General features: G+C 72.2%; 108 protein-coding genes (2 of these 108 cut by a window edge). 56 read left to right on the top strand and 52 right to left on the bottom strand.

Annotation, left to right across the window (positions count from 1 at the left end):
- On the top strand, positions 1-95 hold the 3' portion of the coding sequence (locus N5875_RS30905; protein WP_318206925.1) for a pseudouridine synthase. Its footprint begins 832 nt before the window's first position; the window shows 95 of its 927 coding nt (coding positions 833-927); its start codon lies beyond the left edge, outside the window; its stop codon occupies positions 93-95.
- Here N5875_RS30905 and N5875_RS30900 read toward each other — a convergent pair.
- The 4 genes from N5875_RS30900 to N5875_RS30885 form a co-directional block, all read right to left on the bottom strand.
- Positions 79-708, bottom strand: a complete 630-nt coding sequence (locus N5875_RS30900) for an MBL fold metallo-hydrolase (RefSeq protein ID WP_318206926.1) — start codon at positions 706-708, stop codon at positions 79-81. The genes N5875_RS30905 and N5875_RS30900 overlap by 17 nt on opposite strands.
- Complete coding sequence (locus N5875_RS30895) at positions 708-1823, bottom strand: S-(hydroxymethyl)mycothiol dehydrogenase (RefSeq protein ID WP_338497461.1); 1116 nt, start codon at positions 1821-1823, stop codon at positions 708-710. The genes N5875_RS30900 and N5875_RS30895 overlap by 1 nt, the downstream gene beginning before the upstream one ends.
- Before the next feature lie 123 nt (positions 1824-1946).
- A complete protein-coding gene (locus N5875_RS30890) occupies positions 1947-3404 on the bottom strand; it encodes an amino acid permease (protein ID WP_318206928.1) in 1458 nt (485 codons plus the stop codon).
- Between the two features lie 225 nt (positions 3405-3629).
- The gene (locus N5875_RS30885) at positions 3630-4331 is read right to left on the bottom strand and encodes an FCD domain-containing protein (RefSeq protein ID WP_338497459.1); all 702 of its coding nucleotides are present in this window, start codon (positions 4329-4331) and stop codon (positions 3630-3632) included.
- Positions 4332-4478: 147 nt separating this feature from the next.
- Here N5875_RS30885 and N5875_RS30880 point away from each other — a divergent pair, with 147 nt between their 5' ends.
- From N5875_RS30880 to N5875_RS30870, 3 genes are read left to right on the top strand one after another with little or no spacing between them, the layout of a single operon-like run.
- Positions 4479-5006 (top strand): gluconokinase, encoded by a 528-nt coding sequence (locus tag N5875_RS30880; RefSeq protein ID WP_318206930.1) that lies wholly within the window; start codon positions 4479-4481, stop codon positions 5004-5006.
- A gap of 47 nt (positions 5007-5053) precedes the next feature.
- A complete protein-coding gene (locus N5875_RS30875) occupies positions 5054-6451 on the top strand; it encodes a gluconate:H+ symporter (RefSeq protein WP_318206931.1) in 1398 nt (465 codons plus the stop codon).
- 51 nt (positions 6452-6502) lie between these two features.
- Positions 6503-6934, top strand: coding sequence for an ASCH domain-containing protein (locus tag N5875_RS30870; RefSeq protein ID WP_318206932.1), 432 nt, complete (start codon positions 6503-6505; stop codon positions 6932-6934).
- On the opposite strand, the gene N5875_RS30865 is transcribed toward N5875_RS30870, so the two are convergent.
- From N5875_RS30865 to N5875_RS30855, 3 genes are read right to left on the bottom strand one after another with little or no spacing between them, the layout of a single operon-like run.
- The gene (locus N5875_RS30865) at positions 6922-10284 is read right to left on the bottom strand and encodes a HEAT repeat domain-containing protein (RefSeq protein WP_338497457.1); all 3363 of its coding nucleotides are present in this window, start codon (positions 10282-10284) and stop codon (positions 6922-6924) included. The genes N5875_RS30870 and N5875_RS30865 overlap by 13 nt on opposite strands.
- Positions 10281-10685, bottom strand: a complete 405-nt coding sequence (locus tag N5875_RS30860; RefSeq protein WP_318206934.1) for a hypothetical protein — start codon at positions 10683-10685, stop codon at positions 10281-10283. Before N5875_RS30860 ends, N5875_RS30865 begins: the two co-directional genes overlap by 4 nt.
- Before the next feature lie 47 nt (positions 10686-10732).
- Complete coding sequence (locus N5875_RS30855; RefSeq protein WP_318206935.1) at positions 10733-12388, bottom strand: FAD-binding dehydrogenase; 1656 nt, start codon at positions 12386-12388, stop codon at positions 10733-10735.
- A gap of 103 nt (positions 12389-12491) precedes the next feature.
- Here N5875_RS30855 and N5875_RS30850 point away from each other — a divergent pair, with 103 nt between their 5' ends.
- Genes N5875_RS30850 through N5875_RS30830 form a run of 5 tightly spaced genes read left to right on the top strand, consistent with a single transcriptional unit; the run spans position 12492 to position 15222 of the window.
- Positions 12492-13145: a helix-turn-helix domain-containing protein gene (locus N5875_RS30850; protein ID WP_318206936.1), complete on the top strand. Its 654-nt coding sequence runs from the start codon at positions 12492-12494 to the stop codon at positions 13143-13145.
- Positions 13142-13906: a glucose 1-dehydrogenase gene (locus N5875_RS30845; protein WP_318206937.1), complete on the top strand. Its 765-nt coding sequence runs from the start codon at positions 13142-13144 to the stop codon at positions 13904-13906. Before N5875_RS30850 ends, N5875_RS30845 begins: the two co-directional genes overlap by 4 nt.
- A 39-nt stretch (positions 13907-13945) precedes the next feature.
- Complete coding sequence (locus tag N5875_RS30840; protein ID WP_318206938.1) at positions 13946-14458, top strand: NUDIX domain-containing protein; 513 nt, start codon at positions 13946-13948, stop codon at positions 14456-14458.
- Between the two features lie 45 nt (positions 14459-14503).
- Complete coding sequence (locus N5875_RS30835; RefSeq protein WP_318206939.1) at positions 14504-14899, top strand: DUF202 domain-containing protein; 396 nt, start codon at positions 14504-14506, stop codon at positions 14897-14899.
- Entirely contained in the window at positions 14896-15222 is a 327-nt protein-coding gene (locus N5875_RS30830; RefSeq protein WP_318206940.1) for a DUF202 domain-containing protein, read from the top strand. The genes N5875_RS30835 and N5875_RS30830 overlap by 4 nt, the downstream gene beginning before the upstream one ends.
- Before the next feature lie 60 nt (positions 15223-15282).
- On the opposite strand, the gene N5875_RS30825 is transcribed toward N5875_RS30830, so the two are convergent.
- Positions 15283-16212 (bottom strand): NADP-dependent oxidoreductase, encoded by a 930-nt coding sequence (locus N5875_RS30825; protein WP_338497453.1) that lies wholly within the window; start codon positions 16210-16212, stop codon positions 15283-15285.
- Positions 16213-16308: 96 nt separating this feature from the next.
- Between N5875_RS30825 and N5875_RS30820 the strand changes: the two genes are divergently transcribed.
- Complete coding sequence (locus tag N5875_RS30820; RefSeq protein ID WP_318206942.1) at positions 16309-17250, top strand: MBL fold metallo-hydrolase; 942 nt, start codon at positions 16309-16311, stop codon at positions 17248-17250.
- A 112-nt stretch (positions 17251-17362) separates the two neighbouring features.
- On the opposite strand, the gene N5875_RS30815 is transcribed toward N5875_RS30820, so the two are convergent.
- Positions 17363-18691 carry an enolase C-terminal domain-like protein gene (locus N5875_RS30815; RefSeq protein WP_338497451.1) on the bottom strand — a complete coding sequence of 443 codons (1329 nt, stop codon included), beginning with the start codon at positions 18689-18691 and terminating at the stop codon, positions 17363-17365.
- Positions 18692-18823: 132 nt separating this feature from the next.
- Between N5875_RS30815 and N5875_RS30810 the strand changes: the two genes are divergently transcribed.
- Together N5875_RS30810 and N5875_RS30805 are read left to right on the top strand one after the other, a co-directional pair.
- Complete coding sequence (locus N5875_RS30810; RefSeq protein ID WP_318206944.1) at positions 18824-19846, top strand: phosphotransferase; 1023 nt, start codon at positions 18824-18826, stop codon at positions 19844-19846.
- A gap of 6 nt (positions 19847-19852) precedes the next feature.
- Entirely contained in the window at positions 19853-21067 is a 1215-nt protein-coding gene (locus N5875_RS30805) for an acyl-CoA dehydrogenase family protein (RefSeq protein ID WP_318206945.1), read from the top strand.
- Positions 21068-21121: 54 nt separating this feature from the next.
- Here the strand turns inward: N5875_RS30805 and N5875_RS30800 are convergent, their stop codons facing one another.
- Together N5875_RS30800 and N5875_RS30795 are read right to left on the bottom strand one after the other, a co-directional pair.
- Positions 21122-21715, bottom strand: coding sequence for a TetR/AcrR family transcriptional regulator (locus tag N5875_RS30800; RefSeq protein WP_338497449.1), 594 nt, complete (start codon positions 21713-21715; stop codon positions 21122-21124).
- 96 nt (positions 21716-21811) lie between these two features.
- Positions 21812-22600: an SDR family oxidoreductase gene (locus tag N5875_RS30795; RefSeq protein WP_318206947.1), complete on the bottom strand. Its 789-nt coding sequence runs from the start codon at positions 22598-22600 to the stop codon at positions 21812-21814.
- 162 nt (positions 22601-22762) lie between these two features.
- Here N5875_RS30795 and N5875_RS30790 point away from each other — a divergent pair, with 162 nt between their 5' ends.
- From N5875_RS30790 to N5875_RS30765, 6 genes are all read left to right on the top strand, one after another.
- Complete coding sequence (locus N5875_RS30790) at positions 22763-24055, top strand: DUF1343 domain-containing protein (RefSeq protein WP_338497447.1); 1293 nt, start codon at positions 22763-22765, stop codon at positions 24053-24055.
- A gap of 128 nt (positions 24056-24183) precedes the next feature.
- Positions 24184-25527: an erythromycin esterase family protein gene (locus N5875_RS30785; protein ID WP_318206949.1), complete on the top strand. Its 1344-nt coding sequence runs from the start codon at positions 24184-24186 to the stop codon at positions 25525-25527.
- Positions 25528-25720: 193 nt separating this feature from the next.
- The gene (locus N5875_RS30780; RefSeq protein WP_338497445.1) at positions 25721-27013 is read left to right on the top strand and encodes a serine-threonine protein kinase; all 1293 of its coding nucleotides are present in this window, start codon (positions 25721-25723) and stop codon (positions 27011-27013) included.
- A 203-nt stretch (positions 27014-27216) separates the two neighbouring features.
- Positions 27217-27831 (top strand): hypothetical protein, encoded by a 615-nt coding sequence (locus N5875_RS30775; protein ID WP_318206951.1) that lies wholly within the window; start codon positions 27217-27219, stop codon positions 27829-27831.
- 35 nt (positions 27832-27866) lie between these two features.
- Positions 27867-28670 carry a 3-keto-5-aminohexanoate cleavage protein gene (locus N5875_RS30770; protein WP_338499316.1) on the top strand — a complete coding sequence of 268 codons (804 nt, stop codon included), beginning with the start codon at positions 27867-27869 and terminating at the stop codon, positions 28668-28670.
- A 125-nt stretch (positions 28671-28795) separates the two neighbouring features.
- Positions 28796-29266: a GNAT family N-acetyltransferase gene (locus tag N5875_RS30765; RefSeq protein ID WP_338497442.1), complete on the top strand. Its 471-nt coding sequence runs from the start codon at positions 28796-28798 to the stop codon at positions 29264-29266.
- A gap of 3 nt (positions 29267-29269) precedes the next feature.
- Here the strand turns inward: N5875_RS30765 and N5875_RS30760 are convergent, their stop codons facing one another.
- Complete coding sequence (locus tag N5875_RS30760) at positions 29270-30184, bottom strand: helix-turn-helix domain-containing protein (protein WP_338497440.1); 915 nt, start codon at positions 30182-30184, stop codon at positions 29270-29272.
- A gap of 86 nt (positions 30185-30270) precedes the next feature.
- Positions 30271-30753: a redox-sensitive transcriptional activator SoxR gene (gene soxR / locus N5875_RS30755; RefSeq protein ID WP_318206953.1), complete on the bottom strand. Its 483-nt coding sequence runs from the start codon at positions 30751-30753 to the stop codon at positions 30271-30273.
- A gap of 125 nt (positions 30754-30878) precedes the next feature.
- Here soxR and N5875_RS30750 point away from each other — a divergent pair, with 125 nt between their 5' ends.
- Positions 30879-31340: a MaoC family dehydratase gene (locus tag N5875_RS30750; protein ID WP_055601811.1), complete on the top strand. Its 462-nt coding sequence runs from the start codon at positions 30879-30881 to the stop codon at positions 31338-31340.
- Here the strand turns inward: N5875_RS30750 and N5875_RS30745 are convergent.
- The 3 genes from N5875_RS30745 to N5875_RS30735 form a co-directional block, all read right to left on the bottom strand.
- Positions 31331-31957 carry a TetR/AcrR family transcriptional regulator gene (locus N5875_RS30745; RefSeq protein WP_318206954.1) on the bottom strand — a complete coding sequence of 209 codons (627 nt, stop codon included), beginning with the start codon at positions 31955-31957 and terminating at the stop codon, positions 31331-31333. The two genes, N5875_RS30750 and N5875_RS30745, sit on opposite strands and share 10 nt — an antisense overlap.
- Before the next feature lie 100 nt (positions 31958-32057).
- Complete coding sequence (locus N5875_RS30740) at positions 32058-32345, bottom strand: YiaA/YiaB family inner membrane protein (protein WP_318206955.1); 288 nt, start codon at positions 32343-32345, stop codon at positions 32058-32060.
- A gap of 85 nt (positions 32346-32430) precedes the next feature.
- The gene (locus N5875_RS30735) at positions 32431-33582 is read right to left on the bottom strand and encodes an acyl-CoA dehydrogenase family protein (RefSeq protein WP_318206956.1); all 1152 of its coding nucleotides are present in this window, start codon (positions 33580-33582) and stop codon (positions 32431-32433) included.
- A gap of 62 nt (positions 33583-33644) precedes the next feature.
- Here N5875_RS30735 and N5875_RS30730 point away from each other — a divergent pair, with 62 nt between their 5' ends.
- The 4 genes from N5875_RS30730 (at position 33645) to N5875_RS30715 (ending at position 36974) form a co-directional block, all read left to right on the top strand.
- A complete protein-coding gene (locus N5875_RS30730) occupies positions 33645-34385 on the top strand; it encodes a TetR/AcrR family transcriptional regulator C-terminal domain-containing protein (RefSeq protein ID WP_338497435.1) in 741 nt (246 codons plus the stop codon).
- Positions 34386-34403: 18 nt separating this feature from the next.
- Entirely contained in the window at positions 34404-35099 is a 696-nt protein-coding gene (locus tag N5875_RS30725) for a winged helix-turn-helix domain-containing protein (protein ID WP_318206958.1), read from the top strand.
- Between the two features lie 71 nt (positions 35100-35170).
- Positions 35171-36085, top strand: a complete 915-nt coding sequence (locus tag N5875_RS30720) for a DMT family transporter (RefSeq protein WP_338497432.1) — start codon at positions 35171-35173, stop codon at positions 36083-36085.
- A 214-nt stretch (positions 36086-36299) separates the two neighbouring features.
- Positions 36300-36974 carry a TetR family transcriptional regulator gene (locus N5875_RS30715; protein WP_318206960.1) on the top strand — a complete coding sequence of 225 codons (675 nt, stop codon included), beginning with the start codon at positions 36300-36302 and terminating at the stop codon, positions 36972-36974.
- An 81-nt stretch (positions 36975-37055) separates the two neighbouring features.
- On the opposite strand, the gene N5875_RS30710 is transcribed toward N5875_RS30715, so the two are convergent.
- Complete coding sequence (locus tag N5875_RS30710) at positions 37056-37718, bottom strand: helix-turn-helix domain-containing protein (protein WP_318206961.1); 663 nt, start codon at positions 37716-37718, stop codon at positions 37056-37058.
- A 122-nt stretch (positions 37719-37840) separates the two neighbouring features.
- Between N5875_RS30710 and N5875_RS30705 the strand changes: the two genes are divergently transcribed.
- The 10 genes from N5875_RS30705 (at position 37841) to N5875_RS30660 (ending at position 46862) form a co-directional block, all read left to right on the top strand.
- Positions 37841-38779, top strand: coding sequence for a DMT family transporter (locus N5875_RS30705; RefSeq protein WP_318206962.1), 939 nt, complete (start codon positions 37841-37843; stop codon positions 38777-38779).
- A 69-nt stretch (positions 38780-38848) separates the two neighbouring features.
- Complete coding sequence (locus tag N5875_RS30700) at positions 38849-39649, top strand: MBL fold metallo-hydrolase (RefSeq protein ID WP_318206963.1); 801 nt, start codon at positions 38849-38851, stop codon at positions 39647-39649.
- Between the two features lie 26 nt (positions 39650-39675).
- Positions 39676-40377, top strand: coding sequence for a DsbA family protein (locus tag N5875_RS30695; protein ID WP_318206964.1), 702 nt, complete (start codon positions 39676-39678; stop codon positions 40375-40377).
- 221 nt (positions 40378-40598) lie between these two features.
- Positions 40599-41777 (top strand): aminotransferase class I/II-fold pyridoxal phosphate-dependent enzyme, encoded by a 1179-nt coding sequence (locus N5875_RS30690; protein ID WP_055601596.1) that lies wholly within the window; start codon positions 40599-40601, stop codon positions 41775-41777.
- A complete protein-coding gene (locus N5875_RS30685) occupies positions 41767-42312 on the top strand; it encodes a DUF6190 family protein (RefSeq protein WP_318206965.1) in 546 nt (181 codons plus the stop codon). Before N5875_RS30690 ends, N5875_RS30685 begins: the two co-directional genes overlap by 11 nt.
- A gap of 25 nt (positions 42313-42337) precedes the next feature.
- Complete coding sequence (locus N5875_RS30680) at positions 42338-43144, top strand: dihydrodipicolinate synthase family protein (RefSeq protein ID WP_318206966.1); 807 nt, start codon at positions 42338-42340, stop codon at positions 43142-43144.
- Positions 43141-44070 (top strand): iron-containing redox enzyme family protein, encoded by a 930-nt coding sequence (locus N5875_RS30675; RefSeq protein WP_338497428.1) that lies wholly within the window; start codon positions 43141-43143, stop codon positions 44068-44070. The genes N5875_RS30680 and N5875_RS30675 overlap by 4 nt, the downstream gene beginning before the upstream one ends.
- Positions 44067-44447: a Rieske (2Fe-2S) protein gene (locus N5875_RS30670; protein ID WP_338497427.1), complete on the top strand. Its 381-nt coding sequence runs from the start codon at positions 44067-44069 to the stop codon at positions 44445-44447. The genes N5875_RS30675 and N5875_RS30670 overlap by 4 nt, the downstream gene beginning before the upstream one ends.
- A gap of 25 nt (positions 44448-44472) precedes the next feature.
- The gene (locus N5875_RS30665) at positions 44473-45924 is read left to right on the top strand and encodes a cytosine permease (RefSeq protein ID WP_338497426.1); all 1452 of its coding nucleotides are present in this window, start codon (positions 44473-44475) and stop codon (positions 45922-45924) included.
- 2 nt (positions 45925-45926) lie between these two features.
- The gene (locus tag N5875_RS30660; protein ID WP_338497424.1) at positions 45927-46862 is read left to right on the top strand and encodes a PDR/VanB family oxidoreductase; all 936 of its coding nucleotides are present in this window, start codon (positions 45927-45929) and stop codon (positions 46860-46862) included.
- Positions 46863-46922: 60 nt separating this feature from the next.
- On the opposite strand, the gene N5875_RS30655 is transcribed toward N5875_RS30660, so the two are convergent.
- The 10 genes from N5875_RS30655 to N5875_RS30610 all read right to left on the bottom strand — a co-directional run bounded on the left by N5875_RS30655 (position 46923) and on the right by N5875_RS30610 (position 60455).
- A complete protein-coding gene (locus N5875_RS30655) occupies positions 46923-48005 on the bottom strand; it encodes a Zn-dependent alcohol dehydrogenase (protein ID WP_318207370.1) in 1083 nt (360 codons plus the stop codon).
- A gap of 116 nt (positions 48006-48121) precedes the next feature.
- The gene (locus N5875_RS30650) at positions 48122-49513 is read right to left on the bottom strand and encodes an aldehyde dehydrogenase family protein (RefSeq protein WP_318206971.1); all 1392 of its coding nucleotides are present in this window, start codon (positions 49511-49513) and stop codon (positions 48122-48124) included.
- 378 nt (positions 49514-49891) lie between these two features.
- Entirely contained in the window at positions 49892-50641 is a 750-nt protein-coding gene (locus N5875_RS30645) for a class F sortase (protein WP_338497421.1), read from the bottom strand.
- The gene (locus N5875_RS30640; RefSeq protein ID WP_338497419.1) at positions 50628-51266 is read right to left on the bottom strand and encodes a hypothetical protein; all 639 of its coding nucleotides are present in this window, start codon (positions 51264-51266) and stop codon (positions 50628-50630) included. Before N5875_RS30640 ends, N5875_RS30645 begins: the two co-directional genes overlap by 14 nt.
- A gap of 122 nt (positions 51267-51388) precedes the next feature.
- Positions 51389-52822 carry a citrate:proton symporter gene (locus N5875_RS30635; RefSeq protein WP_318206974.1) on the bottom strand — a complete coding sequence of 478 codons (1434 nt, stop codon included), beginning with the start codon at positions 52820-52822 and terminating at the stop codon, positions 51389-51391.
- 299 nt (positions 52823-53121) lie between these two features.
- Entirely contained in the window at positions 53122-55323 is a 2202-nt protein-coding gene (locus N5875_RS30630) for a molybdopterin oxidoreductase family protein (RefSeq protein ID WP_338497418.1), read from the bottom strand.
- A 75-nt stretch (positions 55324-55398) separates the two neighbouring features.
- Positions 55399-56103, bottom strand: coding sequence for a TetR/AcrR family transcriptional regulator (locus N5875_RS30625; RefSeq protein WP_318206976.1), 705 nt, complete (start codon positions 56101-56103; stop codon positions 55399-55401).
- A 19-nt stretch (positions 56104-56122) separates the two neighbouring features.
- Positions 56123-57406, bottom strand: a complete 1284-nt coding sequence (locus N5875_RS30620) for a hypothetical protein (protein WP_338497415.1) — start codon at positions 57404-57406, stop codon at positions 56123-56125.
- Positions 57403-58212 (bottom strand): hypothetical protein, encoded by an 810-nt coding sequence (locus N5875_RS30615; protein WP_338497413.1) that lies wholly within the window; start codon positions 58210-58212, stop codon positions 57403-57405. Before N5875_RS30615 ends, N5875_RS30620 begins: the two co-directional genes overlap by 4 nt.
- The gene (locus N5875_RS30610; protein WP_338497411.1) at positions 58209-60455 is read right to left on the bottom strand and encodes a right-handed parallel beta-helix repeat-containing protein; all 2247 of its coding nucleotides are present in this window, start codon (positions 60453-60455) and stop codon (positions 58209-58211) included. The genes N5875_RS30615 and N5875_RS30610 overlap by 4 nt, the downstream gene beginning before the upstream one ends.
- 219 nt (positions 60456-60674) lie before the next feature.
- Between N5875_RS30610 and hmgA the strand changes: the two genes are divergently transcribed.
- From hmgA to N5875_RS30595, 3 genes are all read left to right on the top strand, one after another.
- Entirely contained in the window at positions 60675-62051 is a 1377-nt protein-coding gene (gene hmgA, locus N5875_RS30605; RefSeq protein ID WP_318206980.1) for a homogentisate 1,2-dioxygenase, read from the top strand.
- Between the two features lie 40 nt (positions 62052-62091).
- Entirely contained in the window at positions 62092-62841 is a 750-nt protein-coding gene (locus tag N5875_RS30600) for a GntR family transcriptional regulator (protein ID WP_318206981.1), read from the top strand.
- Positions 62842-63067: 226 nt separating this feature from the next.
- On the top strand, positions 63068-64228 hold the full coding sequence (locus N5875_RS30595; RefSeq protein ID WP_338499314.1) for a type ISP restriction/modification enzyme: 1161 nt from the start codon (positions 63068-63070) through the stop codon (positions 64226-64228).
- On the opposite strand, the gene N5875_RS30590 is transcribed toward N5875_RS30595, so the two are convergent.
- Positions 64215-64949 carry a TetR/AcrR family transcriptional regulator gene (locus N5875_RS30590; protein ID WP_318206982.1) on the bottom strand — a complete coding sequence of 245 codons (735 nt, stop codon included), beginning with the start codon at positions 64947-64949 and terminating at the stop codon, positions 64215-64217. The genes N5875_RS30595 and N5875_RS30590 overlap by 14 nt on opposite strands.
- 63 nt (positions 64950-65012) lie before the next feature.
- On the opposite strand from N5875_RS30590, the gene N5875_RS30585 reads away from it, so the two are divergent.
- From N5875_RS30585 to N5875_RS30575, 3 genes are all read left to right on the top strand, one after another.
- Entirely contained in the window at positions 65013-65951 is a 939-nt protein-coding gene (locus N5875_RS30585; RefSeq protein WP_318206983.1) for an ATP-binding cassette domain-containing protein, read from the top strand.
- A complete protein-coding gene (locus N5875_RS30580; RefSeq protein WP_338497408.1) occupies positions 65948-66766 on the top strand; it encodes an ABC transporter permease in 819 nt (272 codons plus the stop codon). Before N5875_RS30585 ends, N5875_RS30580 begins: the two co-directional genes overlap by 4 nt.
- A 75-nt stretch (positions 66767-66841) precedes the next feature.
- A complete protein-coding gene (locus N5875_RS30575; RefSeq protein ID WP_338497406.1) occupies positions 66842-68038 on the top strand; it encodes a CaiB/BaiF CoA-transferase family protein in 1197 nt (398 codons plus the stop codon).
- A gap of 289 nt (positions 68039-68327) precedes the next feature.
- On the opposite strand, the gene N5875_RS30570 is transcribed toward N5875_RS30575, so the two are convergent.
- Entirely contained in the window at positions 68328-68600 is a 273-nt protein-coding gene (locus tag N5875_RS30570) for a hypothetical protein (protein WP_030315798.1), read from the bottom strand.
- Positions 68601-68911: 311 nt separating this feature from the next.
- Between N5875_RS30570 and N5875_RS30565 the strand changes: the two genes are divergently transcribed.
- Positions 68912-69946 carry a serine/threonine-protein kinase gene (locus N5875_RS30565; RefSeq protein ID WP_338497404.1) on the top strand — a complete coding sequence of 345 codons (1035 nt, stop codon included), beginning with the start codon at positions 68912-68914 and terminating at the stop codon, positions 69944-69946.
- Here the strand turns inward: N5875_RS30565 and N5875_RS30560 are convergent.
- Positions 69930-70736 (bottom strand): SGNH/GDSL hydrolase family protein, encoded by an 807-nt coding sequence (locus N5875_RS30560; protein WP_318206987.1) that lies wholly within the window; start codon positions 70734-70736, stop codon positions 69930-69932. The two genes, N5875_RS30565 and N5875_RS30560, sit on opposite strands and share 17 nt — an antisense overlap.
- Positions 70737-71408: 672 nt before the next feature.
- Here N5875_RS30560 and N5875_RS30555 point away from each other — a divergent pair.
- The 4 genes from N5875_RS30555 (at position 71409) to N5875_RS30540 (ending at position 75329) form a co-directional block, all read left to right on the top strand.
- A complete protein-coding gene (locus N5875_RS30555) occupies positions 71409-72239 on the top strand; it encodes a glycosyltransferase family 2 protein (protein ID WP_318206988.1) in 831 nt (276 codons plus the stop codon).
- A complete protein-coding gene (locus tag N5875_RS30550) occupies positions 72236-73282 on the top strand; it encodes a glycosyltransferase family 2 protein (RefSeq protein ID WP_338497401.1) in 1047 nt (348 codons plus the stop codon). The genes N5875_RS30555 and N5875_RS30550 overlap by 4 nt, the downstream gene beginning before the upstream one ends.
- Before the next feature lie 80 nt (positions 73283-73362).
- Positions 73363-74127, top strand: a complete 765-nt coding sequence (locus N5875_RS30545) for a polysaccharide deacetylase family protein (protein ID WP_318207372.1) — start codon at positions 73363-73365, stop codon at positions 74125-74127.
- Positions 74128-74219: 92 nt separating this feature from the next.
- Positions 74220-75329 (top strand): DUF5925 domain-containing protein, encoded by a 1110-nt coding sequence (locus N5875_RS30540; protein WP_318206990.1) that lies wholly within the window; start codon positions 74220-74222, stop codon positions 75327-75329.
- A 14-nt stretch (positions 75330-75343) separates the two neighbouring features.
- Here the strand turns inward: N5875_RS30540 and N5875_RS30535 are convergent, their stop codons facing one another.
- The gene (locus N5875_RS30535; protein WP_266890161.1) at positions 75344-75718 is read right to left on the bottom strand and encodes a GntR family transcriptional regulator; all 375 of its coding nucleotides are present in this window, start codon (positions 75716-75718) and stop codon (positions 75344-75346) included.
- Positions 75719-75792: 74 nt separating this feature from the next.
- Between N5875_RS30535 and N5875_RS30530 the strand changes: the two genes are divergently transcribed.
- Together N5875_RS30530 and N5875_RS30525 are read left to right on the top strand one after the other, a co-directional pair.
- Complete coding sequence (locus N5875_RS30530) at positions 75793-76716, top strand: GNAT family N-acetyltransferase (RefSeq protein ID WP_318206991.1); 924 nt, start codon at positions 75793-75795, stop codon at positions 76714-76716.
- A complete protein-coding gene (locus N5875_RS30525) occupies positions 76697-77176 on the top strand; it encodes a DUF402 domain-containing protein (protein ID WP_318206992.1) in 480 nt (159 codons plus the stop codon). Before N5875_RS30530 ends, N5875_RS30525 begins: the two co-directional genes overlap by 20 nt.
- Positions 77177-77186: 10 nt before the next feature.
- On the opposite strand, the gene N5875_RS30520 is transcribed toward N5875_RS30525, so the two are convergent.
- From N5875_RS30520 to N5875_RS30505, 4 genes are all read right to left on the bottom strand, one after another.
- The gene (locus tag N5875_RS30520; protein ID WP_318206993.1) at positions 77187-77630 is read right to left on the bottom strand and encodes a DUF6299 family protein; all 444 of its coding nucleotides are present in this window, start codon (positions 77628-77630) and stop codon (positions 77187-77189) included.
- A gap of 127 nt (positions 77631-77757) precedes the next feature.
- Positions 77758-79248: a tripartite tricarboxylate transporter permease gene (locus tag N5875_RS30515; protein WP_318206994.1), complete on the bottom strand. Its 1491-nt coding sequence runs from the start codon at positions 79246-79248 to the stop codon at positions 77758-77760.
- 3 nt (positions 79249-79251) lie between these two features.
- On the bottom strand, positions 79252-79767 hold the full coding sequence (locus N5875_RS30510) for a tripartite tricarboxylate transporter TctB family protein (RefSeq protein ID WP_318206995.1): 516 nt from the start codon (positions 79765-79767) through the stop codon (positions 79252-79254).
- Entirely contained in the window at positions 79764-80747 is a 984-nt protein-coding gene (locus N5875_RS30505; protein WP_318206996.1) for a tripartite tricarboxylate transporter substrate binding protein, read from the bottom strand. Before N5875_RS30505 ends, N5875_RS30510 begins: the two co-directional genes overlap by 4 nt.
- A gap of 135 nt (positions 80748-80882) precedes the next feature.
- On the opposite strand from N5875_RS30505, the gene N5875_RS30500 reads away from it, so the two are divergent.
- Both N5875_RS30500 and N5875_RS30495 read left to right on the top strand, forming a co-directional pair.
- Complete coding sequence (locus tag N5875_RS30500) at positions 80883-81551, top strand: response regulator (protein ID WP_187622842.1); 669 nt, start codon at positions 80883-80885, stop codon at positions 81549-81551.
- Between the two features lie 159 nt (positions 81552-81710).
- Positions 81711-82748: a lytic polysaccharide monooxygenase gene (locus N5875_RS30495; protein WP_318206997.1), complete on the top strand. Its 1038-nt coding sequence runs from the start codon at positions 81711-81713 to the stop codon at positions 82746-82748.
- Between the two features lie 17 nt (positions 82749-82765).
- Here the strand turns inward: N5875_RS30495 and N5875_RS30490 are convergent, their stop codons facing one another.
- Together N5875_RS30490 and N5875_RS30485 are read right to left on the bottom strand one after the other, a co-directional pair.
- Complete coding sequence (locus tag N5875_RS30490; RefSeq protein ID WP_338497391.1) at positions 82766-83638, bottom strand: alpha/beta fold hydrolase; 873 nt, start codon at positions 83636-83638, stop codon at positions 82766-82768.
- Positions 83639-83909: 271 nt separating this feature from the next.
- Positions 83910-84887: a hypothetical protein gene (locus tag N5875_RS30485; RefSeq protein ID WP_318206999.1), complete on the bottom strand. Its 978-nt coding sequence runs from the start codon at positions 84885-84887 to the stop codon at positions 83910-83912.
- A 144-nt stretch (positions 84888-85031) separates the two neighbouring features.
- Between N5875_RS30485 and N5875_RS30480 the strand changes: the two genes are divergently transcribed.
- Together N5875_RS30480 and N5875_RS30475 are read left to right on the top strand one after the other, a co-directional pair.
- Positions 85032-85241, top strand: a complete 210-nt coding sequence (locus N5875_RS30480; RefSeq protein WP_030315760.1) for an HTH domain-containing protein — start codon at positions 85032-85034, stop codon at positions 85239-85241.
- Positions 85241-85795, top strand: a complete 555-nt coding sequence (locus N5875_RS30475) for a Clp protease N-terminal domain-containing protein (protein WP_318207000.1) — start codon at positions 85241-85243, stop codon at positions 85793-85795. Before N5875_RS30480 ends, N5875_RS30475 begins: the two co-directional genes overlap by 1 nt.
- A gap of 11 nt (positions 85796-85806) precedes the next feature.
- On the opposite strand, the gene dnaE is transcribed toward N5875_RS30475, so the two are convergent.
- Positions 85807-89433, bottom strand: coding sequence for a DNA polymerase III subunit alpha (gene dnaE / locus N5875_RS30470; RefSeq protein WP_338497384.1), 3627 nt, complete (start codon positions 89431-89433; stop codon positions 85807-85809).
- Positions 89434-89603: 170 nt separating this feature from the next.
- Between dnaE and N5875_RS30465 the strand changes: the two genes are divergently transcribed.
- Complete coding sequence (locus tag N5875_RS30465) at positions 89604-90653, top strand: DUF3533 domain-containing protein (RefSeq protein ID WP_318207002.1); 1050 nt, start codon at positions 89604-89606, stop codon at positions 90651-90653.
- Between the two features lie 121 nt (positions 90654-90774).
- On the opposite strand, the gene N5875_RS30460 is transcribed toward N5875_RS30465, so the two are convergent.
- From N5875_RS30460 to N5875_RS30415, 10 genes are all read right to left on the bottom strand, one after another.
- Positions 90775-91674: a S1 family peptidase gene (locus N5875_RS30460; protein ID WP_318207003.1), complete on the bottom strand. Its 900-nt coding sequence runs from the start codon at positions 91672-91674 to the stop codon at positions 90775-90777.
- Positions 91675-91893: 219 nt separating this feature from the next.
- Positions 91894-92772, bottom strand: a complete 879-nt coding sequence (locus N5875_RS30455; protein WP_318207004.1) for a S1 family peptidase — start codon at positions 92770-92772, stop codon at positions 91894-91896.
- 200 nt (positions 92773-92972) lie between these two features.
- Positions 92973-93797: a DUF1684 domain-containing protein gene (locus tag N5875_RS30450; RefSeq protein WP_318207005.1), complete on the bottom strand. Its 825-nt coding sequence runs from the start codon at positions 93795-93797 to the stop codon at positions 92973-92975.
- Complete coding sequence (locus N5875_RS30445) at positions 93794-95125, bottom strand: NtaA/DmoA family FMN-dependent monooxygenase (protein WP_318207373.1); 1332 nt, start codon at positions 95123-95125, stop codon at positions 93794-93796. Before N5875_RS30445 ends, N5875_RS30450 begins: the two co-directional genes overlap by 4 nt.
- 23 nt (positions 95126-95148) lie before the next feature.
- Positions 95149-96222, bottom strand: a complete 1074-nt coding sequence (locus tag N5875_RS30440) for an LLM class flavin-dependent oxidoreductase (protein WP_338497380.1) — start codon at positions 96220-96222, stop codon at positions 95149-95151.
- A 91-nt stretch (positions 96223-96313) separates the two neighbouring features.
- Positions 96314-97291, bottom strand: coding sequence for an ABC transporter substrate-binding protein (locus N5875_RS30435; RefSeq protein ID WP_338497378.1), 978 nt, complete (start codon positions 97289-97291; stop codon positions 96314-96316).
- Positions 97292-97331: 40 nt separating this feature from the next.
- The gene (locus N5875_RS30430; RefSeq protein ID WP_338497375.1) at positions 97332-98138 is read right to left on the bottom strand and encodes an amino acid ABC transporter ATP-binding protein; all 807 of its coding nucleotides are present in this window, start codon (positions 98136-98138) and stop codon (positions 97332-97334) included.
- Positions 98135-99019 (bottom strand): amino acid ABC transporter permease, encoded by an 885-nt coding sequence (locus N5875_RS30425; RefSeq protein ID WP_318207009.1) that lies wholly within the window; start codon positions 99017-99019, stop codon positions 98135-98137. Before N5875_RS30425 ends, N5875_RS30430 begins: the two co-directional genes overlap by 4 nt.
- A gap of 104 nt (positions 99020-99123) precedes the next feature.
- Entirely contained in the window at positions 99124-100926 is a 1803-nt protein-coding gene (locus N5875_RS30420) for an FAD/NAD(P)-binding protein (protein ID WP_338497373.1), read from the bottom strand.
- Positions 100923-101771 (bottom strand): amino acid ABC transporter permease, encoded by an 849-nt coding sequence (locus N5875_RS30415; RefSeq protein WP_338497370.1) that lies wholly within the window; start codon positions 101769-101771, stop codon positions 100923-100925. Before N5875_RS30415 ends, N5875_RS30420 begins: the two co-directional genes overlap by 4 nt.
- A 469-nt stretch (positions 101772-102240) precedes the next feature.
- Between N5875_RS30415 and N5875_RS30410 the strand changes: the two genes are divergently transcribed.
- Both N5875_RS30410 and N5875_RS30405 read left to right on the top strand, forming a co-directional pair.
- Positions 102241-102720, top strand: a complete 480-nt coding sequence (locus N5875_RS30410; protein WP_338497368.1) for a GNAT family N-acetyltransferase — start codon at positions 102241-102243, stop codon at positions 102718-102720.
- Entirely contained in the window at positions 102717-103712 is a 996-nt protein-coding gene (locus N5875_RS30405) for an ABC transporter substrate-binding protein (protein ID WP_318207013.1), read from the top strand. The genes N5875_RS30410 and N5875_RS30405 overlap by 4 nt, the downstream gene beginning before the upstream one ends.
- 92 nt (positions 103713-103804) lie before the next feature.
- On the opposite strand, the gene N5875_RS30400 is transcribed toward N5875_RS30405, so the two are convergent.
- Positions 103805-105067 (bottom strand): DUF5685 family protein, encoded by a 1263-nt coding sequence (locus tag N5875_RS30400; protein ID WP_338497365.1) that lies wholly within the window; start codon positions 105065-105067, stop codon positions 103805-103807.
- A 322-nt stretch (positions 105068-105389) separates the two neighbouring features.
- Here N5875_RS30400 and sepF point away from each other — a divergent pair, with 322 nt between their 5' ends.
- On the top strand, positions 105390-105824 hold the full coding sequence (sepF, locus tag N5875_RS30395) for a cell division protein SepF (protein ID WP_030315727.1): 435 nt from the start codon (positions 105390-105392) through the stop codon (positions 105822-105824).
- A 39-nt stretch (positions 105825-105863) separates the two neighbouring features.
- On the opposite strand, the gene N5875_RS30390 is transcribed toward sepF, so the two are convergent.
- Positions 105864-107609 (bottom strand): MFS transporter, encoded by a 1746-nt coding sequence (locus N5875_RS30390; protein WP_318207015.1) that lies wholly within the window; start codon positions 107607-107609, stop codon positions 105864-105866.
- Positions 107610-108014: 405 nt separating this feature from the next.
- Between N5875_RS30390 and N5875_RS30385 the strand changes: the two genes are divergently transcribed.
- Positions 108015-108923: a phosphatase PAP2 family protein gene (locus N5875_RS30385; protein ID WP_338497361.1), complete on the top strand. Its 909-nt coding sequence runs from the start codon at positions 108015-108017 to the stop codon at positions 108921-108923.
- Between the two features lie 125 nt (positions 108924-109048).
- Here N5875_RS30385 and N5875_RS30380 read toward each other — a convergent pair whose 3' ends face one another.
- Entirely contained in the window at positions 109049-109264 is a 216-nt protein-coding gene (locus tag N5875_RS30380) for an I78 family peptidase inhibitor (protein WP_338497360.1), read from the bottom strand.
- A gap of 311 nt (positions 109265-109575) precedes the next feature.
- On the opposite strand from N5875_RS30380, the gene ctaD reads away from it, so the two are divergent.
- A complete protein-coding gene (gene ctaD / locus N5875_RS30375; protein ID WP_338497359.1) occupies positions 109576-111288 on the top strand; it encodes a cytochrome c oxidase subunit I in 1713 nt (570 codons plus the stop codon).
- Here ctaD and N5875_RS30370 read toward each other — a convergent pair.
- Positions 111227-111403 carry the end of a YafY family protein gene (locus tag N5875_RS30370; protein ID WP_338497357.1) on the bottom strand. The gene runs 810 nt beyond the window's last position, so 177 of the gene's 987 nt are visible here — the last part of the coding sequence; its start codon lies off the right edge, out of view; the stop codon is at positions 111227-111229. The genes ctaD and N5875_RS30370 overlap by 62 nt on opposite strands.

Genomic DNA, 111403 nt, shown 5'->3' with positions numbered 1-111403 from the left:
TGCGACTGCTGGCGCGGACGCTGGAGTTCACCGACCCGTTCACGGGTCAGGAGGCGCGCTTCGAGAGCCGGCTGGCTCTCAGTGGCCCCGCTTGATCCAGTCCTCCAGATGCGGGGCCTCGGCTCCGATCGTGGTGGTGTCGCCGTGGCCGGTGCGGACCACCGTCTCCGGCGGGAGGGTGAGGAGCTTCGCGCGGATCGAGTCGACGATCGTCGGGAAGTCCGAGAAGGACCGGCCGGTGGCGCCGGGGCCGCCCTGGAAGAGGGTGTCGCCGGTGAAGACCGTGCCCAGGTCGGGGGCGTGGAGGCAGATGCCGCCGGGGGCGTGGCCCGGGGTGTGCAGGACCGTGAGGTCGGTGCCGGCGATGGTGAGGACCTGGCCGTCGGCGAGTTCGCCGTCGGGGCTGTGGTCGGGGTGGGTCTGCTTCCACAGCGGCTGGTCGGCGGGGTGGAGCAGGATGCGGGCGCCGGTGGCGGCCGCGAGCGCCGGGGCCGCGTCGATGTGGTCGTTGTGTGCGTGGGTGCAGACGATGGCGCGCAGGGTGCGGCCGTCGAGCGCGGCGAGGATGGCCTCGGCGTCGTGGGCGGCGTCGATGACGATCGCCTCGGTGTCGTCGCCGACGATCCAGACGTTGTTGTCGACGTCCCAGGTGCCGCCGTCGAGGCTGAAGGTGCCGGAGGTGACGAGGTGGTCGATGCGGGCGGCCATCAGAACACCACCACCGAGCGCAGGACGTCGCCCTCGTGCATGCGGCCGAAGGCCTTCTCGACGTCGCCGAGGCCGATGGTCTCGGTGACGAAGGCGGCGAGGTCGATGCGGCCCTGCTGGTGCAGGTCGACGAGCATCGGGAAGTCGCGGGAGGGCAGGCAGTCGCCGTACCAGGAGGACTTGAGCGCGCCGCCGCGGCCGAAGACGTCGAGGAGCGGGAGTTCGAGCTTCATCTCGGGGGTGGGGACGCCGACGAGGACGACGGTTCCGGCGAGGTCGCGGGCGTAGAAGGCCTGCTGGTACGTCTCGGGGCGGCCGACGGCCTCGATGACGACGTCGGCGCCGAAGCCGCCGGTGAGCTCGCGGATCGCCTCGACGGGGTCGGTGGAGCGGGAGTTGACGGTGTGGGTCGCGCCCATCGCCTTCGCCGTCTCCAGCTTCCGGTCGTCGATGTCGACGGCGATGATCTTCGCGGCTCCGGCGAGGCGGGAGCCGACGATCGCCGCGTCACCGACGCCGCCGCAGCCGATGACGGCGACGGTGTCGCCGCGGCCGACGTTTCCGGTGTTGATGGCGGCGCCGATGCCGGCCATCACGCCACAGCCGAGGAGGCCCGCGACCTCGGGGGCGACGGCGGGGTCGACCTTGGTGCACTGGCCGGAGGCCACGAGGGTCTTCTCGGCGAAGGCGCCGATGCCGAGGGCCGGGGAGAGCTCCGTACCTCCCCCGTAGCCTCCGGCACGGGAGGTGCCCCCAAGCAGGGTCATCCGCTGCTTGGCGTTGTGCGTGTCGAAGCAGTACCAGGGGCGGCCGCGCAGACAGGCGCGGCACTGGCCGCACACCGCACGCCAGTTGAGGATCACGAAGTCGCCGGGCTCGACGTCGGTGACGCCCTCGCCGACCGACTCGACGATTCCGGCGGCCTCGTGGCCGAGCAGGAAGGGGAACTCGTCGTTGATCGCGCCCTGCTTGTAGTGGAGATCGGTGTGGCAGACGCCACAGGCCTGGATCTTCACGACGGCCTCACCGGGGCCGGGGTCCGGGATCACGATCGTCTCGACCCGTACCGGTTCGTTCCTGCCGGGGGCGATGACCCCCTGGACGTGCTGCGGCATCGCGAACTTCCCTTCCTCCGACCGGATCTTGTAAGGCTCTTGCGTACCACTATCTCCTGACAAAAGGCGAGACCCCCGCAGGCGGTGCCTGCGGGGGTCCCGACCCTGTCCCGTGGGGGGAGGTCAGTCGCGGTTCGCCGCGGCGGTCGTACGGACCCGCTTGCGGACGAGGAACCAGCCGCCGACGAGGGCCGCCGCGATGAGCGGCAGACAGTTGACGGTGGTACGGCTGATGCCGCCGTCCATCCACATGAGGACGAGGACGGAGCCGAGGAAGACGAGGGTCACGATCTGGGTGTACGGGGCCCAGGGCAGGTTGTAGCCGGGGCGGGTGAGCTTGCCCTGCTCGGCGTTGCGCCAGAACAGCAGCGAGCAGACCATGATCATGGCCCAGGTGCCGATGATGCCGATGGAGGCGAAGTTGAGGACCAGTTCGAAGGCCTCTCCGGGCATCACGTAGTTGAGCGCGACGCCCATGACGCCGAAGGCGGCGGTGAGCAGGATGCCGCCGTAGGGGACGCCGCCCTTGTTCATGACGCCGGTGAACTTCGGCGCGGAGCCGGAGAGCGACATGGAGCGCAGGATGCGGCCGGTGGAGTAGAGGCCCGAGTTGAGGCTGGAGAGCGCGGCCGTGAGGACGACCAGGTTCATCACGCCGGCGGCGCCGGGGATGCCCAGCTTGTCGAAGACGGTGACGAAGGGGCTCTGGTCTCCGGAGTACGCGGTGTACGGGAGGATCAGCGCGAGCAGGACGACGGAGCCGACGTAGAAGAGGCCCACGCGCCACATGATCGAGTTGATCGCCTTCGGCATGATCTTCTCGGGGTTCTCGGTCTCGCCGGCGGCGACGCCGCACAGCTCGACGGAGGCGTAGGCGAAGACGACGCCCTGGATGAGCAGCAGCATCGGCATCATGCCGTTGGGGAAGATGCCGCCGTTGTCGCTGATGTTCGCGAGGCCCGGGGTGTGGCCGCCGACGTCGTGCGAGGTCACGACGAGGAAGATGCCGATCAGCATGAAGGCGACGAGGGCGCCGACCTTGATGATCGCGAACCAGAACTCCATCTCACCGAAGTACTTCACGGAGATGAGGTTGGCGGCGAGGACGACCGCGAGGGCGATCAGCGCGAGAATCCACTGCGGGACGTCGCTGAACATCGACCAGAAGTGGGCGTAGGTCGCGGCCGCGGTGATGTCGGCGACGGCGGTGGTCGACCAGTTGAGGAAGTACAGCCAGCCGGCCGTGTAGGCGCCCTTCTCGCCCATGAACTCACGGGCGTAGGAGACGAAGGCACCGGACGAGGGGCGGTAGAGCACGAGCTCACCGAGGGCCCGCACGACGAAGAAGGCGAAGACGCCGCAGACCGCGTACGCGATGAAGAGGGAGGGGCCCGCCTGGGACATCCGGCCACCGGCGCCCAGGAAGAGGCCGGTGCCGATCGCGCCGCCGATGGCGATCATGTTGATGTGGCGGGACTTGAGGTCCTTGCGGTATCCGGCGTCGCCGGCGTCGACGTGGGGGGCGGCCGGGTTCGCCTTGGCGGCGGACAGCGGGTCGGCCGCGATGACGCGGTCACTCATGGAGTTGTTCGCCTTCGTGAGGGGGCTGTGCGGTACCCGGCCGTGCCTGGTGGGGGTCTCCCCGGCACGGCCAGCGCACATCCTCACGGCAAGGGGCGGTAACTGACTGTGGCGCATGTCACTGAACGCCCATATTTGAGCTAGTTCAGAGCTTTACCGGCGCGTAAGTCTCTCGTGGGCTCCGCGTCACCGCGGTGTGTCACCGCGCCGTGTCACCGCGGGGTGTCACGGAGCGAGAACGTCCAGTTCCTGGAGGGCGCCGACCGCGATCTGGCGGGTGAGCTCCTCGGCGCGGTTCGCGTCCCGCTCCCGTACGGCCTCCGCGACCTGGACGTGGAGGGTGACGGCGGCCGGGTCGGGGTCCTCGAACATCACGTGGTGATGGGTGCGGCCGGTGAGGACCTCGGCGACGACGTCGCCGAGGCGGGCGAACATCTCGTTCCCCGAGGCGTTGAGCACGACCCGGTGGAAGGCGATGTCGTGGACGAGGTACTCCTCCAGGCGCCGGCCGCGCGAGGTGGCGACCATGCCGAGGGCGTGCTCGGTGAGCTCGCGGCACTGCTCGGGGGTGGCGTTCTCGGCGGCCAGGCCGGCGGCGACCGGTTCGACGGCCGAGCGGAGCACGGTGAGCGAACGGAGCTGGCGGGGCCGGTCGGCGCCCGCGAGGCGCCAGCGGATGACCTGGGGGTCGTACACGTTCCAGCCGGCGATGGGGAGGACGGTCACGCCGACGCGGCGGCGGGACTCGACGAGGCGCATGGACTCCAGGACGCGGACGACCTCGCGGACCACGGTCCGGGACACGTCGAAGCGCTGGGCGAGCTCGTCGGTGCGCAGCACCGTGCCGGGCGGGTACTCCCCGGCGGTGATCGCGAGGCCCAGGGTGGCGAGGACGTGCGAGTGGAGCCCCTGGGCCGGTGTCGTCATGGTGGCAAGCCTATGCGCGCTCACGGGGATGATCACATCGGGAATTAAAAGTACTACTTTTACGTCACAGCCTCTTGAATACGTCGTACCCAATGGGTTTCATGGGCGCGACGGATCGATGTCGAAGAAGACAGCGAGGCACCACCCATGAGCACCACCCCCCAGCCCAGGACGAGGACGGTCGTCGTCGTGATGGGCGTCGCCGGGACCGGCAAGACCACGATCGGCCCGCTGGTCGCCGAAGCCCTCGGCCTTCCGTACGCGGAGGGCGACGACTTCCACCCGGCGGCGAACGTGGCCAAGATGTCGGCCGGCATCCCCCTGGACGACAGCGACCGCGAGCCCTGGCTGGACGCCATCGGCGCGTGGGCGCACGACCGGGCCGGGCTCGGCGGTGTGGTGAGCAGCTCCGCGCTGAAGCGCAGCTACCGGGACCGGCTCCGCGCCGCGGCCCCCGGTGTGGTCTTCCTTCATCTGACCGGTGACCGGGAGCTGATCGAGCGGCGCATGGGGGCCCGCAAGGGCCACTTCATGCCGACGGCGCTCCTCGACTCCCAGTTCGCCACCCTGCAGCCGCTGCAGGAGGACGAGGCCGGCGTCGCCGTCGACGTCTCCGGCACCCCCGAGGAGATCGCCGCCCGGGCCGCCGCCGCGCTGCGCGCCCTCGCCGGCTGATCTCCGTCTTCCGTCCCCCGTTCCCCCGCTCGTACGAAGGACACACCGTGCCCAGTCTCAGCGTCGAGATCCTGGCAGCGGACGCCGCCGAACCGATCACCTCGGCAGGCAACGCCCAGCTCGGCATCGCCGTACTCGCCGGCATCGCCGTCATCGTCCTGCTCATCACCAAGTTCAAGCTGCACGCGTTCCTGGCGCTGACCATCGGGTCGCTCGCCCTCGGCGCGTTCGCCGGTGCGCCGCTCGCGGACACCATCAAGTCGTTCACCACCGGCCTCGGCAACACCGTCGCCGGCGTGGGCGTCCTGATCGCCCTCGGCGCGATGCTCGGCAAGCTGCTCGCCGACTCGGGCGGCGCCGACCAGATCGTCGACACCATCCTGGCGAAGGCGAGCGGCCGGGCGATGCCCTGGGCCATGGTGCTCATCGCGTCGGTGATCGGTCTGCCGCTCTTCTTCGAGGTCGGCATCGTGCTGCTGATCCCGGTCGTCCTCATGGTCGCCAAGCGCGGCAACTACTCCCTGATGCGGATCGGCATCCCGGCCCTCGCCGGACTGTCCGTGATGCACGGCCTCATCCCGCCGCACCCCGGCCCGCTCGTCGCGATCGACGCCGTCGGTGCCAACCTGGGCGTCACCCTCGCCCTCGGCCTCGTCGTCGCCATACCGACCGTGATCATCGCCGGACCGGTCTTCTCCCGGTACGCCGCCCGCTGGGTCGACGTCCCCGCCCCCGAGACCATGATCCCGGCCCGTCCCTCCGAGGACCTGGAGAAGCGTCCCGGCTTCGGCGTCACCGTCGCGACCGTGATGCTGCCCGTCGTCCTCATGCTGGTGAAGGCGCTCGTCGACATCGTCGTCGACGACCCGGAGAACGGCGTCCAGAAGGTCACCGACGTCATCGGCTCCCCGCTGATCGCGCTGCTCGCGGCCGTCATGGTCGCGCTGTTCACCCTGGGCCGGGCGGCCGGCTTCACCAAGGAGCGGCTGTCCTCGACCATCGAGAAGTCCCTCGCCCCGATCGCGGGCATCCTGCTGATCGTCGGCGCGGGCGGCGGCTTCAAGCAGACCCTCATCGACATCGGCGTCGGACAGATGATCCTGGACTTCTCCAAGGACTGGTCCATCCCGGCGCTGCTGCTCGCCTGGCTGATCGCGGTCGCGATCCGGCTGGCGACGGGCTCCGCGACGGTGGCGACGATCTCGGCGGCGGGCCTCGTGGCTCCGCTGGCGGAGGGCATGTCGACGAGTGAGACGGCGCTGCTCGTCCTCGCGATCGGTGCGGGTTCGCTCTTCTTCAGCCACGTCAACGACGCCGGGTTCTGGCTGGTCAAGGAGTACTTCGGCATGACCGTCGGCCAGACGATCAAGACCTGGTCGGTGATGGAGACGATCATCTCGGTCGTGGGCATCGTGTTCGTGCTGCTGCTGTCGCTGGTGTTGTAGCCCGGCGGAATCCGGAGGTGAGGGCCGGTCGTGGCTGACAGACTGTCGGCCATGACCGGCCCTCACGCGCTCAAGCCCTTCCTCCTCGCCTTCCCCGGCCCGCTCCGGGACCGGCTCGTCGCCGCGGTCCTCTCCGGCGAGAAGGTCGCCACGACGGGCCTCCTCGTGGAGTACGAGGTCGAGAACGAGGAGCTGCCGGAGGCGGGCGAGCGCTCGGCGCTCATCGACTCGGACGGTCGCGAGGTGGCGGTCGTGGAGATCACGGAGGTCGAGGTCCTGCCCCTGGGCGAGGCGGACCTGCGGCTCGCGCTCGACGAGGGCGAGGGCTTCCTGTCGGTCGCGGACTGGCGGGAGGCGCACGAGCGCTTCTGGCACAGCGCGGAGATGCGGGAGGGGTTGGGGGACCCCGGGTTCACGGTGGACGACTCGACGATGGTGGTGGTGGAGCGGTTCAGGGTGGTGGAGTCGATTCAGGGGCACTGAGCGGCGAGGACCGTGAGGAGGCGCCGCGCGAGTTCTCGGATCTCCCGGTGGTCGTCGGTCGCGGCTGCCCGGCGGAGGAGCGGGAGGAGTTCGGGGTCGTCGCGGCGGAGGTCCGCGAGGACCCGGAAGGCGGTGAGCCGGACCGAGGGGTCGGGGTCGTGGGCGAAACGGTCCTGGGCCAGGGCCGCCAGTTCGGGGCCGCTGTCGCACTCCAGGAGGTATCCCAGGACGGTGGCCCGTACCTCGCCTGCCTCGTCACGCACGGCGAGGTCGTGGGCCAGGCGCACCGCCTCCACACCGTCGTCGTCCTCGGTCATCAAGTGTCCGACCACCGCGACGCGCACGTCCGCGTCGGGGTGGTTCCGCGCAAGGTCGACGGCCAGGCCGTGCGCCCCCTCGTGATCCAGGGACTCGAGCCACATCAGAGCCTGGCCGCGGACCTCCGGACTCGCGTCGTTCCGGCCCCGGTCGAAGAGGAAGTCCCGGACCATCACTTCGTTCTCGCCGTGTGCCACCAGGAGATCCAAGCCGTACTGACGGATCCAGCCGAACGCCTCGTGCGTCAGCCGATCAGTGAACAGGTCTGCCAACGGCCCGTCCGGGATCCCCGCCTCGGCCAGGCAGCGCAGGGCGGCCCAGCGCACGGTGAGGTCCTCGTGCCGAGCCAGCTCACAGAGGTGCGCGTGCGTGCCCGGCTCGTCCGACCCGATCGCCCGTACGGCGTCGATCGCGGCGGACACCACCTCGGGGCTGCCGTCGTTCCTCAGCAGGTCCTGGACGAGCGCACGGACCGCCGGCTCGTCGCCGGTCCTCGTCACCACGGCGGTCAGTGCCGTACCGCGGAGCACGGGATCGACGTCCTCCAGCGCGGACCGCAGCAGCTCGACCGCTTGTGTTCCGTCCTCGGCATGCAGGGCGAGCGCCCGTACGACCGGGCCACCCAGGTGGGGATCGTCGCGCAACCCGTCGAGCGCGACCCGGGCTTCCGGCGTGGCGATCCGGTGACGCTCCAGACATTCGAGCGCCGCTTCGCGCACTTCCGTGTCCGCGTCACCGAGCCGCTCCACGGCGAGCCGGGCCACCCAGTCGGGGGCGGCGTCTTCGCTGTGCTTCAGGCGTCTCATGAGCGCCGCCCTCATCGCGGCACTCGGTTCCTGCCGAAGGCAGTGCGCCAGCCGCTCCCCCGACGCCGTGTCACGGCCCGCCCTGTCCATGAGCAGCCCCGCCGCACTGAGCCGCGCCGCCCTGCCGGATCCGGTCAGGGCTGTGTCGGCGAGGAGTTCGGCGCTGGGCGGCTCCCCTCCACCGTGCAGGAACAGGTGGATCCGCATGGCGAGCCGGCTGATGGAGCCGTCCAGCACCAGCCAATCCTCCTGGTCCCCTCGGGTCCACGACTCGCACCACCGCAGATAGTCGTCCCGGCCCGCCCAGTCGGCGCCGAGAGACGTCAGCGTCGGCCCCAGGGACTTCACGTGCTCGGAGGGATGGAAGGTGGCGATGCCCAGCTCTCGGGTGAACTCGAACAGACGGATCGTCCGCCGCACCAGCGCCCTGCTCTGCGGGGCCAGTGCCCCGATGCGGCGGGACTCCGCCAGGCAGCGGGCGACGAAGGCCACTCCGGCGAAGGCCCCGTCCGTACGGTCTCCCACCGGTGTCTCGATGAGCTTCGGCGCCAGCAGCCGGTCGATCACCCCCGCCACGAACCGCTCGTGAAGCAGCCCCACCAGCAACAGCAGGATCTCGTGCCACGTCGGGTCGTGGACCTTCACCGCGAAGAGCTCCTGGAGGTCCTCCTCCGACAGGCTTCGTTCGTGGTCGAAGCGGTGGGCCAGGTCCGTCGCCGCCAGGTACTCCAGGAACGTGCGGTGGACGAAGCCGTAGATCTCGCCGCCGTAGCGGCTGAGGATGAAGTTGCGGTGGCGGAACTGGTCGAGCATCACGCGGGCCGCCGTCGCCGCGCGGTCCGGCGGGAGGGCGTAGCGGTCCTTCAGGTACTCCTCGAAGCTCTTGAGGAGGTCCGGGCCCGCGATGTGGTTGCCGGAGATGCCGCCGTGGCCCTCCTGCATCTGGCGGGCGATGAGGCGCAGGAGTTCGCGTTTGTCCTCGGGGCCGAGGTACGGGAGGTGTTCCTCGACCTGACGGTCCTTGAGGTACTTGCTGGGGTCCCAGTGCTCCACCAGGACGTCGACGGCGTGCTCGTACACCGTGCGCCGGTCGCGCGGGAGTTCGCGGCGTCGGCCGATGATCGCCAGGATCGTGAGGATCAGGGGGTTGCCCGCGAGTTCCCTGACGGAGGTGGACGCGTCGACGGCCGTCGTGACGCGTGCGATCAGTTTCCGGGCCTGGTCCGGGTCGTCCGGGCACGCGAGCGCGAACCACTGTCCCGCGAACGCGCCGATCTGCTCCCGGTCGAGGTCCTGGAGCATGAAGTTGGTGAATCCCGCGCCGTCCAGGACGGCCCGCTGGTAGCCGTAGCCGCGTGAGGTGACGACGATCCTGGCCCGGTGGTGACGGGCGGCGAAGCCCGCGACGCGGCGGGTGACCGCGTCCCTGATGTCCTTCTCGAAGAGCTCGTCCAGGCCGTCGAAGATCACGAGGGCGGAGTACGGGCCCTCCCCCGCGAGGAGCGCGGTCAGCGTCTCCGGCGGCAGCCCGAGGCCCTCCGTCGCGTACTGGTGGGCGAGGAAGTCCTCGAAGGTCCGCTCGCGCCAGGCGGGTTGCGCGTACTCCCGGAGTTCGACGATGAGCGGCAGGCTGCCATGCAGTGCGTCGAGGCCCGGCGGGGGTTCGGGGGAGGTGAGGACGAGTGCCAGGTAGCGGGCCAGGGTGGACTTGCCGGAGCCCGGGTGCCCGAGCAGGACGACACGGTCGTGCTCGGGCGTGGTCAGGACGTCGAGTACCGGCAGCGGTGGCCGCTCCTGGTAGGCGCGGCGGACGCGGTCGACCGTCTCCCGGTCGATGCCGGGCGGCAGGTCGTGGAGCTCGGCCTCCGCCGGGTCCAGGAGACGGCGCAGCAGCTCCTGGGGAAGCTCGACGGGCGGCGGGTCGGCCCGTACGGACTGGGGCACGAAGACGTCCCGCAGCTGCAGGACCGGGCGCTCGTCCTGCTCCCGGAGCGGGGTGAGGACCTCCAGGTCGAGGCGGCCGTAGCGCTGGCGGACGCGGGTGGCGTAGGCCTCTCGGGCCGACTCGATCTCCGGCGCCCCGGGCTGGGGCGGGACGGATGCGAGCGTGACGTGGACATCGCCCTGTACGCCGCTGATCTGGGCGAGGGGGCCTTGGACCGTGGCTCCCGACGCCGTCTGCGCCACCGTCTGCGCCGCCTTCCGGCGCTTGAAGAAGCCCCTCATGGCGTCGAGGACGTCGGCGGTTCGATGCGGACCGAGCCGCCCACCCCGTCGATCTGGTGCAGGTCCCCCGCCGTCCGGGCTCCGTGGGCCGTCTGCGTCCCGCCGCCCTGCCCCTCGGCGGGGGTGGAGGCTGTCGGCGGGGCGCTCGTGGCGCCGCCGGCCCCGATCACCACGTCGCCCGTGACGTTCCTGATCTGGTGCAGCGATCCCCCGGTCACGGCCTGGTCCGCCGACTGCGCGGAGGGGCGGTTGAGCAGGCCCACCAGGGTCAGCGCGCAGCCCGCGATCGTGAAGAACAGGCTCAGGACGCTGCTCCACTTGTCGGCGGCGTCCAGGCCCTGGAGGACGAGGAAGGCCGCCAGGCCGCCGAGGGCCACGACGCCGCCAACGAGTATGAGCATCACACGTTTTGTCACACCGTCATCTTGCCCCGACGGGGACTCGCCCGTCAGCTCACCGCCTTGGCCGCCGCCCTGCCCGCCGCGCGGCCCGAGAAGATGCAGCCACCGAGGAAGGTGCCTTCGAGGGAGCGGTAGCCGTGGACGCCGCCGCCGCCGAAGCCGGCCGCCTCGCCCGCCGCGTACACGCCCTCCAGCGGTTCGCCGCCCTCGGTCAGGACGCGGGAGTCGAGGTCGGTCTCCAGGCCGCCGAGGGACTTGCGGGTGAGGATGTTGAGGCGGACGGCGATCAGCGGGCCGGCCTTGGGGTCGAGGATGCGGTGCGGGGTGGCCGTGCGGATCAGCTTGTCGCCGAGGTACTTGCGGGCGCCGCGGATCGCCGTCACCTGAAGGTCCTTCGTGAAGGGGTTGGCGATCTCGCGGTCGCGGGCGGTGATCTCGCGGCGCAGGGCGGCCTCGTCGATGAGGTCCTCGCCGGTGACGCGGTTCATGCCGCGGACGAGGGCGGAGAGGTCGTTCTCGACGACGAAGTCGGCGCCCTTGTCCATGAACGCCTGGACCGGGCCCGGCACGTCGGCGCGGGCGCGGCCTATCACGTCGCGGACCGACTTGCCGGTGAGGTCGGGGTTCTGTTCGGAGCCGGAGAGGGCGAACTCCTTGCCGATGATGCGCTTGTCGAGGACGAACCAGGTGTGGTCGTGGCCGGTCCGCATGATGTGTTCGAGGGTGCCAAGGGTGTCGAAGCCGGGGAAGAGCGGGACGGGCAGCCGCTTGCCGGTGGCGTCCAGCCAGAGCGAGGACGGGCCGGGGAGGATGCGGATGCCGTGCTTGGCCCAGATGGGGTTCCAGTTCTCGATGCCCTCGGTGTAGTGCCACATCCGGTCGCGGTTGATGTGGTGGGCGCCCGCCTTCTCGGCGACGCCGAGCATCAGGCCGTCGACGTGGGCGGGGACGCCGGAGAGCAGCTTCGCGGGCGGGGTGCCGAGCCGCTCGGGCCACTGGGCGCGGACGAGCTCGTGGTTGCCGCCGATGCCGCCGGAGGTGACGATCACGGCCTGGGCGCGCAGTTCGAAGGCGCCGGTGGGTGTGCGGGTGCTCGCAGTGCCGCGCTCGGCGGCGGAGGGTTCCAGGATCTCGCCCGTGACGGTGTCGACGGCTCCGGCGGTGCGGCCGAGGGCGGTGACCCGGTGGCGGAAGCGGAGCCGGACGAGGCCGCGGGCGACGCCCTCGCGGACCTTCCGCTCGAAGGGGGCGACGAGGCCGGGGCCCGTACCCCAGGTGATGTGGAAGCGGGGGACGGAGTTGCCGTGGCCGTTGGCGTCGTAGCCGCCGCGCTCGGCCCAGCCGACGACGGGGAAGAACCGCACCCCGCGCGCGTGGAGCCAGGAGCGCTTCTCGCCGGCGGCGAAGTCGACGTACGCCTCGGCCCACTTCTTCGGCCAGTGGTCCTCGGTCCGGTCGAAGCCGGCGGTGCCGTACCAGTCCTGGAGGGCGAGGGCGTGGCTGTCCTTGACGCGCATCCTGCGCTGCTCGGGCGAGTCGACGAGGAAGAGCCCGCCGAAGGACCAGTGGGCCTGGCCGCCGAGGGACTGTTCCGGTTCCTGGTCGAGGAGGATCACGGTGCGGCCGGCGTCGACCAGCTCGGCGGTGGCGACGAGGCCGGCGAGGCCCGCCCCGATCACGATCACATCTGCGTCGTAGGACATGGACCGCATCTTGGATACACGAATGTATCGAGTCAACCTTTTCGCCGCGCGGCCGTGATCCGCACCCGTTCCGTTTTCTAATGCTCGGCATTAATATGAGTGCATGGCGAGGACATCGGGGCCCGAGACCCGGGACAGACTGATCCGCGCGGCGGAGGAGCTCTTCGCCGCCCAGGGCGTCCACGGCGCCCAACTGCGGGACATCGTGAGCCGCGCCGGACAGGCCAATCCCTCCGCGGTGCAGTACCACTTCGGCTCGCGCGCCGGTCTGCTCGACGCCGTGATGGCCGGCCGCCAGGCCCGTACGGAGGGCGTGCTCGCCCCGCTCCTCGCGGCCGCCCCCGACGAGCCGCACGACCTGGTCGGCGCCCTCGTCACGGCCGAGGCCAGTGAGCTGCGCACCGACCGGGGCCGCCGCTGCCTGCGGATCTCCGCGCAGCTCAGCCATGAGAGCGGCGTGCGCACCCGCACCCCTCATCCCACGCTCGCCGGGACCGACTACTGGCGTCTGATCGAGCGCCTCGCGGACCGGCTCGCCGCCGACGGCCTGCCCGAGCCGCTGCTCCTGGAGCGCCTCGACCTGGCGCTGACCGTGGTGGGTGCGGCGCTGGCGGACCGGGCCCGGCAGTACCTCGACGGCACCGAACCCCTCACCGGTGAGGCGCTCTTCCTCGCCGATCTGGTCGAGACCACCACCGCGCTTCTCCGGGCCGCACAGCCCCGGAGCGTCGACGCACCCCGAAAGGACCCTTCATGAAAGACCTCACCGGCAGGACCGTCCTCATCACCGGCGGCGCGCGCGGCCTGGGCGCCGAGGCCGCCCGGCAGGCGGTGGCGGCGGGCGCGAACGTCGTCGTCACCGACGTGCTCGACGAGGAGGGGAAGGCGACGGCCGAGGCGCTCGGCGAGCGGGCACGGTTCTTCCACCACGACGTGACCTCGGAGGAGGAGTGGGCGGCGGCCGTGGCGTACGCGGTGGCGGAGTTCGGCGGGCTGCACGGTCTGGTGAACAACGCGGGCATCTCCACCGGCGCGCTCCTGGAGACCGAGTCCGTCGAGCACTTCCGCAAGGTCCTCGACATCAACCTGACCGGTGTCTTCATCGGCATGAAGGCCGCGATACCGGCGATGCGGGAGGCCGGCGGCGGCTCCGTCGTCAACATCTCCTCGGCCGCGGGCCTGATGGGCCTGGCCCTGACCGCCGGGTACGGCGCCTCCAAGTGGGGTGTGCGCGGTCTGACGAAGATCGGCGCGGTGGAGCTCGGCACCGCGGGGATCCGCGTCAACTCGGTGCACCCGGGCATGACGTACACGCCGATGACGGCCTCCGTCGGCATCGAGCGCGGCGAGGGCAAGTACCCGAACACGCCGATGGGCCGGGTCGGCGAGGCCGACGAGATCGCCGGCGCGGTCGTCTTCCTGCTGTCGGACGCCGCCTCGTACGTGACGGGCGCGGAGCTGGCGGTCGACGGCGGCTGGACCACCGGGCCGACGGTCAAGTACGTCATGGGGCAGTGAGCCCGCTCGCCGCTCGGCCCGTCCTGCTTGGATGGCGGGATGAGTTCAGCTGAAGAGATCCTCGATGTCGTCGACGAGCAGGACCGGGTGATCGGGCAGGCCCCGCGCGGTGAGGTGTACGCGCGGGGCCTGATCCATCGCTGCGTCTTCATCCGGGTCCGGGACGCCGAGGGGCGGATCTTCGTGCACCGCAGGACGCCGGTCAAGCTGGTCTTCCCGTCGATGTACGACATGTTCGTCGGCGGGGTCGTCGGCGCGGGCGAGTCCTACGACGAGGCCGCGCTCCGTGAGGCCGAGGAGGAGCTCGGGGTACGGGGCCTCCCCCGGCCCGAGCACGTCATGACCTTCTTGTACGACTCCGCGGGCGTGGCCGGCAAGTGGTGGTCGGCGGTCTACGAGGTGCGGTGCGAACTGCCGGTGGACCCGCAGGTGGAGGAGGTCGCCTGGCACGGGTTCCTCACCGACGAGGAGCTGGCCGCGCGGATCGGTGACTGGGAGTGGGTGCCGGACGGCCTCGCCGCGTACGAGCTGCTGCGGGAGCGCGGGGCCTGAGAGGGGCACCCGGCGGGCTGATCACCCGAACGTTAGGGTGCGCGTGTGAGCGATTTCGTACAGAGCCTGCGGCTGTGGTTCGCACCGCAGCGGATCCGGGAAGAGGGAGAGACCCCCGACTACCGGTTCTCCCTCGCGAACGAGCGGACCTTCCTGGCCTGGATCCGGACCGCGCTCGCCCTGGTCGGTGGCGGTTTCGCCGTCGACCAGTTCCTGCCGGACCTGCGCTGGGGCGTGCGGGTCGGGCTCGCGCTCGCGCTGCTCGCGGCCGGGGTGCTCTGCGCGCTGCGGGCGGTGAACCACTGGGTGCGCTGCGAGCGGGCCATGCGGCGGGGCGAGGATCTGCCGGGATCCCGCTTCCCGGCGGTGCTGAGCCTGGTCGTGGCGGTGGTGGCGGTCGCGATGGTGGTGGTCGTGCTCTTCGGCTGGGCGGGGCGGTGACGGAGGCCGCCTCCGGGATCGACGCGCGCGATCCCGGGCTCCAGCCGGAGCGGACCCGGCTCGCGTGGCGGCGTACGACCCTGTCGTGCACGGTGGTGGCGGTCCTCGCCGTCAAGCTGGCCGTGAGCGACGAGATCACCGCCGTGGGCATCACCGGGCTCGCGCTGTCGGCGCTCGTGTGGATCGGGTTCCTGGCCGTCGCGCACCGCCGGATCCGCTCCCTGAGCCCGGCCAGGCCGGAGCCCCTCTCCCACCGGGGCGCACTGCTCGCGGCCTTCTGCACGATCGCGCTCGCCGTCTTCGGGGCGGGGATGATCTGGTGAGCCGGCGGCCCGAGTGCCCTGGGGGTCGGTCGAGGGGGCGGTTCGGGGACGTCGGACGGTTCAGGGGACGGTGACGACGACCTTGCCGTTCAGGCCGCCCGCGGCGTTGGCGCGCTGTGCGTCCGCGGCCTGCTCCAGGGGGAACGTCCTGGCCACCCGTACCGTGACCACGCCTTCGTCGACGAGGTCGGCGAGGGCGGCGAGGTCGACCGGATCGGGGCGGACCCAGAAGTAGCGGCCGCCGAGGGCGAGGACCTCGCCGTCGGCGATCGAGGCGAGCCGGCCGCCGGGCGCGAGCAGCCCGGCGGAGAGCCGCAGGAACGGTCCGCCGATGGTGTCGAGGACGGCGTCCACGCCCTGCGGGGCGAAGGTGCGGACCTGGTCGGCGAAGGTCGCCTCGTCGTAGACGACCGGTTCGGCGCCGAGTTCCGCGACCCGCTCACGGCCGGCCTCCCGCGCCGCGCCGATGACCCGGCAGCCGAGGTGACGGGCGATCTGCACGCCCATGGAGCCGACCCCGCCGGCCGCCGCGTGCACGAGGACGGTGTCGCCGGGGCCGACCGCGAGGGGCAGACGGAGCGCCTGGTAGGCGGTGAGGCCGACGAGCGGCAGGGCGGCGGACTCCTCGAAGCCGACGGAGCGCGGCTTGCGGGCGAGGGTGCGGACGGGGGCGGCGACGTACTCGGCGAAGGTGCCCCGGGAGAGGAAGTCCTCGCGGACGTAGCCCATGACCTCGTCGCCCTCGGCGAACTCGGTGACGGAGACCCCGGGCCGGACGACGACTCCGGAGACGTCCCAGCCGGGGATCACGGGGAAGACCGCGTCCATCATCCCGTCGAGGTACCCGGCCTGGCACTTCCAGTCGACCGGGTTGACCGCGGCGGCCCGCACCCTGACCAGTACCGCGTCGGGTCCGATCTTGGGGTCGGGCAGCTCGCCGTACTCAAGGACCTCGGGGCCGCCGTACCGGCGGTAGCTGATCGCCTTCATGACTTCGACCCTCGATGCACCGGTGTCCGCCCGCAAGCCGGGGAGACTCATCCCTGTCCGATCGGGCTCTCACTCCTCTCAACCGGGGGAATCCCTGTGTCTCCTCTGTCTGCCACCGATTCCTACGACGCCGCCTCCGCTCCCCACGTGGTCGCGCTCGCGCCGAACGTCCACGCCTTCCTCCAGCCCGACGGCGGCTGGTGCCTGAACAACGCCGGCTTCCTCGGCGACGCGCGCGAAGCGCTGCTCGTCGACACCGCCGCCACCGAACGCCGGGCACGGCTGCTGCGGGAGGCGGTGCTCGCGGAGGGCCTCCCCCTGCCGGGGACGATCGTCTCCACCCACCACCACGGCGACCACACCTACGGCAACGGGGTGTTCCTGCCGGAGGCGCGGATCGTCGGCCACGAGAACTGCCGGAGCGAGCAGCTCGCGGCCGGGCGCCAGCTCCATCTGCTGTGGCCGCGGACCGACTTCGGGAAGATCGACATCGTGGCGCCGTCCGTCACGTACCGCGAGCGCCTGACCCTGTACGTCGGCGGGATCGAGGTACGGGTGATCCACCCGGGGCCCGCGCACACCACGGGCGACTCGATCGTGCACCTCCCCGAGCAGGGCGTCGTCTTCACCGGTGACCTGGTCTTCCAGGGCGGGACGCCGTTCCTGCCGATGGGTTCTCTGGCCGGGTCGCTGCGGGCGCTCGACCTGCTGCGCTCGCTGGACGCGCCCACGGTGGTCCCGGGGCACGGGCAGGTGACCGACCCCTCGGCGTACGACGCGACCGAGCGGTACCTGCGGTGGGTGCGGGAGATCGCGGCGGAGGGGTACGCGAAGGGGGCGACGCCGCTGGAGACGGCACGGCGGGCGGAGCTCGGCGAGTTCGCCGCGTGGCGGGAGTGCGAGCGTCTGGTGGCCAACCTGCACCGGGCGTACGCGGAGCTGGCGGGCCTGCCGGAGGCCTCGCCGCTCGACCTGGTGACGGTCTTCGGCGACATGGCGGCGATGAACGGCGGGGTACCGGTGGCCTGCCACGCGTAGCCCTGCGGCGGGCCTCGTGAGCGCGCGCGTGGGCGGGCCTCGTGCACGTGCGCGTGCACGCGGGCCTCGTGCACGCGCACGTGGGCGGCATCGTGCACGCGCGCGTGGGGTGTCACCAGCGCGGGACCGTCGGGGTCCGCCACTCCGGGTCCGCCACCCGCATCGCCGCCGCGTCGTCGCGGTTCCGCAGGGTGCCGTCGTCGTCGAGCCAGCGGCGGTGCAGGGCGGCGAGCGCGTCCCGGTCGAGTTCCACGCCGAGGCCGGGCGCGTCGGAGACGGCGAGCCGCCCGTCCCGGAACGCGGGGCGGGTGGTGACGACGTCCTCGGTCTGCCACGGGTAGTGGGTGTCACAGGCGTGGTGGAGTTCGGGCAGGGTGGCGGCGACCTGGGTCATGGCGGCGAGGCTGATGCCCAGGTGGGTGTTGGAGTGCATGGAGAGCCCGACGCCGTACGTCCGGCAGAGCGCGGCGAGTTCGCGGGTGCGCCCGAGGCCGCCCCAGTAGTGGTGGTCGCAGAGGACGATCCGTACCGCCCCGTTCGCGAAGGCCTCCGGGACCTCCTCGAAGGTGGTCACGCACATGTTGGTGGCGAGCGGCACCTCGGTGCCGGTGGCGATCTCGGCCATCGCGTCGGTGCCGCTCGCCGGGTCCTCCAGGTACTCCAGTACGTCCGTGAGTTCGCGCGCGACGGCGAGCGAGGTGGCCACGGACCAGGCGCCGTTGGGGTCGAGGCGGAGCGGGCGGCCGGGGAACTCCTCGGCGAGCGCGCGGATCGCGGCGATCTCCTGCTCCGGTGCGAACACCCCGCCCTTGAGCTTGAAGGACCGGAAGCCGTACGCGGCGTCGAAGCGGCGGGCCTGGGCGACGATGCCGGCGGGGTCGAGGGCCGCGCCCCAGTCGTCGACCGGGCCGCCGGCGGGGTGGGTGGCCCAGCGGTAGAAGAGGTAGGCGCTGTACTCGACGGAGTCGCGGACCTTGCCGCCGAGGAGGGCGTGGACGGGCAGGCCGAGGGTCTTGCCGAGGGCGTCGAGGCAGGCGGTCTCGAAGGCGGAGACGACGGAGAGGCGGAGCTTGTCGGCGGTACGGACTCCGCGCAGACCGCCCGCGTCGACGCCGGCCTCGGCGAACGCGTCGGAGCGGGCGCCCTGGCCCGTGGAAGAGCCGGATCCCGAACCCGGATCGGTGGCTTCCGCAAGCGCGAAGAGTCCGTTCACATCCGTGATCGACCGTCCCGGGAGCGCCTCGGCCAGCGGGCGGGCCAGGTCCAGGTAGACGCCGTCTCCGTACGTCTCCCCCAGGCCGCTCATGCCGCCCCGGGTGATCACCTCGACCACGAGCCGGGGCGTATACGGCTGGTGAACCCCCTGGACGTTGAGGAGAGGCGGGTCGGAGATGAGGATCGGGGTGAGCCGGACTTCGTCGACGATCAACTTCGCATCCATATGTGAACCCTATTCATGGATGGAATCGGTGACCAGAGGGCGTAGGGCGGATTCACGCCTCCCCCCTGGACGACATACCGACTGGTCGGTCATCATGAACGCCGACCGAAGCCGATCCGGAGGTACGCACGTATGAGTTCCGCCCCGCCGCCAGGCCTCGACCCCGAGCAGCTGCGCCGCTTCCTCGACCGCGAGCGCCCCGGCCTGGTGTCCGGCCCCCTCGAAGCCCGGCTGATCGAAGGCGGCCGGTCGAACCTGACGTACGTCGTGACCGACGGCACCGGCCGCTGGGTCGTCCGCCGGCCGCCGCTCGGCCACGTCCTCGCCACGGCCCACGACATGCGGCGCGAGCACCGGGTCATCAGCGCCCTGCACGACACGGACGTGCCCGTGCCGGAGACGCTGCTGCTCTGCGAGGACGACTCCGTGCTCGGGGCGCCGTTCTACGTCATGGAGTTCGTCGACGGGACGCCGTACCGCTCGGCGGCGGAACTCGCCCCGCTCGGCCCCGAGCGCACCCGTGCCGCCGTCCTCGGCCTGGTCGACACCCTCGTCGATCTGCACGCCGTGGACCCCGAGGCCGTCGGGCTCGGCGACTTCGGCCGTCCCGAGGGCTTCCTCGACCGGCAGCTGCGACGCTGGGGCAAGCAGCTCGACGCCTCGCGCGGGCGGGAACTCGCCGGGATCGACGAGCTGCACGCCGCGCTCGGCCGGGCGCTGCCCGTCTCCCCCGCTCCCACGGTGATCCACGGCGACTACCGGCTCGACAACGTCCTCATCGACGGCGACGACCGCATCCGGGCCGTCCTCGACTGGGAGATGTCGACCCTCGGCGACCCGCTGACCGACCTCGGTCTGCTCGTCATGTACAGCACGCCGCTCGACCTGCCCGACTCCCCCATCTCCACGACCGCCACGGCCCCCGGACACCCGACCGCCGCCGAACTGGTCGAGCGCTACGCCGCCCGCTCGGGCCGCGACACCTCCGCCCTCGCCTGGTACACCGCCTTCGCCTGGTTCAAGCTCGCCGTGATCCTGGAGGGCATCCACTACCGCTGGACGCTCGGGCAGACCGTCGGCGCGGGCTTCGACCGCATCGGCGAACTCGTCCCCGTCTTCATCGAGCACGGCCTGACCACCCTTCAGGAGGGCTGAACCGCCATGGACTTCGCCTACGACGCGCGCACCGAGGAACTCCGCGAGAAGCTCCTCGCCTTCATGGACGAGCACGTGTACCCGGCCGAGACGGTCGCCGAGGAACAGCGGGCCCTGCTCGCCTCTCCCTGGGACACCCCGCAGGTCGTCGAGGACCTCAAGGCCGAGGCCAGGCGGCAAGGCCTCTGGAACCTCTTCCTTCCGGACGCGGAGTACGGTGCCGGGCTGACGAACCTCCAGTACGCGCCGCTCGCCGAGATCACCGGCCGCAGCCCTCACTTGGCCCCCACCGCCCTCAACTGCGCCGCCCCGGACACCGGGAACATGGAACTGCTCGCCCAGTTCGGCGACGAGGCGCAGAAGAAGCAGTGGCTGGAGCCGCTCCTCGCGGGCGAGATCCGCTCGGCGTTCGCGATGACCGAGCCCGAGGTCGCCTCCTCGGACGCGACGAACATCGAGACCCGGATCCGGCGGGACGGCGACTCGTACGTCGTCGACGGGCGGAAGTGGTACATCTCCGGGGCGATGAACCCCGACTGCAAGATCTTCATCCTCATGGGCAAGACCGACCCCGACGGGACGGACATCCGCCGCCAGCAGTCCATGATCCTCGTGCCGCGCGACACCCCCGGCGTCGAGGTACGACGGGCGATGCAGGTCTACGGCTACGAGGACCACTCCCACGGCGGGCACGCCGAGGTGATCTTCGACGACGTACGCGTCCCCGCCTCGCATCTCATCGGCGAGGAGGGCGGCGGCTTCGCCATCGCGCAGGCGCGGCTCGGCCCCGGCCGCATCCACCACTGCATGCGACTCATCGGCATGGCCGAGCGGGCCGTCGAGCTGATGTGCCGGCGCGCGGTCACCCGTACCGCCTTCGGCAAGTCGCTCGCCCAGCAGGGCGTCGTACAGAACTGGATCGCGGACGCCCGGGTGACGATCGAGCAGCTGCGGCTCCTCGTCCTCAAGACGGCCTGGCTGATGGACACCGTCGGGAACCGGGGCGCGCACACCGAGATCCAGGCCATCAAGATCGCGACCCCGCGCGCGGTCGTCGACATCATCGACAAGGCCGTCCAGGCGCACGGGGCGGGCGGGGTCTCGCAGGACTTCCCACTGGCCGAACTGTGGGCGGCGGCGCGGACGCTGAAGCTCGCGGACGGACCGGACGAGGTGCACCAGCGGTCGCTCGCGCGCCGGGAGCTGAAGAAGTACCTGTAGTCGAGGGCGCTCGGCCCAGGATCCGGGAGTACGCGCTCAGGGCGGCCGCAAGGCTCAGGGTCGCAGCGCGCGCAGCAGCAGATCGGCGAGGTGGCCGGCGACCTGCTCGGGGGTGAGCGGGCCGTCCGGGCGGTACCAGGTGGAGAGGTGGTGCACCGAGCCGAAGTGGTAGTCGACGACCAGGTCGGCCGGGGTCGCCGAGGAGAACACCCCGGCCTGCTGGCCCTCCTCGATCAGGGCGCGGAACCGCTCGTGGTAGCGGCGCCGCTCCGACCTGACCTGCTTGTTCTTCTCCGGGCTCAGGTGGTGCATGGAGCGGAAGAAGATGGCGGCGTCGTCGAGGTTCTCGATGGTGGTGACGACGACGTCGGCGGCGGCGTCGCGCAGCCGCTCCTCGATGGGCGCGTCGGCGTCCGCGAAGGCGTCGAGGCGCTCCTGCTGGAGGCGCAGCACCCGGGAGTAGACCTCCTGGAGGAGGTCCTCCTTGGAGCCGAAGTAGTGGTAGAGCGCGCCCTTGGTGACCCCGGCGGCCTCGACGATCTCCTGTACGGAGGTGCGGTCGTACCCCTGCTCGGCGAAGAGCCGGGTGGCGGCGGCGAGGAGTCTCTGGGGGACGGGCGCACCGCTCCCGTCCGTCGTCCTGGCCATGCTCCGCCGCCTTCCTTGGTGTTCGTTCTCGATGATGAATTCCGGTCAGGGGAACGCTTCCCCGCCCGTAGATCTTCGCATCCGATCGGGCCCCGCCTAACGGGCGCCCGTCTCCCAGGCCTGCTGGACGTGGTTCATGGTGCCCAGCCAGCGCTCGGGGTCGGTGGCCCGGTTGCGGTAGTAACCGGCCACCTCGGGGTGCGGCAGGACGAGGAAGCGGTCGGCGGCGATGGCGTCGAGGAGCGCGTCGGCGACGTCCTCGGGCTCGATGGCGGTGGGGGCCAGGACGAGTTCGCCGGCCGTCCCGGCGGCCGTGAGCATGTCCGTACGGACGCCCTGCGGGCAGATGGCGTGGACGGCGAGGCCGCGGTGCCGGTAGGTGAGGGAGAGCCATTCGGCGAAGGCGTACGCGCCGTGCTTGGAGACGCTGTACGGCGCCGCGCCGATCATGGTGAGCAGCCCGGCGGCGGAGACCGTGGACACGAAGCGGCCGCTGCCGCGCTCCAGCCAGTCGGGGAGCAGGGCGCGGGCCGCGCGGACGTGGGCCATGACGTTGACGTCCCAGGCGGCGGCCCAGACGTCCTCGTCGGCGAAGGCGTCACCGGGCGAGGAGAGGCCGGCGTTGGCGCACCAGATGTCGACGGTGCCGCCGAGGGCCTCGCGGGCCTCGTCGACGACGGCGGAGGCGTCACCGGGCACGGCGAGGGCGCCGATCTCCTCGGCGACGGCCTTGGTGCGGACGGGGTCCAGGTCGTTGACGACGACCCGGGCGCCCTCGGCGACGAAGCGGCGCGCGAGGGCGGCGCCGATGCCGCCGCCCGCTCCCGTGACGACGACTCCGGCGCCCTGGACCTGGCCCTGGACCTTGTTCGTTCCCTCGCTCATGGACCCACCTCTCCGCTGTGACGACCCGAGCAGACTAACCAGTCGGTATGGAATCCGGAAGAGTGTCCGCCGCACGCCTCGTTCCCGTGGGCGGTCAGGACCGCTAGCGTGCGTGCCCATGTCACGCGCCCCGGCCGGGGACGGCGATCGAGGAGGTTTCGCATGGGCCTGTCGCGACGGAGTCTGCTGGCCGCCGGGGGCGCCCTCGGGGCGGTGGCGGCCACCGCGCCCACCGCTGCGGCTACCACCGCACCCACCGCCTCGGCCGGCTCGCCCGCCTCGGCGGCGGGGCAGCCGCACGGGCACGCGCGCGTGCGGACCGGATTCGAGCGCCTCGCCGACGACGGGTACGCGCTGCTCGCCGGTGAGCGCGTCGGCGTCGTCACCAATCCGACCGGCATCACCCGGGACGCCCGGCACATCGTCGATGCGATGCACGCCGACGAGCGGGTGGACCTGGTGGCCGTCTTCGGCCCGGAGCACGGCTTCCGGGGCACCGCGCAGGCGGGCGGCTCCGAGGGGCGGTACGACGACCCGGCGACCGGGCTGCCGGTCTACGACACGTACCTGAAGAGCGGGCAGCCGCTGGCGGACGTCTTCACCGCCTCCGGCGTGGACACGGTCGTCTTCGACATCCAGGACGCCGGCGCCCGCTTCTACACCTACATCTGGACGCTGTACGACTGCATGGTGGCCGCCGCGCTCGCCGGGAAGCGGTTCGTGGTCCTGGACCGGCCGAACCCGGTGACCGGGCGGGCGGCGCTCGGCCCCGTCCTGGACCGGGCGTTCGCCACCTTCGTCGGACGCGAGCCGATCGCGCAGGCGCACGGCATGACGGTGGCCGAGCTGGCCCGCCTCTTCAACGGCGAGTTCCTCGCGAAGCCCGTCGCCCTGGAGACCGTACGGATGACCGGGTGGCGCCGCGGCGACTTCTTCGACGCCACCGGGCTGCCCTGGGTGCCGCCCAGCCCCAACATGCCGACGCCGGAGACCGCGCTCGTCTACTCCGGCACCTGCCTCTTCGAGGGAACGAACCTCTCCGAGGGCCGGGGCACCACCCGCCCCTTCGAGCTCCTGGGCGCGGAGGGGATCGACCGGCGGTGGGCGGAGGCGGCGAACGCGCTCGGTCTGCCCGGGGTCCGGTTCCGGGAGGCGTACTTCGCGCCGACCTTCTCCAAGTTCCAGGGGAAGACCGTGGGCGGGGTGCAGCTGCACGTCCACGACCGGGAGTCCTTCGATCCGGTACGGACCGGGATCGGGCTCCTGGTCACCGCCCGGAGCTCGTGGTCCGGCTTCGCCTGGCGGGCGGACAACTGGATCGACAAGCTGACGGGTTCGACGCGGGTGCGGACGCTGGTCGACGCGGGCGCGGGGGTGGACGAGGTCGTCGGGGCGTGGCAGGCGGACCTGGCGGCCTTCCGGGCGGTGCGGAGGGAGTATCTGCTGTACCGCTGAGACCGGTTGCCCCGGAGACGGCGGGGCGGCGGGGCGGGGTGGGGTGGGGTGGGGTGGGGTTGTCCCCATGATCGACCGGGGTGCGGGCGGGATGTCCCGGAAACGTCCCGGCGACCAGGCTTGGCCCCATGAAACCTTCCGGTACCTCCTTACGACGCCGCCTGCCCCTCGTCGGGCTCCTCCTCGCCGCCTGCCTCGGCTCCCTGGCGCCCGCCGCCGGGGCCGCCGGGACCCCCGCCGCCCCCGAACCCGCGCGCGAACTCGCCCGTACGGCCGAGCCGTTGACCGACCTCCGGCCGCTCGACCGGATGATCGGATCGGCCAAGGTCGTCGGCATCGGGGAGACCACCCACAGCTCCGCGGAGTTCTTCGCCACCAAGCACCGGATCTTCGAACACCTCGTGGAGCGCAAGGGCTTCACCACCTTCGCCCTGGAGGCCAACTGGTCCACCGGGCTGCTCGTCGACGAGTGGGTGCGCACGGGCCGCGGCGACATCCGGGCGATCATGCGGGACGAGTTCCAGGAGTCGTACCGCCTCTGGAACACCGAGGAGTACCTCGACCTCTTCCAGTGGATGCGGCGGCACAACCAGCTCCACCCCGATCACCAGGTCCGCTTCATGGGCAACGACCTCGGCTACGCGGGCGCGAACGTCTTCGACGCCGTGACCTCGTACGTGGCCCGCACCCGTCCCGCGCTCCTCCCCCGCTTCGAGGAGCTGTACCGGAGCTCGCGCCCCACGGGAACGGTCGAGGCCTGGATGAAGGGCTACATGACCAAGCCGCGCCCCGAACGGCAGCGGTTGGCGGCCGAGGTGAACACGGCGCTCGCCCTCCTGGAGCGGCAGCGGCCCGCGAAGGACCCCCGCGCGCGTGAGGCGGCCCAGTGGGCGGTGCAGCACGCGCGGGCCATCGCCCAGGTCGGCACCGAGTACGCCCACGACGTGGAGACGGACGCGGGCATCGCCGAGGCGATGCTCTACCGCGACCGGGTCATGGCCGAGAACACCGTGTGGTGGCAGCGGCAGACCGGCGACCGGATCGTGCTCTCCGCGCACAACGGCCACGTCGGCTACGAGTCCCCGAAGCCCGACCAGTACCCGCGGATCCAGGGCGCCTTCCTGCGGGACGCGCTCGGCCGGGACTACGTGAGCGTCGGCGCCTCCTTCGGGCAGGGGTCCTTCAACGCGCACGACACCGAGGCCCCCGGCGAGCCGCTGCGGTCCTTCACCGTCGGGACACTCGGCCCGGACAGCAACGCCCACACCCTGGACCGGGTCTCTCCCGCGGCGTTCTACCTGGACCTGCGGCGCACGACACCGGCCGCACGCGACTGGCTCGGCACCGCCCGGCCGACCCGGGGCATCGGCACGGCGTACCCCTGGCCGGGCGCCGTGCACCAGTCGCGCCTCTCCACCGCGTACGACCTGCTGATCCACTTCCCCCGGATCACGGCGGCGCGCATCCGCTGAGGCGGAAGGTGCGGACGGGCCGGACGAGGCGGTACGGAGCCGGTCACCGTCCGACCGAAGCGGTACGCCTCCCGGCCGAGGTCTGGCCGGGGCCACGCGCGGGCATGCTGGCCCTGGAGCCGCCGCCCGCGCTTGGCGCGTCCTGGGCGCGACGGCCACCTCGACGGGGAGGGACGGGCCGGCCGTGACCGGGATGAGCGTGGAACCGTACCGGGAGATCACCTTCGACAAGGAGGGCGACGGGCCCGCGGGGCAGCCCGCGGCCCTCGCCGCACTGGCCCGGCAGGGCGTCACCGATCTGGTGGTGTTCGCGCACGGGTGGAACAGCTCTCCGGCCGGTGCCACCCGGCTCTGCTCCGACTTCTTCGAGCCCTTCCCCGGTCTGCTCGCCCCCGGCGTCGAGGCCGGGTACGCGGGCGTGATCTGGCCGTCGATGATGTTCACCGGCGAGCCGGGCCCCGACTACCGGGCCCTCGTGACGGTCCTTCCGGAGAAGGAGCCGGTACTCGACCGGCTCACCGAGCTCCTCGTGACGGCGCCGGCGGACGAGGCGGCGTTCGCCGAGTTCGGGGCGCTGCTGCGGGAGCTGACGGGCGTGGCCGGCGGCGCGGACGACCGGGCGGGCGTCGCCGGGCCGCGGGAGCCGGTACCGGAGTTCCTGGTCGCGGACCCGGTGGGGGTGTGCGCCCTGTTCACCGAGGCGCTGGAGGCGGAGGCCGGCAGGAGTGAAAGCCCCGAGCAGGCGGCGGGCTCCGGAGGGGGCGCCGGGCGGGCGGCGGACCCCGGGCGGCGCGCCGGGCCGGCGGAAGGCTTCGGGGAGGGGCTCAAGCGGTACTGGAAGGGCGCCCGGGAGGTCCTCCGGCAGGCCACGTACTACGTGATGAAGAAGCGGGCCGGTCACGTCGGCGAGTTCGGCCTCGGGCCGCTGCTCGGCGAGGTCGCCCGCGCCGCCCCCCGCCTCCGCGTCCACCTGGTGGGCCACAGCATGGGCGCCCGGCTCGTCGCGTACGCGCTGAAGGGGCTGCCGTCGGGGGCCCGTCCGGTCGCCTCCGTGACCCTCCTCCAGGGCGCCTTCTCGCACTACGCGTTCGCGGCGCGGCTGCCGCACGACCCCGGGCGCTCGGGATCGCTGCGGGACCTGCAGAACCGGGTCCGGGGGCCCGTGGTGGCCTGCTACTCGCGGCACGACACGGCGCTCGGGGTGTTCTATCCGCTGGCGTCCCGGCTCGCGCGCGACTCGGCGTCGCTCGCTCCGGCCGCCGGTCCGCTCGGCTCGGGCGACCCGCGCTGGGCGGCGATCGGGCACGACGGCGTCCAGGCGGTGCCGGGGACGGTCGTACGGCCGCTGGCGGAGGTGCTGCGCGAGGGAGTGCCGGCCTCGGGGTGCGTGAGTGTCGACACGGCGGACGTGGTCCGCTCCCACAGCGACATCCGCCGTGCGGAGCTGGCCCGGGTGGTGGTGTCTGCAGCGCGGACGGGCAGGTAGAAGGGGGTGCGGGGCCTCCTCCGGACCGCGGCGGGGCCCCGCCCGCGGCTGCTCCGCGCCTCGCCGGACTCCTCCGTTCCGCCCTTTCCCGGGGGCCCCTCGTCCCCCGCTGATGGCTGCCATCCGAATTTCGATGGAACACGACGGGGCGCTCGTTCGTCCCTCTGATATCGCGGAATGACCAGCGACGGAGGTGGCGGGAGATGGCCGGTTTCCGGAGTCTCGCGAGACAGGTGCGCGATCCGGGGTGCGACACGGCCCTGCGCAGGTACTCGCTGCGCAAGTGTCTGGAGCGGTTCGCGCCGTACGGGCACCGGGCTACGTGGGACCACTTGTGCCGCAGGCACAGGTTCGGACCCGAGGACCGGGAGCTCGACCCCGGGCGGCTGATCGCCGCGCTCGACGAGCTGGAGGAGGCGCGGGCCGTGTGGCTCGCGTACGAGGAGGAGTTCGCCGCCCGGCGGCGGCGCGAGAAGCACGAGGGGCTGCGCGGGCTCGGCGCCCTCGACGACTGGCACCGGCGGGTCTGGGGCGGCAACGGCGTGGTGCGGTGCGGCGATCCGGCCGTGCACCCGTCGGACCCGCTGCCGGAGGTGCTGCGGCGGCTGATCACGGCCCTGGAGGGCGACCCGGGCGAGCGGTGCCCGGTGTGCGCGGGGCCGCGCATCGAATGGGCCGGTCCCGGCGACACGTACGAGCCGTGGCTCGGTCCGGTCTGCGGGGACTGCGGGGTGGGCGTGCCGCGTGCGGTCCTCACCTCGGGGGCGCTGGCCCGCGCCCGTGGGGAGCGGAACCGGTCACTGGCGTCGGCGGCGTGAGTCGGCGCGGGACCGGCGTGCCGCCGGTACCGCCGGTGCTTCAGGTCTGTCTCAACGGGACGCGGGGGCCGGGGGATTCGGCGTGGGTGCCGATGTCACCCGAGTCGCTGGCGGAGTCCGCGGCGCGGGCGGTGGCGGCGGGCGCCGGCGAGGTCCGTGCGCATCCCCGTACGCCGTGCGGGGGTACGTCGCTCTCGCCCCGGGTGCTCGGCCCCGTCCTGAGCTCGCTCCGGGCGGCGGTGGGCAGGGAGGTGCGGGTCACGACCGTCGCGGCCGCCGAGCCCGACATGGGGCGCCGGGTGGAGCGGGTCCGGTCCTGGGCGGTGCTGCCCGACCTGGTGTCCGTCGACTGGCACGAGCCGGGGGCGGAGGAGGTGGCGGGGGCGCTCCTGGGGCGCGGGATCGGGGTCGAGGCCGGGCTGTGGGCCGGTACGGACGGAGCTGAACGCTTCGCCCGCTCGCCGCTCGCACCCCTCGTACGACGGGTCCTCGTGAAGGTCCCGTTCCCGGCGGCCGGGGGCGAAGCGGAGGGAGCCGCGCGCGCGTTCCTGTCCGCGCTCGAACTGCCGGTCGGCGTCTCCGTGTTGATGCACGGCGAGGACGGCTGCGCCTGGCCGGTGCTGCGACTCGCCCGGCGGCTGGGCCTCGCGGCCCGGATCGGCATGGAGGACACCTTGCTGCTGCCGGACGGCACCAGGGCGCGCTCCAATGCGGAACTGGTCGCGGCGGCCCTCACGGACCGAGGCCCGTCCGGCGGACCGGGGTCGGACGGGCCCCGGGGCGTCCTGACGATCACGCCGCGCGCCCGGCCCGCTCGGGGCGACACCCACTCGGGGTGACACCCGCTCGGGGTGACACCCCCGCTAGTGCCGGATCAGGCAACGTTTGCCCTGTTGATCGTGTGCCGTGACGCCTGAGCGGGGGTGACAGCGCTCAGGCGTCGGCGGTGTGGAAGGCTGGGCCGGTGACTGCGACCCTCCGTCCTCTGGACGCCGAACACTTCCCTGCCTGGCTCGAACGTAGTCGAGCCGAGTACGCCAAGGAGCTCGTTGCTCTGGGGCAGACGTCCGAGGACGCCTACCGGCAGGCGGACGAGACCATGGCGCTCTCCTTTCCGTCCGGGACACCGACCCCGGATCACGCGGTCTTCGACGTGGTCGACGATGCCGGGGTAGCCGTCGGCTACCTCTGGATCGGACCGGACAGGAGTGACGACGCCGGTGCCTGGTGGGTCTGGGACATTGTGATCGACGCCGACAAGCGTGGTCAGGGCCTGGGCCGAATGGCCATGCTCCTCGGCGAGGAATACGCCCGGGCGCGGGGCGCTCATACTCTGGGTCTCAGCGTCGCCGGGTTCAACACCGGCGCACATGGCCTTTACGAGTCGCTCGGCTACGAGACGACCTCGGTGAAGATGCGCAAGAGAATCGGCTGAGCCTCAGGCGACGTTCGCCCTGCCGACGACGGCGCGTAGGCGCCAGTCGTCGGCGTGACGGTTCCGCCAGATGATGTAGCGGCGGATCATGCTGCCCTGTTCCTTGTGGTCGGCGTGGTCGGTGCCGTCGAGGGTGAAGTAGCGCAGGGCCGTGAACTGGGCCTCGATGCGGTTAAGCCAGGAGCGCAGGGCGGCGAACAGGTGCCGCACTCCGCCGTAGCGGTTGTAGGTCGCCCGGCGCCGTCGGCGGGGTTCACGGTCGGGGTCCCTGTGCTTGCCGCCGCGTTCGGCCCACTGGCGGCCCGGGTGGGGCACCAGGTTGAGGGGACCGAACTCGTCCATGCAGAAGATGACTTCGGGCTCGCCGTCCTCGGGTACGACCTCGCCGTCGGCGATCGCGTAGAGGTGCTCGACGCGGGCCTTCTTGGCCGCGTAGTCCGGATCACGGGAGGTCTTCCAGGTTTTCAGCCGTTGAAAGGAGACGCCTTCCTCGCGGAGCAGGATGCGCAGGCCCTCGTGGCTGATGTCGTCGACCACCCCCTCGGCGACCAGGAAGTCCGCCAGCTTGGTCAGACTCCAGGTCGAGAACCCCAGGTCATGCTCGGTGGGCTTGGACTTTGCGATCTTCTTGATCTCGCGGCGTTCGGGCAGCGTGAAGGTCTTGGGCCGGCCGCCCTTGTACTTCGGATACAGCGAGTCGAAGCCGTCGGTGTTGAAGTTGTGGATCACATCCCGGACCCGGTCGCCGCTGGTGAACGACACCTCGGCGATCCTGGCCACGGGCATGCCCTGCGCGGACAGCAGCACCATCTGGGCCCGCCTCCAGGTCACCACCGACCCGGTGCCCCGACGGATGATCCGCAGCAGCAGCCGCCCCTCGTCGTCATCGATCTCACGGACCTGCACTCGTATCGCCACCCGGACAGGGTGACCGTCGCACGCCGCCCGGCACAGCACCCGGACGGCGCGTCACATCACGACAGGGCAAACGTTGCCTGACGCGGCTAGCTCTCGTCGCCGTCCTGGGCGGGGCGGCGTACCGGCAGCAGGCGGGAGCCCGCCATCCGCTCGCCGAAGACGTCGTCGGGGTTGGACAGCACGCAGGTCTCCAGGGAGAGACAGCCGCAGCCGATGCAGTCCGTCAGGTGGTCGCGGAGCCGGCCGAGCTGTTTGATGCGCTCGTCCAGCTCGGTGCGCCAGGCGGCCGAGAGCCGGGCCCAGTCCTCGTTGGTGGGCGTGCGCTCCTCCGGGAGCTGGGCGAGGGCCTGGCGGATCGTCGCCAGCGGGATCCCCACGCGCTGCGCGGCGCGGACGAAGGCGACCCGGCGCAGGGTGTCGCGGCCGTAGCGGCGCTGGTTGCCCGTGGTGCGGCGGCTGTTGATGAGCCCCTTCGCCTCGTAGAAGTGGAGGGCGGAGACGGCGGCCCCGCTACGGGCGGAGACCTGGCCGACGGTGAGCTCGTGGATCTTCTCTGGAATCTGCGGCACCCACCGACCCTACTGGTCCGTTGACAGCGGACCGCCCACCCCCACATGCTGAGCAAGCGCTTGGATACCGACCGTTGGGTATGTCGTACCAGGTGGGGCATTCCGGACCAGAAGGGAACAGGAACATGGCCGAGCCGAGGATCTTCACCTCCGCCGAGGAGCTGCGCGCGGGGGTCGGCGAGCAGCTGGGGCACAGCGACTGGGTGGAGATCGACCAGAAGCGGATCGACCTCTTCGCCGAGGCGACCGGGGACCACCAGTGGATCCACGTGGACCCGGAGCGCGCAGCCACCGGCCCGTTCGGCACGACCATCGCGCACGGCTATCTGACCCTGTCGCTGCTTCCGCTGTTCGTTCCGCAGGTGCTGCGGGTCGAGGGCATGAAGATGGGCCTCAACTACGGCACGGAGAAGGTGCGTTTCCCCGCGCCCGTGCCGGTCGGCTCGCGCCTGCGCGCCACGGCCGTCCTGACGAAGGTCGAGGAGGCCGGCGGCGGTGTGCAGGTGACGGCGGCCGTGACGGTCGAGCGCGAGGGCTCAGAGAAGCCGGTCTGCGTCGCCGAGTCGGTCTCCCGCTACTACTTCTGAGCGCCGACCATCCTGAGGACGAGGTCGGCGTAGAGCGCGCCGACCTCGTCGGGCGACCGGCGTCCCTGGGCGTTGAACCAGCGCGAGACGTCGATGCAGAGCGAGAGCACGGCCACCGTGGTGCCGGCGACGTCCGGCACGGCGAACTCGCCCGCCGCCACACCCTCGTCGATGATGCCGCGCACCGCCGCGTCGGACTGGCGGCGCAGCTCCACGATCTCGGCCCGGTGCTCGGGGCCGAGGGCGTCGAGCTCGTACTGGACGACCCGCGCGGTGGTGTGGCGCTCGGCGTGCCAGCGGACGAAGGAGCGCACGGCGTCGGCGAGGCGCTCGGCGGCCGTGCCGTCGCCGCCGGCCGCGGCCCGGAGGATCTCCAGGGCCTTGTCGTGACCGATGCGGCTGATCCGGTGGAGCAGCTCTTCCTTGGTCTTGTAGTGGATGTAGAGCGCGGCCGGGCTCATCCCCGCGCGACCTGCGATGTCCCGGGTGGTGGTGGCGTGGTAGCCGCGCTCGGCGAACGCCTCGACGGCGGCCACGAGCAGTCGCCGGGCCGCCTCGGGCGTGACCTCGCCCCAGGGCATGTCCTCGCCCCCGGGCGTCTCCTCCGCCGCGCTCATCCCACACTCCCTCTCGGACCCCGTCAGGACGCTCACCATACCAACGAGGGTGAGCAAGCGCTTAGAGACGGAGCGTGGCAGCTCAGGGCCCGGCGGGCGGTCAGAGCTTCTGGAAGGGGTCGTGCTCGGCGAGGAGCTTCTCCAGGCGGGCCTGGTCGACCCGGCTGACGATCTGCCCGGCCTCCTGGCGGTCGCGGACGACCTTGGCGAGGGTGAAGGCCGAGGTCGTGAGGTAGAGGACCGAGACGGCGAGGAAGGCGCGCACCCAGGCGCTGGCCTCCAGCTGGTAGACGCCGATGGCCACGGCCGCGCCGGCGACCGCGAAGGAGATGACGGCCTGCGTGTAGTAGGCGGCGGTGTTCTGCTGCTTGACCTGTGTGTCGCTCATGCGGGACAGCATCGGGCGGATGTGCCCCGTGCCACATCCGCCCTCGTACTCAGTCGCGGTCGCCCGGTACTCAGAACGCCGAGACTCAGAACGCCGAGACCCCCGTCAGCGCACGGCCGATGATGAGCTTCTGGATCTGGCTGGTGCCCTCGTACAGGGTCATGACGCGCGCGTCCCGGAGGAGCTTCCCGGCCGGGTACTCGTCGATGTAGCCGTAGCCGCCGAAGACCTGGAGGGCGTTGTTCGCGGCGCGGACGGCGGCCTCGGAGGCGTACAGCTTCGCCTTGGAGGCGGCGGTCGCGAAGTCCTGGCCGCGGTCGATCAGGTCGGCGACCCGCCAGGTGAGCAGCCGGGCGGCGTCCACGTCGACGGCGATGTCGCTGATCAGCTCCTGCACGAGCTGGTAGGAGGCGATGGGCTTGCCGAACTGCTCGCGCTCGCCCGCGTACCGGACGGCCGCGTCGAGGGCGGCCTGGGCGATGCCGACACAGCCGGCGGCGACGGACATCCGGCCCTTGGCGAGGGCGGACATGGCGACGGTGAAGCCCTTGCCCTCGGGGCCGAGCATCGCGGCGGCCGGGACGCGGACGTCCTCGAGGACGAGTTCGGCGGTGGCCTGGCCGCGCAATCCGAGCTTGCCGTGAATGGCGCGACGGGTGAGGCCGGGGGTGTCGGTGGGGACGAGGAAGGCGGAGACGCCCTTGTGGCCGGGGGTGTCGTTGGTGCGGGCGAAGAGCAGCACGACCTCGGCCCAGGTGCCGTTGGTGATGAACATCTTGGTGCCGCTGATGAGGTAGTCGTCGCCGTCGCGCACGGCCCGGGTGGCGAGGTTCCCGGCGTCGGAGCCGGTGCCGGGCTCGGTGAGGCCGAAGCAGCCGAGCGCCTCGCCGGACGCGAGCCGGGGCAGCCACCGCCGCTTCTGCTCCTCACTGCCCCAGGCGGCGACGGTCTTGGCGACCAGGCCGAGGGAGACGGAGACGATGCCGCGCACGGAGGAGTCGCCGCGGCCGAGCTCCTCGGTCACGAGGCAGTACGCGAGGTGGTCGCCGCCGGAACCGCCGTACTCCTCCGGGATCGTGAGCCCGAGGAAGCCGACGGCTCCGAGCTTCTTCACGATGGCCCGGTCCACCTCCTCGGCGCGGTCCCACGCCACGGCGTGCGGGGTGACCTCGCGCGCGACGAAGTCCTCGGCGAGCCGCCGTACGGCTTCCTGCTCCTCGCTGAGTTCCAGATTCATGCGGCGCCCACCTCACCCGACTATTTAATTACCACTGCTAGTTTTTGCGGTGCAGGCCTACTATGTGCGCCATGGCCCGACCGCGCAAGCCCCTGCTCAGCCGAGACCGCATCGTCGAGACGGCGGGCGCGCTCGTCGACGCGGAGGGCCTCGGCGCGCTCTCGACCCGGCGGCTCGCGGCCGAACTCGGGGTGAGCGGGCCCTCGCTCTACAACCACTTCCGCACCAAGGACGAGATCCTCGACGCCGTCGCCGACGCGGTGAGCTCGAAGATCGATCTGTCGATGTTCACGGAGGACGACGGCCGCGACTGGCAGACGGCGCTGCACGACTGGGCCGTCTCCTACCGCGCCGCCCTCGCCGACCACCCGCACATCGTTCCGGTGCTCGCCCAGGGCCCCGGCCGCCGCCCGGCGGGACTGCGCGTCGCGGACGCCGTCTTCGGCGCGATGGTCCGCGCGGGCTGGCCGCCATCCCAGGCCACCTCCATCGGCGCGCTGATGCGGTACTTCGTCACCGGCTCCGCGCTCGGCTCCTTCGCGCGCGGCTTCGTCGACGACGAGACGGCCTACGACGCCGCCGACTACCCCCACCTCGGCCAGGCGCACCGACTCGCCGAGCACCGGCAGAAGGTCGACGAGGGCGCGTTCGCCACGGGCCTGCGGGCGCTGCTCGACGGGCTGCGGCTCCAGTACGAGGCCCAGGTGCGCGAGTCCGCGGCGCGCGCCTCGGCCCGGCCCTCCGCACCGCGGGAGGCCCGGCCCTCCGCACCGCAGGACGGTTCGGCCGCCGCCGAAGCGTGAGTGCGGGACGCTGGTCGCATGGCAGCCAGTGACCTCGCCGCGCTCGCGGCGCTCTTCGCGGACGAGACCCGCGCCGCGTTCCTGCTCGCCCTGCTCGACGGGCGGGCCTGGACCTCCGGGGAACTCGCCCGGCACGCGGGCGTGGCGCCGTCCACCGCCAGCGAGCACCTCGGAAAGCTCGTCACCGGCGGGGTGCTCACGGAGGAACGGCAGGGCCGCCACCGGTACGTGCGCCTCGCCGACCCCGGGATCGCGCATCTCGTCGAGGACCTGGCCACCCGGTCCGAGCCGGTGGTGCCCGCGCCGCCCCGCTCGCTGGGCGCCGCGAGCGCCGGACGGGCGATGGCCCGGGGAAGGACCTGTTACGACCATCTCGCCGGGCGGCTCGGCATCGCGATCACCGAGGCGATGACCGCCCGGGGGCTGCTGCGCCAGGACACCGGGTTCGCCCTCACGGACCGGGGCCTGACCTGGTTTGACGAGCTGGGCATCCCCCTCGTACGCCGCGGGCGGCGGCCCGTCGCGCGCGGCTGCCTCGACTGGACCGAACGCCGGCCGCACCTCGCGGGGCTCGCGGGCGCCGCGCTGTGCCGGCACGCGCTGGACGCCGAGTGGTGCGTACGGATCGGGTCCGAGCGGGCCGTGAAGGTGACCGGGCGGGGCGAGAGCGCGCTGTACGCCCACCTGGGCATCGCTCCGGAGGAACTGCGATGAGGCGGCTGCCGTCCGGTGGCACCCGGGATATTGCGGTGAGCGCCGAAGGGTCCACGTCCTACGGTCGAGCCATGCAGAAGCAATCCTCGCGGCTCGCCCTCGCCGCCGCCGGTGTCACGGTCGTCCTGTGGGCCTCCGCCTTCGTCTCCATCCGCAGCGCGGGAGAGGCCTACTCCCCCGGCGCGCTCGCGCTCGGACGGCTGCTCGCCGGCGCCCTGGTCCTGGGAGCCGTCCTCCTGATCCGACGGGAGGGACTGCCGCCCCGGGCGGCCTGGCCGGGGATCCTGGTCTCGGGCCTGCTCTGGTTCGGGGTGTACATGGTGGTGCTCAACTGGGGCGAGCAGGAGGTCGACGCGGGCACGGCGGCGATGGTGGTGAACATCGGACCGATCCTGATCGCACTGCTCGGCGCCCGGTTCCTGAAGGAGTCCCTGCCGCCGCGGCTGGTCGCGGGCATGGCGGTCTCCTTCGCGGGCGCGGTGGTCGTGGGCCTCTCGATGTCCAGCGCCTCCTCCGGCGCGCACGCCTCGGTGCTCGGCGTGTTCCTCTGTGTCCTCGCGGCGATGGCGTACGCGGGCGGGGTCGTGGCGCAGAAGCCGGCGCTCGCCCACGGCAGCGCGCTCCAGGTGACGACGTTCGGGTGCCTGGTGGGGGCGGTGGCCTGTCTGCCGTTCGCCGGGCAGCTGGTCGACGAGGCGGGCCGGGCCCCACTGTCGGCGACCCTGAACATGGTCTATCTGGGCGTGTTCCCGACCGCGCTCGCGTTCACGACCTGGGCCTACGCCCTGGCCCGGACGACCGCGGGACGGATGGGCGCGACGACATACGCCGTGCCCGCCCTGGTGGTGCTGATGGCGTGGCTGTTCCTCGGCGAACTGCCGGGACTGCTCACGCTCGCCGGGGGCGCGCTGTGCCTGGCCGGTGTGGCCGTATCCCGCTCACGCGCGCGGTCCTCCGTCGGCGCCGGAACGGCTGAATCCACCTGACAGGGCATGGCTCCGGTTCCGGTCACTTCACAGGCCCGCGGCGTCGGCTGTGCGCCCGCGACCTGGAAGGGAGGTGCCCGTCAAGCCCCAGTTTCGGCCGGTGGGGCGAGAGGGCACGTTTCATGGCCCCCCGGCCGGATAGTTTCGAGTCGGTCACAGGCGCGGGCCGGAACATCACGCTCCGGCACCTTCTCGCAAGCCGACGGGGGAGCTCATGGCGATTCAGCAGCGGGCGGAACGTACGAGACAGGAAATCCTGTCGGCGGCCGCGAGGGTTTTCGACGGGCACGGGTACGAGCGGGCCTCGCTCGCCAGAATCGCCGGCGAGGCCCGAGTGACCACCGGCGCGCTCGTCTTCCACTTCGCGACGAAGGCGGAGCTCGCGACGGCGGTCCACGGGCGGGCCCACGCGGTCACCCGGATCACGGTGGAGTCGGCGTGCCTGTCCACGGAGGGCGTCGGCGGCACCGCGATCGACAAGCTGGTCATCGCCACGCACGCGCTGATACGGCTCTTCGAGACCGACCCGACGGCGCGCGCCGGTGAACGCCTCGCGCGGGAACTGCAATTAGCCGACCCGGGGTTCTCCCGGGACTGCCCCTGGCGGCGCGAGGTGGCGCGCCTGGCACGCTACGCGGAGGCCGAGAAGGCCCTGCGTCCCGGCGTGGACGCGCCGGCGGTCGCCGCGCTGATCGGCTATGTGATCACCGGGGTCGAGCTGGAGATGCGCTGCCCGAACGGTCCGTCCGACGAGTGCTGGCCCGCCGACGACCCGAGGTCGCCCGACAGCGGCGCTCTGCATGGTCCGGCCGAGCAACGGCTCGACCGCATCTGGAAGTTGATCCTCCCGGGCCTGGTCCACCCGGCGGGGCGACGGCCCGGCGCCTAGCCGCGCCTACGCCTCCGCGCGGCACCGGCGGGCGCGCCGCCCACGTCCCGGAGCAGCGGCCGGTGGGCGCGCCGCCCCCTCTCACTCCCCCGAACGCAGCAGCTGTCGCGCGAAGTCCGCGAGGGCGCGGCCGACGCGTTCGGTCGACAGGCCGAGTTCGTGCCGCTGGAACTGGTAGAGCTCGGGTGACAGCGGGCTGAGCGCGATGTCGATCAGCGGGTCCGGGTCCTGGATCCCGTGGTCGACGAGCAGCGTGCGAACGTGTACGCGCCAGAAGCCGTACGCCCCCGTCCGGAAGCGCGCGGGACCTGTCTCCGCACCCAGCGCCAGCGGCAGGTGCCGTTCCAGGAGATCGAGCATCGCCAGGTAGAACGCCGCCAGCCGCTCCCCCGCGGGCGCGCCGGGGCCGAGCGGCGGCGGGCCGTAGATGAGCTGGCCCTGGAGTCGGCGCTCGTGCTCGTCGAGCAGCGCGACGGCGACCGACGAGGGGTCGGGGAAGCTCCGGTAGAGCGTGGCGCGGCCCACCCCGGCGGCCTTGGCGATCCGGTCCATGGTGACCGTCCGCGGATCCTGCTGGGCGAAGAGCTGCTCGGCCGCGGCCAGGATCTGGGCACGGTTGCGTTCCGCGTCCGCGCGTCTGCGCGGGGCGACCGGCTGGTCGTCCGCGGCCTGAAGGTCCCCGAGGAGCCCGCCGACCCGGTGGACGGAGGCGGCTCCACGACCCCGCTGCTCGTCGTCGCTCATGGACCAGACCTTACTTCCCTCGGGGCTAAGTGGACACCTTGTCCGTTTGCCGTACCCCATGGCATGCTAAACGGACTCAGTGTCCACTTACCCGCTCGCCATCCCGCCCCAGGGAGATCAAGATGCACACCGCGCTCCTCGCCGCGGCCCTGCTGGTCGGCTGCCTCCTGGCCGTCCAGGCCTCGGTGAACCTCCAGCTCAACTCGGCCGTCGGCACCCCGTACGGCGCCTCGACCATCCAGCTCGGCGTCGCGACCGGTCTGCTGACCGTGCTCGCGGTGGCGGCCGGAGCGCTCGGCGCACTCGGCAAACTGCCCGACGTCGAGCCCTGGCAGCTGCTCGGCGGACTCGCCAGTCCGCTCTACATCACCAGCGGCATCCTGCTCTTCCCACGGCTCGGTGCCCTCGCCGCCGTCGGACTCTTCGTCACCGGCCAGATGTTCGCCTCGCTCGCGCTCGACCTCTTCGGCCTCCTCGGTCTCGAGAAGCAGGACCTGAGCGCCGGGATCGTCATCGGCGCCGTGGCCGTGCTCGCCGGCATCGTCGTGATCATCCGGGGCATGAAGGCGGCGGCTCCTCCCGGCGCCCCCAAGATGTCGAGCGCGGGCCGCGCCGGCTGGCTCGCCCTCGGCATCGTCGCCGGAGCGGTGCTGCCCGTGCAGGGCGCGGTCAACGCCCAGCTGCGCGCCCAGCTCAAGCAGCCCGTCACCGTCGCCGTGATCAGCTTCGCCGTCGCGACCTTCACCATCGCCGTCGTCCTGCTCGTGCTGTACGCGACCCGGCGGACGCCGAAGCCCAAGATCGCCCCTCTGAAGAAGATGCCCTGGTGGGGCTGGCTCGGTGGCGCCTGCGCCGCCGCCTACGTCACCGGCACCTTCCTGCTCATCCCCGAGATCGGGGCGGCGGTGACCATCGCGCTCACCGTGACCGGGCAGCAGCTCACCTCCGCCCTGATCGACCACAAGGGCCTCTTCAAGCTCCCCCAGCGCTCCCTCACGAAGCCGCGCGCCCTGGGTCTCGGCCTGCTGATCGCCGGCTCCCTGACCATCCAGCTCGTCTGACCGAGGCCGGCGCTCCCCGGGACCTCACCGGGGGCCACGGCCCGCACGGTGCCTCATGAAAGGTGTGCCATGAAAGCGTCCTACACCGCCGGGCCGGACCTCCATGTCCTCCCCTCGGCGCTGCCCATCCCGGGCCTCGGTGACCAGCCGGTGAACGCCTTCCTCCTCCGGTCCGGCCAGCCGGTCCTCGTGGACACCGGCATGCCCGTCGACCGGGAGGGCTTCCTGGACTCCCTCTGGTCGCTGATCGAGCCGGCCGATCTGCGCTGGGTCGTCGTCACCCACGACGACCGCGACCACACCGGCGCCCTCGCCCGGATCCTGGCGGCGGCGCCGCACGCGAAGGTCCTCGCCAACGCCATATCGGTGACACGAATATCGGAAGAGTTCGACATTCCGCAGGACCGGGTCGTCACCGCGAACCCGGGAAGCCGCGTGAAAGTCGGCGACCGTGAGCTGAGTTTTCACCGGCCGCCCACGTTCGACTCACCCGGAACTCTCGCCGTGTTCGACCATTCCGATGGAACGCTCTACAGCTCCGACAGTTTCGGCACCGTCGTCGAGGAAATCAGCCGCGAGTTCACCGACCTTTCCGAGGCGGAATTCTTCCACGGCTTCGAGGTCCTGAACCGGGCGATAGCCCCGTGGACCGCACTGGTCGACGAGACCAAGTTCCTCCGACCGGTGCGCGAGCTGGCCGCCCTGCGCCCCGCGAAGCTGCTGAGCGCCCATGGGCCGACCGTCCGCGAGGCCGCCGTACCGCGGCTCTTCGAGGCGATGGCCCGTATCCCCTCCCTGCCCGCCTGGCTGCCCGACGCCGACCTCGACCTCGAGGCGGCACTGGACGCCGTCGAGCCTCCCGCCGCCTGAGATCCCCGCACGAACCGAGGAGAACCATGTTCGACCCGACCACCGCCGACCTGACGCCGCCGCGCGGAGTCGTCACCGTCTTCTCCGACATCTGGTGTTCCTTCGCGCACATCGCGATCCACCGGCTGCACACCACCAGGGCCCGCCTCGGCCTGGAGGAGCAGGTCTCCTTCGATCTGCGCGCCTTCCCCCTCGAACTGCTCAACGACGCCCCGAGCCCGCGCCCCGGCACGGACAGCGAGGTCGCCCGGATGGCCAGCCTGGAGCCGGCCGCCGGCTGGCAGCTGTGGCAGGCCAAGGACTGGCTCTACCCCTCGACGACCCTGCCCGCCCTGGAGGCGGTGCTCGCCGCCAAGGAGCAGGGCCCGCGCGCCTCGGAACAGCTCGACCTCGGGCTGCGCCGGGCCTTCTGGGCCGAATCGCGCTGCATCAGCCACCGCAAGGTGATTCTGGACGTGGCCGCCGAGACCGGCGCCGTCGACGTCGACGCCCTCGCCGAGGCCCTGGACGACGGGCGCGCGCGCCGGACGCTCTCGGACCAGGCGGCGCTCGCCCAGAGCGACCGGGTGGACTGCAGCCCCCATCTGTTCCTGCCCGACGGCTCCGACCACGCCAACCCCGGCATCGAGGTGGACTGGGAGGGCGCCTACGGCATCGGCTGGCCGGTGATCGGCTCGGACGACCCGAAGGTGTTCGAGGACATCCTGCTGAAGGCCGCCACTGAATAGTTGAATACGCCGCCAAAAGGCGGCCGCAGCACCAGAACGACGGCCAGGCATTCCTTCACGAGGAATGCCTGGCCGTCGTTCCCTTTTTTCGTCCGCAGAACATCGCGGTGATTATTAATTGCGTGACCCGGCCGTTATTCGCAAGGCCGGTCGAAGCTCCTACAGTCATTCACGCCGCCGGAATTCCGGACGGAGATTCGCATCGACAGCGGGAGTTCTTCATGTCGTTGACCGACAAGGCAGACGTCAGCACGTTCGTCGACCTCACCCAGCACGAGATCGAAGCCCTGAAGACCCGGTTCAACCTGGCCGACGCGCACACCCACCAGCGGCAGTCCACCTCCCAGGAGCGGATCGTCTCGCGGCTTCCCGAGCTCTGGCACGAGTCCGAGTCGAAGCAGCAGGCGCACTTCGAGCGGCAGTTCCTGGACGCCTTCTTCCGGCTGCACCAGCAGCCGACCGCCCGTGCGATGGGCCGCACGCTCCTTTCGTACTCCGCGAGCGTGTCGACGATGGTCGCCGGCATGTTCCTCAAGCAGCGCGGGATGTCGGTGCAGTTGGTCGAGCCCTGCTTCGACAACCTGGTCGACCTGCTGCGCAACATGCAGGTGCCGATCGCCCCGTTCGCCGAGTCCGCGCTGCACGACAAGGACGCCATCTACGAGCGGCTCGTCGAGGAGATCACCGCGGACGCGATCTACCTCGTCGACCCCAACAACCCCACCGGGTTCACCCTGCTCGCCGAGAAGCTGGAGGGCTTCCGCGAGGTCGTCCGCTACTGCGTGGACCACGACAAGGTCCTGGTGATGGACTTCTGTTTCGCGTCCTTCGCGCTCTGCGACGAGGGCATCGGCCGGGTGGACATCTACCGGCTCCTGGAGGAGTCCGGCGTCACGTACATGGTCATGGAGGACACCGGCAAGACCTGGCCGATCCAGGACGCCAAGTGCGCCATGATCACGGCCAGCCAGGACATCCAGGAGGAGGTCTACAACCTCCACACCAGCGTCCTCCTGAACGTCTCGCCGTTCGTCCTCAACATGGTCACGCAGTACGTCGAGGACTCCATCACCGACGGTTTCGCCTCCGTCCGCGACATCATCCGCACCAACGGCGAGGCCGCCCGCAACGCCCTCAGCGGCACCATCCTGGAGTTCCAGGAGCCGGTCGTCGGCACCAGCGTCGCCTGGTTCCGCATCAAGCCGGAGCACCTGACCGCCACCCAGCTCCAGGCCGTCCTCTTCGACGAGGAGGTGTACGTCCTGCCGGGCACCTTCTTCTACTGGAACACCAAGGAGAAGGGCGAGCGCTTCGTGCGCCTGGCCCTGGCCCGCGAGCCGGAGCTGTTCGCCGGCGCGATGGAGCGGATGCGGAAGGTGCTCGAGCGCTATGCCGTCTGACACCGAGCCGGTGGTGTTCATCGACGCCACGACGTTCATGGGCATGCACAGCAAGGACGACGCGGTCCGCGTGGCCGCCAAGGCCTTCTTCGCCGGCCGGCTGGCCGCGGGGGAGGCGGGCGGGGTCGTCATGAGCTGGGAGCAGGTCGGCCGCTGCGACGACCTCGTGTGGGGCTACGAGCGGGGTCTCCAGGACGAGTACTACCCCTTCATGGACGTCCTCCACACGGACCTGGCCATCGACCGGATCGGCTACACCGAGGACGACGTCCGCCGGGCCTTCACCGAGCCCGCGCTCGACGGTCTGCCCGCCCATGAACGCCTGCTGCTGGCCCAGGTCATCGGCCGCGGCGGCGTGCTCCACACGGCGAGCCCCCGGCTCGTCCGGGCGGCGGCCGGCCTGCCCGTCGTACCGCTGGCGCCGCTCGCCCCGGCCGACGCTCCCGCCCTCGGTGAGGAGCCGTCGTTCCCCGCGTACCTGGAGGACCTCTACCGGCGGTCGCTGGTCCTGAAGGTCGTCTCCGAAACCCTCTGAAGTCGTTCCGAAGGGCACCCCACTCATGCCTGGCACCTACTCCGGGACCGTCGTCCCGCTGATCACCCCCTTCGACGAGCACGGCGTCGTCGACGAGCCGAGCGTCGTCCGTCTCCTGGACCACATCCGCGCCGAGGTCAACGGCTTCATGCCGGCCCTGACCTCCGGCGAGGGCTGGAAGCTCGACGCGCGGCAGTGGCAGGACGTCGTCACGTACACCGTCCGGCACGCGGACGGTCTCCCCGTCCTGGCCGGCATCCAGCTCCCCGACACCGACGCGGTGATCGACCGGGCCCGGACGGCGGCCGCGATCGGCGCCGACGCCGTCGTCGTCACCACGCCGTTCGGCGCCGAGGTGACGCAGGACGGGATCGTCGAGCACTACAAGGCGATCCGCACGGCCCTCGACATCCCGATCTTCCTCTACAACGAGGAGGCGCTCTCGGGCAATCGCATCGAGTTCGACACCCTGATCCGGATCTGCAAGGAGATCCCGGGGATCGTCGGCATCAAGGAGTCCAGCGGCGACGCCGCCTTCACCCGGAACATGGCCGAGGCCGGCACCGGCATCCCGGTCTTCGAGGGCTGGGAGAACCTCCTCGTCGACGCCCGCGGCATCGACGGCTTCATCGGCCCGCTGGCCAACCTCGAACCCTCCCTGTGCAACGCGATGCTGGTCGACCCGACTCCCGACCGGCAGGCGGAGATCAACACCGTCTGCGAGCGGTACGGCGTCTTCAAGGACGACTGGTACCGCTGGGTCAAGAAGGAACTCCACCGGCGCGGCGTGATCGCCTCCCCGACCGTGCACGAGGAGGCGAAGGCGGCATGAGCACCACCCCCGCCGCTCCCACCGCGTCCACGCCGTCAGCGGCCGCCGCGTCCGCACCGGCCACGGCGGCCCCGTCCGCCGTCCCGGTGGCCGCGCACTCGATCACGGCCCCGGCCGCGACCTCCCAGCGCGAGCTGCACAGCCTCTACCGGCGGGTCCCCAACCTCGGCGACTACGGGTCGATGACCGCGATCGAGGAGCGCTGGATCCTGCCCAAGGCACGGGCGTACGAGGCCTCCGCGCCCCGGTTCGGCTCGGCCGGCGAGCTCCTCCAGGCGCTCAAGGAGTTCCTCGCCGAGGAGGAGGCCTCGCTCCCGGAGAGCGCCACCTTCCTCGCCGAGCACGCGACGCTCGATCAGTTCAAGGTCGTGGTGCGGCAGTTCGCTCTCGACGGTCTCACCGAGTCGGAGTCGCTGCTCCCGGTGGTGCCCCGGCTGCCGTACCGCTCGGCGATGGCGGTCTTCCGCGTCCTCATCGACGAACTCGGCTGCGGCAACGAGGAGAAGGCGCACTCCCAGCTCTACCGCGACCTGCTCACCGAGCTCGGCATGAGCCTCCGGCTCGACGACTACCTCGACGAGACGACCCCCGAGTGCTTCGCCTACGTCAACATGTTCCACTGGCTGGCGAGCCGGGCCCCCTCGCCCCAGTACTTCCTGGGCGCGTACGCCTACTTCGAGACCAGTGTGCTGTATGCCTTCCAGAGCTTCGCCCGGGCGGCGCGGCGGCTCGGGATCACCCACGACGCCTACTACACCGAGCACCTGTACATCGACTCGTACCACAGCAGTCATATGCGGACGGCGATCCGCTCGCTCGACGAGCCGGACCTGGCGAAGATCTGGGCGGGCGTGCGCCTGGCCTCCGACATCGTCGGGACGGCCACGGAGGCGGCCGTCGCGCGAGCCCGGGAGACCGTCGCATGACGGCCGTGCCCGCGGGGCGCCGGCGGGGCTCCGACGAGCCCACCGTCCGCCAGGTGACCGAGGACCTGGTCCTCGTCGAGGTCGGCGGCCGCAAGGTCCTCGCGGCCGCCGTCTGCCCCCACCGCGGGGGCCGGCTCAAGTACGGCAGGGTCGACGGGGACAGGCTGCGCATCACCTGCCCCCTGCACCACACCACCTTCGACCTGACCAGCGGGGAGCGCCTGGCGGGAGCGGCGTGCGCGGCCCTTCGGGTGGTGGACGTGCTGCCGGGGGACCTCAGCATCCCCGAGCAGCGCGACCCCGCGCACGACAGCCACCCGGCCGCCCCCACCGAAGCGACCGCCTCCGGGGCCGCCCCGTCCGGGAGCGCCTCATGACCACCACACCGTCCGGGGGCGCCTCATGACCACCACACCGACCGGGGCGGCGTCCACCGTGACGCCGCCCCGTGCGGCGGTCGACCACGACGGCATCGCGCCGGTGCCCGAGGCGGAACGCACCTCGTCCCCCGCCGACTTCGGCTGGATCTGGCCCTCCGCGCAGTTCTCCTTCGGCACGGTCGTGCTCGGCGCGCTGCCCGTCGTCTTCGGCCTCGGCTGGTGGGCCTCGGCGAGCGCGATCGCCGTCGGCGTGGCCGTCGGCACGGTGCTGCTCGCTCCGCTGGCCCGCTTCGGCGTCCGGACCGGCACCAACGATCCCGTGGCGAGCGGCGCGCACTTCGGCGTACGGGGCAGGGTCGTCGGCAACGTCCTCACGGTGGTGACCGCGCTCGGCTTCTTCGCCATCGCCGTGTGGACGGGCGGCACCGCCGTCATGGTCGCCGGCCACCGGCTGTTCTCCACCCCCACGGGCCCCGGCGCGCTGACCGCGGCGATGTTCGTGACGGCGGCGGCGGTCGCGCTGGTCGCCGTACGCGGCCACGAGACCCTGGTCCGTACGTACAAGGTCACCGCGGTCACCGGCGGCGTGGTCCTCCTCGGCACCGTGCTCGTCCTGGCCCCGGACTTCGACGCGGGCTACGCCGGCGGGACGCTCGCGCTCGACAGCACCCTGCACACCTGGCTGCTCGCGGCGACCGCCTCCGCCACCGTGCCCCTGTCGTACGCCACCTTCCAGGGCGACTACACCCGCTTCATGCCCGCCGCCACGCCCACCGGCCGGGTCGTGCGGGCCAGCGGGATCTCCATGTTCCTCAGCAGTCTCGCCGCGCTGCTCACCGGCGCGTACGTGACGACGCTCTTCCCCGTCCCGGACGAGCCGTGGCTCCAGGGTCTTACGGACGCGGTGCCCGGCTGGTTCGCGGTCGCGGTCGTGGTCTTCGGCTTCGCGGGCACCCTGCCGCAGGCCGGGCTCTGTCTGTACGCGGCCGGGCTCTCCGCCAACTCCGTGTTCTGGCGCTCCTCACGGGCCGCCGTCACCACGGTGGTCGCGGTGCTCGCGGCGGCCGTGCTGTACCTGGGGGCGGTGGTGTACGACGCCATGGACGCGATGTCGGCGTTCGTGACGCTGCTGCTCACCGTCGTCGCCCCGTGGGCGGCGGTGCTCTTCGTCGGGTACGTGCTCCACCGGGGCCGGTACGACGCGGAGGCGCTGCGCACCTTCGCCACGGGCGGGGGCGGCCGGTACTGGTACACCGGCGGGGTCAACCCGCGGGCCGCCACGGCCTTCGTGCTCGGCGCGGTCGTCGGGGTCCTCTGGGTCAACAACCCGTTGTACACCGGGCCGTTGACCGGTCTCACGGGCGGCGTCGACCTGAGCCTGCCGGCCTCCTTCGCGGTCGCCGCCGTGCTGTACGGGGTGCTGTGCCGGGTGTGGCCGGAGCCGCTGCTGCCGCCGACACGAGTTTCGAGGTGACGATGTCCACCACTGTCCCGCTCACCACCCGGCTCACGGTCCGGTCCGCCGTCCCCGAGGCCGAGGGTGTCCTGGGCCTCGTCCTCACCGACCCCACGGGCGCCGACCTGGCCCCGTGGGAGCCCGGCGCCCATCTGGAGGTGACGCTGCCGTCCGGTGCGGTCCGGCACTACTCGCTCTGCGGGGACCCCGCGGACCGGAGCGCGTACCGGCTCGGAGTGCTGCGGGAGCCCGACGGCCGCGGCGGATCGGAGGAGATCCACACCTCCGTCGGCGCGGGCACGGTCCTCGGGGTGCGGGGCCCGTTCAACCGCTTTCCGCTGGTGCCCGCCGAGCGGTATCTGTTCATCGCGGGAGGCATCGGCATCACCCCCCTCCTTCCGATGGTCCGTTCGCTTCCGCCGGGGTCGTGGTCCCTGCTGTACGGGGGCCGGAGCCTGGCGGCGATGGCGTACCGCGAGGAGCTCGCCGTGCTCCCCGGCGTCACGCTCGTCCCGCAGGACACGGCGGGGCTGCCCGACCTGGACGCCACCCTCGCCGGGCTTCCGGCCGGGACGGCGGTGTACTGCTGCGGCCCGGAGGGGCTGCTGCGGGCGGTGGAGGAACGGTGGCCGGGGCCGCTGCACACGGAGCGTTTCGGCGCGGCGCCGGTGCGGGACTCCGGGGGCGGCGACGGTTTCGAGGTGGAGCTGCGGCGGACCGGGCGGACCGTGCACGTCCCGCCCGGTCGGACCCTGCTCGACGCCGTACGCGAGGTGGTTCCCGGTGTCGCGTACTCCTGCGAGGAGGGCTTCTGCGGCACCTGTGAGACGAAGGTGATCGCCGGGACGCCCGAGCACCACGACTCCGTCCTCGGCGAGGACGAGAAGGCCTCGGGGGCGACGATGATGATCTGCGTGGGCCGCTCGCGCGGCGCCCGTCTCGTGCTGGATCTGTGACGCGACGCGGGGAAGCCCGTACCGGCACGGCGGCCGGTACGGGCTTCCCCGTGTGCGCTGTCAGGGGAAGACCACCAGGGCCCGGCCGCCCTTGCCCGCGAGCATGTTCTCGAAGGCGCCCGGGATGCCGTCCAGGGTGATCCGCTCGGTGACGAGTGCGCTCAGGTCGAGCCGGCCGGCGCGGATGTGCTCGGCGAGGACCGGCAGGTCGACGGCCGGGTTCGAGTTGCCGTAGACGCAGCCCGCGAGCGTGCGGCCCCAGTGGAAGAGCTCCAGGGCGTTGAAGGTGACCTGCTGGTCCTTGCCGCCGATCCCGACGACCGTGGTGCGGCCGCCGCGCCGGGTGGAGTCCCAGGCGGTGCGGATGGTGACGGCGCGGCCGACGCACTCGACGGCCACGTCGACGCCCTGGCCCCCCGTCAGCTTCCGGATCTCCTTCGCCGTGGTCTCGGAGGCGACGACGTACTCGGTCGCCCCGGCCGCCCGGGCGAGTGCCTCCTTCTCCGGGGAGACGTCCACGGCGACGATCGTCGAGGCGCCCGCGATCCGGGCGGCCTGGAGCGTGGCGAGCCCCACCCCGCCGACGCCGAACACCGCGACCGTCTCGCCCTCGCGGACCCGGGCGGAGTGGTGGACCGCCCCCCAGCCGGTGAGGACGGCGCAGCCGAGGAGGGCGGCGTCGGTGAGCGGTATGCCGTCGGGCACCGGGAGGACGCAGCCCGCGGCGACGACGGTCTCCTCGGCGAAGGCGGCGACGTTGAGGCCGGGGTGGAGGTCCGTGCCGTCCTGGGTGCGGGCGTGGATGTTCGCGGCGCCGGTGAGGGCGTCGGCGCAGAGCCAGACCTCGCCGAGCGAACAGGGGTGGCAGCTTCCGCAGGAGGGCGCCCAGTTGAGGACGACGTCGTCGCCGGGGGCGACATGGGTGACGCCCTCACCGACGGAGACGACGGTCCCGGCGCCCTCGTGACCGAGGACGGCGGGCACGGGCACCCGCATGGTTCCGTTGGAGAGCGACAGGTCGGAGTGACAGACGCCGGCGGCCGCGAGCCGGACCCGGACCTGGCCGGGGCCGGGCTCGGGGAGTTCGATGCCGGTGATCTCCAGCGGGGAGCCGACGGCGGGCAGGACGGCGGCGCGGATCAGGCTCACGTGCGGTGCTCCTCGGGAGTCGGGTGGGCGGGTCGGACCACCGGCCGGTGGTCCGACCCGGAACGTCGAGGCCGGTGGCGTGCGGCGGAGTGCCGCGGCCGGTGGGCCGCTCAGAACTGGAGGGACTTGGTCTGGAGGTACTCGGTGAGGCCGTGCGCGCCGAGCTCCCGGCCCACGCCGGACTGCTTGTACCCGCCGAAGGGGGCCAGCGGGTTGAACCGGCCGCCGTTGATGTCGACCTGGCCGGCCTCCATGCGGCGGGCGAAGGCGACGGCCTCCTCGGGGTCGCCCCAGACCGCTCCGGCGAGGCCGTACACGGTGCCGTTGGCGATGGCGAGGGCGTCCTCCTCGTCCTCGTACCGGAGGAGCGAGACGACCGGTCCGAAGATCTCCTCCTGCGCGATGGTCATCTCGGGGGTGACATCGGCGAAGACGGTCGGGGAGACGTAGTAGCCGGTCTCGAGCGGGGCCTCGGGGCCGCCGGCGACGAGCCGGGCGCCCTCCTCGACGCCCTTCTCGATGTAGCCGCGGACGCGCTGCTGCTGCTTGGCGTTGACGAGGGGGCCGAGGCGCTCGCCGGGGACGTACTTGGCGACGGCCTCGGCGGCCAGCGCCACCGCCTCCTCGTACCGGTCCGCGGGGATCAGCATCCGGGTCCAGGCGCTGCACTTCTGACCGGAGTTGGACATCACGTTGGCCACGCCGACGGAGACGGCCTGTGCGAGGTCGGCGCTCGGCAGGATGACGTTGGCGGACTTGCCGCCGAGTTCGAGGGCGACCCGCTTGACCGCGCCGCCCGCGAGGGCGCCGATGCGGCGGCCGACGGCGGTGGAGCCGGTGAACGAGACGAGGTCCACGTCGGGGTGCTCGGCGAGCGCCTGTCCCGCGACCGGGCCGAGGCCGGTGACCAGGTTGAACACGCCGGCCGGCAGGCCCGCCTCGTGGACGGCCTCGGCGAAGAGCTGGGCGGTCAGCGGGGTGTCCTCGGCGGGCTTGAGGACGGTCGTGCAGCCGGCGGCGAGAGCCGGAGCGATCTTGGCGACGACCTGGTGGAGCGGGAAGTTCCAGGGGGTGATCGCGGCGACGACGCCGACGGGCTCGGCGTAGACGGTGGAGTTGCCGACCTTCTCCTCGAAGGGGTGGGTGGCGGCGAGGTCCGCGTACGTCCCCGCCACGGCGATCGGCAGTCCGGCGTGCACGGCGGCGGCCAGCTGGGGCGGAGCGCCGAGCTCGGCGGTGACGGTGGCGGCGATCTCCTCCGCGCGGGCGGCGAGCACGTCGCGCAGGGCGGCGATCCGGGCGCCGCGCTCGGCGGGCGGGGTCGCGGCCCAGCCGGGCAGCGCGGCGCGGGCGGCGCGTACCGCCGCGTCGACGTCCTCGGCGGTGCCGGCCGGGACGTGGGCGATGACCTGCTCGTCCGCCGGGTTGAGGACGGCGATCGTGTCGGGACCGGCGGCGGGACGCCACTCCCCGCCGATGTACATCGCGTCGTGCGCCTTCATCCGCTGTCTCCTCACACTACCGACCGGTTCGGCACCCAAACTAGCGCTGTTAGTTTTTGGGCGCCAGGGCCTCCGGACGTGCCCCCGGTCTCACTGGGGCACCACTCGGCGCGCCCGGGACCGCGTACCGCGTACCCCACCGATCGTGCCGCCCGGCCCCGGCCCTGTCCACGGCCACCCCGGACAGCCGTACCCGCCGGGAACTGGCGGAAGCCTCCTTGCCGTCCGGCCATTCCCGAGGAGGACATCGGAGCGGCGCGCGCCGAGGTGGGGCGCGCGCCGGGTGGTGTGGGCCCGCCGGAGCGGGGTGGACGAGGGACTGGTGGGTGACCGACGGTTGCGGCGGGTCGGACGACGGACGCGGCTGGGGTCCGTCGTTCAGATCTCCTGGGCGATGTCGGTGAGGTGGGCGAAGACGACGATGTTCGCCTCGTAGCCCTTGCTGCGGTCGAAGGCTCCGCCACAGGTGAGCAGCCGCAGTTCGGGCCGCCCGGTGGAGCCGTACACCTCCTTGTCGGGGAACTCGGCCTTGGTGTACGTACGGACGCGGTCGACCGTGAAGACGGCGACCCTGCCGTCGGCGCGGGCGACCCGGACGGTGTTGCCGGGGCTGAGCGAGTCGAGGTTGAGGAAGACGGCGGGCCCGGTGCGGGTGTCGCGGTGGCCGACGACGACGGCGGTCCCGCGCTCCCCGGGGGTGACCCCCTTGGCGTACCAGCCGACGATCCGGGGGTTGTCGACGGGCGGCGTGGCGAGCCGCCCCTCGCCGTCGAGGGCGAGCTCGGCCACCGGGGCCTCGATGGTGATGGCCGGCACGGCGACGGTGGTGGGACGCGAGCGGGCCAGCGGCGAGGGTGGCGGCGACGGCCGGGGCGGGGGCGTGACCTTCGGCCGCGCCCGGGGCTTCGCCTTGTGGTCCAGGGCGGCGGGCGCTCCGGCCGCCGCCGCGACCGTCCCGGCCCGGTGGGGAGCCACCGGGCCGGCGGCGGGCGCGGGGTGGGCCGGCTCCTCGTCTCCGGCCCACGAGGCGACGCCGGTCACCAGGACCACGGTGACCGTCACGGTCCTGGCGAGCCGGAACAGGCGCCGCCGCCTGCGCGTGACGCGGGACGACCTACGCGGCGCCATCGCCCCGGCGACGGGAGCGGCGGATCAGGACGAGGCCCGCCGTACCGGCGAGGCCGGCGGCGACGGCCGCGCCGATGCCAAAGGCGGAGGAGTCCTCGGAGGCGATCTGCGCGCTGCCGCCACCACCGGCGCCGACCGGGCCGTGCGGGGGCTTGCCGTGACCGCCGGGGCCTCCGCCCGGACCGCCGTTTCCGTTGGGCCGATCGCAGGTGACCCGGAAGACCTTCTGCTTCGCCGCGCCCTGCTGGTTCTGCCAGGTCCATTCGACCTTGTACATGCCGGAGCGCAGGTTGATGTCGCCCGTGTGCCCGTCACCGTTCGAGTTGACGGTGATGCTGCCCTCCCTGATCGGATCGTCCTGGTTACCGGGCTCGCCCGGCTGCGGGAAGATCTTGTACTGGACGCTCTGCAGGCCGTCGAAGTTGAAGGCGGCGAAGTAGAACGGGCACCCGACGTGGGGCTCGTTGACCTGGCTGCTGGTGCTGGTGTTCTCCCGGTGAACCTTGACGTCACCGTTGTCGCCGGGCGCGGCGAGGGCCGCCGGAGCGCCGGCGAGGGTCACACCGCCGAGCGCCAGGGTGGCGAGCGCCGCGCGGAGCAGAGTGCGGGTGGGGGGAGTCGTCATGGGGGAAGTCCTCCAGTCGTGAGCACATCGGACGCTTACTGCGATAATCCGACTATCTGTCACGACACGGCTACAGAAGGTGGCGACATGCGCGCGCCACCCTCCGAAGTCGCCCGTCCGGCTCAGATGATGCCGAAGAGGATCCCCGACGCGAGGACGACCAGCGAGGTCAGCGCGGCCCACTTCACGGTGAACCTGGTGTGGTCGCCGAACTCCACCTTGGCCATGCCGACGAGGACGTACACGGCGGGGACCAGCGGGCTCGACATGTGCAGCGCCTGGCCCACCAGGGAGGCCCGTGCGATCTCCAGGGGCGACACGCCGTGGGCGGCGCCCGCCTCGGCGAGAACCGGCACGACGCCGAAGTAGAAGCCGTCGTTCGACATGAAGTAGGTGAGCGGGATGCTGAGCACACCCGTGACCAGGCCCATGTGCGGGCCCATGCCCTCGGGGATGGCTCCGACGAGCCAGTCGGCCATGTGCTTGACCATGCCCGTGCCGGTGAGGACACCGGTGAAGACGGCGGCGGCGAAGACCATGCCGGAGACGTTGAGGACGTTGTCGGCGTGGGCCGCGATGCGCGCCTTCTGCTCGGCCATCTTCGGGTAGTTGACGGTGAGGGCGAGCGCGGCGCCGAGCAGGAACAGCACCGGGATCGGCATCAGTTCGAGGATCATCGCGGCGAGCAGCGCGACCGTCAGCCCGGCGTTGAACCAGTACAGCTTGGGGCGCAGGGTCGCACGGTTCGGGTCGAGCCCCTGGAACCCTTCATCCTCACCCTCGCCCTCGCTCTCGCTCTCGCCGTTGCCCTCACCGGAGCCCGGCGCGTCACCGGCACCACCGGTCGGCCTCTTCGCGAGGTCGACCGTGCCGCCACCGCCGGCACCCGCCGTGGCGAGCACCGTGTCGGTCTCGGACACCAGGACCTCGTCGAGCGTGAGGTAGCCGATGCGCTTCCGCTCGCGGCGCCCGAGGACGTAGGCGAGGACGAACACGAAGAGCAGCCCCATGCCCAGCGCGGGAATCATCGGCACGAAGACGTCCCCGGCGTCCAGCTTCAGCGCGGTCGCGGCGCGGGCCGTGGGCCCGCCCCAGGGCAGGGTGTTCATGACGCCGTTCGCGGTGGCCGCGACACCCGTCATGACCACCAGGCTCATGCCGAGCCGCTTGTAGAGCGGATACATCGCCGAGACGGTGATCATGAACGTGGTCGAGCCGTCGCCGTCCAGCGACACGATCGCGGCGAGCACGGCCGTACCCACGACGATCCGTACGGGGTCGGCCTTGCAGAAGCGCAGGATGCCCCGGACGATCGGGTCGAAGAGACCGACGTCGATCATCACGCCGAAGTAGACGATGGCGAACATCAGCATCGCCGCCGTCGGTGCCAGCTTGCCGACGCCTTCGATGACGTAGTCGCCGAGCTGGCCCCCCTGCCCGACCACCACGCAGAACAGCGCGGGGATCAGCACGAGTGCCGCGATCGGCGACATCTTTTTCATCATGATCAGAACCAGGAAGGTCGCGATCATGGCGAAGCCGAGGACGGTCAGCATGGAGGACACCTCACGTTCACCCTTGAACTCCCGCCGAGCGGCGGTCCGGATGACGGTAGGTGCCCTCTTCTGCCGTTAACAAGACGTTGACGCGTGAGCAATACGAGCAAAACCCCAGGTCAAGACGGGGTCACGGTCCCGCCTCCACGGCCGGGGACACCGGAGGGGTCGCGGCCGGGGACACCGGAGGGGTCACGGCCGGGGACACCGGAGGGGTCACGGCCGGGGACACCGGAGGGGTCACGGCCGGGGACACGGAGGGGTCACGGCCGGGGCCACAGCAGGGGGCATCGCCTGGGTCACGGCAGGGGCGAGACCTGGACCGGGAAACCGTTCAGTACCGCCGTGCCCGACAAGGGGTCGATCCGGGAGCCGTCGAGGAGCTGGTTGACGTTGACTCCGGGGCGCGCGGACGCCACGGCCAACCGGGTACCCGGCCGGTCGTGACCCCAGCCGTGCGGCAGGCTCACGACCCCCGGACGCACCCCGTCGGTCACCTCGACCGGCACCTCCAGCTCGCCGCCCTCGCCCTTGATCCGCGCGAGTCCGCCGTCGGCGAGCCGCAGCCGGGCCGCGTCGTCGGGGTGCACCTGGAGGGTGCACCGGTTCGTGCCGCCGCCGAGCGCGGGGGTGTTGTGCAGCCAGCTGTTGTTCGAGCGCAGATGGCGGCGCCCGACGAGCTGGACGGTGCCGGAGTCGGGTACGGCGTCGAGCGCGGCGCGCAGCCTGGGCAGGTCGGCGGCGATCGGCGCGGCGAACAGTTCGATCCGTCCGCTGCGCGTCCTGAGGACCTGCGGGACGCGCGGCTTGAGCGGGCCGAGGTCGATGCCGTGCGGGTGGGCCCGCAGCTCGTCGAGGGTGAGCCCGTACGGGCCGAGGCGCAGCATCATGTCGAGCCTGCGCTCGGGCCCGGTGTCCCCGGTGAGCCCCGCCGCGAACTCCTCGGGGTCCGCCCCGTACGCCGGTGAGTGCTCCTGGGTCACCGCCTTGGCGAGGGTGGTGTCGATCGCGAGCTGGTCGACGGCGGACGGCGGAGCCCCGTGCATCCCGGAGACGGCGAGGATCAGCCGGGCGTGGATCTCGCACTCGTCCATCCGGTCCGCTTCGAGGGGGACGGCGGCCGGGGTGTAGCGGGCCTGGTCGCGGACGGCGAGGGCGTTGAAGGCGAAGTCGAAGTGGGCGCTCCGCGAGGGCGGGGGCGGGGGCAGCAGGACGTCGGCGTGGCGGGTGGTCTCGTTGAGGTACGGGTCGATGGCGACCATGAGGTCGAGGGAGCCGAGTGCCGCGTCCAGGCGGTCTCCGTCGGGCGCGGACAGGACGGGGTTGGAGGCGACAGTGATCAGTGCCCGGATGCGGCCCTCCCCCGGGGTCTCGATCTCCTCGGCGAGCGCGACCATCGGCAACTCCCCCTTGACCTCGGGGTGGTGCGAGACCCGGCTGTGCCGGCGGCCGAGGGCGAAGCCCTTGCCGGGTCCCGCGGGGCGGGGGGCGGGCGCGGTGGCGGAGAGGGGGAAGAGGGCGCCGCCGGGCCGGTCGAGGTTGCCGGTGAGGATGTTGAGGACGTCGACGAGCCAGTTGGCGAGGGTGCCGTACGCCACGGTGGAGCTGCCCATCCGCCCGTAGACGGCGGCGGTGGGTGCGGCGGCGAGCTCCCGGGCGAGGGTGCGGATGGTGTCCGCGTCCACGTCGCAGGCGTCGGCGACCGCCTCGGGGCTGAACTCCCGCACCGCCGCCCGTACCTCCTCGACCCCCTCCACATGGGCGGCGAGCGGGCCGAGGTCGGTGAGCCCCTCCTCGAAGAGGGTGTGGACGAGCGCGGCGAGGAGGAACGCGTCGGCGCCGGGGCGGATCGCGACGTGCCGGTCGGCGAGACGTGCGGTGCGGGTGCGCCGGGGGTCGACGACGGTGAGGGTGCCGCCACGCCGGCGCAGTGCCTTGAGCCTGCCGGGGAAGTCGGGGGCGGTGCACAGGCTTCCGTTGGAGTCCAGCGGGTTGGCTCCGAGGATCAGCAGGTGATCGGTGCGGTCCAGGTCCGGAACGGGGATCGCGAAGGGGTCTCCGAACAGCAGGCCGCTGGAGACGTGCTTGGGCATCTGGTCGATCGTCGATGCCGTGAAGAGGTTCCGCGTGCGCAACGCGCCGATCAGCAGGGGCGGGTAGAGGGCGCCGGCGATGGTGTGCACATTGGGGTTGCCCAGGACGATACCCACGGCATCCGGCCCGTACTCCTCGATCAGCGGACGGATTCTCGACGCGATCGTGTCGAACGCCTCCTCCCAGGTCGCCTCCTGGAGCCGTCCGTCCTTCCTGACCAGCGGGGTGCGGAGCCGGTCGGGGTCGGCGTCGATCTCGGGGAGCGCGGCACCCTTGGGGCAGATGAACCCCTGGCTGAAGACGTCCTCGCGGTTGCCTCGCGCCCCGGTGACCCGGGACCCGTCGATCGTCAGAGTCAGTCCGCAGGTCGCTTCGCAGAGGGGGCAGGTGCGCAGGGCGGTGGACATGGCGTCTCCCTGGGGCGGCGTCGGGAGCGCCGAGCATACCGACCGGTAGGGACGCATGGGAGGGGTCTGCGGGAGTTACGCGAGCAAGGGCGCCAGATAGGCGTGAAGCAGATGGCGGGTCTCGTCGATGAGGGCCGGATCGCCGGCGGGGTCCGTACGGAAGGCGAGCCGGACGAGGGCGTCGGCGGTCTCGACGCCGACCAGGACCTTTCGCCGCAGGTCGTCGTCGGCGGGTCGGTCCAGATGGGTGGCGAGGAGATCGCAGAGCCGCTCGGCGACCAGGCGGTTGGGGTCGTCGAGGGCACTCCCGACGACATCCTCGCCGTCGGCGTCGGCGTCGCGGTCACCGTCATCGTCGCCGCCGGCCCCGCTCTCGCCCGGGGCGGGCGCGGGCAGGCCGAAGTCGACGAGGGCGAACCCGGGGACGGTCCGCTTCATCGCGATGAACTCGTCCAGGACGCCGTCGATGGCCCCGTGGGCGTCGAGCCGCGGCGCCTCGGCGAGCCGGGCGGAGACCCGCCGGGCGTACTCGTCGAGGTTCCGGTGCGCGAGGGCGGCGACCATCGCCCGCTTGTTGCCGAAGAAGCGGTAGACGGAACCGATGGGGACTCCGGCGCGAGCGGCGACGGCGCGGGTGCTCAGTTGCTCGTAGCCGGTCTCGTCGAGGAGTCCGGCACAGGCGTCGAGGATCCGGGCGAGCCGCTCGGCGCTGCGCTGCTGCACCGGGGCCCGGCGGAGTACCGGCGGGGTCTGGGGGCTGGTCTGGGGCACGGGGACCATGATGCCGCTCCGGTCGGGCTCAGGCGATCAGCAGGCCGATACCGCCGAGGGTGTACGCGATCATCAGCGCGAACAGGGGGAGTTGGCCGGCGACCGCGCGGTCGGCCGGGAAGAGGCGGACGGACCGGTCGTGCGCGGCGACGACACCGAGGACGTGGCCGGTGACGATCGCGGTGACCTGAAGCGTCGCGAGGCCGCCGGGGCCCAGGAACGGGGCGGGCGCGAGGGCGTTGTCAGTGCCCCCTGCCATCATGACTGTGCGTGGCCCTTCGGTGACGAAGAGCGAGAAGTAGTGGGCCATGAGATAGCCGAGGGCGATGGGCAGGAGCGAGTGGGCGAAGGAGGTGAGCGGGGTGGTGAGAGCGCGGTTCAGCAGACGGAGGGCGCCCGCGCAGAGTCCGTAGCAGGCGGCGACGAGGGCGACGGCGGCGAGCAGGCCGAGCGTGGCGGTGGGGACGGGGCCGAGGGGTGAGGTCTGGAGGGTGGTGATCCAGCGGGGGTTGTCGGAGAGGCCGTCGTAGGCGGTGGAGCCGAGGAGGACGCAGACGGTGGCCACGAGACCGGGGGTCTGCGGAGTGGCGTCGAGACCGTGGAAGGGGGAGCGGAGGACGAGTCGGCCGTCGGCTCGGCGGCCGAGGGGAGAGAGCCGGGCGAGAAGGGAGGAGTACACCTCGAAGGGGTCGGCGTGGGCGAACCATCGGTCGCCGTGGCGGGCGGCGCCGATGAGCTGGACGGCTGCGTGGAGTGTCAGGGCGATCAGGAGCGTGGCGGAGGAGGTGTTGTCGGGGGCGACGAGTTCGAGCCAGGTGAAGAGGAGGAGCCCGAGGGCGGCCGGGCGGATGCCGAGGGTGGCGGGCAGCGGACGGGGGTTCCGCGGCGGGTGCAGGGAGTGCAGGGCGCGCAGGGGGTTGAAGAGGCGCCAGACGGGGCCGAGGAGGAGGGAGGCGGGGACGAGTCCGACCCAGAGCAGGACGTAGACGGCGCCGGCCGCGGGGTTGCGGTCGGGGTCGTCCGGCCCGAGAAGGAGGTGGAGCAGGAGGACGAGGGCGGCGACGGCGCCGAGGAGCCGGAGCGCGGTGCGGGTGGCGGGGGCGTCGGCGACCCGTTGGAGGGCGGCGGGGAGCGGGCGTCCCGACAGGTCGCCGCGGAAGCGGGAGGAGGACCAGAGCAGCCCGAGGGCGAGGAAGGAGATGAGGAGCGCGGCGAAGGCGCCCGCGTAGGCGTAGAAGGGCGAGAGGGGGAGGTCGTGCCGGGAGCCCACGCCGTGGGCGAGTGGGGCGGCCTGGGTGAGAGTGCCGGTCATCGGACGACGAGTTGGGTCAGCAGGAGCCCGGATTCGTGGGTCTCGACCTCGAAGAGACCGGTGCGGTCGGCGGTGAGGGTGAGGGTGGCGGGGGTGCCGGGAGAGAGGGGGAGTTCGCGGTCGTAGCCGTGCACATGGAGGGTGTCGGCGCGGTCGCTGGTGACCCGGAGGGTGAGGCGCTCGCCCTTCTTCAACTCGACGCGGGAGGGAGGTGGTTGGACGGTCGTTCCGGAGACGGTGATGTCGACGGTGCGTTCGGTGGCGGTCGGCCGGGGTTTCGGTGCCGGGCTCGGGGGCGCGGTGCCGTCCAGGCGGACGGTGGCCTGGACGGGGGCTCCGGCGACGGCCCAGGCGGTGTGGTCGTCGGCGTGGAGGCGGACGGTGAGGGTGCGGGTGCCGGCGGGCACGTATCCCCACGGGCCGTAGAGACGGGTGGTCTCCCGGCCGTCGATCAGGAGTCGGGCGTGGCCGCGGCCCGGGAGGGCCGCGCCGCCGGTGCTGTCGGGGGTGAAGCGGAACCTCTCCACGGTGAGGTGGACGTTCCAGCCGCCCTCGGTGTCGGGGCGGGTCTCGACGCGGACGGCGGGCGCGTCCGCCGCGGGGAGTTCGCGGAGCCGGTGCCCGCTCTCGTCCCGCGCGGTGAGCAGGGTGCCGGTGCCTCCGGTGGCCTCCTGGTGGCTGGTGCCGGGCTTGTGGTGGGTGGTGGCCCGGCCGCCGCAGCCGGTGAGGAGCAGTGCGGCGGCCAGGACTGCGGTCAGGGCCGCGACGAGGGGCCGGCGGGTGACGCCGATGGGTGGCCGCCTCACGCCGTGGCCTCGCCGTGCGGCCGGGTATCGACCGGGGCGGCGCCGGGGCCGGGGGCCGCACCCGTCCCAGGGGCCGCGCCCACTCCGGGGGCCTCGGCCGCCCTGGGGGCCTCGGCCGTCCCAGGGGCCTCGGCCGTCCCAGGGGCCTCGGCCGCCCCAGGGGCCTCGGCCGCCCCAGGGGCCGCGCCGGGGTCCGCCTCGGGGGCGGGGGCGGGGGTCGGGGGCGCGCCCGTCGGGGACGGGGCGCGGGCTCCTGCGGCTACGACCGCCCACAGGACCCAGATCACGCCCAGCAGGAGGCGGAGCCAGGCGGGGCTCAGGGGGATGCCGGGGACCATCAGGATCGCCTTGTCGAAGGCGTCGAGGAGGGTGAGGGCGCCGAGGACCACGGTGGTCCGGGCGAGGACGGGGCGGGAGGTGCGCAGGGCGAGGCCGAGGAGGGTCCACCAGACGCCGGTGAAGAGCAGGGCGAGGGCGGGGACGACGGTCGGGGTGAGCGCGAGGGTGGAGCCGGCGACGTCGAGGGCGAGGCCCGCGAGGCCGATGAGGGTGGCGGCGCCCGCGAGGCGGTTGCCGCGCAGGCGGCGCCACCAGAGGGCGAAGCCGGTCAGGGCGAGGACGAGGGAGGTGCCGAGGGCGAGTTGGGTCTCGACGCGCTGGAGGCCGCGGGCGCCGTACCAGTCGCAGCCTGCCGGGAGGCGGCGCGCCTGGACGTTGTAGTCGGCGCAGACGAGGAGTTGGGCGAGTTTGACGGGTTCGCCGATGAGCCGGTCGGTGTCGCCGGAGACGTCGCCGCGGCGTGTCCCGCAGCCGGGCAGGGCGCCCGGGCTGGCGGCGCCGGTGTCGGACTGCCAGCAGTTGCCGCTGCCCTGGCCGTCCCACCACACGTCGGTGCGGTTGGGGCGGGCGGTGCCTGACTTGTCGACGCCGAGGTGGTTGCCCGCGTAACGGTTGTGGTGGGAGGTGTCGGTCTGCTTGCCCCAGGCGGATTCGCCGCGGATGAAGGCGGGGACGGCGTTGAGGTAGAAGGCGGCGCGCTGGTGGCCGTAGACCCAGTTGCCCTCGTAGAGGTTCCAGTTGCCGCCTGCGGTGATGATGCCGGTGCCGGGGGGCATGGAGATCTGGGGGCAGACGACGCCCTGTTCGTAGCCGCGCTCGACGGGCGGCTTGGCGCAGGTGCCGTCGGCGACGTACGGATAGTAGTTCTGGTTGTTGTCGTGGATCAGGTTGCGTTCGAAGCGGGCGTGGTTCTGGGGCAGTCCGGGGTGGCCGGGGAAGGCGGAGTCCATGGAGGCGCCGCCCATGTTGTGGTCGAACTCGTTGTCGTGGACCCAGACGGAGTCTCCGGCGGTGCCGGAGTAGCCGACCATGTTGTGGTGGCTGCGGCAGCCGGTGATCTCGATGGAGTAGCGGGGGACGTCGTAGCCGCGGCCGTCGTTGATGTCGGAGGCCGAGCCGGGGTAGATGCCGGAGTCGCCGTTGCCGTAGGACTCGCAGTTCTTGTAGAGGCCGTGGTCGGAGGCGAAGGTGAGGAAGCCGTACTCGTCGTTCCAGCGGGTGAGGACGTCGTCGATGACGAAGCCGTCGGCGGCGAGCACGTACAGCGAGTTGAACGTGGTGCGCTGGGCGGTGAAGTTGCGGAAGTAGACGCCGTCGGTGCCGTCGGCCCTCAGCGCGTTGAGTTTCCGGTACTTGGCGTCGATGACGACGTCGAGGCGGGAGGCTCCGGTGCCCTCGATCTGGAGGTTCTTCTTGCCGAGGATGGCGACGAGGTTCTGGTTGTGCGGGCACTGCCGTTGCTGCTCGTAGCTGAGGACCTGGTAGCCGAGCGAGGACTGGGGCGCCTTGAGCGTGGCGCAGGCGCCGGTGGGCGGCGGCAGCGAGGGCTCTTCCTCGTACAGGCCGGGGAGGATCGCGATGGTGAGGCCGGGCCGGTCGACGGCGTCGACGGCCTGCTGGAGGTGGCGGTAGCCATCGCGGACGCAGCGCTCGTAGAGGGTGAGGTTCCGGGCCTTGAGGGAGGCCGGGAAGCCGGAGATCCGGCGTTCGAACGCGGCCCGGTCCGTCTTGCAGACGAGGAGGTCGGGTTCTCCGGTGCGGAGCTTCGGCACGGTGCCGGAGCCGTCGGGGAAGGTGACGGGCCGCTCCTCGTGGGCCTGGGCCCCGGGGGCGGTGAGCAGGGCCGTGGCGAGGGCCACGAACACGACCGAGAGCGCGAGGACGAACCTTCGGGTCCAGGACATGCGCGTGAGAGTAGAGCACTGTTCATCTTTTTTGACCCCCTCGCGCAGCACCCGATTTCCGGGCGCTCCGACACCCCGGCACTCCGCTACCCGGAAGCGGCCGTCCCGTTTCGGCCACCGACTCACGGCACCCCGTTGACGTGAGCCGCGCGGAATCCTACGGTCATGCATAGGATTCCCTTGTGGGCTTCCCTTGTGGGCTCAGGACAGGAGCGGGCGATGACCACGGAGCACGCCGAGAAGCGCGATCGGGCAGAGCAGCGCGCGCAGGCCGAGAAGCGCGAACAGGCCAGGAAGACGGCCGAGGCGCTCGGCTACAGCACCGGTTTCGGCAACGAGCACAGCTCGGAGGCGATCCCCGGCGCGCTGCCGCACGGCCGTAACTCACCGCAGCGGGCACCCCTCGGTCTCTACGCCGAGCAGCTCAGCGGCAGTGCGTTCACCGAGCCGCGGGCGCACAACCGCCGCTCCTGGCTCTACCGGATCCGTCCCTCGGCGGCGCACCCGCCGTTCACCCGGATCGACAACGGCGACGTCCGCTCCGCGCCCTTCGACGAGACCGTGCCCGACCCCAACCGGCTGCGCTGGGACCCGCTGCCCGACCCGGCCCCCGGCACCGACTGGCTGGCCGGTCTGTGGACCCTCGGCGGCAACGGCGACGCGACCCAGCGGGCCGGCATGGCCGTGCACCTGTACCACGCGAACGCCTCCATGGAGCGGGTCTTCGGCAACGCGGACGGCGAGCTGCTGATCGTCCCGGAGCGCGGCGGCCTCCTCCTCCGCACCGAGCTGGGCCTGCTCGCCGTCCACCCCGGCGAGATGGCGCTGGTCCCCCGCGGGGTCCGCTTCCGCGTGGACCTTCTGGAGGAGACCGCCCGCGGCTACGTCTGCGAGAACTACGGGGCCCCGTTCCACCTCCCCGACCTCGGCCCGATCGGCGCCAACGGCCTGGCCAACGCCCGTGACTTCCGGGCCCCGGTCGCCGCCTACGAGGACGTCGAGGGTCCGGTCGAGGTGGTCAACAAGTACTGCGGCAACCTCTGGTCGGCGACGTACGGCCACTCCCCGCTCGATGTCGTCGCCTGGCACGGCAACCACACTCCGTACGTCTACGACCTGCACCGTTTCAATGTCATCGGGACGATCTCGTACGACCACCCCGACCCGTCGATCTTCACTGTCCTCACCTCGCCCTCCGACACCCCGGGGCTCGCGAGCGTGGACTTCGTGGTCTTCGCCCCGCGCTGGCTGGTCGGCGAGGACACCTTCCGGCCGCCGTACTTCCACCGCAACGTGATGAGCGAGTACATGGGCCTCATCGAGGGCGCGTACGACGCGAAGACCGCAGGAAAGGGAGGGTTCGTGCCCGGCGGCGGCTCGCTGCACAACATGATGTCCGCGCACGGCCCCGACCGGGAGACCTTCGACCGGGCGAGCGCCGCCGAGCTGAAGCCGCAGAAGATCGACGACGGTCTTGCCTTCATGTTCGAGACCCGCTGGCCGGTGACCGCGACCCCGCAGGCCGCGGGCGCCGACCACCTGCAGCAGGGCTACGACGACGTATGGCAGGGTCTTGAGCGCCACTTTCGGCCGTAGTGTCTCGGCCGTAAGCCCGTAGCCTTCGTACGGAGAACCCGTGACCGCCTTCGCTCCCGACTCGCTGGTCCTGAACCGCAAGCTGCCGCTCTGGTATCAGGTCTCGCAGTCGCTGCGCGCCTCGATACTGGGCCGCACGCCCGACGCCTCGCTGCGGCTGCCCACCGAGGAGCAGCTCGCGGCGCACTACGGCGTCAGCGTGCTCACGATGCGCCAGGCCCTCAAAGAACTCGAGGAGGAGGGCCTGATCAGCCGGCACCGGCGGCGCGGGACCTTCATCGAGCCGGGCGCCCGGCGCTCCACCCCGCGCCGGCTGCTCGGCTCGATCGACGCGATCGTGGCCCAGCAGTCGGGCGAGCGGACGACGGTCCTCGGGCACGGCACCGAGGCGGTGCCGGGCGAGCTCGCCGAGCACTTCCCCGACCTGACGGAGATCGTGGCGTACCGGCGGCTGCGCCGCGACGGGGAGAGCGGCGAGCCGACCAACTGGGCGGAGAACGCGGTGCGTCCCGAGCTCGCCGCCGCGATCGACCCGGCCGATCTGGAGCGCTGGCCGATGACGAAGGTGCTGCGGGACGTCGTCGGGGTGCGGATCAGCCGCATCACGGACACGGTCGAGGCCCGTCTCGCCGACCCGGAGACGGCGTCTCTCCTGGAGGTCCCGCTCCTGTCGCCGATCCTCCACTACACCGGCGTGACCTACGACGAGGAGGGACGGGTCGTCGATGTGGCGCGCATCCGCTACCGCGGCGACCGCTTCTCCTTCACGGTCACGGTCGAAGCGCAGTAGCAGGGGGCCGGGGCCTCCGGACAGTGGAGGCGCGCGGACGGCGGTCGTTAGCATGCGGGGCGTGACGGAAGCCCCCGGAGCGAACGACGCCGATCTGCCTCCCCTCGCCGACGCGCCGCCCGGCCGGGCGCAACATGCCCCATCGCCGCCTGCCCCGGGGCCGCCTGTCGACGCGTCGCCGGTCGACGCGCCCCTTGTCGACGACCTCCCCCTCCTCGACGACCTCATGCCGTGGTCCGTCGCGCCGCTGCGCTTCGGCCGCTCGTGGATCGTGGCGCCGGACGCGCGGACGCTGCGGTCCCGCTGGGACCGCCTGGTGGCGGCCGAAGGGGCCGAGCGGGAGGCCCTGTTCCGTCCCAGTCGGGCGCGGACCCCGGCGAGCGCGGTCGCCGCGCTGCCGGGCCGGCGGACCGGGACCGTGCGCTGGGCCCGTGAGTCGGGACCGTGCCCGGAGCCCGTACGGATCGCGTGCGGGCCCTTCGACGAGCAGCTGCTGCTGCCCGACCACCGGCTGATCGACACCGCACGGCCGGAGCTCTGGCGGGTCGCCGGGGAACCGCAGCTCTTCGCCGTCGAGCAGGGGTACGTGCCCGGTGCGGCCGGCCCCGCGCTCCTGGTGACGGCCGCGCTGCCCGAAGGCCGCTCCCCCGGCGGCCGGCCGGGCCGGATCCGCCCCCTCTTCCGGCGCCCCGGGGGCCTGGAACCCAACCTCGCCCCCGGTCTCCTCGGCTTCCTCGGCGAGCGGTACGGGCACGAGGTCGACGCCCTGGAGTGGCTCGCGTGGACGGTGGCGACGGCCCGGCCCTCCCCCGCCGGGTGCCGGGTGCCGATCCCCGAGGACCCGGAGGTCTGGGCGGCGGGCGTGGCGCTCGGCCGGGACCTCGTCGACCTCCAGACGCGGGGTGCGCTGACCGGGACGAAACCGCGGCTGCCGGGCGGGCGCCGCCCGTACGTGCGGGCGGCGGTGCCGCCCCGCCCCGAGGCGATGACGTACGACGCCGCCGAGGAGGCCCTCTGTCTCGACGAGGGCCGCATCTCCCCCGTACCGGCGGAGGCCTGGGAGTTCGGCGTCGGCGGGGCGCGGATCCTCGAGCAGTGGTTCGCGCACCGGACCGCCCCGGCGGAGCCCGGGTCGCTCGACGCGATCGGACCGGCCGCCTGGCCGCAGGAGTGGACCTCGGAGCTGCTCGACCTGGTCACGGTGCTCGCGCTGCTCGGCGCGCGGGAGCCGGAGCGGGCGGCCTTCACGCCGGAGGCGGCAGGGTCCACGGGCCGGGAGCACCTGCGGGCGGCGGGCGTCCTGCCGCCGCCGGCCGGGTCCCGCCGTCCCGCCTCGGTGCTCGACCATCAGGAGGAGGGCCCGGAGGGCCAGTTCATGCTGCTGTGACGGGACCCTCCGGCGGCGCGAACGAGTCGAGGAGACGGCCGATCGTCATGGCGAAGATCGCGTCCGGGTCGGCCGGGACGGCGGGGGCCTCGGCAAGCAGTCCGGCCAGGTGCGGGTACTGCCCGCTCGCGACCTGCCCCCTGAGGTAGGCGCCGCGCACCGCCTGCTCCTCCTCCTCGGACCAGGGAAGTCCGCGGGCCCGTTCGGCGACGGCCTGTTCGTTGGCGACGGTCGCCATCACCGTGCCGTTGACCATGGCGATCAGCTGCATCTTCAGCCCCGGGGGGATGTCGAGCGGGACGAGACAGCCGAGGCACCACTCCAGGAAGCGCAGGGCGTTGGGGCTGAATCCGTAGGCGGTCGTCATCACCCGGGGCAGCCAGGGGTGCCGGTACATGATCGCGCGGCTCTGGTGGGCGATCCCGGTCATGTCGGCGCGCCAGTCGCCGCTGGGCTCGGGGAACGCGTACTCGCCGCTGACCGCGTCGACCATCAGCTCGTACAGGTCCTCCTTGCGGGGGACGTAGTTGTAGAGCGACATGGTGCCGCAGCCGATCTCGGCGGCGATCCGCCGCATGGAGACCGCGTCGATGCCGTCCGTGTCGGCGACGCGCACGGCGGCGTCCACGATGTCCCGCCGGCTGTACGCCGGTTTCGGGCCTCGGCCCGCGCGCTCGGGGCGCGCCCAGATCACTTCCGGTTCGGCCGCTCGGCCCGTCATGGATCATCACCTCGCCCCCCATCGTAGTTACGTACGCCGTACGTAGTGCGGTATGGTCGCGCCATGACTACTACGTACGCTGTACTTAGTGAGGGTCTGCAGAAGCGATACGGCGATGTCCACGCCCTCCGCGGCCTCGACCTCGCCGTCCCCGAGGGCACGGTCTGTGGCGTCCTCGGCCCCAACGGCGCCGGCAAGACCACCGCCGTCCGTGTCCTCACGACCCTGGTGAGGCCCGATGCGGGCAGCGCCCTGGTGGCCGGTCACGACGTGGTGCGCGACCCGGCGGGGGTACGGAAGCGGATCGCGGTCACGGGGCAGTACGCCTCCGTCGACGGGGACCTGACCGGCGCCGAGAACCTGCGGCTCTTCGCGCGACTGCTGCGCGCCCCCCGGGCCCGCGCCGACGAGCTCCTGGAACAGTTCGGCCTCACGGCGGCCGCCGGGCGCCCCGCCCGCACCTACTCCGGCGGCATGCGGCGCCGGCTCGATCTGGCCGCGAGTCTGCTCGTACCGCCGCGAGTCCTCTTCCTGGACGAACCGACGACCGGGCTCGACCCGCACAGCCGCAACGGGATCTGGGACGCCGTACGGGGGTTGGCGTCCCGGGGCACCACGGTGCTGCTGACCACGCAGTACCTGGAGGAGGCGGACCAGCTCGCCGACGACATCGTCCTGATCGACGAGGGACGGGCGGCCCACCGCGGCACCCCGGCCGAGCTCAAGGCGCTCGTCGGCAGCTACGCCGAGGTCGTCGTCGCCGACCCCTCGGCTCTCGAAGCGGCCGCGGCCGCCCTCGACCGGCTGACCGGCGCGGCCCCGGTCCTGGACCCCGAGCGCCGCACGGTCGGCGCGGTGACCACGGACAGCACGCTCACCCTCCCCCGGATCGTCCGCGAGGTCGACGCGGCCGGGGTCCTCCTCGTCGACGCCTCGCTGCGTCCGCCCACCCTCGACGAGGTGTTCCTGCGCCTCACCGACCGGAAGGAACTCGTCGCATGAGCACCGCTCTCGTCCAGGAGCAGGGAACCCGCCCCGCGAGCACCGCTCTCGTCCACGACGGCGCGGCCGTCCTCGGCCGTCATCTCCTGCGCATCCGGCACGCGCCCGCGATCACCGTGATGACGCAGACGATGCCGATCGTGTTCCTGCTGTTCTTCGGGTACGTGTTCGGCAGCGCGCTCGCCATGCCGGGCGCCGAGTACCGCTCCCACCTCGTGCCGGGCCTGCTCGTCGCGACGGCGGCGGGGGGCCTGATGACCGGCATGTTCCAGGCCGCCCAGGACGCCCACCGGGGTGTCATGGACCGCTTCCGGACCATGCCCGTGAGCCGGTCCGCCGTGCCGCTCGGGCAGGCGCTCGCCGATCTCGTGGTCAGTGCCGTCGGCACCGTGCCGCTCATCCTGGCCGGGCTCGCCATGGGCTGGCGTATCGAGGGGACGGCGCCGGAGGCCCTGGGCGCCTTCGGTCTGCTGCTGCTCTTCCGTTTCGCGACGACCTGGGTGGGCATCCTGCTCGGCCTGGCCTCGAAGAGCGAGGAGGCGGCGGGCCAGCTCGGCAGCGCCACCTTCATGCTGCCGCTGCTCTCCAACGCGTACATCCCGACCGACAACATGCCGGGCCGGCTGCGCACGGTCGCCGAGTGGAACCCGATCTCGGCGGTCACGACGGCCGTACGGGTCCTCTTCGGCAACGCTCCCGTCCCGGCGGACGCGGCCTGGCCGGTGGCCCACCCGGTCGCCGGAGCGCTGCTCTGGTCGCTCGGTCTGATCGCCCTCTTCGCCCCGCTCGCCGTCCGCCGCTACACCCGGGGCTGACGATCCCCGGCACCCGGCGGGGGTGAGATGTCCCCTGGTGACAAGGACCGGCCCCGCAAGGTAGGCAGGGCTTTCATGAGCACTCAGCCACTCCCCCTCGAAGGCGTCACGGTCGTCGCCGTCGAGCAGGCCGTCGCCGCCCCCTTCGCCACCCGGCAGCTCGCCGACCTCGGCGCCCGCGTCGTCAAGATCGAGCGCCCCGACGGCGGGGACTTCGCCCGGGGGTACGACACGGCCGCCCGGGGCCTCGCGTCCCATTTCGTGTGGTGCAACCGCGGCAAGGAGTCCGTGGCGGTCGACCTCAAGGACCCGCGCGGCCTCGCCCTCGTCCGGCGCCTTGTGGCCGGCGCGGACGTCTTCGTGCAGAACCTCGCCCAGGGGGCGGCGGCCCGGCTCGGTCTCGACGCCGCCACCCTGTGCGCCGCGCACCCTCGGCTGATCGCGGTGGACGTCTCCGGATACGGGGCGGAGGGACCGTACGCGCACAAGCGGGCGTACGACATGCTCGTCCAGTGCGAGGCGGGCCTGGTGTCGGTGACCGGGACGCCGGAGCAGCCGGTCAAGTCCGGGATCCCGGCGGCCGACATCGCCGCCGGGATGTACGCGTTCTCCGGTGTCCTCGCCGCGCTCGTACGGCGCGGCACGACCGGCCGGGGCGGTCCGGTGGAGGTCTCCCTGCTCGACTCGCTCGCCGAGTGGATGGGGCACCCGTTGCATTACGGCATGCATGGGGGTACGCCCCCGGCGCGAACGGGGCTCGCGCACGCGGTGATCGCCCCGTACGACGCCTATCCGACGGCGGACGGGGGCCTGGTGCTGCTCTCCGTGCAGAACGACCGTGAGTGGCGGCGGCTCGCCGAGCAGGTCCTCGGCCGGCCCGAGCTGGCCGACGCCCCGGACTTCGCGACGAACACCGCGCGCGTGGCCGGCCGGGCGGCGACGGACTCGGTGGTCGCGGCGGCGCTGGCCCCGCTGACGGCACCCGAGGCGCTGGCCCGGCTCGACGCGGCGGGCATCGCCTGCGCCCGGCTCAACTCGGTCGCGGAGCTCGCGGACCATCCCCAGCTGACGGCCCGTGACCGCTGGCGGGAGGTGGAATCGCAGGTCGGGCCGCTGCGTTCGCTGCTGCCGCCGATCGTGTTCCCGGACGCGCCGGAGCCGCGCATGGACCGGATCCCGGCCCTCGGACAGGACACGGACGAGGTTCTCGGGGCGCTCGGGGTGCCGGAGGCGGAAGTGAAGGAGCTGAGGGCTGCGGGTGTGATCGCCTGAGGCTGTGCGGGCGGGATCGCTGCGGCCGTGCGTGCTCGCCGAGGCCCTGCGGGCGTGCTCGCCGAGGCCCTGCGGGTTGCCGACTCCGCCCGCTCGCGGGGTCGGGCCCGCGGCCGGGTACGACTGAGCGCCGGACGGGCGGGGACACGTCCGGCGAGGTCGCAGTCGTGACGGTCGACGTAGCCGTGACAGTCGATGTAACCGTGCAGTCGTGCAGTTCGGAGTCGTACGGGCGACCGGGCGGAGCGGGCGGGAACCTCGGGGTTGCTCGGCCCGGTGTGCCCGGCTCCTAGTGGCGCGTCCCGAAGAGGGAGCGGCGCAGGCGGCGGAGCGGGGCGAAGAGCGAGACCCGTGCGCTGCGGCTGCGGTGACCGTGCACCGGAACCTCGGGCGTACGCGACGTCAGTTCACGCATCAGCAGCGTCGCCTCGGCCACCTCTCGCTGGGGCACGGCGGGACCGCCGAGCACCGCGAGATGACGGTCGAGCCGCGAACTCGTCGCGCTGCTCCCGCAGGTGATGGCAGGCACTCGCGGCCTGCTGCGCATTGCTATCTGTTCCATGTCACTCCCCACCCGTACAAGGGCACCCGACCCAGGGCAGGTTAACCCTATCGCCCCGCGGTGACACCCGTGTATCCCGGCGACGGGATTCACGGCACTCGTACGGGGGTTGACGGTCACCGTCCGAATCCATCTGATTCCAGGGCGAGTTGGACAGGATTCGAACACCTGCCGAACCGTCACGAACCATCCTGCCTTCCGGACCCGCACCCCCGCACACCCGGACCGGTGTGATCTCCACCACCAAGATCGTCTCCGTCGCCCACCGACGGACCGGGGACGGGAGAACACCCCTCGGCTACCGTGGATCCATGACGGTGATCGCGGGTCGTTACCGGCTTCTGGACGTGCTCGCCGAGGGGGCGACGGGCACCGTCTGGCGCGCCCTCGACGAGACGGACCGCCGCGAGGTGGCCCTCAAGGAGCTCCGGGCCCCGGACGGCCTCCCCGCGGACGAGGTACCTCTCCTGTACGCCCGGCGCGAGCGCGAGGCACGGACCGCCGCACGGATCTCCCACCCCGCCCTCGTACAAATCCTCGGCGTCGCCACGGAGGACGGCCGACCCTGGGTCGTCATGGAGCTCGTACGGGGCCTCACCCTCGCCGAGACGCTGGAGGCGGCCGGGCCGCTGCCGCCGCGCGAGGCGGCGCGCGTCGGCGCCGAGGTGCTCGCCGGACTGCGGGCGGCGCGCGAGGCGGGCGTCCCGCACCGGGAGGTGGATCCGGGGCACGTCCTCCTCGCCAACGACGGACGGATCGTCGTGACCGGCGTCGGCACGGCTCCGGAGGACGATCCGGGACCGGCGGCGGAGCTGCGCGCCCTCGGGAGGCTTCTCGGTGCGGCGGCGTCGGCACTGCCGTCGCCGCTGCCCACGAAGGACGACCGGGCCGGGGAGCTCCGCACTCTCGTCGAGGGGCTCTCGAACGAGGACCCCGAGCACCCTCCGCCGGCGGACCGGGTCGAGCGGGAGCTGCGGCGGGTGGCGACGGGCGGGGCGCGGCGGCCCGCGCCGGGCGACTCCGACACAGGAGCACCCGCCACCCCTGCGACGGCCGAACCAGGCAGGCAGCCGGAAGACGGCACCGTCAACAGCGGCCCAGCGACAGGAAGTTCGCCACCGGCCGCGGCCGAGCCGTCCCCCGGGAAGACGTCACCCCGCCGTACCCATGTCCTCCTCGCCGGACTGATCGGCGCGCTGCTCATCGCGGGAGCCCTGGCGTATCACCTGGTCCGGGACGACGAGCGAGGCGCCGGGCCCGGGCCGGGCGGTGTCACGAGCACCGCTCCGGCCGGCCCCGGCGCCACGGACGGCGCGGGCGGCGGTCCGGTTACACCACGTTCCTGAAGCTGGGCAGGTAGCCGCCGGACTGGCCTGCGGCCGTCGGGTGGTAGGACTCCCCGATGTTGAGCCAGTTGACGCTGTGCAGCCAGGCGGAACCGGAGCAGATCTCGTGTCCGGTGAACGCCGGGACGACGCTGGAGAAGGTGTAGCCGTGGTCGGCCGCACGCTTGGCGACGGCGGCGTTGAGGTAGTCGGAGGCTCCGTTGATGGCTCGGCGCTCGTTCTCGCTCAGGCCGGCGATGCAGCTGCCGCCCAGCTGGTAGAAGCGCGGGTAGCCGAGGACGACCACATGGGCGGCGGGTGCCTTGTTCCTGATCGCCGTGTAGACGGAGTCGAGCTTGCCGGGCAACGTCGTGTCGACGTAGCTCTTGGCCTGATTCACACGGCTGATGCACGTGGCTTCGGACTGCAGCACACAGGTCGTCATGACGTCGGCGAAACCGGCGTCATTTCCCCCGATCGTGACGGAGACCAGGTCGGTCGCGGACGACAGGGGGCCGAGCTGATTGGCGGTCACATCACCCGTTCGGGCGCCCGAGCAGGCGGTGAAAGCGAAGGAGGAGGGTGCGTTCGCGTTCTTCCACAGCACCGGATACGCCTTCGTGGAGCGCTTGCAGTCGCCGCTCGCGCTGTCGTAACTCCCTGCGCCGACACCGGAGGAGTACGAGTCGCCAAGGGCCACGTAGTCGAGCGCGGCGGTCTCGGCGGCCTGGGCGGCGCCCGCCCCGGTGAGGGCGAGGACGGCACCGAGCAGGAGCGAGGACGAAACGGCGGCAAAACGGGACAGTCTCATGGAACCTCCCTGTAGCAGGATCTCTGCGCTACCAGGTAGTAGCATCGGATCCGCCGCGCCGGAAGTGTTCATGTCAAAACTGGTGCCGAACGTCTCCCGAACCCCTGTCGATGACCGTCGAGTTCCAGCCATGGGCGACGGGCGACAGACGGGCGATCGAAAAGAGGACAGGAAGCGGAGGCTCCGGTCCCGCCGAACGGTCGAACGGGAACGCGACACATTCACACAACAAAGCACAGAAGCCTGATCCCGCATCACCGTTCCCCACACGCAAACGGATTGACCGAATCCGATCGGGACGGTTGCACATCTGACCGTCGAAGCTTCGCCAAACCACGGAAAAGCGGGCCACAGATCAGGGACTTGCCATACAGTCCCATTCATCAATACCGTCGTACATCTCACCCGCACCGATCCATCACGCACAGCGGCTCAGGGGAGGGCTCTAGCGTCGCTGATGGTCCCGGTGCGGGGCGCGGTAGGGGGGTGCCGTGCTCGGTGTTCGAACGTGCGCCGAGTCGCGGGTACCGCGCGGCCAGACATGCCAACTCGCCTGTTCCGTACGGAGATCGCTTCCGCGCGGGCGTGGCGAGAACCCCCCTTTCGAACCGGACACACCATCGGACCGCCCAAGGGGTGGGCGGCCCACCGGACGAGAGGGAAACCAGACCCATGAGCTCGTTCCTGCGCCCATCCGCCTCGGGCCAAGAAATGACCGAGCCGAGTCGAATAGCCGCCCAGTACCGGGCCATCACCTCACATCTGGCGATCACTCCGCCGGTGAGTGTTGTCATTCCCGCGATGAACGAAGCAGAAAATCTTCCGTACGTGTTCAAGACACTGCCGGAATGGATTCACGAAGTCGTTCTCGTCGACGGAAATTCCACGGACAACACGGTGGATGTCGCCCGTGAACTCTGGCCGGACGTCAAGGTGGTCAAGCAGGTCGGCAAGGGCAAGGGCGACGCGCTGATCAGCGGCTTCGCGGCCTGCACCGGCGACATCATCGTCATGGTCGACGCGGACGGCTCGGCCGACGGCCAGGAGATCGTCTCGTACGTCTCCGCCCTCGTCGGCGGTGCCGATTTCGCCAAGGGCTCCCGTTTCGCCAACGGCGGCGGCACGGACGACATGACGACCATTCGCAGACTGGGCAACTGGGCCCTCTGCTCGCTCGTCAACCGCAAGTTCGGCGCCCGCTACACCGACCTCTGCTACGGCTACAACGCCTTCTGGCGCCACTGCCTCGACAAGATCACCCTCGACTGCACCGGATTCGAGATCGAGACCCTCATCAACATCAGGGTCGTCACGGCCGGCCTCAAGGTGCAGGAGGTGCCGAGCCACGAGTACAACCGCATCCACGGCGTCAGCAACCTCAACGCCGTGCGCGACGGCATCCGGGTCCTGAAGGTCATCCTCAAGGAGAAGGCCGTCAGCAAGGCAGCCCGCCGCCGGCCGGCCCCGTTCTCGGTCAACGTCCCCCGGGGAGAGACGTCTTGACCCACCGCACGTCGACCGACCGCACGTCCCCGCACGGCTTCTCCGTGGTGATCTGCGTCTACACGGAGGAGCGGTGGGAGGACATCCTCGCCGCCGTCGACTCCGTACGGAAGCAGTCACGGCCCGCCCTGGAGACCCTGCTCGTGGTCGACCACAACGAGCGGCTCCTCTCCCGGCTGACCGAGGAGTACGCGGAACAGCGGCTCAACGAGGAGGTGCGGGTGCTCGCCAACGCGGGCCCCCGCGGCCTCTCCGCCGGCCGCAACACCGGAATCGCCGCCGCCCGCGGCGAGTTCGTGGCCTTCCTCGACGACGACGCCGTCGCCGAGCGGGACTGGCTCCACCACTTCGCGGCGGCCTACGACGACCCGCGCGTCATGGCCGTCGGCGGCCGGACCCTGCCCGCCTGGGCCTCCGGTCACCGCCCGGCCTGGTTCCCCGAGGAGTTCGACTGGGTCGTCGGCTGTACGTACCTGGGCCTCCCCCCGGGCCGGGTCCCGGTCCGCAATGTGCTCGGCGGCAACGCCTCCTTCCGCCGTACGGCCTTCGACGCGGCCGGCGGATTCGCCACCGGCATCGGGCGGGACGGCAACCGGCGGCCGCTCGGCGGCGAGGAGACCGAGCTGTGCATCCGGCTCTCCAAGGCACTGCCCGAGGCGATCCTGCTCATCGACGACCGGGCCGTCATCCACCACAAGGTGCCCGCCGTCCGCGAGCGCTTCGGCTACTTCCGTACCCGGGTGTACGCCGAGGGACTCTCGAAGGCACTCGTCGCCCGCAGCGTCGGCGCGCAGAAGGGCCTGGAGTCCGAACGGCGCTACACGACACGGGTGTTGCCCTCCGGTGTCCTGCGCGGGGTGCGCGACGCCCTGCTCGGGCGCTCCGGGGGCGCGGGCCGCGCCGGGGCGATCGTCACCGGGGTGACAGTCGCGGCCGGCGGCTACGCGCTGGGGACGCTGCGGGCCCGGAGGAGCGGAACGACGTTCAGCTGGGGGCCGATCGAGCGTCATGACGCCGTGGCCGCCGAGGGAGGGGCCCGGTGACCGAAAAACCCGCCGCCACCACCGCCACCCTCTCCCCCACCACCGACACCACCGACTCCACCGCCCCCGTCCCCATCCTCATGTACCACGCCGTCGACCCCGACCCCGCCCCCGCGACCCTGGGGCTCTCCGTCACCCCCGAGGCCTTCGCGGCGCAGATGGACGTGGTCGCCGAGCGGGGGTTCACCCCGGTGACCACCGCCGCGCTCGCCGCCGCCTGGCGCACCGGCGGTCCGCTGCCCGCGCGGCCGCTGCTCGTCACGTTCGACGACGGGTACGAGGGCGTCCACCGGTATGCCCTGCCCGTGCTCGCCAAGCACTCCTTCGCGAGCACCGTCTTCGTCTCCACCGGCTGGCTGCGCGGCAGGCACGAGACGGGTGGCGCGCTCGACACCATGCTCGACTGGGCGCAGGTGCGCGAACTCGCCGACGCGGGCACGGAGATCGGCGGGCACAGCCACACCCACCCCCAGCTGGACCAACTCGACGCACGACGGCTCCGGTTCGAGACGCTGCGCTGCCGGGAGATCGTCGGCGAGGAGCTCGGGACGGCGCCGGTCTCCTTCGCGTACCCGTACGGATACTCCAGCCGGCGGGTCCGCCGTACGGTCCGGGAGGTCGGTTTCGCCCAGGCGCTCGCCGTCGGGAACGCGCTGGCCAGACGCCGTCAGGGGCCGTACGCCCTGGAGCGGGTGACCGTGCGCCGGTCCACCGGCGTCGAGGAGTTCACCCGGCTCGTGGAGGGGCGGGCGATCGCCCGCGGCTTCGCGGCGGACCGGGTCATGACGAAGGGGTACGCGCTCGCGCGGCGCGCCCGGGGAGCGGCGCGCGGTCACTGGATCTGAGCCCCAGGTCCGGCTCCGCGACGCGGCCGTCCGAGGAATCGTCCCGTTCAAAACCCGGTGCACGGAATGCCCGGTTGCCCGATCATGGGCCCATGGCTGACACCCCACCGGTACCGTCCGAGCCGCAGCGGTCGCTGCCGATCCGGCTCACCCTCGACGACAGCGACTCGCCCGCGGACGTCGTGGACGCGCTGTTCCTCGGCCGCTTCGCGACCGGGGAGCAGCCTCACTCGCACAGCACCACCGTGGACCGGGTCAGGCCCGAGGCGACCCTCCTTCCCGCCGGGGCCACCGTGCTGCGCGCCGCGAAGGACGACGACCGCAGCGCCGTGCTCGCCGAGGGCGAGGGGTGGACGCTGCTGATCTCCCGCTGGAACCGGGGCGCCGACGTCACCGTGACGGCCTCCGACGCCGAGCTCGCCGAGCGGGTCCTGAAGGAGGCGACCGACGGGGCGAAGGACGAACCGGAGCCCCAGCCGGAGAACGTGACGATGGGGTTCTGGTACGTGTCCCCGCGGCGCGGCCCGCACCGGACGACCCGGCAGATCAGCGCCGGGACCTGGGAGGAGGTCCGGCCCAACTACTCGGCGCCGGTGGCGGAGTCGATGGACCGGCTGATGAGGGTGACGCCCGAGTCGATCTCCGGCCGCCTCCTGCTGCTGCACGGCCCGCCCGGCACGGGCAAGACGTCCGCGCTGCGCACCCTGGCACGGTCGTGGCGGGACTGGTGCCAGGTGGACTGCGTCCTCGATCCGGAGCGGCTCTTCAACGACGTCGGCTATCTGATGGACATCGCCATCGGGGAGGACGAGGGCACGGCGAAGGGGCGCTGGCGGCTGCTGCTCCTGGAGGACTGCGACGAGCTGATCCGGGGCGAGGCGAAGCACACGGCGGGCCAGGCCCTGTCGCGGCTCCTCAACCTGACGGACGGTCTGCTCGGCCAGGGGCGCAACGTCCTCGTCGGCGTCACCACCAACGAGGATCTGGAGCGGCTCCATCCGGCCGTGGTCCGGCCGGGCCGCTGCCTGGCCCGGATCGAGGTGGGACCGCTGAGCCGGGCCGAGTCCGTGGAGTGGCTCGGGCGCGCGGAGGACGTGCCGCGCGAGGGCGCGACGCTGGCCGAGCTGTTCGCCCTGCGCCGCGGCACGCCCCCGGCGGAACTCCCGGAACCCCGCACGGCGGGGGCGGGCCTGTATCTCTGAGACGTCCGGGCGGGTCAGCTGTCGTACGCGGCGCGCAGGGCTTCGCTGAGCGCCGCCTCCGCCGCCTCGCGGCTGAGGCCGAGACGGCGGGCCTCCTCGGCGTACTGGGCGGCGGCGGTGGCGGCCCGGCGGGTGGCCGCGTCCCCGGCGGCGGCGACGAAGGTGCCGTGCCGCCCGCGCGTCTCGATCACCCCGTCCGCCTCCAGTGCCTTGTACGCCTTGGCGACCGTGTTCGCGGCGAGGCCCAGTTGCTCCGCGAGTCCTCGTACCGTCGGCAGCTTGTATCCGACCGGCAGTCTGCCCGACCGGGCCCGCTCCGAGATCTGGGCACGCAGTTGTTCGTACGGAGCGGTGGTGGATTCGTGGTCCACGGCGATGGTGAGTGTCACCCCGCCGATTCTGCCCCCACCGCACCGGAAAATGGGAGGCGGCGGGACGTCCCGGGCCCGTAGCGTGCGGCCACATGACTGTGATCGTGCGTGATGTACGGGTCGAGGACGCCGAGGGTTTCGCCCGCGTCCGGCGGGCCGCCCTGCCCTTCATGCTCGCGACCGCCGAGCAGCTCGTCTTCGACTGGGCGCACGCCCATCCCGACAGCCACTCCCGCCCGCTCGTCGCCGTGACCGAGACCGGCGGGATCATCGGGACCGCCCAGGTCGGCATCGCGCACGACTCGCCGGAGCCCGGGATCGGCTACGCCAACGTGTACGTCGACCCCGCGCACCTGGGGCACGGCACCGGGACGCTGCTGCTGCGCGCCGCCGAGGAGTATCTGGCCGAGCGGGGCGCGCGGACCCTGTACAGCTGGGTCCTGGACGCGCCGGAGAACCTCGCCTGGGCCGAGCGGCGGGGCTATGCGCCCAGTCGCTCCGCCTACTTCCTCCGCCTCGACCTGGCGGCGGCCGAACTGCCGCCGCTCCAGGCGCCGCCGGCCGGTGTCGAGCTGCTGACCGCGGCGGACTTCGCGGCGGACCCGCGGCCGCTGTTCGAGCTGGACGCGGTGACGACGGCCGACGAGCCGGGCGACGTGGGGGCCGAGCTGGCGGACTTCGAGCACTGGCGGGCGACGACCTGGGAGCATCCGTTGCTCGACCGGGCGTTGACGACGGTCGCGGTGGTGGACGGCGTACCGGCGGCGTTCACCGCGGCGCAGACGGACGGTCTGGGCAGGTACAACTCGGGGATGACCGGCACCGCGCCGGCGTTCCGGGGACGCGGGCTCGCCAAGCTCGCCAAGAACACGTCGCTGCACCGGGCCCGTGCGGCGGGCTGCACGGAGGCGTTCACCGGGAACGACACCGGGAACGGGCCGATGCTGGCGATCAACAAGTGGTTCGGATACGAGGTCGGCGCACGGGAGGTACGGCATGTCCGGACGATCGGTTGAGGTCACCCTGACGAAGGCGGGCCGGACGAAGATCCGCTACCCGGCGGAGGTGCTCACGGAGGACGCCGTCCGGCTCTCGGTGCGCGCGCCGTGGGCGGCCGAGGGGGTACGGGACTTCGGCTTCGTGCGGTTCGAGCCGGGCGATGTCCTCGTGGAGCACTTCTGGCGCGACCGCTGGTTCACGGTCAAGGAGGTGTGGTCCGCCGACGGCGCTCTGAAGGGCTGGTACTGCGACATCACCCGGCCGGCCGTGATCGACGGCTCCGGGGTGGTGGTCGAGGACCTGGACCTGGACCTGTGGGTGTCGGCGGACGGCAGCGAGGTGCTGCGGCTCGACGAGGACGAGTTCGCGGCGAGCGGGCTCGCCGCCTCCGATCCGGAGGCGGCGGAGTGCGCGGTGGTCGCCCTCGACGAGCTTGAGGTGCTGGGCCGCGAGGGTCTGATCGAGCTGCTGCGCTGACGCCTCGGCCTCAGCGCAGTTCGACGGCCGCCTCCTCGCTGGCGAGGAAGCCGGGCATCGGCAGGCCCGTCTCGTCGGCCGTGAGCTGCATCAGGGTGGCGCGCACCCTGGCCGCGCCCGGCTTGTAGGCGGGGTCCTTCACGACGGAGGTGTTGACCCACTCGTGGAGGTGTCCGTCGCAGACGGCCTGGGTGCCTCCGATCCCGGCGGAACGGTTCCCCTGGACGAGAGTGGAGCTGACGAAGACGGGGCCGGCGCTGTCGTCGAGGCAGCGGTACATGCCGGAGAGCGTCACCGTGCTGTCGTCGCCGACGGTTCCGTAGTCGTAGACGGAGAGGCCGTCGGCGGCGAGGCTTTCACCGAAACGGCCGTCGGCCCCTCCCGCGTGGGCGAGAGGGGCGACGGCGGCGGAGGCGAGCAGGACGCCTGCGGCGAGGACGAGTCGGACGCGCATGAGCGGGGTCCCTTCGGGGTGGGGGGATGGTACTGCCCGCCAGGCATACCGGATCGAGCCGTGCACTGTCCGAAACTCACCCCATCGGGGGCGATTTGGGCACATCGCCGGGCATACCGTCGTACGGTCAGCGCGCCGCGCGGCGACCGGCCACCTTCCTCAGCAGCGGCCAGGCCAGCAGGAGGACGACGACCGCGTACACGGTGATCGAGAACGGCGTGTTCACCAGACCGGTCACCGAGCCGTCGCTGATCTGCAGGGCGCGGCGCAGCTGCTGTTCGGCGGCCGGGCCGAGGATGACCCCGATGACGGCCGGCAGGACCGGTAGTCCGTACCGCCGCATGCCGAGTCCGATCAGGCCGATGACCAGCAGGATGACCAGGTCGAGCGCTTCGCCGCCCACCGCGTACGCGCCGACGGCGGCGAAGAAGAGGATGCCCGCGTAGAGGTACGGGCGCGGGATGCGCAGCAGCTTGGCCCAGACGGGGGCGAGCGGCAGGTTGAGCGCGAGCAGCAGCACCATGCCGACGAACAGCGAGGCGATGAGCCCCCACACCAGGTCGGGCTCCCGCTCGAAGAGCAGCGGGCCGGGCTGGATGCCGTACTGCTGGAACGCCGCCAGCATGACCGCGGCGACGGCCGTCGTCGGCAGCCCGAGGGTCAGCATGGAGACGAGCGTCCCCGCCGCCGAGGCCGAGGCCGCCGACTCGGGTCCGGCCACGCCCTCGATGGCGCCCTTGCCGAACTGCTCCTTGTGCTTCGAGAGACGCTTCTCCGCCACGTACGAGAGGAAGGTCGGGATCTCCGCGCCGCCGGCCGGGATCGCGCCGAACGGGAAGCCGATGAAGGGGCCGCGCAGCCAGGACTTCCAGGTCCGCTTCACATCGTCCCTGCCCAGCCAGGGGCGTCCGACGGGGATGGCCTCCCCCGCCGTGCGGCGCAGGTGCGCCGCGACCCAGAGGGCCTCGCCGATGGCGAAGAGTCCGACCGCGACGATGACGACGTCGACGCCGTCGGCGAGCTGGAGCGAGCCGAAGGTGAGGCGCTGCTGCCCGGTCATCTGGTCGAGGCCGACCAGACCGATCGTGAGGCCGATGAGCAGGGAGGCGAGACCGCGGATGCGGGAGGAGCCGAGGACCGAGGTCACCGCGATGAAGGCGAGGACCATCAGGGCCAGGTAGTCGGGGGCGCCGATGTCGACGGCGAGCGCGGCGACCGTCGGGGCGAGGACGACGAGCAGGATCGTGCCGATCATGCCGCCGGCGAAGTGACCGATGGCGGCCGCGGCGAGCGCCTGCGCGCCCCGGCCCGCCTTGGCCATCGGGTTGCCCTCGATCGCGGCCACGACGGCCGCGCTCTCCCCGGGGGTGTTGAGGAGGATCGAGGTCGTGGAGCCGCCGAACATGGCGCCGTAGTAGATGCCGGCGAACATGATGAACGCGCCGGTCGGTTCGAGGCCGTACGTCACCGGCAGCAGCAGGGCCACGGCCATGGCGGGGCCGATGCCGGGCAGGACGCCGATGGCGGTGCCGAGGAGCACGCCGAGGGCGGCCCAGAGCAGGTTCATCGGGGTGAGGGCGGTGCCGAAGCCGTCGATGAGGGAGTTCAGGGAATCCATGGGTCAGATCACTCCCATCAGCGGACCGCCGGGCAGCGGGACGCCGAGCAGCTTGTCGAAGACGGCGTAGGTCAGGAGCGAGAGGACGGCTGCGATCAGCGGGTCGCGGTGGAGGTGGCGGCTGCCGAGGGCGTACGCCGCGCCCCAGAAGAGGAGCGCTCCGGCGACGGGGAAGCCGACGGGGCCGATGAGGACGGCGAAGGCGAGGAAGACGCCGGCGAGGAGCAGGACCGTGCGCCAGTCGGCGGGCTCGGTCAGGTCGACGTCCTCACCGGCCTCGGCCTCGCCGCGGCCGCCGCGCAGGACGTCGACGGAGAGGAGGACGGCGACGACGAGCAGTCCGCAGCCGACGACGAGGGGGACGGTGGCGGGACCGACGGGGCCGCGGCCGGCGAGGTCGGCGTCGAGGGTGAGGGCGTCGGTGAGGACGAGCACGCCGAGGACGAACAGCAGGACGCCGACGCCGAGTTCGGACCGCTCGCGCAGCCAGGCCCTGGGGGTGGGCTTCTTCTCGTTCACAGGCCGAGCTCCTTCAGTACGGAGCCGACGCGGCGGTCCTGCTCGGCGAGGAAGGTGCCGAACTCCTCGCCGGGCAGGAAGGCGTCGTTCCAGCCGTGGGTCTTCAGCGACTCGCGCCACTGCGGGGAGTCGTGGAGTTCGGTCACCAGGGTGACGAGCTTCTCGCGCTCGGCGTCGGAGAGGCCGGGCGGGGCGACGATGCCGCGCCAGTTGGTGAACTCGGTGTCGAGGCCCGCCTCGCGGAGGGTGGGGGCGTCGAGGCCGGGGACGCGCTTCGGTCCCGTGACGGCGAGCAGGCGCAGTTCGCCGGCCTTGATCTGGTCGAGGTACTCGCCGACGCCGGAGACGCCGAAGGCGACCTTGTCGCCGAGGATGGAGGCGAGGAGTTCGCCGCCGCCGTCGAAGGGGACGTAGTTGACGTCCTTGGGGGCGATGCCCGCGGCCTGGGCCATCAGCATGGGGGCGAGGTGGTCGGGGCCGCCGGGCGAGGAGCCGCCGCCGACGGGCAGCTTGCCGGGGTTCTTCTTCCAGGCGGCGAGCAGCTCGTCGATCGTCCTGTACGGGGAGTCCTTGCCGACCACGACGATGTCCTGCTCCTCGGTGAGCCGGGCGATCGGGGTGGTGTCCGCGAGGGTTCTGGGGGTCTCGTTGGTGTGGACGGCGCCGACGACGCCGAGGCCCATGGACATGGCGAGCCGGCCGTTGCCGCGTTCGCCGACGAGCCGGGTGAGGCCGACGGTGCCGCCCGCGCCGGGCAGGTTGAAGACCTCGATGTCGCCGGTGAGGTCCGCCTCCTCGGCGTTCTTGGCGGCGGTGCGGGCGGTGATGTCGTAACCGCCGCCGGGGGTGTTGGGGACCATGAATCGCAGGCCGGGTATCCGGGTGCCGGTGTCGGAGCCGCTGCCGGGACTGAGCAGTGGCGGACCCACCAGCACCAGGAGCGCGGCCCCGAGGAGGGCGAAGGGGGTGCGCAACCGCACGTGTGCCGCCTCTCAGGTAGAAGGGGAATGGGGGTGTGAGGTGGCCCACATGTTGCCCTCGCGTTAAGAAGCTGTCTCTCTTCCGCAATCAACGGACGTTGTGGTCGTTGCGGTCGGGACCTAGCGTGGGTCGTCGTGACGAACGTGCTGGTGGTGGACGACGACTTCATGGTCGCCAAGCTGCACTGCCGCTATGTGTCGGCGGTGGCGGGCTTCACGGTGTCCGGGGTCGCGCACAGCGGCGCCGACGCCCTGCGGGCGGCCGAGCGGCTCAGGCCCGACCTGGTGCTCCTCGACGTGTTCCTGCCGGACATGGACGGCATCCAGGTGCTGCGGGAGCTGCGGGCGGCGGGCCTGGGCATGGACGCGCTCTTCATCACGGCGGCGCGGGACGTGGGCACGATCCGCGAGGCGCTGCGGGCGGGGGCGCTGCACTATCTGATCAAGCCGTTCAGCCAGGCGGCGCTGCACGAGCAGCTCCGCCACGTGGCCTCGCTGCGCAGCCGTCTCGACGAACTCGACGAGGCCCGCCAGGAGGACGTCGACCAGATCTTCGGCACCCGCCCGCGCGGCTCCCGGGAACTCCCGAAGGGCCTGGCAGCCCATACGGCCGACCTGGTCGACTCGGTCCTCCGCGCCCACCCGGAGGGTCTGTCGGCGACGGAGTGCGCGGAGGCCGGCTCCCTGTCCCGGGTGAGCGCCCGCCGCTATCTGGAGTACTTCGCGGAGACGGGCCGAGCGGAGATCACGCTGCGGTACGGGGGGACGGGACGGCCGGAGCGGCGCTACCGGCGGCTGGGCTGACGGCGTCGGCGCCGGGGCTTCCTCAGCCGCCGCTTAGCCGTTCCTTAAAGCGGCCCTAAGGATCGTCCTCTCCGGCTCTCCAGCGGGTTCTTGGTGGATTCGGGCGGCTAGCTTTCTGGGCAACCCCCCACCTCACCCTCGTGAAGGAGCTGTCCCCCCATGACTTCTCGCCGTACCGCCGCCGTCACCGCCACCGCGGTTCTGGCTCTCTCCGGGATCGGGCTCGCGTCCGCGCCCGCGTTCGCGCACGGGTCGATGACCGATCCGGTGAGCCGGGTCTCGGCCTGTTACGCGGAGGGGCCCGAGGCGCCGAAGTCGGCGGCCTGCAAGGCGGCCGTGGCGGCGAGCGGGGCGCAGGCGTTCTACGACTGGAACGCGGTGAACATCGCCGACGCCGCCGGGAAGCACCGTGAGCTGATCCCGGACGGCAAGCTGTGCAGCGCGGCCAACGACAAGTACCGGGGTCTCGACCTCGCGCGGGCCGACTGGCCGGCGAGCAGCATGAACTCCGGTGCGCACACCTTCCGTTACAAGGGGACCGCGCCGCACCGGGGCTCGTTCGCGCTGTACGTGACGAAGGACGGGTACGACCCGTCGAAGCCGCTGACGTGGTCGGACCTGGAGGACACGCCGTTCGCCACGGTGACCGACCCGCGGATGGAGGGCGGCGACTACGTCTTCCAGGGCACGGTGCCGAAGAAGTCCGGCCGCCACCTGATCTACTCGATCTGGCAGCGCTCGGACTCCCCCGAGGCCTTCTACACCTGCTCGGACGTGGTGTTCGGGAAGGACAGCGGCGGCGGTACGGCCCCGGCGCCGACCGCCTCCGCGCCGAGCGACGAGCAGATCGAGGACGGTCAGGACGAGTCCTCGGTCGAGCACGGCGGGCACGGGGACGGTGACGCCTCCACGGGTGCGGAGCAGACGGGCGCGGCACCCGAGCCGAGCCAGGAGCCGAGCCAGGAGACCGGCCAGGAGGCGCAGCCCGCCCCGGCCGCCGAACCGGAGACCGCCGAGGCCTCGTCCGCCGCGCCCAACGCGCCTGCTCCGGCGACCGGTTCGGACTCCGGTGTGGAGCTGGCCGAGACCGGTGGCGACGCCACGACCCCGTATCTCGCGGTCGGTGGCGCCGCCGTGCTCGCGCTCGGCGCGGCCGTGCTCTTCGGGTCGACGCGCCGGCGGCGTACCCAGCGCTAGGACCGGGGCCGGAGGGCCTAGCCGATCACCGAGAGGCAGGTGGTCGGGGTCGCGTGGGCCGGGTCGAGGGCATTCGCCACCTCGTGGAAGGTGACCCGGTCCACCGTGCCGATCGCCACGTGCTCGGACAGGTCGAGCGCGCACTTGTCCTGGATGAGGACGTTGGTGACGTTCGGGCCGCTCAGGAACTGCGAGCGGTACGGGGTGACCACCTGGTCGTACTGGGTCGCGATGACGTGGTAGCGGACCCCGGGCACGGTGTCGCCGCCCTCGTTGAGCTTGGTGATGAACGGCGAGCCGGCGATCTGGTCGGCGAGCGCGGGGGTGGTGGCCTTGATGAGGTCCTCGGCGCCGGGGAAGTACGGCAGGAGCTTGGTGAGGCCGAGCAGGGTGGTGCCGTGGTTGTCGGGGGCGATCCCGACGAGCGCGTTCACCTTCTCGGCCCCGCCGAGGAACTTGAGGTACCAGCGGGGCATCATGCCGCCCTGCGAGTGTCCGACGATGTCCGCCTCGGGGGCGCCGGTGGCGGCGAGGACCCGGTCGACGTAGGTGTCGAGCTGGCCGGCGGAGGCCTCGATGGGCCCGAGACCGTGGAAGAACGGCACGTTCGGCAGCTGGCCGTAGTCGAGCGAGAAGACGCAGTAACCGCGGTTGACCAGGTACGGCGCGAGGGCGAGCCAGTTGTCGACGGAGTTCCCGAGGGTCCCGTGGACGAGGACGACGGGCCGCGGGTGCGCGGCGGAGGGCTTGCAGGAGTAGTCGTTCCAGCCCCGGCTGGTGGCGGCGACGGTCTCGGTTCGGGCCGAGGCGGCGGTGGTCGGGGCGAGGGTGGCGGCGGCGGTCAGCAGCAGGACGGACAGGGCTCTGACGGCGTGTTTCCAGGGCAGCATCGGGCGATCTCCTTGCGGCTCAAGGGGATGGTGGGGGTGCTGTGCCCTGCGGTCCGGACCACAAGTGGGGGTGTGCGGTGGTGACGTGCGACGGTCGAGGTAGTGACGCGTCGCGGTGGTGACGTGCGACGGTCGAGGTAGTGACGCGTCGCGGTGGGGATTGCGCGGTGGGGATGCGCTTCAGCCAAGCTACGCACGAGTAGGCTTGGCTGGGAAGTTACGCGTCGGTAAAAAAGTGATGTGTCGTCACGAGAGCCCGGCGAAAGGGCCGTCAGGCCGCCAGTGAGCCCGGCAGTACCGCCCGCGGACCGAATTTCGCCCGTGCCTTGTCCGCCACCGCCTCGATCCGCCGGGCCTTCTCGTCCGCCGGGTCCAGGGACAGCTGGTGCGCCGCCCCCTCCGCGCCCGCGAGACCCTCGGCGCGCAGGGCGATTCCCCGCACCCGGGCCCGCTGGAGGCCGAAGGAGTCGTGGACGGCGTACGCGAGGGCGATGAGCGCCGCCGAGTGGGCGGTGGGTTCGGGCAGCGTACGGCTCCGGGTGGTCGTGGTCCGGTCCGCGTACCGCACGGTGACGGCGAGCGAGCGGCACACCTGCCCCTCCGTGCGCAGCCGGGTGCCCAGTTCCTCGGCGAGCGAGAGGAGGGCCCGGCGCTGCTGCGTCCGGTCGGTCTCGTCGCGCGGGAAGGAACGTTCGGCCGCGACCGACCGGGAGGCCGCGTGCGGGACGACGGGGGTGCGGTCGATGCCCCGGGCCCGCTCCCACAGGTCGCGGCCGGTCTTCGCGCCGACGAGCCGCTGGAGCACGGCGAGCGGCGCGTCGGCGACGCGGCCGACGGAGTCGAGTCCGTAGCCGCAGAGGGTGCGGGCGGTGGCGCGGCCGACGCCGTCGAGCGCGACGACCGGCCGGTCGCGCAGGAAGGCCGCGGGGTCGTCGACGACGAGGGTGGCGCCGGGCCGGGCCTCGCTCGCGGCCATCCGGGCCAGCATCGGGTTGGGCCCGGCACCGATGACGCAGTCGACGCCGTACAGGGCGAGCGCCCTGACCCGGATCACCGAGGCGAGCTCGGCCGGGCTCCGGTCGAAGTAGCGCAGCGCGCCGCGTACGTCGGCGAGCGCCTCGCAGGGTGGGGCCGCCTCGACGACGGGGGTGAACTCGGCGAGCAGGTCGATCAGCGGGGGAAGCAGGGCCTCGGCCCCTCCCGTCGCGAAAGCGGGGGGTTCGAGCCGGAACCGTACACAGAGGATCATGTCGCTCTCCTCCGCCTCCTGTCCCTGTTCGTCCCTGAACGCCCCCTCCCGTTCTCTCAGCCTAGAGCATGTTCGAATATTTGTGCGAGTCGTTTGATGTCAACCAGGGTTGACGAGAGGGGCCTGTCAACGTAAGTTGACGGCATGACCGATGCGACCGATCTCGCCGCACGGGCGGGCGACCGCGACCCACGGGTCGGGCTACGGGCCGTCTCCGCCCTGAGGCGATTGCTCGAACAGCTGGAAGCCGTCCAGGTGCGCAGTGCGCGCAACCAGGGATGGTCGTGGCAGGAGATCGCGACCGAACTGGGTGTCAGCCGACAGGCCGTCCACAAGAAGTACGGGAGGCAGTGATGTTCGAACGGTTCACGAAGGCCGCGCGCGCCGTGGTGAAGGGCGCGGTCGACCACGCGGAGCGGGGTGGCGCGACGGTCGTCACCCAGGAGCATCTGCTCCTCGCCCTGCTCGACGGGGAGGGCACCCGGGCGACGACGGCCCTGCGCACCCTGTGCCCGCCGGACCGCCGGCCGTCCCTGGTGGCCGCGCTGACCGACGCCCGGCGCCGGGCGGGGCTCTCCCGGGCGGACGAGGAGGCGCTGGCGGACCTCGGCATCGACGTCGGCGCGATCGTGGCGCGGGTGGAGGAGACCCACGGCGAGGGCGCGCTGGCCGGCGACCGCAAGGACTCCGGATGGCGGTCGGGCCGCCGCTCCTTCTCGCGGGAGGCCAAGACCGTCCTGGAGAAGTCCCTCCGGGTGGCACTGGCCCGCAAGGACCGGGAGATCGGCGACGAGCACATCCTGCTCGCCCTCACCACGACCGGCGGGGTCGTCGCGGAGGTCCTGGCCGACCACGGCGTGACGTACGCCTCCGTCGACACGGCGGTCTCCGGGGCCGCGACCCCCTGACCCACCGCGGCTCAGCCCGCCGAACCCGGGCTGCTGTGCCACAACTTCCGTCCGTTCGGAGCCCCTTCGCCCGCCGGCTCGAGGTCGGCCCAGGGGTTCATCTCGTACCCGGTGGACATCGTGATGCGGCGGCCGGAGTCACCGTTCCCGCCGGCCAGAACCGCCGGGGCGGCCGGGTCGGGTTCGGCGAGCAGGTCTCCCACCGCGTCCAGGCCGCCGGACGCCCGGAGTTCGACGAGTTCGGCGAGGTTCCAGGCCGCGGCGCCGACCACGCTGACGCTGCGCGGACCGCGCCGCTGCACCACTCCCCGGACCAGCAGCAGCCAGGAGTGGAAGACGGTGTGGGCGCAGCGCTCGTGGGCGTCGTCGAAGAAGGCGAGGTCGACCAGACCGGTGCCGTCGTCGAGGGTGGTGAAGATGACGCGCTTGCCGGAGCGGATCGGCGGGGTCTGGGTGGCGGCCTTGGCGCCCGCGACGAGGACGGTCCTGCCGTGCGGGGTCTCGCGGAGGCGCTGGGCGGAGACGACGCCGAGTTCGCGGAGGAAGGCGTGGTGGTCGCCCATGAGGTGCCGGGAGGCGTCCATGCCGAGGATGCCGAGCTCGGCGCTGAGGCGTTCCGTCTCGTCGAGGTCGGGCAGGCCGATCGGGGCGGTCTTCCCGCCCTGGGCGAGCGGGAGTTGACCGCCGTGCGAGGCGGCTCCGCGCTGGATGCGCCGGAGTTCGGTGAGGTGCAGGAGGAGGTCGCGGCGGTTGGCGCCGAAGGCGTCCAACGCGCCGACCTGGGCGAGCCGTTCGGCGACGGGGGTGCGGGGGCGGGCCCGCTCCCAGAAGTCGAGGAGGGAGGCGTACGGCTGCCCGGCCTCGATCCGTGCGCTCTCGGCCTCGCTGATGCCATGGACGTCGGTGAGGCCCAGCCGGAGCCCCCACCGGGTCGCGGGCGGGGAATCCGATGATTCAGACACCAGTTCGATACGGTGGGCGACCGCCGACCGGTTCACATCCAGCGGCAGCACCGGCACCCCCCGCCGTCGCGCGTCCGCGAGCAGCAGCCGCTTGGGGTACATGCCGGGGTCGTGGGTGAGCAGCCCGGCGTAGAAGGCGGCCGGGTGGTGCGCCTTGAGCCAGGCGGACTGGTACGTCGGTACGGCGAAGGCCACCGCGTGCGCCTTGCAGAAGCCGTACGAGCCGAAGGCGGCCACGATCTCCCAGGTACGGGCGACGACCTCGTCCGCGTATCCGCGCGCCGAGGCCTGCCGGGCGAACCAGAGCTTGATCCGGCCCTGCGACTCCGGGTCCGAGAGCCCGCGCCGTACCTGGTCGGCCTCGTCGCGGCCGCAGCCGGTCATGATCCGTACGATCTCGATGATCTGCTCGTGGAAGACGACCACGCCGTACGTCTCCCGCAGCGTCTCCTCCAGGTCGGGGTGCGGGTAGCGGACGGGCGCGCGGCCGTGCCGGGCCTCGATGAAGGGGCGGACCATGTCGGCGGCGACCGGGCCCGGCCGGAAGAGCGAGATGTCGACGACGAGGTCGTGGAAGGTGGCGGGCTGGAGCCGGCCGACCAGGTCGCGCTGGCCCGGCGACTCGATCTGGAAGCAGCCGAGGGTCTCGGTGGAGCGGATGAGCCGGTACGTCTCGGGGTCGCCCTCCGGGACGGCGTCGATGTCCGGGCGGTTGCCGGTGGCCCGCTCGACCTCGGCGACGGCGTGGGCCATCGCGGACTGCATCCGCACGCCGAGGACGTCGAGCTTGAGCAGCCCGAGGTCCTCCACGTCCTCCTTGTCGAACTGGGACATGGGGAAGCCCTCGCCGCTGGTGGGCACCACGGGGGTACGGGCGAGCAGCGAGGCGTCCGAGAGGAGGACGCCGCAGGGGTGCATGGCGGTGCCGCGCGGGAGCGCGTCGAGGGCTTCGACCAGCTCCCAGAGCCTGCCGTACTTCCCTCCTTCCCGTCGCGACTCCTCCGCGAGTTCGCGCAGTTCGGGCAGTTCGTCGAGGGCGGCGAGGGCGTCACGGGCGCGGATGTGCGGGAAGGCCTTGGCGATCCGGTCGATCTCGGCCGGGTCCAGGGAGAGGGCCGCGCCCACGTCCCGTACCGCGTGGCGGACCCGGTAGGTCTCGGGCATGGAGACGGTGGCGACGCGTGCGGTGCCGAAGCGGTCGATGATCGCCCGGTAGACCTCCAGACGGCGGGCGGACTCCACGTCGATGTCGATGTCGGGCAGGGCGGTGCGGCGCTTGGAGAGGAAGCGTTCCATCAGGAGGCCGTGCTCGACCGGGTCGGCGTGGGCGATGCCGAGGAGGTGGTTGACGAGGGAGCCGGCACCGGAGCCCCGGGCGGCGACCCGGATGCCCATCTGCCGTACGTCGTCGACGACCTGGGCGACCGTCAGGAAGTAGGGGGCGAAGCGGTGGTGGGCGATGACGTCCAGCTCGCGGTGCATCCGGTCCCAGTAGGCGCCCCGTTTCTCGTACCCCTTGAGGATCATGCCGGCGGCGGCGCGGGAGGTGAGGACGCGCTGGGCGGTGCGGTGCTCGGCGCCGACGAGGTGCGGTTCGGGGAAGTGCGCGGAGCCGATGCCGAGGTCGTCCTCGGGGTCGACCAGGCAGGCGGCGGCGACCGTCGCGGTCTGTTCGAGGAGCCGGTGGGCGGTGTCCCGACGGAAGCCGGCGGCCTCGACGATCCGTTCGGCGGCGGCGAGCATGCCGTCGGGGCCGTCGGTCCCCTTGAGCCAGGCCTGGCCGCTGTCGAGCTCCTTGCGGGGGTCGACGGGGACGAGGCGGCGGGCGGAGTCGAGGACGTCGGCGACCGGGCCCTGGCCGGGGTCGGCGTACCGGACGGCGTTGCTGAGGACCGGCCGGACGCCCTGCTCGGCGGCGAAGCCGACGGTACGGGCGGCGAGCCGCAGGGAGCCGGGTCCGGTGCCGGAGCGCCCGTGGTCGACGGCCGCGAGGCGCAGCGCGTCGCCGTACCGCTCGCGCCAGGGCGCGAGCAGACGGACGGCCCGGTCGGGGCGGCCGGCGGCGAGGGCCCGTCCGACGTCGGAGTCGGGGCCGAGGAGGACGAAGACGTCGTCGTCGCACAGGGCGGACCAGGGCAGCAGGGGCCGCTCCCCGCCTCCGGCGTGGGCGGCGGTGATCATCGCGCAGAGCGAGGCCCAGCCGGTGCGGGAGCGGGCGAGGAAGAGGGCGCGGGGCGCGGACTCGTCGACGAAGGCGCCGCCGCGGATGGGCACTCGCCGGATGTCCTGCGGGCCGCGGTCGGGCACCCTTCGGGTGTCCTGCGCGTTGCCGGGCGCCGTTCGGATGTCCTGCGGGCCGCCGTCGGACACCCGCCCGAGGTCCCGCGTGCCGCCGGACGCGGACGCCCGCGCCTTCCCCTCCCCCGGTCCGGACCGTCCCGGCCCCGGTCCGGGCGCTGTCGGCTCGTAGGCGAGGTCCACGCCGAACAGGGGGCGGATCCCTGCCTTCGCGCAGGCCTTCGCGAAGCGGATCGTGCCCGCGAGGGTGTCGCGGTCGGTCAGGGCGAGCGCGTCCATGCCGCGCTCGGCGGCACGCGCGGCGAGTCGCTCGGGGTGGGAGGCGCCGTAGCGCAGGGAGTAGCCCGACGTGGTGTGCAGATGCGTGAACCCCGGCATGGCGCACCTCCCGGCTCCCGCATCGAAATCGTACGTACGTTCCCACCCCCTCGTTCTTCACCTTAACCCATTTCGAACGTCCGTACGATAAGCGTGCCGGGTCGTCCTCCGGTCAACCATTCGGGCGCATCCCACCTGCAGAAACACCCCCTGCCCCGGAGCGTGGGGGCATGAGCCTCGTCGACGAACTGAAAAGCGCCGTCACCCCCCGAGCCGCCCTCCTGGTCGTCGGCGTCTTCGCCCTCCAGCTGCTGTTCATCACCTCGTACGTCGGGGCCCTGCACCACCCCAAGCCGAGGGACGTCCCCTTCGGCGTCGTCGCGCCGCAACAGGTCTCCGCACAGCTCGTCGGGCAGCTGGACCAGCTCCCCGGCGCCCCGCTCGACCCCCGTACGGTCGCCGACGAGGCCACGGCACGGAACCAGATCCTGAACCGGGACATCGACGGCGCCCTGGTCGTCGACCCCACCGGCCGCACCGACACCCTGCTCGTGGCCTCCGGCGGCGGCACCGTGCTCTCCTCGGCCCTGGAGACGATCCTCACCCGGGTGGAGGGGACCCAGCAGCGCACCGTACGGACCGTCGACGTGGCCCCCGCGTCCGCGGAGGACTTCGACGGGCTCTCGGCCTTCTACCTCGTCGTCGGCTGGTGCGTCGGCGGCTACATCTGCGCCGCGATCCTGGCGATCAGCGCGGGCTCCCGGCCCGCGAACCGGGAACGCGCGATCATCCGCCTCGGGGTCCTCGCGATCTACTCGGTCCTCGGCGGGCTCGGCGGCGCGGTCATCGTCGGCCCGGTCCTGGGCGCCCTGCCCGGCAGCGTCGCCGCCCTGTGGGGGCTCGGGACGCTGGTCGTCTTCGCCGTCGGCGCCGCCACCCTCGCCCTGCAGGCGGTCTTCGGGATCGTCGGCATCGGCCTGGCGATCCTGCTCATCGTGGTCGCGGGCAACCCCAGCGCGGGAGGCGCCTTCCCGCTGCCGATGCTGCCCCCGTTCTGGAACGCGATCGGCCCCGCCCTGCCCCCGGGCGCCGGCACCTGGGCGGCGCGCTCGATCGCCTACTTCAAGGGCAACGACATGACGGGCTCGATGCTGGTCCTCTCGGCCTGGGCGGTCGTCGGCGTGGTCGTCACCCTGGTCATGTCCTCCCTGAAGCGCAAGCCCGAGTCGGAGCCGATCGCGGAGGAAGTCGAGACCGCGAGCGGCGCGCGGACCCTCTGAGCCCCCGAACCGCTGCGGCTGAAGTCCGCCCGCGGCCGGAAAAGGGCCTGCGGGGAGGGGCCGGAAGTCCCTTTGTGAACCCATTCGCAAAGGGACTCCGGTACGTGCGTCCCGAGGCCGCCTAGAAGACGCTGACCCCGTACGCGCTCAGCGCCTCCGTCACGGGCTGGAAGAAGGTCGTCCCACCCGAGGAGCAGTTGCCGCTGCCGCCCGAGGTGAGGCCGATCGCGCGGCTGCCGGAGTAGAGCGGGCCGCCGGAGTCGCCGGGCTCGGCGCAGACGTTCGTGCGGATCATGCCGTAGACGATGTCCCCGCCGCCGTAGTTCACGGTGGCGTTGAGACCGGTGACCGAGCCGCTGTGGGTGCCCGTGGTGGAACCCCGGCGGGTGACCGACATGCCGACCGTCGCGTTGGCGGCGCTGGTGATGTCCACGTTGCCGACGGTGCCGGACTTGGTGACGTTGCTGTTGGTGTAGCGGACGATGCCGTAGTCGTTGGTGGGGAAGCTCGACCCCGACGTACTGCCGAGGACGGTGGTCCGGGAGGAGTTGGAGTACCAGCTGCCCGCGCCGTCGGTGCAGTGACCGGCGGTGAGGAAGTAGAAGTTCCCCGCGCTGTCCTTGACGTTGAAGCCGAGCGAGCAGCGCCAGCTGGTGGCGTAGATCGCGTCGCCGCCGGATATCAGCTTGCTGAACTTTCCGGGGGTGCGTTCGACCCGGATGGCGTCCGCGTTCGCGCCGGCCTGCCGCTTGATCTTCGCGATCTCGGCCGGGGAGACGGTGGAGTCGGCGGTGACGACCAGCTTGCCGGTGGCGGTGTCGACGTGCCAGGCGGTGCCGGCCACGTCGGCGGCGAGTACGGCGTCACCGGTCGCCGAGAGGGCGGCGGCGTCGAAGGTGCGGGGGCTCTGTGCGGTGTCGGCGGTGCCGGCGCTCGCGGTGGGGGCGGCGAGCGCCGCGGCGGCGGCGAGGCCCGCCGCGACGGCGAGCAGCCGGACGGTTCTCGTGGGGGTGGTGCGCATGGTCCTCACTTCTGTTCCTCCCGAGGGGAATCGGGGGCCCGCCGTGGGGTGCCGGGCCCGTGAGGCGCGGCCTGGGGCCGGCGCTGTGGGGGAGTCTCGGGCCGTACGACTTCACGCCGCAAGGGCGCGTTTCGGCCGTACGGCCCTCAACTATCCGGTGGAGCAACGGCATTGACGATGAGCTCGCTGGATCAGGAGCACTGGATCAGGAGCGCTGGATCAGTACAGGCTCACCCTGTACTTGGCGAGCGCCTCGGGCACCGGCTGGTAGAAGGTGGTGCCGCCGGTGGAGCAGTTGCCACTGCCTCCCGAGGTGAGGCCGAGCGCCTTGGTGCCGTCGTAGAGGGCGCCGCCGGAGTCGCCGGGCTCGGCGCAGACGTTGGTCTGGATCATGCCGCGCACGGTGCCGCCGCCCGAGTAGTGGACGGTGGCGTCGAGACCGGTGACCGTGCCGCTCCGCGTACCGGTGGTGGAGCCGGAGCGCTTGACGGGCTCGCCCACGTAGGCGTCGGCGGCGGTGAAGCCTCCGGGGTGGCTCAGCGACGCGTTGTCGTAGCGGACGAGCGCGTAGTCGTTGCCGGGGAAGCTGGACCCGACGGTGGCGCCGATCAGCGTGGACTGCGCGGAGTTGGTGTACCAGGTCTTGGCGACGTTGCCGCAGTGGCCGGCGGTGAGGAGGTAGTACGTGCTGCCGCTGCGCACGTTGAAGCCGAGCGAGCAGCGGTAGCCGCTGCCGTAGATGGCGTCTCCGGCGCCGAGGAGGGGCTTGAAGACCCCGGACGTGCGCTGGACGCGGAGGGCTCCGGCGTCGGCGCCGGCCGCCGCGCGGATCTTCGCGAGTCCCGCGTCGGTGACGGTGGAGTCGGCGGTGACGACGACCCGGCCGGCCGCTCTGTCCACGTACCAGGCGGTGCCGCCGACTCCGGCGGCGTCGACGGCGGCGTCGGCGCGGGCGAGCTGTGCCGCCGCGGCCGGGCCGGGAGCCGGGGCGGGGGCGGGGGCGGCCTGGGCTCCGGGGAGTCCGACGGCGGTCACGGCCGCGATGCCGGCGGCGAGGGCGAGCAGACGGGTGCGGGTGTTCCTCACTGTGCTCCTCACAATTCTCCTTCTGGGAAAAGCGGAGGGGCCCGTGGATGGCGGGCCCGTGAGGCGCCATCAGGTGTCGTGTCCCTGACATGCACCGCCAGCGATAGTGGCCCTCCCCGGGCCACCGCACAAGACCGCCGTACGAACGGGCGCCCCCGGCCGTCCTGGCCGGGGGCGCCCACCGTCCGTACGACGATGTTGAAAAGGCCTGCTCAGGAGGCGACCAGCCGCCGCTCCCCCGCCGCGACGGCGGTGTCGAGCGTGTTTCCCGGCGGCGGGAACGGGCAGATGAAGTGGTCGGCGAAGGCGCACGGCGGCAGCAGCGCGCGATTCAGGTCGACCGTCACCGAGCCGTCCGCCGCCGGGGCCGCCGGGCGCAGGAAGCGGAAGCGGTAGCTGTCCCGGCCGCTGGTGGCGTCCGCGAAGACCGCCCACAGGGACCCGTCGTCCTCGACGGCCACCTGGAGGGTGTGCTCGCCGCCGTGCAGCTCGAAGACCAGCTCCCCGGAGAGCCCGAGACCACGCTCGCGGCCGTCGGCGTTCTCCACCCGTACGCTGCGCGTCCGCTCGTACGGACGGAAGACGCCGGGCACCACCCAGCGCTCGTCGTACGGAGTGGCCTCGATCCCCCGGAAGGCGGTCCGGGCCTCGGAGCCGGGGTCGAAGTCCCGTACGGCCCACAGCCCTTCGCGCCGCAGGACGACGAGCCGCCGGCCCGCCGACTCGACGCGGGACTCGTGGATCGGGCCGTGGTCGGCAGTGAGCCGGACCGTGCCGGTGAACGGCTTGCCGTCGACGGTGATCCCGTCCTCGGCGCGGGCGCTGAGGAGCACCTCGTCGCCGTCCTCCCGCCACTCCCCCGGAACGGCCGGAATTCGCCCCTCCGGGAAGTCCGAGAGCCAGTGGGTGCCCGTGAGGGAGAGCGGACCGTACGAGGAGGAGACCGCGGCCTCCCGCTGCTCGTGCCAGTGCTGCCACTCCTGCCGGGGGTCGGCCCCCGCGTCCGTACCCGTGTCGCTGTCGTTGTCCGTGCTCATGGTGCTCCACCCTTCCATACGGGCTCGGGAAGCCCGAGGTGCGACCGGAGCGTCGTGCCGGAGTACTCCGTACGGAACACGCCCCGCTCCTGGAGCAGCGGGACGACCCGGTCGACGAAGTCGTCGAGGCCGCCGGGGGTGAGGTGCGGGACGAGGATGAAGCCGTCGGCGGCGTCCGTGGCGACGGCCTCCTCCAGGGCCGCCGCCACCGTCCCCGGGCTGCCGACGAAGGCCTGCCGGCTCGTGGTCTCGACGACCGTCTGACGGATCGACAGGCCCTTGGCCTCGGAGAGCGCCCGCCACTTCCTGGCCACCCCGACCGGGTCGGCGACCCGCACCCGCCCCTGGACCAGGGTCGAGTCGGGGTCGGGGTCGATGTCGGGCAGCGGTCCGTCCGGGTCGTAGCCGGACAGGTCGCGGCCCCAGATCTGCTCCAGGGCGAGGATCGCGTTCTGCGGGGAGACCTGCTGACGGCGGATCTCGCCGGCCCGCTCCTGCGCCTCGGCGTCGGTGTCGCCGAGGACGTACGTCACCCCGGGCATGATCTTCAGGTCGCCGGGCTCCCTCCCGTACCGGGCGAGCCGCCCCTTGACGTCGGCGTGGAACTCCCGGCCGGCGTCCAGGGTGGAGTGCCGGGAGCTGTGCATTCCCGTGGAGTGACCCCCGGACCCCCAGCGGGCAAAGACCACGTCGGCGGCCGAGGCCGCGAACTCCCGGCCCTCGTCGGAGTCGCCGGCCTGGATGACGACCGGATGTCCCTGCGGGGAGCGCGGGACGGTGAACTCGCCCTCGATCCCGAACTGCGGCCCGCTGTGAAAGAAGGGCCGCTGCCTGCCCTCCGGTGTCCAGGAGTCCCACAGCTCCCGGGCCGTGGCGAGGAACTCGGCGGCCCGGGTGTACCGGTCGGCCCGGTCCAGGAAGCCGCCGCGCCGGAAGTTCTCGCCGGTGAAGGCGTCCGAGGAGGTGACGACGTTCCAGGCGGCCCGGCCCGCGCTGAGGTGGTCGAGCGAGGCGAGCCGCCGCGCCAGTTCGTACGGCTCGTTGAAGGTGGCGTTGACCGTACCGGCCAGGCCGAGCCGCTCGGTGACGGCGGCGAGCGCGTTCAGGACGGTGATCGACTCGGGCCGGCCGACGACGTCGAGGTCGTGGATGCGGCCGTTGTGCTCACGGAGCCGCAGCCCCTCGGCCAGGAAGAAGAAGTCGAAGAGGCCGCGCTCCGCGGTCCTGGCGAGATGCTCGAAGGAGGAGAAGTCGATCTGCGAACCGGAGCGCGGATCGGCCCAGACGGTGGTGGCGTTGACGCCGGGGAAGTGCGCGGCGAGATGGATCTGCTTCCGGCCCTGGTGGCGGCTCACGCCGGTGCTCCCGTCGTCGCCCGTGCTGCGGTGGCGTACTGGCTGACGGGGCGGACGAGCCCCAGGTGGTCGCGGAGGGTGGCGCCCTCGTAGGCCGTACGGAAGAGCCCGCGGTCGCGCAGCCGGGTGACGGTGTCGGCGGTGAACCGCTCCAGGTCACGCTCGGGCACGGCCGGCACGAGGTGGAAACCGTCGATGGCGCAGCCGCCGTGCCAGCCGGCGATCAGTTCGGCGAGCGCCCCGGGCCCGCCCTCGTACGCGTCGAGGTCGACGGTCGCCGAGAGCAGGACGCGCAGCTGTCCGGGGTCCCGGCCGTGGGCGCGGGCGCCCTGCCGCAGTTCGGCGCGGAGGGCCGCGGCCTCCTCGGCGGACGAGGCCCTGATCAGCGCCACGTCGGCGTGGTGGGCGGCGGTGTCGCGGGCGGCGGGCCGGGTGGCGTCGACGACGGTCACCGGGTTGCCCTGCGGGGGCCGGGGGACGATCGAGGGGCCCGTGACCGAGAAGGTCGCGCCCTGGAAGTTCACGTGGTGCAGCTTGCGGCGGTCGACGAACCGTCCGGTCGCCACGTCCCGTATCTCGGCGTCGTCCTCCCAGCTGTCCCACAGTTTGCGGGAGACCTCGGCGACCTCGCCCGCCTCCTGCCAGAGCTCGGCGGTGGGCGGCACCGGGCGGCGGCCGAAGAGCCGGGCCTCGGCCCCGGTCGGGGAGACCGCGATCCGCCAGCCCGCCCGGCCCCGGCTCACCCAGTCGAGGGTGGCGACGGCGGCCTGGACGTGGAAGGGCTCGGTGTGGGTGGTGGTCACGGTCGGCACGAGGCCGATGGAGCGGGTCTCGGGGGCGATCCGGGCCAGGACGGTGAGCGCGTCGAGGCCGGGCCGGGTGAAGGAGTCGTCGTGGGTGAGGAAGTCCAGCGCGGCGGCCTCGGCGAGCCGGGCGAACGCGACGGTACGGGCGGCGGTACCGGCGACGACGGGTGCGGCGGTACGGGCGGCGGAGGCGAGGGGGCTCGGGGAGTCACCGGCGCCCGGGGCGAGTTCGGCGGCGAGGTGGAGCGTTCGGCTACTGGTCATGCGGTCTCTCTCGAAGTCTCTCGAAGCGGTGTGTGGCGAGGCGAGGTGGCGAGGTGAGGTGAGGTGAACGGGTGCCGGGTGCCGGGCGCGGTCAGTTCTTGGTGCGGGGCAGCCCGGGCGGGTTGATCTCCGACTTCGTCACGGCCTCGCTGTCGAGGCCCCACCGCTTGAGGACCTGGCCGTAGGTGCCGTTCTCGACGATGTGGTCGATCGCGGCGGCATAGGCGGCGACGAGTCCGCTGTCCTTCTTCGTGGTGGCCGCGATCTTGCCCTGGAGTCCGGCGCCCGCGCCGGAGAACGTGCCGACGATCTCGGTCTGTCCGGCGGAGAGCACGTGGTAGGCGGCGACGGGGTTGGGCCCGAGGTAGCCGTCGATCCGGCCGGACTGGAGCGCCAGGTAGTAGTCCGAGGTGTTCTGGTAGTACTTGATGTCGACCGGCTCGCGGCCGGCCTTCTCGTTCCGCTCGGACCAGTCGACGAGGATCTTCTCCTGGTTGGTGCCGGAGCCGACGGCGATCGTCCTCCCCGCCACGTCCTCGGGGCCCTTGACCGTCCAGCCGGAGCCCTTCTTCGCCTCGAAGGCGAGGTCGTCCAGGCGGTAAGTGGCGAAGTCGTACTTGTCCTTGCGCTCCTCGGTGACGGTGACGTTGGAGAAGACGGCGTCGTACTTGCCGCTGTCGAGGCCGACGAAGAGGTTCTCCCAGGACACCGGGTGGAACTCGGGCTTCAGACCGAGGGCGTCGGCGACCAGGGTCGCGAGGTCGACCTCGACACCGATCAGCGTCCTGTCGTCGGTGGCGTGGAAGGCGAGCGGCGGATTGCTGGTCGCGGAGACGCCGAGGTTCAGGGTGCCTCTCTTGCGGACGGCCTCGGGCAACCGGGCGGCGAGCGCGGCGACCTCGGGGGTGTGGACGCGGTTCTGCTCGGGGCTGAGATTGATGCCGTTGCCGCCCTTCTTCCCCTCGGCCTTGATCGTTTCGGTGGAGGCGTCACCCGAGCCGCAGGCGGTGAGCACCCCGAGGGCGGTGAGCGGGGCGAGGACGGCGAGGAGGGTGCGACGGGTCTTCACAGCAGTACTCCTGAGAGGGAAGAGATGGTGGTCGGAGGAATCAGAGGACCTTGGAGAGGAAGGCGCGGGTGCGTTCGTGGCGAGGGCTGTCGAGCACCTCGGCCGGCGGCCCCTGCTCGACGATCCGGCCCTCGTCCATGAAGACCACGGTGTCGGCGACCTCGCGGGCGAAGCCGATCTCATGGGTGACGACGATCATGGTGGTGCCGGAGGCGGCCAGGTCCTTGATGACGTCGAGGACCTCGCCGACCAGTTCGGGGTCGAGCGCGGAGGTCGGCTCGTCGAAGAGGAGCAGGCCGGGTTCGAGGGCGAGCGCGCGGGCGATGGCGACCCGCTGCTGCTGTCCGCCGGAGAGCTGCTTGGGGTACGCCTCCGCCTTGTCGGCGAGTCCGACGCGTTCGAGCAGCGTCCGGGCCGCGGCCTCGGCCGCCTTGCGGGGGCGTTTCAGGGCCGAGACGGGGGCCTCGACGATGTTCTCCAGGACGGTGAGGTGCGGGAAGAGGTGGAAGTTCTGGAAGACGAAGCCGATCCGGGTGCGCTGCTTGAGGATGTCGCGCTCGCGCAGCTCGTAGAGCTTGTTGCCGGAGCGGCGGTAGCCGACGAGGGTGCCGTCGACGCTGACGGTGCCGCTGTCGACCTTCTCCAGGTGGTTGATGGTGCGCAGGAGGGTGGACTTGCCGGAGCCCGAGGGGCCGAGGACGACGGTGACCTCGCCGGCGCGGACGTCGAGGTCGATGCCGCGCAGGACATGGAGGGGGCCGAAGTTCTTGTGGACGGCCCGGATCTCGACCTTGGCGGTGGTGGTGACCCGGGCTTCGGCGGGCGGGTCGACGGTGACGGAGCTCATCGGACGCTCCCCTTCGCGTAGTGGCGTTCGACGTAGTGCTGGACGACGGAGAGCGCGGTGGTGAGCAGGACGTACCAGGCGGTGGCGACCATCAGGAGCGGAACGACCCGTCCGTTGCGGCCGTAGACGACCTGGACCTGGTAGAAGAGTTCGCCGATCGCCATGACCGAGACGATCGAGGTGCCCTTGAAGAGCGAGATGATCTCGTTGGCGGCGTTCGGCAGGATCGAGCGCATCGCCTGCGGCAGGACGATCCGCCGCACCTGCCGGAGCCTCGGGATGCCGAGGGAGGCGGCGGCCTGCAACTGGCCCTCGTCCACGGCGAGTACACCGCCTCGGACGATCTCCGCCGCGTAGGCCGCCTGGTGCAGGGCGAGCCCCAGGACGGCGGCGCTCATCTCGCCGACCAGACCCGTGGTGTCGAAGGAGACGAAGCTCGGCCCGAAGGGGATGCCGATGCTCAGCTCCTGGTAGAGGTAGGCGAGGTTGAACCAGAAGAGCAGCTGGACGATGAGCGGGATGGAGCGGAAGGCCCAGATGTAGCCGAAGGCGACGGATCGCAGGAACGGGCTGGCCGACAGGCGCATGAAGGCGAGCACGATGCCGATCGCGAAGCCGAGGGCGGTGCCATGGAAGGTGAGCTGGAGGGTGACCCAGACGGCCCGGAGGATCGTCTCGGTGGTGAAGAACGCGGCGAAGACGTCCCACTCCCAGCCGGGGTTGGTGACCAGCCCGTGGACGAACTGGGTGAGCAGCACGGCGGTGACGGCGACGGCCACCCAGCGCCAGGGGTGCCGGACGGGGACGACCACGAGCTCGGGGCCCGCCGCCGGTTCCTTCACGGCGGCTCTGGTGGCGGGCGGATCGCTGGTGAGAGACATGGCGGTTCCTCGGAAAGGGGTCGGGCAGCGGAGGACGGCGGGAGATCAGGCGGCGGATCAGGCCAGGGAGCAGGCCGGGGATCAGGCGGGGAGCAGGCCGGGGATCAGGCGCTCAGCGGGGCCGGGAGCCGACACGCCCGGTCGCGCAGGAACGTCAGCGCCGCCCGCGCGGTGACGTCGTTCTGCCGGAAGGCGACCCCGCCGGTACGGGGCCTGGTGAAGGCGCTGTCGGTCCGCGCGGTGGTGTGCGGGCCGAGTGCGAAGCGGCGCGGGTGCGGGCGCCCGTCGAGCTCCAGGACCCGGCCGTCGGTGTCGACGACGAGGAGGCCGCCGGCGGTGGCCCGTACGCCTTCCTCGTGCAGGGAGCGGAGAAGCGGGCTGCCGGTGAGTTCGAGGACCGGGTCGGGGATCCGGGCCTCGACGAGGGCGCGGGCCTCGGTCCACTCCCCCGGCACGGCGGCGGACGCGGCCCGGAAGACTCCGCGCTCCTCGTCGGCCTCGACGGTGAGCCGCGGGCCGAGGAAGCGGACGACGCCGGCCCGGGAGAGGGCGAGGAGCTGCTGGAGCCGGGGGCCGGGCGGCCCGGACGCGAGGTAGCTGAAGAAGCCGTGCCACCAGCCGCCGGGGTCGAGTCGCCCGCCGAGGCGCATGAGCTGTCCGTAGACGGACAGGAGCCCGGAGATGACGGCGGCGTCGGAGCTGTGGGCGGGGTCGTGACGGCGGGACAGGTCGCCGGTGACGTAGTCGCGCAGACCGTTCTGGAGGGCTTCCACCGAGGCGAAGCGGATGCCGTCCAGGGGGTGGTCGAGGGCGTCCAGGTCGAGCCGGTCGGCCGGGTCGGGGACGGCCGCGGCGACGACGGCGGCGAGTTCGGCGCCGCGCGGCGGCGCCGCCGCGTAGGCCCGCTCGAAGTCGCCCCACGCGAGCGAGGTCCGCTCGGGGTGGGTGGAGAACAGCCGGTGGTAGTGGGCCCAGCCGAGCTCCTTGTCGACCAGGGGCCACACATCGCGCCGGAAGTCGACCGGCCCGGCCCTCCGCAGCAGGGCGTCGGTCTGTTCGGGGCCGAAGAAGCGGGGCAGCGGGGGCCGTTCGCCGTCGAGGACGTAATCGATCTTCGAGTGGTACGGGACGCCCCGACGCGATCCGACGTGCAGCACCGGTTCCTTGCCTGAGGGGACGTACACCAGGGCGTCGCCCTCGCCCTCGTACCGCCCGCCGCGGCCCTCGGTGAGCAGCACCATCAGGTCGACGAAGGCGAGCCCGAAGCCGCGGACGAGGACGGCCTCGCCGGCCGGCAGGGCGGTCAGATCGGTGTCGGCGGTGAAGTCGGGCGGCAGGTGGACGAGGCCGTGGCGGGCGGCGAAGCCGGCGAGGGCCCGCTGCTCCGGGTCGGGTTCGGCGTCGAGGTGGCCGACGGTGAAGACGACGAGGTCGGCGAGGAGGGGCACGGCGGAGCCCTCCAGCCAGACCCGCTGGCGGCCCTCGCGCGGGCCGCCGATCCTCAGGGCGGTGGTCCGGTGCTCGTGGACGGCGACCGAGGCGGGCAGCGCGGCCCGGGCCCGCGCGAACACCCAGCGCAGATAGGCACCCTGCTGGGGGCGGGTGGGGAAGGCCCGGCCGTCGATGCCGGCCCATTCCGCGACCGTGGGGCCGGGCCGGACGGGGCCCGCCAGCTCCACGGTCTCGTCGGTGAACATGGTGACGTCCTCGGCCCGGGAGTTCATCCAGAGCAGCGGGGACTGCGCGGTGCGCCAGATGCGGCCGGGGCCCGGCGGGTGCGGGTCGACGAGGTGGAGGTCGAGGGGGCGGTCGCCGTACAGCTCGGGCAGGTTGGCGGCGAGCCGTTCGAGGAAGCCGGTCCCCCGCGGCCCCGCGCCCACGATCACGATGGACGGGGTCGTGCTCATCGCGCACCCGCCGAACCGCGGGCGTAGTGCCGCTCGACGTAGTGCTGCCCGAGGCTGAGGACGGAGGTGACGGCGACGTACCAGAGCGTGGCGACGAGCAGCAGCGGGATGATCTCGTATGTGCGGTGGTAGACGAGCTGGGTCGAGTAGAGCAGGTCCTGGACGGCGATCACGGAGACGATCGAGGTGCCCTTGAGGGTGCCGATCAGCATGTTCCCGGCCGGTGGGACGATCGCCCGCATGGCCTGCGGCAGCACGATCCGGGAGAGCCGGCGCCACCGGCCGAGGCCGAGGGACTGGGCGGCTTCCAGCTGGCCGCGGTCGACGGAGAGGATGCCGCCGCGCACGACCTCGGCCGCGTAGGCGGCCTCGTGCAGGGTGAGGCCGATGACGGCGACGGACACGGGGCCGAGGAGGTTGACCGTGCTGACACCGAGGATCTGCGGGTAGAGCGCGCCGATGTTGAACCAGAAGAGCAGCTGGACCAGGATCGGGGTGGACCGGAAGAACCAGACGTATCCCCAACTCACCGCACGCAGCACGGGGTTGGCGGAGAGCCTGAGCACGGCGAGCAGGGTTCCGAGGACGAAGCCGAGCACCATGACGAGGGCGGTCAGCCACAGGGTGAGGCCGAGTCCGCGCAGGACGGACGCGGAGGTGAAGTACTCGGCGACCACGTCCCACTGGAAGGCCTTGTTGCGGACGACCGAGACGAGGCCGAGCGCGAGCAGGGCGAGGACGAGGCCCGCGGTGGTCCACTGCCCGGCGCGGCGGGCGGGGACGATGCGGGGTGGTGGTTCGGCCGGCGGGGCCGTGGAGGGGGTTTTGACCAGGGTCGCGGACATACGAAGACTCCGTGGATGCCAGAGGCGGATCGAACACGGGGTGCGCCTTCACACGCGGTGAGCACGGAACCGGGCCCCTCAGCCCGATCCGCCCTTCGAGGCTATGCGGTCAACAGGCCCCACTGTCAAGGGTGTCCGCACTGTGAGCCGTACGTCTCATCGTGGTTGACGCGGGAACGGATGCCTGTTCCACTGTGGCCATGCACTCGCAGCAGCTGGTCACGCGCTCCCACATCGACTTCGGTCGTGTGTGGTCCTCCTCCTGTTGAGCCGGCCCTCTGCTCGGTGAGCCGGTCTCCGGCTCCGCCCCGTCCGCGTGCTGTTCTCCGCGGCGCCTTCACACCCAGGCCCCCTCGTGGTGCCTGAGCTCGCCCCTCCCCTCCCCTCCCCTCCCCTCCCCTCCCCTCGCTCTGCCGCGCCGCCCTCCTGCGTTCCTGAGGGCTGCCCTCCTTCGCCCTGAAGGACCGTCATGACCTTTGCGTTGTCCGTGCACCGGACCACGACCACCGACCCCTTGGCTCGCCCGCTCCTCGACGAGCTGGCGCACGAGTACACGACCCGGTACGGCTCCGCGCACGATCTGATCCGGTACCCGGCGGAGGAGTTCGCCCCACCGCACGGCGCCTTCCTGCTCCTCCTCGAGCAGGGCCGGCCCGTGGCAGGCGGCGCGTACCGCCGCTACGACGACGACACCGCCGAACTCAAGCGGATCTGGACCGACTCGGCGCACCGCAGACGCGGACTCGCCCGCCGGGTCCTGACCGTGCTCGAACGGGAGGCCGCCGCCCGCGGCTACTCCCGCCTCTATCTCACGACCGGACCGCGCCAGCCGGAGGCCAAGGGCCTCTATCTGGCGAGCGGCTACCGCCCGCTCTTCGACGTGTCCGCCGATCCCGAGTCGATCGGCCCGCTGCCGTTCGAGAAATTCCTGGAGAACCCGAAGCCATGACCACGCGCACGCGTCCCGGCACCGCTCGCACCGCCCTCGTCTTCGCCCTGATCACCGGCGCCGCCCTCACGCTGACCGCCTGCGCGGGCGGCGATCCCGCCACGGCCCCGGCCGGCGCCTCGGGAGCGCCGGGCGCCGCGGGCGCCGCAGGGGCCGCGAAGGGCGCGCTCCCGACGGAGGACGTGGTGTCGGCGGTGAGGAGGAACGAGGCGGCGGCGAAACTGCTCCCCGCCGACGTACGGCAGCGGGGCAGCTTCACGCTCGCCTCGTCCGTCGCCACCCCGCCCAGCTCGGCCTACCTGCCCGACGGCAAGACCGTCGTGGGGGTCGACGCCGACTTCGCCGCGGCCGTGGCGAAGGCCCTCGGTCTTGAGCTCAAGCGCGAGGTGGTCGGCTTCGAGGCGATCCTGCCGGCGCTCGGCAGCGGCAAGTACGACGTCGGCACCGGCAACTTCGGCGTGACCGAGGAGCGCCGCAAGGCCATCGACTTCGTGACCTACATCAACGACGGCCAGGGCTTCGCGAGCCGCGCGGACAGCCCGCTGAAGGCGGTCACCGACCTCACGCAGCTGTGCGGTCTGAAGGTGGCCGTGAACGCGGGCACCACCTTCGAACGGACCCTGGAGCAGAACAAGGGGCGGTGCGCGGAGGCGGGCGAGCAGCCGTACGAGGTGAACGTCTACAGCGAGACCGGGGCGATCTGGATGTCGCTCCAGCAGGGCCGCAGCGATGTCGTGATGAACACGATCAACGGGGTGCGGTACGCGGTGACGCAGCAGAAGAACGTGAAGTTCCTCAACGAGTACCGGCGGCTCGACGTCGGCTTCGCCTTCAGGAAGGGCACGCCGCTCGCGCCCGCCTTCCAGGCCGCGGTGAACGGCCTGAAGGCGGACGGGACGTACGACAGGATCCTGAAGAAGTGGGGTGTGACGGGGTCGGGCATCGCCACGTCGCAGATCTCCCCGCCGGAGCTCCCGGCACCGAAGAAGTAGCGGGGCGGGCGGGGCTCCGGCGCGACGACGGACCCCGGTGGACCCCGGTGGACCCCACGGACCCCGGTGGACCCCGGTGGACCGACGGTCTGTCAGCAGCCGTCGCAGGGGCAGCAGCAGTCGCAGTTGCCGCAGCCGGGGTCGCAGTCGCAGTCCCGGCAGCAGCCCTCGCGCTTCTTCCGGGACCAGGGGCCCTCGTACTCCTTGGCACAGCAGATCTGGCAGGTGCAGAAGAGCCAGGTGAACATGGCGCACCCGGCGAGGAAGCCGCGCGGCTTGGGTGCCTGCGGGGCGCCGCCGCCGAACTGCGGCGGCAGCCCACCGGGCCCGCCGGGTCCGCCGCCGTACGGGTTCCCGCCACCGCCGCCGTAGGGCTGGTACGGACCCGGCGCCCCGCCCGCGTACGGATTGCCCGGCACCGGCCCCTGCTGCTGCCCGTACCCCTGGCCCGTCCCGTACCCCGGCCCCTGCCCCGCCCCCGGGGCGCCGTGGGAGCAGCTCGTCGTGCCGAAGGCGCGGTCCACCGAGGTGCGGAGTTCGTGGGCGAGCAGGACGTGCGCCAGCTTGTCGTCGGCGAACTCGGCGTCCCGCAGCGCGAGGCGGATGCCGTGCAGGGCGTCGTCGGCGAGCCGGCGGGCCTCCTCGCGGGAGGTTCCGGTCGCGGTGAGCGGGTTCCAGGCGCCCTTCTCCGCGTCGGCGGTCTGGTCCTCGACGGCGTCGAGGAGGTGGGCGAGGCGGCCGAAGAGCCGGCCCGCCTCCGCGAGCGGCGCCGCGTTCCCGGGCCGTCCGGCGAGGACGGCGGTGTGCGCGAAGGCGGCCGCGGTCGCGGTCTCGGTCGGTTCGGTGACGGTGAGCAGGGAGGTCCCGGGGCCGGCGAGGGCCTCGATCCCGGTCTGGCGGTCGACGGCGTCGACGAGGACGGCGGTGTCGAAGCCGAGGGCGCGGCCGGTCCTGGCCCCGGCCTTGTCCCAGGAGCGGGCGACACGACGGGCCGCGGCGGCGGCGGGCCTGCGGGCCAACAGGCCGTCCCGGTCGGCGACGTGGTCCCGTACCTTCGCCGAGGCGAGGACGAGCGAGACGGCGGCGGCGAGGCGGGCGCCCTCGCCCTTGGCCACGGGGGCGGTCCGCATGGCGCGCAGCGCGCAGGGCCCGGCCGTGCGGCGGCCCGCCGCCGTGACCCCGGTCTGAGCCTCCGTCAGGACCGAGACAATGAGCCCGTCGTAGTTGGTGACGACCCGGGCGAACTGGCCGTGGTCGGCGCGAAGTGCCAGGCAGAGGCCGCAGAGATGGGCCATCCACTCGGTCTTGAGGCCGTCGGTGAGCCGGTGGGTGCAGGGTCTGACGATTCCGAACATGGACTCCCCCGTGGAGCGTGGATCTGGGCCGGGCCATGGACCGCCGGGCGGCCTCGCGGCATCGTAGCGAGTGGGTGCGTTCACCCGTACGCGCCCATCGTCACCCTTGTGGCCCGACTTTCATATTTTCAGCTACATGGCCCTCCCTCAGGCCCCGCATACCGCAAGTTTCCTGACGAATCGCCAGAAAACGGTGCTCACGTTCTGCACCAGTACCGTCACGAATCCCCTGCGCGCCGACTATCCACTTGGCGCGCGATCCGCATCATGAAGGACGATAGGGATTGCGGAACCACAAGTGACCGCGTGAAAGGAGGCGTCCATGGGATCGGTGCGCAAGGCGAGCGCCTGGCTGGGACTCGTCGAGGACAACGACGAGCGTTACTACGACGACGAGTACGCCGACGGTGCCGAGGGCGGCGATGCCTGGGTGACGGACCCCCGGGTCCGGGTGGCCACGGACACCGCCGAGGACCGGGGCCGCCGGATCGCCACCGTCTCCCCGGACGGCTTCCGGGACGCCCGCGGCATCGGCGAGCTCTTCCGGGACGGTGTTCCGGTGATCGTGAACCTGACCGCGATGGAGCCGAACGACGCCAAGCGTGTGGTCGACTTCGCCGCCGGTCTCGCCTTCGGTCTGCGCGGCTCGATCGAGCGTGTCGCGACGCGGGTCTTCCTGCTGACCCCCGCCGACACCCAGATCGTCACCGGAGAGACGGGTCGGCGTCAGCAGGACGGTTTCTTCAACCAGAGCTGAGCGAGTCCGCCGGCCGGCCGGGCCCCCCGAGGGATCGGGTCAGTGCGCCGGACGCCCCGAGCCGGCGGGCTCGTTCGCTTCCCGGGTCGCGGGCACCCGCGGCTCGGACGGTTCGACGAGCTCCAGGGGCTCGGACCGGACCGTCTCCGACGGAGCCGGCTTCGACAGCACCGACGTCTCCTGCTTCGACAGCACCGGCGGCTCCGCCTCCGGCACACCGGCGGACACCGTCTCCTCCGGATCCACCGGGCACTCCATCACCCGGGGCAGGCGCCGGGCCATCGCCGCGCCGAGCAGCAGCAGCCCCGCGCTCACGAAGAGCGTGATGTGCAGCCCGTTCACGAAGGCGTGCCGGGCGGCCTGGTACAGCGCGCCGCCGGCCGCACCGCCGAGCTGGTCGGCGACCTGATAGGCCTCGCCGAGCGAGTTCGCGGCGGCCCTGCTCGCCTCCGCGGGCACCCCGGGGAGCGCGGCGAGCCCGGGGGCGTACGCCGCGTTCATCACGCTGCCGAGCAGGGCCGTGCCCATGCCCGCGCCGAGCTGGTACGAGGTCTCGCCGATCGAGGCGGCGGCGCCCGCGCTCCGCTGCGGCGCCTCGCTGAGCATCGACTCGTACGCCGAGAAGAGCGTGGTCTGCAGGCCGAAGCCGAGCAGCACGAAGCCCACCGTGAGCAGCAGCGGCCGGTCGTGCTGCCCCATGAAGGTGAGCAGCAGCACGGCGGCGGCGGTGAGGAGGAAGCCCCAGCCGACCATCCGGCGCGGTCCGATCCTGCGCAGGGTGTACGAGCCGGTGGCGCCGGCGGCCATGGCGGCGAAGGTGAGCGGCAGCAGCCGCAGCCCGGTCTCCAGCGGACTGAGACCGAGGACCAGCTGGAGGTACTGGACGGCGATGAGCTGCAGGCCGACCAGGGCCAGCATGGCGAGCACGATGCAGCCGACCGAGGTCGTGAAGGCCGCGCGGGAGAACAGCCGCATGTCGATCAGCGGGTGGGGCCGTCTCCTCTGGCGCCGCACGAAGAGGACCAGGAGCGCGGCGCCGAGCAGCAGCGGTCCGGCGGTCGGGAGCGCGAGGATCGGTTCGCCGGCGCCCGCCCGCTTGACCCCGAGGACGCAGCCGAGCACACCGGCGGCGGCCATGAGCGCGCCGAGGACGTCCCAGGGTCCGTCGGCGGCTCCCCGGGACTCGGGGAGGAGGCGGCGGCCGAGCGGAAGGATCAGCGCCATCAGCGGAATGTTGATGAGGAAGACGGAGCCCCACCAGTAGTGCTCGACGAGGAAGCCACCGAGCACGGGCCCGGTGGCGGCCCCTATCGCGGCGACCGCGGTCCAGACGCCGATGGCGGTGGCGCGCTCCCGCCGGTCGGGGAAGACCGCCCGGAGGACGGAGAGCGTGGCGGGCATGATCATGGCGCCGCCGACGCCGAGGAGCACCCGGGCCCCGATGAGGACCGAGGGTTCGGTGGCGAGCGCGGCGACCGCCGAGGCGATGCCGAACAGCGCGTAGCCGAGGAGCAGGATTCTGCGCCGCCCGACCCGGTCCCCGAGGGTGCCGAAGAGGATCAGGAGCGAGGCGCAGACCAGGGGGTAGGCGTCGACGATCCAGAGCAGCGCGGTGGAGCTGGGGCGCAGGTCCTCGGTGAGCGAGGGGATCGCGACATGAAGGATGGTCGCGTCGAGGGCGACCACGAGAAGGCTGACGCAGAGGACGACGAGGACGACCCAGCGGTTGGCTCCGCCGTCGACTGCGGCACGCGGTCGTGCTGGGGCCGTGTTCGTCCGCGACATGTACGTACCTCCCAGTGAAGCTCTCGCGCTCGGCGGGCCCCGACCAGGGCTTATGCCCCTGGGGCGGCCCGGCATCGACGGGCGAGTGAGCCGTCAGCGTACGCGAGTTCAAGGCCCGAGCGCGTGGTGCAGCTCTCACCCCGGCGGGCCGCGGGGTGTGGCGTACGCCACTCGGGGCGGCCCGCGCGTCGCATGGAATTCCGTACGGACACCTGTTTGAAGCAATTCCCGCGCGTTCAAACACTCTTCCGGAATCGGTCCCGCTCCAATAGGGCGGAAGGTCATCGGATTTCCCGACGGACGCCTGGAATAGGCCATCGACTGAGACCTACTCCACATCACATCAACATCACGAACAGACCGGAACGACCGGGTCTGCTACTCACTCCCTGTAACGTCGATTGGGTGCGTACCGACATCTTTGCCCGGCTGGACCGGGAGCCGGAACCGCCGAAGATAGAGGTCCCGCGGATGACCCGCACGCGTCTCGCCCTCTTCGGCGGGACATCGGCGTTCTATCTCGCCATGGTCGTCGCCGTGCTGCTCTCGACGTGGCTGGTGACCCTCGACTGGAAGATCATGCTCTTCCGGCCCTATCAGCAGTGGCCGGAGATCCACGGCTTCCTCGACTACTACGTCGTCCTCGGCCAGCGCGGCCCCACGGCCGTCATGGTGGCCGCCTGGCTGGGCTGGCGCTCCTGGCGCCAGCACACCCTGCGGCCGCTGCTCTGCCTCGGCGCCGCCCTCCTGCTGCTCAATGTCACGGTCGGCGCGGTCAAGCTCGGGCTCGGCCGTCTCGGACCCCACTACGCGACCGAGGTCGGTTCCGCCGAGCTCTTCGCCGGCGGCGACATATTCCCCTCGGGTCACACCGCCAACGCGGTCGTGACCTGGGGCATCCTCGCCTATCTCGCGACCACCCCGAGGGCCAGGCGCTATCTGTCGGCGCTCTCCGCCGTGGTCGCGCTCGGCGTCGGACTCACCACGGTGTATCTGGGTACGCACTGGCTGAGCGACGTCCTCCTCGGCTGGGCCGCCGGACTCCTGATCCTGCTCGCCCTGCCCTGGTGCGAGCCGGTCCTCGCGGTGGCGGAGTCGTGGATCCTCGCCCTGCGCGACCGGGTACGGGACCGGCTGCGGGACCGTCGCCGTCTGGTTCCCTCGCTGCCCGTGGCCTCCGGGGGACCCCGCCCGGGGTACTTCCCGCCCGGGTCCGAGGAGCCGGTCCGGGGGCCGGCCGGAGTGGCCGGCGGCCGCGCTCCGGCGACCCGCTCGGGAGTGGCCGGCGGCCGCGCCCCGGCGACCCGCGGCTGACCGCGAGCACCCGCCCACACGTACGGAAGGGCCCCGGCCGAACCTCGGCCGGGGCCCTTCCGCGTGCCCGGGTACGGGGCGCCCTGGCGCGGCCCGGTTCGCCGGCGCCGTTCCGTTCCGTTCCCTCAGCCGAGCCAGCAGCGGGTGACCTTGCCGCCCTCGACCTCGAAGTTGATGCGTCCGGCGAGGTACTCCATGGTGATGATCGAGCCGGGCGGGAGCGACCTCACGGTGCTCCAGCCCCGCGTCCTGGCGAGCTGTGCGGCGCCTTCCGCGTCGAGGCCCACATAGGACTCGGGGGCGTCGCGAGGCGGTTCGGGAGTGCGCGATGTGGGTGCCATGACCCTCACGTTAGTCCCTTGGCGGTCACGCTTGTGTCACAAGTTCTCGACATATGTGGGGCATGACCCCGGTCACTCCGCGCCACGATTTCCGGCCGTTTCTCCAGTAATTCCGAAGGCCATCCGGTAGTTCGCACCAAGGGGTCGGAAGTGCCGAGAGAACGCGGGTAATTCAGCTCTCCCACTCCGCCCGTCCCGAATTGTCTCGGCGACGCGCACGCGATCCGCTCACTCTTCCCTTACACAATGCTTACGCTGTCCGAACGCCCCGGAGACGCGGAGCCGGGACGACGGCGAAGCGGAGGCAGCGGATGGGCAACGGGACAGCGACCGCGACCGTCGAATCGAGCCGCGAGCGGCACGGCCGGATCATGATCGACTGGCTCACCACCACCGACCACAAGAAGATCGGCCACCTCTATCTGGTGACCGCCTTCGTCTTCTTCCTCATCGCCGGACTCATGGCGATGCTGATGCGGGCCGAGCTGGCCCGCCCGGGACTCCAGCTGCTCACGAACCAGGAGTTCAACCAGGCCTTCACCCTGCACGGCACGATCATGCTGCTGCTCTTCGCCACGCCGACCTTCGCCGGCTTCGCCAACGAGCTGGTGCCGCTGCAGATCGGCTCGCCCGACGTCGCCTTCCCGCGGCTGAACATGTTCTCGTACTGGCTGTTCCTCTTCGGCAGCCTGATGGTGATCGGCTCACTGCTCACCCCGACCGGCCCGGCCGCCTTCGGCTGGACCGCCTACGCCCCGCTCAACAGCCTGGAACGGTCCCCCGGCGTCGGCGTCGACCTGTGGATCGTGGGGCTCGCGCTCTCCGGCTTCGGGACCATCCTGACCTCGGTGAACTTCCTCGCGACGATCGTCGGGATGCGGGCGCCCGGCATGACCATGTTCCGGGTGCCGATCTTCACCTGGAACGTGCTCTTCACGGCGGTCCTGGTGATCGTCGCCTTCCCCGTGCTCGCCGCCGCCCTGCTCGTCCTGGAGGCGGACCGGCGCCTCGGCTCGGTGGTCTTCCAGCCGGAGAACGGCGGCGCGCTGCTCTGGCAGCACCTCTTCTGGTTCTTCGGCCACCCGGAGGTCTACATCATCGCGCTGCCGTTCTTCGGGATCGTCAGCGAGATCATCCCCGTCTTCGCCCGCAAGCCGATCTTCGGCTACACCACGCTGATCGCCGCCACCATGGCGATCACCGGCCTGTCGGTGGTCGTCTGGGCCCACCACATGTTCGCGACGGGCGCGGTGCTGCTGCCGTTCTTCTCGCTGCTCTCGTTCCTCATCGCGGTGCCCACCGGGGTGAAGTTCTTCAACTGGACCGGGACGATGCTGCGCGGCTCGCTCTCCTTCGAGACCCCGATGCTGTGGTCCGTCGGCTTCCTGGTGTCCTTCCTCTTCGGCGGCCTCACCGGGGTGATCCTCGCCTCGCCGCCGATGGACTTCCAGGTCACCGACTCGTACTTCGTGGTCGCCCACTTCCACTACACGGTCTTCGGCACGGTCGTCTTCGCGACCTTCGCCGGCTTCACCTTCTGGTGGCCCAAGTTCACCGGCCGGATGCTCGACGAGCGGCTCGGGAAGATCCACTTCTGGACCCTCTTCATCGGCTTCCACCTGACCTTCCTGGTGCAGCACTGGCTCGGCGCGGAGGGCATGCCCCGCCGGTACGCCGACTACCTGGAGGCGGACGGCTTCACCGCGCTCAACACCGTGTCCACCATCGGCTCCTTCCTGCTCGGCGCGTCCACCCTGCCCTTCCTCTACAACGTGTGGCGGACCACGCTGTACGGGGCGAAGGTCGACGTGGACGACCCGTGGGGCTTCGGCCGCTCCCTCGAATGGGCCACCTCCTGCCCGCCGCCCCGGCACAACTTCGACGCCGTCCCCCGGATCCGCTCCGAGGCGCCGGCCTTCGACCTGCACCACCCCGAGTTCGCGGACTACGAGCGGATGCGGATCACGACCCCGCCGCCGGAGCGGAGACCGACCGGTCGAGGGAACGGGACAACAGGTCCCTGAGCGCCCGCACACGGTCGACCAGCTCCGGCGGGTCGAGCACCTCGAACTCGAAGCCGATCAGCGACACATGGATCACCATCACATCGAGGCTGTGGGCCCCGGTCCGGAGCAGGCA

It is taken from the genome of Streptomyces sp. SJL17-4 (assembly GCF_036826855.1).
Lineage (GTDB): Bacteria > Actinomycetota > Actinomycetes > Streptomycetales > Streptomycetaceae > Streptomyces.
Note: the sequence above shows the minus strand (reverse complement) of the source record. Positions and strands in the feature narration are given on the sequence as shown.

Bases quoted from the DNA above. Each gene is read 5' to 3' on its own strand.
- N5875_RS30575 (WP_338497406.1), top strand. From the start codon at position 66,842: ATGAGCACTCAGCCACTCCCCCTCGAAGGCGTCACGGTCGTCGCCGTC.
- N5875_RS30840 (WP_318206938.1), top strand. From the start codon at position 13,946: ATGAGTTCAGCTGAAGAGATCCTCGATGTCGTCGACGAGCAGGACCGG.
- N5875_RS30450 (WP_318207005.1), bottom strand. From the start codon at position 93,797: ATGAGCACGGACAACGACAGCGACACGGGTACGGACGCGGGGGCCGAC.
- N5875_RS30860 (WP_318206934.1), bottom strand. From the start codon at position 10,685: ATGCTCATACTCGTTGGCGGCGTCGTGGCCCTCGGCGGCCTGGCGGCC.
- N5875_RS30865 (WP_338497457.1), bottom strand. From the start codon at position 10,284: ATGAGGGGCTTCTTCAAGCGCCGGAAGGCGGCGCAGACGGTGGCGCAG.
- N5875_RS30750 (WP_055601811.1), top strand. From the start codon at position 30,879: ATGGCCGAGCCGAGGATCTTCACCTCCGCCGAGGAGCTGCGCGCGGGG.
- N5875_RS30410 (WP_338497368.1), top strand. From the start codon at position 102,241: ATGACCTTTGCGTTGTCCGTGCACCGGACCACGACCACCGACCCCTTG.
- N5875_RS30890 (WP_318206928.1), bottom strand. From the start codon at position 3,404: ATGAGTGACCGCGTCATCGCGGCCGACCCGCTGTCCGCCGCCAAGGCG.
- N5875_RS30540 (WP_318206990.1), top strand. From the start codon at position 74,220: ATGGCTGACACCCCACCGGTACCGTCCGAGCCGCAGCGGTCGCTGCCG.
- N5875_RS30700 (WP_318206963.1), top strand. From the start codon at position 38,849: ATGAAAGCGTCCTACACCGCCGGGCCGGACCTCCATGTCCTCCCCTCG.
- N5875_RS30560 (WP_318206987.1), bottom strand. From the start codon at position 70,736: ATGAGACTGTCCCGTTTTGCCGCCGTTTCGTCCTCGCTCCTGCTCGGT.
- N5875_RS30855 (WP_318206935.1), bottom strand. From the start codon at position 12,388: ATGTCCTACGACGCAGATGTGATCGTGATCGGGGCGGGCCTCGCCGGC.
- N5875_RS30530 (WP_318206991.1), top strand. From the start codon at position 75,793: ATGACTGTGATCGTGCGTGATGTACGGGTCGAGGACGCCGAGGGTTTC.
- N5875_RS30640 (WP_338497419.1), bottom strand. From the start codon at position 51,266: ATGACGACTCCCCCCACCCGCACTCTGCTCCGCGCGGCGCTCGCCACC.
- N5875_RS30525 (WP_318206992.1), top strand. From the start codon at position 76,697: ATGTCCGGACGATCGGTTGAGGTCACCCTGACGAAGGCGGGCCGGACG.
- N5875_RS30495 (WP_318206997.1), top strand. From the start codon at position 81,711: ATGACTTCTCGCCGTACCGCCGCCGTCACCGCCACCGCGGTTCTGGCT.
- N5875_RS30630 (WP_338497418.1), bottom strand. From the start codon at position 55,323: ATGTCCACCGCCCTGCGCACCTGCCCCCTCTGCGAAGCGACCTGCGGA.
- N5875_RS30485 (WP_318206999.1), bottom strand. From the start codon at position 84,887: ATGATCCTCTGTGTACGGTTCCGGCTCGAACCCCCCGCTTTCGCGACG.
- N5875_RS30670 (WP_338497427.1), top strand. From the start codon at position 44,067: ATGACGGCCGTGCCCGCGGGGCGCCGGCGGGGCTCCGACGAGCCCACC.
- N5875_RS30610 (WP_338497411.1), bottom strand. From the start codon at position 60,455: ATGTCCTGGACCCGAAGGTTCGTCCTCGCGCTCTCGGTCGTGTTCGTG.
- N5875_RS30885 (WP_338497459.1), bottom strand. From the start codon at position 4,331: ATGACGACACCGGCCCAGGGGCTCCACTCGCACGTCCTCGCCACCCTG.
- N5875_RS30425 (WP_318207009.1), bottom strand. From the start codon at position 99,019: ATGTCTCTCACCAGCGATCCGCCCGCCACCAGAGCCGCCGTGAAGGAA.
- N5875_RS30725 (WP_318206958.1), top strand. From the start codon at position 34,404: ATGGCAGCCAGTGACCTCGCCGCGCTCGCGGCGCTCTTCGCGGACGAG.
- N5875_RS30480 (WP_030315760.1), top strand. From the start codon at position 85,032: ATGACCGATGCGACCGATCTCGCCGCACGGGCGGGCGACCGCGACCCA.
- N5875_RS30805 (WP_318206945.1), top strand. From the start codon at position 19,853: ATGGACTTCGCCTACGACGCGCGCACCGAGGAACTCCGCGAGAAGCTC.
- N5875_RS30565 (WP_338497404.1), top strand. From the start codon at position 68,912: ATGACGGTGATCGCGGGTCGTTACCGGCTTCTGGACGTGCTCGCCGAG.
- N5875_RS30800 (WP_338497449.1), bottom strand. From the start codon at position 21,715: ATGGCCAGGACGACGGACGGGAGCGGTGCGCCCGTCCCCCAGAGACTC.
- N5875_RS30590 (WP_318206982.1), bottom strand. From the start codon at position 64,949: ATGACGGGCCGAGCGGCCGAACCGGAAGTGATCTGGGCGCGCCCCGAG.
- N5875_RS30720 (WP_338497432.1), top strand. From the start codon at position 35,171: ATGCAGAAGCAATCCTCGCGGCTCGCCCTCGCCGCCGCCGGTGTCACG.
- N5875_RS30585 (WP_318206983.1), top strand. From the start codon at position 65,013: ATGACTACTACGTACGCTGTACTTAGTGAGGGTCTGCAGAAGCGATAC.
- N5875_RS30710 (WP_318206961.1), bottom strand. From the start codon at position 37,718: ATGAGCGACGACGAGCAGCGGGGTCGTGGAGCCGCCTCCGTCCACCGG.
- N5875_RS30870 (WP_318206932.1), top strand. From the start codon at position 6,503: ATGACCGGCCCTCACGCGCTCAAGCCCTTCCTCCTCGCCTTCCCCGGC.
- N5875_RS30635 (WP_318206974.1), bottom strand. From the start codon at position 52,822: ATGCTGACCGTCCTCGGCTTCGCCATGATCGCGACCTTCCTGGTTCTG.
- hmgA (WP_318206980.1), top strand. From the start codon at position 60,675: ATGACCACGGAGCACGCCGAGAAGCGCGATCGGGCAGAGCAGCGCGCG.
- N5875_RS30880 (WP_318206930.1), top strand. From the start codon at position 4,479: ATGAGCACCACCCCCCAGCCCAGGACGAGGACGGTCGTCGTCGTGATG.
- N5875_RS30420 (WP_338497373.1), bottom strand. From the start codon at position 100,926: ATGAGCACGACCCCGTCCATCGTGATCGTGGGCGCGGGGCCGCGGGGG.
- N5875_RS30625 (WP_318206976.1), bottom strand. From the start codon at position 56,103: ATGGTCCCCGTGCCCCAGACCAGCCCCCAGACCCCGCCGGTACTCCGC.
- N5875_RS30430 (WP_338497375.1), bottom strand. From the start codon at position 98,138: ATGAGCTCCGTCACCGTCGACCCGCCCGCCGAAGCCCGGGTCACCACC.
- N5875_RS30795 (WP_318206947.1), bottom strand. From the start codon at position 22,600: ATGAGCGAGGGAACGAACAAGGTCCAGGGCCAGGTCCAGGGCGCCGGA.
- N5875_RS30785 (WP_318206949.1), top strand. From the start codon at position 24,184: ATGAAACCTTCCGGTACCTCCTTACGACGCCGCCTGCCCCTCGTCGGG.
- N5875_RS30595 (WP_338499314.1), top strand. From the start codon at position 63,068: ATGCCGTGGTCCGTCGCGCCGCTGCGCTTCGGCCGCTCGTGGATCGTG.
- N5875_RS30520 (WP_318206993.1), bottom strand. From the start codon at position 77,630: ATGCGCGTCCGACTCGTCCTCGCCGCAGGCGTCCTGCTCGCCTCCGCC.
- N5875_RS30695 (WP_318206964.1), top strand. From the start codon at position 39,676: ATGTTCGACCCGACCACCGCCGACCTGACGCCGCCGCGCGGAGTCGTC.
- N5875_RS30490 (WP_338497391.1), bottom strand. From the start codon at position 83,638: ATGCTGCCCTGGAAACACGCCGTCAGAGCCCTGTCCGTCCTGCTGCTG.
- N5875_RS30580 (WP_338497408.1), top strand. From the start codon at position 65,948: ATGAGCACCGCTCTCGTCCAGGAGCAGGGAACCCGCCCCGCGAGCACC.
- N5875_RS30665 (WP_338497426.1), top strand. From the start codon at position 44,473: ATGACCACCACACCGACCGGGGCGGCGTCCACCGTGACGCCGCCCCGT.
- dnaE (WP_338497384.1), bottom strand. From the start codon at position 89,433: ATGCCGGGGTTCACGCATCTGCACACCACGTCGGGCTACTCCCTGCGC.
- N5875_RS30735 (WP_318206956.1), bottom strand. From the start codon at position 33,582: ATGAATCTGGAACTCAGCGAGGAGCAGGAAGCCGTACGGCGGCTCGCC.
- N5875_RS30460 (WP_318207003.1), bottom strand. From the start codon at position 91,674: ATGCGCACCACCCCCACGAGAACCGTCCGGCTGCTCGCCGTCGCGGCG.
- N5875_RS30380 (WP_338497360.1), bottom strand. From the start codon at position 109,264: ATGGCACCCACATCGCGCACTCCCGAACCGCCTCGCGACGCCCCCGAG.
- sepF (WP_030315727.1), top strand. From the start codon at position 105,390: ATGGGATCGGTGCGCAAGGCGAGCGCCTGGCTGGGACTCGTCGAGGAC.
- N5875_RS30745 (WP_318206954.1), bottom strand. From the start codon at position 31,957: ATGAGCGCGGCGGAGGAGACGCCCGGGGGCGAGGACATGCCCTGGGGC.
- N5875_RS30405 (WP_318207013.1), top strand. From the start codon at position 102,717: ATGACCACGCGCACGCGTCCCGGCACCGCTCGCACCGCCCTCGTCTTC.
- N5875_RS30545 (WP_318207372.1), top strand. From the start codon at position 73,363: ATGTACCACGCCGTCGACCCCGACCCCGCCCCCGCGACCCTGGGGCTC.
- N5875_RS30895 (WP_338497461.1), bottom strand. From the start codon at position 1,823: ATGCCGCAGCACGTCCAGGGGGTCATCGCCCCCGGCAGGAACGAACCG.
- N5875_RS30390 (WP_318207015.1), bottom strand. From the start codon at position 107,609: ATGTCGCGGACGAACACGGCCCCAGCACGACCGCGTGCCGCAGTCGAC.
- N5875_RS30730 (WP_338497435.1), top strand. From the start codon at position 33,645: ATGTGCGCCATGGCCCGACCGCGCAAGCCCCTGCTCAGCCGAGACCGC.
- N5875_RS30740 (WP_318206955.1), bottom strand. From the start codon at position 32,345: ATGAGCGACACACAGGTCAAGCAGCAGAACACCGCCGCCTACTACACG.
- N5875_RS30685 (WP_318206965.1), top strand. From the start codon at position 41,767: ATGCCGTCTGACACCGAGCCGGTGGTGTTCATCGACGCCACGACGTTC.
- N5875_RS30775 (WP_318206951.1), top strand. From the start codon at position 27,217: ATGGCCGGTTTCCGGAGTCTCGCGAGACAGGTGCGCGATCCGGGGTGC.
- N5875_RS30810 (WP_318206944.1), top strand. From the start codon at position 18,824: ATGAGTTCCGCCCCGCCGCCAGGCCTCGACCCCGAGCAGCTGCGCCGC.
- N5875_RS30515 (WP_318206994.1), bottom strand. From the start codon at position 79,248: ATGGATTCCCTGAACTCCCTCATCGACGGCTTCGGCACCGCCCTCACC.
- N5875_RS30825 (WP_338497453.1), bottom strand. From the start codon at position 16,212: ATGAAGGCGATCAGCTACCGCCGGTACGGCGGCCCCGAGGTCCTTGAG.
- N5875_RS30815 (WP_338497451.1), bottom strand. From the start codon at position 18,691: ATGGATGCGAAGTTGATCGTCGACGAAGTCCGGCTCACCCCGATCCTC.
- N5875_RS30440 (WP_338497380.1), bottom strand. From the start codon at position 96,222: ATGACCAGTAGCCGAACGCTCCACCTCGCCGCCGAACTCGCCCCGGGC.
- N5875_RS30780 (WP_338497445.1), top strand. From the start codon at position 25,721: ATGAGCGTGGAACCGTACCGGGAGATCACCTTCGACAAGGAGGGCGAC.
- N5875_RS30690 (WP_055601596.1), top strand. From the start codon at position 40,599: ATGTCGTTGACCGACAAGGCAGACGTCAGCACGTTCGTCGACCTCACC.
- N5875_RS30790 (WP_338497447.1), top strand. From the start codon at position 22,763: ATGGGCCTGTCGCGACGGAGTCTGCTGGCCGCCGGGGGCGCCCTCGGG.
- N5875_RS30400 (WP_338497365.1), bottom strand. From the start codon at position 105,067: ATGTTCGGAATCGTCAGACCCTGCACCCACCGGCTCACCGACGGCCTC.
- N5875_RS30675 (WP_338497428.1), top strand. From the start codon at position 43,141: ATGAGCACCACCCCCGCCGCTCCCACCGCGTCCACGCCGTCAGCGGCC.
- ctaD (WP_338497359.1), top strand. From the start codon at position 109,576: ATGGGCAACGGGACAGCGACCGCGACCGTCGAATCGAGCCGCGAGCGG.
- N5875_RS30850 (WP_318206936.1), top strand. From the start codon at position 12,492: ATGGCGAGGACATCGGGGCCCGAGACCCGGGACAGACTGATCCGCGCG.
- N5875_RS30705 (WP_318206962.1), top strand. From the start codon at position 37,841: ATGCACACCGCGCTCCTCGCCGCGGCCCTGCTGGTCGGCTGCCTCCTG.
- N5875_RS30555 (WP_318206988.1), top strand. From the start codon at position 71,409: ATGAGCTCGTTCCTGCGCCCATCCGCCTCGGGCCAAGAAATGACCGAG.
- N5875_RS30620 (WP_338497415.1), bottom strand. From the start codon at position 57,406: ATGACCGGCACTCTCACCCAGGCCGCCCCACTCGCCCACGGCGTGGGC.
- N5875_RS30900 (WP_318206926.1), bottom strand. From the start codon at position 708: ATGGCCGCCCGCATCGACCACCTCGTCACCTCCGGCACCTTCAGCCTC.
- N5875_RS30650 (WP_318206971.1), bottom strand. From the start codon at position 49,513: ATGAAGGCGCACGACGCGATGTACATCGGCGGGGAGTGGCGTCCCGCC.
- N5875_RS30715 (WP_318206960.1), top strand. From the start codon at position 36,300: ATGGCGATTCAGCAGCGGGCGGAACGTACGAGACAGGAAATCCTGTCG.
- N5875_RS30475 (WP_318207000.1), top strand. From the start codon at position 85,241: ATGTTCGAACGGTTCACGAAGGCCGCGCGCGCCGTGGTGAAGGGCGCG.
- N5875_RS30660 (WP_338497424.1), top strand. From the start codon at position 45,927: ATGTCCACCACTGTCCCGCTCACCACCCGGCTCACGGTCCGGTCCGCC.
- N5875_RS30570 (WP_030315798.1), bottom strand. From the start codon at position 68,600: ATGGAACAGATAGCAATGCGCAGCAGGCCGCGAGTGCCTGCCATCACC.
- N5875_RS30465 (WP_318207002.1), top strand. From the start codon at position 89,604: ATGAGCCTCGTCGACGAACTGAAAAGCGCCGTCACCCCCCGAGCCGCC.
- N5875_RS30415 (WP_338497370.1), bottom strand. From the start codon at position 101,771: ATGTCCGCGACCCTGGTCAAAACCCCCTCCACGGCCCCGCCGGCCGAA.
- N5875_RS30680 (WP_318206966.1), top strand. From the start codon at position 42,338: ATGCCTGGCACCTACTCCGGGACCGTCGTCCCGCTGATCACCCCCTTC.
- N5875_RS30845 (WP_318206937.1), top strand. From the start codon at position 13,142: ATGAAAGACCTCACCGGCAGGACCGTCCTCATCACCGGCGGCGCGCGC.
- N5875_RS30645 (WP_338497421.1), bottom strand. From the start codon at position 50,641: ATGGCGCCGCGTAGGTCGTCCCGCGTCACGCGCAGGCGGCGGCGCCTG.